The 115,343-nt window shown below is 63.8% G+C and carries 105 protein-coding genes, 2 pseudogenes and 1 other annotated feature (2 of these 108 cut by a window edge); of the genes and pseudogenes, 65 read left to right on the top strand and 42 right to left on the bottom strand.

Going from position 1 to position 115,343, the window contains the following annotated elements:
• The 7 genes from QQK18_RS18845 to QQK18_RS18815 form a co-directional block, all read left to right on the top strand.
• Positions 1-1,073: the 3' portion of an FAD-dependent oxidoreductase gene (locus QQK18_RS18845; RefSeq protein ID WP_284341909.1), read on the top strand. It extends 538 nt beyond the left edge of the window; only the last 1,073 of its 1,611 coding nucleotides appear in the window; the start codon falls outside the window, past its left edge; it ends in the stop codon at positions 1,071-1,073.
• Between the two features lie 22 nt (positions 1,074-1,095).
• Complete coding sequence (locus QQK18_RS18840; protein WP_284341908.1) at positions 1,096-2,370, top strand: ABC transporter substrate-binding protein; 1,275 nt, start codon at positions 1,096-1,098, stop codon at positions 2,368-2,370.
• Positions 2,371-2,424: 54 nt separating this feature from the next.
• Entirely contained in the window at positions 2,425-3,348 is a 924-nt protein-coding gene (locus QQK18_RS18835; protein ID WP_284341907.1) for a carbohydrate ABC transporter permease, read from the top strand.
• The gene (locus QQK18_RS18830; RefSeq protein WP_284341906.1) at positions 3,338-4,180 is read left to right on the top strand and encodes a carbohydrate ABC transporter permease; all 843 of its coding nucleotides are present in this window, start codon (positions 3,338-3,340) and stop codon (positions 4,178-4,180) included. Before QQK18_RS18835 ends, QQK18_RS18830 begins: the two co-directional genes overlap by 11 nt.
• A gap of 13 nt (positions 4,181-4,193) precedes the next feature.
• Positions 4,194-5,243 (top strand): ABC transporter ATP-binding protein, encoded by a 1,050-nt coding sequence (locus QQK18_RS18825; RefSeq protein ID WP_284341905.1) that lies wholly within the window; start codon positions 4,194-4,196, stop codon positions 5,241-5,243.
• 137 nt (positions 5,244-5,380) lie between these two features.
• Positions 5,381-5,827 carry a FixH family protein gene (locus tag QQK18_RS18820; RefSeq protein ID WP_284341904.1) on the top strand — a complete coding sequence of 149 codons (447 nt, stop codon included), beginning with the start codon at positions 5,381-5,383 and terminating at the stop codon, positions 5,825-5,827.
• A gap of 7 nt (positions 5,828-5,834) precedes the next feature.
• On the top strand, positions 5,835-7,058 hold the full coding sequence (locus tag QQK18_RS18815; protein WP_284341903.1) for a cytochrome-c peroxidase: 1,224 nt from the start codon (positions 5,835-5,837) through the stop codon (positions 7,056-7,058).
• On the opposite strand, the gene QQK18_RS18810 is transcribed toward QQK18_RS18815, so the two are convergent.
• From QQK18_RS18810 to QQK18_RS18785, 6 genes are all read right to left on the bottom strand, one after another.
• Positions 7,046-7,963 (bottom strand): carbohydrate kinase family protein, encoded by a 918-nt coding sequence (locus QQK18_RS18810; protein ID WP_284341902.1) that lies wholly within the window; start codon positions 7,961-7,963, stop codon positions 7,046-7,048. The two genes, QQK18_RS18815 and QQK18_RS18810, sit on opposite strands and share 13 nt — an antisense overlap.
• Positions 7,960-9,024, bottom strand: coding sequence for an ABC transporter ATP-binding protein (locus tag QQK18_RS18805; protein WP_284341901.1), 1,065 nt, complete (start codon positions 9,022-9,024; stop codon positions 7,960-7,962). The genes QQK18_RS18810 and QQK18_RS18805 overlap by 4 nt, the downstream gene beginning before the upstream one ends.
• Positions 9,024-10,532, bottom strand: coding sequence for an argininosuccinate lyase (gene argH / locus QQK18_RS18800; RefSeq protein WP_284341900.1), 1,509 nt, complete (start codon positions 10,530-10,532; stop codon positions 9,024-9,026). The genes QQK18_RS18805 and argH overlap by 1 nt, the downstream gene beginning before the upstream one ends.
• A gap of 3 nt (positions 10,533-10,535) precedes the next feature.
• Positions 10,536-11,393, bottom strand: a complete 858-nt coding sequence (locus QQK18_RS18795) for a carbohydrate ABC transporter permease (RefSeq protein ID WP_284341899.1) — start codon at positions 11,391-11,393, stop codon at positions 10,536-10,538.
• A complete protein-coding gene (locus QQK18_RS18790; RefSeq protein WP_284341898.1) occupies positions 11,390-12,322 on the bottom strand; it encodes a carbohydrate ABC transporter permease in 933 nt (310 codons plus the stop codon). Before QQK18_RS18790 ends, QQK18_RS18795 begins: the two co-directional genes overlap by 4 nt.
• Positions 12,323-12,430: 108 nt before the next feature.
• The gene (locus QQK18_RS18785) at positions 12,431-13,684 is read right to left on the bottom strand and encodes a sugar ABC transporter substrate-binding protein (RefSeq protein WP_284341897.1); all 1,254 of its coding nucleotides are present in this window, start codon (positions 13,682-13,684) and stop codon (positions 12,431-12,433) included.
• 192 nt (positions 13,685-13,876) lie between these two features.
• Between QQK18_RS18785 and QQK18_RS18780 the strand changes: the two genes are divergently transcribed.
• The 3 genes from QQK18_RS18780 (at position 13,877) to QQK18_RS18770 (ending at position 19,266) form a co-directional block, all read left to right on the top strand.
• Positions 13,877-15,103, top strand: coding sequence for an ROK family transcriptional regulator (locus tag QQK18_RS18780; protein WP_284341896.1), 1,227 nt, complete (start codon positions 13,877-13,879; stop codon positions 15,101-15,103).
• Between the two features lie 13 nt (positions 15,104-15,116).
• Complete coding sequence (locus tag QQK18_RS18775) at positions 15,117-17,498, top strand: PIG-L family deacetylase (RefSeq protein WP_284341895.1); 2,382 nt, start codon at positions 15,117-15,119, stop codon at positions 17,496-17,498.
• A 139-nt stretch (positions 17,499-17,637) separates the two neighbouring features.
• Positions 17,638-19,266: an aminotransferase class V-fold PLP-dependent enzyme gene (locus QQK18_RS18770; protein ID WP_284341894.1), complete on the top strand. Its 1,629-nt coding sequence runs from the start codon at positions 17,638-17,640 to the stop codon at positions 19,264-19,266.
• A gap of 7 nt (positions 19,267-19,273) precedes the next feature.
• Here QQK18_RS18770 and QQK18_RS18765 read toward each other — a convergent pair whose 3' ends face one another.
• Positions 19,274-19,921, bottom strand: coding sequence for a ThuA domain-containing protein (locus tag QQK18_RS18765; protein WP_284341893.1), 648 nt, complete (start codon positions 19,919-19,921; stop codon positions 19,274-19,276).
• A gap of 63 nt (positions 19,922-19,984) precedes the next feature.
• The gene (locus tag QQK18_RS18760; protein ID WP_284341892.1) at positions 19,985-21,202 is read right to left on the bottom strand and encodes an ROK family transcriptional regulator; all 1,218 of its coding nucleotides are present in this window, start codon (positions 21,200-21,202) and stop codon (positions 19,985-19,987) included.
• A gap of 196 nt (positions 21,203-21,398) precedes the next feature.
• Here QQK18_RS18760 and QQK18_RS18755 point away from each other — a divergent pair, with 196 nt between their 5' ends.
• The 5 genes from QQK18_RS18755 (at position 21,399) to QQK18_RS18735 (ending at position 26,794) form a co-directional block, all read left to right on the top strand.
• Complete coding sequence (locus QQK18_RS18755) at positions 21,399-22,694, top strand: extracellular solute-binding protein (protein WP_379995811.1); 1,296 nt, start codon at positions 21,399-21,401, stop codon at positions 22,692-22,694.
• 70 nt (positions 22,695-22,764) lie between these two features.
• Positions 22,765-23,706 carry a carbohydrate ABC transporter permease gene (locus QQK18_RS18750; RefSeq protein WP_284341891.1) on the top strand — a complete coding sequence of 314 codons (942 nt, stop codon included), beginning with the start codon at positions 22,765-22,767 and terminating at the stop codon, positions 23,704-23,706.
• Complete coding sequence (locus QQK18_RS18745) at positions 23,699-24,574, top strand: carbohydrate ABC transporter permease (protein WP_284341890.1); 876 nt, start codon at positions 23,699-23,701, stop codon at positions 24,572-24,574. Before QQK18_RS18750 ends, QQK18_RS18745 begins: the two co-directional genes overlap by 8 nt.
• Before the next feature lie 36 nt (positions 24,575-24,610).
• Positions 24,611-25,672 (top strand): ABC transporter ATP-binding protein, encoded by a 1,062-nt coding sequence (locus tag QQK18_RS18740; RefSeq protein WP_284341889.1) that lies wholly within the window; start codon positions 24,611-24,613, stop codon positions 25,670-25,672.
• A gap of 228 nt (positions 25,673-25,900) precedes the next feature.
• Positions 25,901-26,794 carry a hypothetical protein gene (locus QQK18_RS18735; RefSeq protein ID WP_284341888.1) on the top strand — a complete coding sequence of 298 codons (894 nt, stop codon included), beginning with the start codon at positions 25,901-25,903 and terminating at the stop codon, positions 26,792-26,794.
• 150 nt (positions 26,795-26,944) lie between these two features.
• On the opposite strand, the gene doeB is transcribed toward QQK18_RS18735, so the two are convergent.
• From doeB to ehuB, 6 genes are read right to left on the bottom strand one after another with little or no spacing between them, the layout of a single operon-like run.
• Positions 26,945-27,934 (bottom strand): N(2)-acetyl-L-2,4-diaminobutanoate deacetylase DoeB, encoded by a 990-nt coding sequence (doeB, locus tag QQK18_RS18730; protein WP_284341887.1) that lies wholly within the window; start codon positions 27,932-27,934, stop codon positions 26,945-26,947.
• Entirely contained in the window at positions 27,934-28,659 is a 726-nt protein-coding gene (locus QQK18_RS18725; protein ID WP_284341886.1) for a GntR family transcriptional regulator, read from the bottom strand. Before QQK18_RS18725 ends, doeB begins: the two co-directional genes overlap by 1 nt.
• A complete protein-coding gene (gene ehuA / locus QQK18_RS18720) occupies positions 28,656-29,450 on the bottom strand; it encodes an ectoine/hydroxyectoine ABC transporter ATP-binding protein EhuA (protein ID WP_284341885.1) in 795 nt (264 codons plus the stop codon). The genes QQK18_RS18725 and ehuA overlap by 4 nt, the downstream gene beginning before the upstream one ends.
• On the bottom strand, positions 29,447-30,112 hold the full coding sequence (gene ehuD, locus QQK18_RS18715; RefSeq protein ID WP_284341884.1) for an ectoine/hydroxyectoine ABC transporter permease subunit EhuD: 666 nt from the start codon (positions 30,110-30,112) through the stop codon (positions 29,447-29,449). Before ehuD ends, ehuA begins: the two co-directional genes overlap by 4 nt.
• A complete protein-coding gene (ehuC, locus tag QQK18_RS18710) occupies positions 30,112-30,840 on the bottom strand; it encodes an ectoine/hydroxyectoine ABC transporter permease subunit EhuC (RefSeq protein ID WP_379995802.1) in 729 nt (242 codons plus the stop codon). Before ehuC ends, ehuD begins: the two co-directional genes overlap by 1 nt.
• Before the next feature lie 31 nt (positions 30,841-30,871).
• Positions 30,872-31,729, bottom strand: coding sequence for an ectoine/hydroxyectoine ABC transporter substrate-binding protein EhuB (gene ehuB, locus QQK18_RS18705; RefSeq protein ID WP_284341883.1), 858 nt, complete (start codon positions 31,727-31,729; stop codon positions 30,872-30,874).
• A gap of 223 nt (positions 31,730-31,952) precedes the next feature.
• Here ehuB and eutB point away from each other — a divergent pair, with 223 nt between their 5' ends.
• From eutB to QQK18_RS18650, 11 genes are all read left to right on the top strand, one after another.
• Positions 31,953-32,930 (top strand): hydroxyectoine utilization dehydratase EutB, encoded by a 978-nt coding sequence (gene eutB / locus QQK18_RS18700; protein ID WP_284341882.1) that lies wholly within the window; start codon positions 31,953-31,955, stop codon positions 32,928-32,930.
• Complete coding sequence (locus QQK18_RS18695; RefSeq protein WP_284341881.1) at positions 32,923-33,915, top strand: cyclodeaminase; 993 nt, start codon at positions 32,923-32,925, stop codon at positions 33,913-33,915. The genes eutB and QQK18_RS18695 overlap by 8 nt, the downstream gene beginning before the upstream one ends.
• A gap of 3 nt (positions 33,916-33,918) precedes the next feature.
• Positions 33,919-34,404, top strand: coding sequence for an Lrp/AsnC family transcriptional regulator (locus tag QQK18_RS18690; protein ID WP_284341880.1), 486 nt, complete (start codon positions 33,919-33,921; stop codon positions 34,402-34,404).
• Positions 34,405-34,544: 140 nt separating this feature from the next.
• Positions 34,545-36,050, top strand: coding sequence for an NAD-dependent succinate-semialdehyde dehydrogenase (locus tag QQK18_RS18685; RefSeq protein WP_284341879.1), 1,506 nt, complete (start codon positions 34,545-34,547; stop codon positions 36,048-36,050).
• A gap of 14 nt (positions 36,051-36,064) precedes the next feature.
• The gene (locus QQK18_RS18680; RefSeq protein ID WP_284341878.1) at positions 36,065-37,444 is read left to right on the top strand and encodes an aminotransferase; all 1,380 of its coding nucleotides are present in this window, start codon (positions 36,065-36,067) and stop codon (positions 37,442-37,444) included.
• A 7-nt stretch (positions 37,445-37,451) separates the two neighbouring features.
• Entirely contained in the window at positions 37,452-38,594 is a 1,143-nt protein-coding gene (locus QQK18_RS18675) for a M24 family metallopeptidase (RefSeq protein ID WP_284341877.1), read from the top strand.
• An 11-nt stretch (positions 38,595-38,605) separates the two neighbouring features.
• Positions 38,606-39,793: a M24 family metallopeptidase gene (locus QQK18_RS18670; RefSeq protein WP_284341876.1), complete on the top strand. Its 1,188-nt coding sequence runs from the start codon at positions 38,606-38,608 to the stop codon at positions 39,791-39,793.
• 8 nt (positions 39,794-39,801) lie between these two features.
• Positions 39,802-41,058, top strand: coding sequence for a sarcosine oxidase subunit beta family protein (locus QQK18_RS18665; protein WP_284341875.1), 1,257 nt, complete (start codon positions 39,802-39,804; stop codon positions 41,056-41,058).
• A gap of 9 nt (positions 41,059-41,067) precedes the next feature.
• Positions 41,068-41,331 (top strand): sarcosine oxidase subunit delta, encoded by a 264-nt coding sequence (locus tag QQK18_RS18660; RefSeq protein WP_284341874.1) that lies wholly within the window; start codon positions 41,068-41,070, stop codon positions 41,329-41,331.
• Complete coding sequence (locus QQK18_RS18655) at positions 41,328-44,264, top strand: sarcosine oxidase subunit alpha family protein (RefSeq protein ID WP_284341873.1); 2,937 nt, start codon at positions 41,328-41,330, stop codon at positions 44,262-44,264. The genes QQK18_RS18660 and QQK18_RS18655 overlap by 4 nt, the downstream gene beginning before the upstream one ends.
• Positions 44,265-44,276: 12 nt before the next feature.
• Positions 44,277-44,762: an aminomethyltransferase family protein gene (locus QQK18_RS18650; protein WP_284341872.1), complete on the top strand. Its 486-nt coding sequence runs from the start codon at positions 44,277-44,279 to the stop codon at positions 44,760-44,762.
• On the opposite strand, the gene QQK18_RS18645 is transcribed toward QQK18_RS18650, so the two are convergent.
• Genes QQK18_RS18645 through QQK18_RS18635 form a run of 3 tightly spaced genes read right to left on the bottom strand, consistent with a single transcriptional unit; the run spans position 44,752 to position 48,223 of the window.
• Positions 44,752-45,717 carry an ABC transporter permease gene (locus QQK18_RS18645; RefSeq protein ID WP_284341871.1) on the bottom strand — a complete coding sequence of 322 codons (966 nt, stop codon included), beginning with the start codon at positions 45,715-45,717 and terminating at the stop codon, positions 44,752-44,754. The two genes, QQK18_RS18650 and QQK18_RS18645, sit on opposite strands and share 11 nt — an antisense overlap.
• A 4-nt stretch (positions 45,718-45,721) precedes the next feature.
• Positions 45,722-47,233: a sugar ABC transporter ATP-binding protein gene (locus tag QQK18_RS18640; protein ID WP_284341870.1), complete on the bottom strand. Its 1,512-nt coding sequence runs from the start codon at positions 47,231-47,233 to the stop codon at positions 45,722-45,724.
• Positions 47,234-47,281: 48 nt separating this feature from the next.
• Positions 47,282-48,223, bottom strand: coding sequence for a substrate-binding domain-containing protein (locus tag QQK18_RS18635; RefSeq protein ID WP_284341869.1), 942 nt, complete (start codon positions 48,221-48,223; stop codon positions 47,282-47,284).
• 198 nt (positions 48,224-48,421) lie between these two features.
• Between QQK18_RS18635 and QQK18_RS18630 the strand changes: the two genes are divergently transcribed.
• Positions 48,422-49,867 carry a xylulokinase gene (locus QQK18_RS18630; protein ID WP_284341868.1) on the top strand — a complete coding sequence of 482 codons (1,446 nt, stop codon included), beginning with the start codon at positions 48,422-48,424 and terminating at the stop codon, positions 49,865-49,867.
• Between the two features lie 75 nt (positions 49,868-49,942).
• Here QQK18_RS18630 and QQK18_RS18625 read toward each other — a convergent pair whose 3' ends face one another.
• From QQK18_RS18625 to QQK18_RS18585, 9 genes are all read right to left on the bottom strand, one after another.
• A complete protein-coding gene (locus tag QQK18_RS18625; RefSeq protein ID WP_284341867.1) occupies positions 49,943-50,740 on the bottom strand; it encodes an IclR family transcriptional regulator in 798 nt (265 codons plus the stop codon).
• Positions 50,741-50,774: 34 nt separating this feature from the next.
• Positions 50,775-51,974 carry an aminotransferase class V-fold PLP-dependent enzyme gene (locus tag QQK18_RS18620; RefSeq protein ID WP_284341866.1) on the bottom strand — a complete coding sequence of 400 codons (1,200 nt, stop codon included), beginning with the start codon at positions 51,972-51,974 and terminating at the stop codon, positions 50,775-50,777.
• Positions 51,975-51,996: 22 nt separating this feature from the next.
• On the bottom strand, positions 51,997-52,488 hold the full coding sequence (locus QQK18_RS18615) for a RidA family protein (RefSeq protein ID WP_284341865.1): 492 nt from the start codon (positions 52,486-52,488) through the stop codon (positions 51,997-51,999).
• Between the two features lie 35 nt (positions 52,489-52,523).
• Entirely contained in the window at positions 52,524-53,492 is a 969-nt protein-coding gene (locus tag QQK18_RS18610; protein WP_284341864.1) for an ABC transporter ATP-binding protein, read from the bottom strand.
• Positions 53,489-54,502, bottom strand: coding sequence for an ABC transporter ATP-binding protein (locus QQK18_RS18605; RefSeq protein ID WP_284341863.1), 1,014 nt, complete (start codon positions 54,500-54,502; stop codon positions 53,489-53,491). The genes QQK18_RS18610 and QQK18_RS18605 overlap by 4 nt, the downstream gene beginning before the upstream one ends.
• Positions 54,499-55,704, bottom strand: coding sequence for an amidohydrolase/deacetylase family metallohydrolase (locus QQK18_RS18600; protein WP_284341862.1), 1,206 nt, complete (start codon positions 55,702-55,704; stop codon positions 54,499-54,501). The genes QQK18_RS18605 and QQK18_RS18600 overlap by 4 nt, the downstream gene beginning before the upstream one ends.
• Positions 55,704-56,570: an ABC transporter permease gene (locus tag QQK18_RS18595; RefSeq protein WP_284341861.1), complete on the bottom strand. Its 867-nt coding sequence runs from the start codon at positions 56,568-56,570 to the stop codon at positions 55,704-55,706. Before QQK18_RS18595 ends, QQK18_RS18600 begins: the two co-directional genes overlap by 1 nt.
• Entirely contained in the window at positions 56,570-57,511 is a 942-nt protein-coding gene (locus QQK18_RS18590) for an ABC transporter permease (RefSeq protein WP_284341860.1), read from the bottom strand. Before QQK18_RS18590 ends, QQK18_RS18595 begins: the two co-directional genes overlap by 1 nt.
• 72 nt (positions 57,512-57,583) lie before the next feature.
• A complete protein-coding gene (locus tag QQK18_RS18585; RefSeq protein WP_284341859.1) occupies positions 57,584-59,119 on the bottom strand; it encodes an ABC transporter substrate-binding protein in 1,536 nt (511 codons plus the stop codon).
• A gap of 330 nt (positions 59,120-59,449) precedes the next feature.
• Between QQK18_RS18585 and QQK18_RS18580 the strand changes: the two genes are divergently transcribed.
• Positions 59,450-61,213 carry a thiamine pyrophosphate-dependent enzyme gene (locus tag QQK18_RS18580; RefSeq protein WP_284341858.1) on the top strand — a complete coding sequence of 588 codons (1,764 nt, stop codon included), beginning with the start codon at positions 59,450-59,452 and terminating at the stop codon, positions 61,211-61,213.
• Between the two features lie 46 nt (positions 61,214-61,259).
• Complete coding sequence (locus QQK18_RS18575) at positions 61,260-61,991, top strand: DUF4336 domain-containing protein (protein WP_284341857.1); 732 nt, start codon at positions 61,260-61,262, stop codon at positions 61,989-61,991.
• 560 nt (positions 61,992-62,551) lie between these two features.
• Here the strand turns inward: QQK18_RS18575 and QQK18_RS18570 are convergent.
• Positions 62,552-63,541 (bottom strand): aldo/keto reductase, encoded by a 990-nt coding sequence (locus tag QQK18_RS18570; RefSeq protein WP_284341856.1) that lies wholly within the window; start codon positions 63,539-63,541, stop codon positions 62,552-62,554.
• A 164-nt stretch (positions 63,542-63,705) separates the two neighbouring features.
• Here QQK18_RS18570 and QQK18_RS18565 point away from each other — a divergent pair, with 164 nt between their 5' ends.
• From QQK18_RS18565 to QQK18_RS18535, 7 genes are all read left to right on the top strand, one after another.
• Positions 63,706-65,013, top strand: coding sequence for an ABC transporter substrate-binding protein (locus tag QQK18_RS18565; protein ID WP_284341855.1), 1,308 nt, complete (start codon positions 63,706-63,708; stop codon positions 65,011-65,013).
• A complete protein-coding gene (locus QQK18_RS18560) occupies positions 65,013-65,975 on the top strand; it encodes a carbohydrate ABC transporter permease (RefSeq protein WP_284341854.1) in 963 nt (320 codons plus the stop codon). The genes QQK18_RS18565 and QQK18_RS18560 overlap by 1 nt, the downstream gene beginning before the upstream one ends.
• Positions 65,972-66,793: a carbohydrate ABC transporter permease gene (locus QQK18_RS18555; protein ID WP_284341853.1), complete on the top strand. Its 822-nt coding sequence runs from the start codon at positions 65,972-65,974 to the stop codon at positions 66,791-66,793. Before QQK18_RS18560 ends, QQK18_RS18555 begins: the two co-directional genes overlap by 4 nt.
• A gap of 2 nt (positions 66,794-66,795) precedes the next feature.
• Positions 66,796-68,832: a beta-galactosidase trimerization domain-containing protein gene (locus QQK18_RS18550; RefSeq protein ID WP_284341852.1), complete on the top strand. Its 2,037-nt coding sequence runs from the start codon at positions 66,796-66,798 to the stop codon at positions 68,830-68,832.
• Positions 68,833-68,948: 116 nt separating this feature from the next.
• Complete coding sequence (locus tag QQK18_RS18545) at positions 68,949-69,989, top strand: LacI family DNA-binding transcriptional regulator (protein ID WP_284341851.1); 1,041 nt, start codon at positions 68,949-68,951, stop codon at positions 69,987-69,989.
• A 22-nt stretch (positions 69,990-70,011) separates the two neighbouring features.
• Positions 70,012-71,070: an ABC transporter ATP-binding protein gene (locus QQK18_RS18540; RefSeq protein WP_284341850.1), complete on the top strand. Its 1,059-nt coding sequence runs from the start codon at positions 70,012-70,014 to the stop codon at positions 71,068-71,070.
• 8 nt (positions 71,071-71,078) lie between these two features.
• Positions 71,079-73,316 carry a glycoside hydrolase family 95 protein gene (locus QQK18_RS18535; RefSeq protein WP_284341849.1) on the top strand — a complete coding sequence of 746 codons (2,238 nt, stop codon included), beginning with the start codon at positions 71,079-71,081 and terminating at the stop codon, positions 73,314-73,316.
• A gap of 12 nt (positions 73,317-73,328) precedes the next feature.
• Here QQK18_RS18535 and QQK18_RS18530 read toward each other — a convergent pair whose 3' ends face one another.
• From QQK18_RS18530 to QQK18_RS18495, 8 genes are read right to left on the bottom strand one after another with little or no spacing between them, the layout of a single operon-like run.
• Positions 73,329-74,768: a carboxylesterase family protein gene (locus QQK18_RS18530; RefSeq protein ID WP_284341848.1), complete on the bottom strand. Its 1,440-nt coding sequence runs from the start codon at positions 74,766-74,768 to the stop codon at positions 73,329-73,331.
• Positions 74,765-75,709, bottom strand: coding sequence for an ABC transporter ATP-binding protein (locus tag QQK18_RS18525; RefSeq protein ID WP_284341847.1), 945 nt, complete (start codon positions 75,707-75,709; stop codon positions 74,765-74,767). The genes QQK18_RS18530 and QQK18_RS18525 overlap by 4 nt, the downstream gene beginning before the upstream one ends.
• Positions 75,706-76,725, bottom strand: a complete 1,020-nt coding sequence (locus QQK18_RS18520) for an ABC transporter ATP-binding protein (RefSeq protein ID WP_284341846.1) — start codon at positions 76,723-76,725, stop codon at positions 75,706-75,708. Before QQK18_RS18520 ends, QQK18_RS18525 begins: the two co-directional genes overlap by 4 nt.
• Positions 76,722-77,666 (bottom strand): ABC transporter permease, encoded by a 945-nt coding sequence (locus tag QQK18_RS18515; RefSeq protein WP_284341845.1) that lies wholly within the window; start codon positions 77,664-77,666, stop codon positions 76,722-76,724. The genes QQK18_RS18520 and QQK18_RS18515 overlap by 4 nt, the downstream gene beginning before the upstream one ends.
• Before the next feature lies 1 nt (position 77,667).
• Complete coding sequence (locus tag QQK18_RS18510; RefSeq protein WP_284341844.1) at positions 77,668-78,570, bottom strand: ABC transporter permease; 903 nt, start codon at positions 78,568-78,570, stop codon at positions 77,668-77,670.
• Between the two features lie 2 nt (positions 78,571-78,572).
• On the bottom strand, positions 78,573-80,144 hold the full coding sequence (locus QQK18_RS18505) for an ABC transporter substrate-binding protein (protein ID WP_284341843.1): 1,572 nt from the start codon (positions 80,142-80,144) through the stop codon (positions 78,573-78,575).
• Positions 80,145-80,166: 22 nt separating this feature from the next.
• Entirely contained in the window at positions 80,167-80,547 is a 381-nt protein-coding gene (locus QQK18_RS18500; protein ID WP_348523239.1) for an AtuA-related protein, read from the bottom strand.
• Positions 80,544-81,908: an acyclic terpene utilization AtuA family protein gene (locus QQK18_RS18495; RefSeq protein WP_284341842.1), complete on the bottom strand. Its 1,365-nt coding sequence runs from the start codon at positions 81,906-81,908 to the stop codon at positions 80,544-80,546. Before QQK18_RS18495 ends, QQK18_RS18500 begins: the two co-directional genes overlap by 4 nt.
• A gap of 89 nt (positions 81,909-81,997) precedes the next feature.
• Between QQK18_RS18495 and QQK18_RS18490 the strand changes: the two genes are divergently transcribed.
• From QQK18_RS18490 to QQK18_RS27445, 8 genes and pseudogenes are all read left to right on the top strand, one after another.
• Entirely contained in the window at positions 81,998-82,702 is a 705-nt protein-coding gene (locus tag QQK18_RS18490; RefSeq protein WP_284342060.1) for a GntR family transcriptional regulator, read from the top strand.
• Positions 82,703-82,816: 114 nt separating this feature from the next.
• The gene (locus tag QQK18_RS18485; protein ID WP_284341841.1) at positions 82,817-83,791 is read left to right on the top strand and encodes a LacI family DNA-binding transcriptional regulator; all 975 of its coding nucleotides are present in this window, start codon (positions 82,817-82,819) and stop codon (positions 83,789-83,791) included.
• A 38-nt stretch (positions 83,792-83,829) separates the two neighbouring features.
• Positions 83,830-85,119 (top strand): ABC transporter substrate-binding protein, encoded by a 1,290-nt coding sequence (locus QQK18_RS18480; RefSeq protein ID WP_284341840.1) that lies wholly within the window; start codon positions 83,830-83,832, stop codon positions 85,117-85,119.
• Between the two features lie 14 nt (positions 85,120-85,133).
• Positions 85,134-86,618 (top strand): sulfatase-like hydrolase/transferase, encoded by a 1,485-nt coding sequence (locus tag QQK18_RS18475; protein WP_284341839.1) that lies wholly within the window; start codon positions 85,134-85,136, stop codon positions 86,616-86,618.
• Positions 86,619-86,674: 56 nt separating this feature from the next.
• Entirely contained in the window at positions 86,675-87,160 is a 486-nt protein-coding gene (locus QQK18_RS18470) for a 2,4'-dihydroxyacetophenone dioxygenase family protein (protein ID WP_284342059.1), read from the top strand.
• 27 nt (positions 87,161-87,187) lie between these two features.
• Positions 87,188-87,949 (top strand): SDR family NAD(P)-dependent oxidoreductase, encoded by a 762-nt coding sequence (locus tag QQK18_RS18465; RefSeq protein ID WP_284341838.1) that lies wholly within the window; start codon positions 87,188-87,190, stop codon positions 87,947-87,949.
• Positions 87,927-88,223 (top strand): annotated as a pseudogene (locus QQK18_RS27450) (sigma factor); the annotation flags it as partial. The gene QQK18_RS18465 and the pseudogene QQK18_RS27450, both read left to right, overlap by 23 nt.
• Before the next feature lie 206 nt (positions 88,224-88,429).
• The gene (locus QQK18_RS27445) at positions 88,430-88,930 is read left to right on the top strand and encodes a sigma-70 family RNA polymerase sigma factor family protein (RefSeq protein ID WP_348523243.1); all 501 of its coding nucleotides are present in this window, start codon (positions 88,430-88,432) and stop codon (positions 88,928-88,930) included.
• On the opposite strand, the gene QQK18_RS18455 is transcribed toward QQK18_RS27445, so the two are convergent.
• Positions 88,927-89,250 carry a hypothetical protein gene (locus tag QQK18_RS18455; protein ID WP_284341837.1) on the bottom strand — a complete coding sequence of 108 codons (324 nt, stop codon included), beginning with the start codon at positions 89,248-89,250 and terminating at the stop codon, positions 88,927-88,929. The genes QQK18_RS27445 and QQK18_RS18455 overlap by 4 nt on opposite strands.
• Before the next feature lie 135 nt (positions 89,251-89,385).
• On the opposite strand from QQK18_RS18455, the pseudogene QQK18_RS18445 reads away from it, so the two are divergent.
• From QQK18_RS18445 to QQK18_RS18430, 4 genes and pseudogenes are all read left to right on the top strand, one after another.
• Positions 89,386-90,866 (top strand): annotated as a pseudogene (locus tag QQK18_RS18445) (MFS transporter).
• A 413-nt stretch (positions 90,867-91,279) separates the two neighbouring features.
• Entirely contained in the window at positions 91,280-91,474 is a 195-nt protein-coding gene (locus QQK18_RS18440) for a hypothetical protein (protein WP_284341834.1), read from the top strand.
• Positions 91,475-91,751: 277 nt separating this feature from the next.
• Positions 91,752-92,564, top strand: coding sequence for a sugar transferase (locus tag QQK18_RS18435; RefSeq protein WP_284341833.1), 813 nt, complete (start codon positions 91,752-91,754; stop codon positions 92,562-92,564).
• A gap of 117 nt (positions 92,565-92,681) precedes the next feature.
• Positions 92,682-92,831 carry a hypothetical protein gene (locus tag QQK18_RS18430; RefSeq protein ID WP_284341832.1) on the top strand — a complete coding sequence of 50 codons (150 nt, stop codon included), beginning with the start codon at positions 92,682-92,684 and terminating at the stop codon, positions 92,829-92,831.
• 16 nt (positions 92,832-92,847) lie between these two features.
• Here the strand turns inward: QQK18_RS18430 and QQK18_RS18425 are convergent, their stop codons facing one another.
• Positions 92,848-93,006 (bottom strand): hypothetical protein, encoded by a 159-nt coding sequence (locus QQK18_RS18425; protein WP_284341831.1) that lies wholly within the window; start codon positions 93,004-93,006, stop codon positions 92,848-92,850.
• 446 nt (positions 93,007-93,452) lie between these two features.
• Positions 93,453-93,504: a sequence feature (sul1 is cis-regulatory element that is thought to sense ions involved in sulfur or methionine metabolism; They are found in Alphaproteobacteria), on the top strand.
• A 193-nt stretch (positions 93,505-93,697) separates the two neighbouring features.
• Between QQK18_RS18425 and QQK18_RS18420 the strand changes: the two genes are divergently transcribed.
• The 7 genes from QQK18_RS18420 to QQK18_RS18390 all read left to right on the top strand — a co-directional run bounded on the left by QQK18_RS18420 (position 93,698) and on the right by QQK18_RS18390 (position 99,669).
• Positions 93,698-95,185 (top strand): SulP family inorganic anion transporter, encoded by a 1,488-nt coding sequence (locus QQK18_RS18420; protein WP_284341830.1) that lies wholly within the window; start codon positions 93,698-93,700, stop codon positions 95,183-95,185.
• A gap of 16 nt (positions 95,186-95,201) precedes the next feature.
• Positions 95,202-96,056 (top strand): universal stress protein, encoded by an 855-nt coding sequence (locus tag QQK18_RS18415; RefSeq protein WP_284341829.1) that lies wholly within the window; start codon positions 95,202-95,204, stop codon positions 96,054-96,056.
• A gap of 97 nt (positions 96,057-96,153) precedes the next feature.
• Positions 96,154-96,513, top strand: coding sequence for a TraR/DksA family transcriptional regulator (locus tag QQK18_RS18410; protein ID WP_284341828.1), 360 nt, complete (start codon positions 96,154-96,156; stop codon positions 96,511-96,513).
• Positions 96,514-96,530: 17 nt separating this feature from the next.
• Entirely contained in the window at positions 96,531-96,809 is a 279-nt protein-coding gene (locus QQK18_RS18405) for a hypothetical protein (RefSeq protein ID WP_284341827.1), read from the top strand.
• Positions 96,806-97,519, top strand: coding sequence for a polyamine aminopropyltransferase (locus QQK18_RS18400; RefSeq protein ID WP_284341826.1), 714 nt, complete (start codon positions 96,806-96,808; stop codon positions 97,517-97,519). Before QQK18_RS18405 ends, QQK18_RS18400 begins: the two co-directional genes overlap by 4 nt.
• 213 nt (positions 97,520-97,732) lie before the next feature.
• Positions 97,733-98,920 (top strand): MFS transporter, encoded by a 1,188-nt coding sequence (locus tag QQK18_RS18395; protein ID WP_284341825.1) that lies wholly within the window; start codon positions 97,733-97,735, stop codon positions 98,918-98,920.
• 182 nt (positions 98,921-99,102) lie between these two features.
• Entirely contained in the window at positions 99,103-99,669 is a 567-nt protein-coding gene (locus QQK18_RS18390; RefSeq protein ID WP_284341824.1) for a nucleoside 2-deoxyribosyltransferase, read from the top strand.
• 3 nt (positions 99,670-99,672) lie between these two features.
• Here QQK18_RS18390 and QQK18_RS18385 read toward each other — a convergent pair whose 3' ends face one another.
• The gene (locus QQK18_RS18385; protein ID WP_284341823.1) at positions 99,673-100,158 is read right to left on the bottom strand and encodes a winged helix-turn-helix transcriptional regulator; all 486 of its coding nucleotides are present in this window, start codon (positions 100,156-100,158) and stop codon (positions 99,673-99,675) included.
• Between the two features lie 167 nt (positions 100,159-100,325).
• Here QQK18_RS18385 and QQK18_RS18380 point away from each other — a divergent pair, with 167 nt between their 5' ends.
• A complete protein-coding gene (locus tag QQK18_RS18380; protein ID WP_284341822.1) occupies positions 100,326-101,546 on the top strand; it encodes an MFS transporter in 1,221 nt (406 codons plus the stop codon).
• 20 nt (positions 101,547-101,566) lie between these two features.
• Here QQK18_RS18380 and QQK18_RS18375 read toward each other — a convergent pair whose 3' ends face one another.
• The 3 genes from QQK18_RS18375 to QQK18_RS18365 form a co-directional block, all read right to left on the bottom strand.
• Complete coding sequence (locus QQK18_RS18375) at positions 101,567-102,913, bottom strand: MFS transporter (RefSeq protein WP_284341821.1); 1,347 nt, start codon at positions 102,911-102,913, stop codon at positions 101,567-101,569.
• 117 nt (positions 102,914-103,030) lie between these two features.
• Complete coding sequence (locus tag QQK18_RS18370) at positions 103,031-103,723, bottom strand: hypothetical protein (protein WP_284341820.1); 693 nt, start codon at positions 103,721-103,723, stop codon at positions 103,031-103,033.
• Between the two features lie 178 nt (positions 103,724-103,901).
• Positions 103,902-104,906: a LacI family DNA-binding transcriptional regulator gene (locus tag QQK18_RS18365; protein WP_284341819.1), complete on the bottom strand. Its 1,005-nt coding sequence runs from the start codon at positions 104,904-104,906 to the stop codon at positions 103,902-103,904.
• 202 nt (positions 104,907-105,108) lie between these two features.
• Here QQK18_RS18365 and QQK18_RS18360 point away from each other — a divergent pair, with 202 nt between their 5' ends.
• The 9 genes from QQK18_RS18360 to kdgD all read left to right on the top strand — a co-directional run bounded on the left by QQK18_RS18360 (position 105,109) and on the right by kdgD (position 115,157).
• Positions 105,109-106,389, top strand: coding sequence for an ABC transporter substrate-binding protein (locus QQK18_RS18360; protein ID WP_284341818.1), 1,281 nt, complete (start codon positions 105,109-105,111; stop codon positions 106,387-106,389).
• A gap of 80 nt (positions 106,390-106,469) precedes the next feature.
• On the top strand, positions 106,470-107,408 hold the full coding sequence (locus tag QQK18_RS18355) for a carbohydrate ABC transporter permease (RefSeq protein ID WP_284341817.1): 939 nt from the start codon (positions 106,470-106,472) through the stop codon (positions 107,406-107,408).
• Complete coding sequence (locus tag QQK18_RS18350; RefSeq protein ID WP_284341816.1) at positions 107,396-108,259, top strand: carbohydrate ABC transporter permease; 864 nt, start codon at positions 107,396-107,398, stop codon at positions 108,257-108,259. Before QQK18_RS18355 ends, QQK18_RS18350 begins: the two co-directional genes overlap by 13 nt.
• A gap of 20 nt (positions 108,260-108,279) precedes the next feature.
• Positions 108,280-110,865, top strand: a complete 2,586-nt coding sequence (locus tag QQK18_RS18345) for a GH116 family glycosyl-hydrolase (RefSeq protein WP_284341815.1) — start codon at positions 108,280-108,282, stop codon at positions 110,863-110,865.
• Positions 110,865-111,968, top strand: coding sequence for an ABC transporter ATP-binding protein (locus tag QQK18_RS18340; RefSeq protein ID WP_284341814.1), 1,104 nt, complete (start codon positions 110,865-110,867; stop codon positions 111,966-111,968). The genes QQK18_RS18345 and QQK18_RS18340 overlap by 1 nt, the downstream gene beginning before the upstream one ends.
• Positions 111,969-112,058: 90 nt before the next feature.
• A complete protein-coding gene (locus QQK18_RS27600; RefSeq protein WP_284341813.1) occupies positions 112,059-112,304 on the top strand; it encodes an RraA family protein in 246 nt (81 codons plus the stop codon).
• A gap of 171 nt (positions 112,305-112,475) precedes the next feature.
• Positions 112,476-113,183, top strand: a complete 708-nt coding sequence (locus QQK18_RS18330; RefSeq protein WP_284341812.1) for a FadR/GntR family transcriptional regulator — start codon at positions 112,476-112,478, stop codon at positions 113,181-113,183.
• A gap of 65 nt (positions 113,184-113,248) precedes the next feature.
• A complete protein-coding gene (locus tag QQK18_RS18325) occupies positions 113,249-114,223 on the top strand; it encodes a mannonate dehydratase (RefSeq protein WP_284341811.1) in 975 nt (324 codons plus the stop codon).
• 31 nt (positions 114,224-114,254) lie between these two features.
• A complete protein-coding gene (kdgD, locus tag QQK18_RS18320) occupies positions 114,255-115,157 on the top strand; it encodes a 5-dehydro-4-deoxyglucarate dehydratase (RefSeq protein WP_284341810.1) in 903 nt (300 codons plus the stop codon).
• A 17-nt stretch (positions 115,158-115,174) separates the two neighbouring features.
• Here kdgD and QQK18_RS18315 read toward each other — a convergent pair whose 3' ends face one another.
• A protein-coding gene (locus QQK18_RS18315; RefSeq protein WP_284341809.1) for a formylglycine-generating enzyme family protein crosses the window boundary here: on the bottom strand, positions 115,175-115,343 show its final stretch. Its footprint extends 761 nt past the window's final position; the window shows 169 of its 930 coding nt (coding positions 762-930); its start codon lies off the right edge, out of view; its stop codon occupies positions 115,175-115,177.

Below are 115,343 nucleotides of genomic sequence, written 5' to 3'. Positions count from 1 at the left end.
GCACTGAATACGCCAAGGGCTTTGAAAGCCGGGCCGACACCGGTGAGCCCAGCGCTCCGGCCGAGGCCCAGCCCGACAATGTGCAGGCCGTCTCGATCTGCTTTGCCATCGACCATGTCGAGGGCAACCACGTGATCGACAAACCCGCCAGCTACGACTTCTGGAAGGCGTACCAACCCGAGTTCTGGGGCGGGCCACTATTGGGATGGAAGGCGCCTCACCCGCGCACGCTCGAGATCGTGGAGCGCTCCTTCACCCCCAATTCCGACGACAATCCGCTGGAGGTCGACGCCGACCAGCGCCGCAATGCCGGCGATGCCAACCTCTGGACCTTCCGCCGGATCGCTGCGCGCCGCAACTTCGTGCGTGGCGCCTACCCGTCGGACATCTGCCTCGTGAACTGGCCGATGATCGACTACATGGAAGCCTCGATCATCGATGTGAGCGATGAGGAGAAGACCAGCCACCTCGAGCGCGCCGCCGAACTCTCCTATTCGGTCTTCTATTGGCTGCAGACCGAGGCGCCGCGCACCGATGGCGGCTACGGCTTCCCTGGGCTGCGCCTGCGCGGTGATATCACCGGCACCGCCCATGGCTTGGCCATGGCGCCCTATATTCGCGAGAGCCGGCGGATCAAGCCCGTCACCCGTATCGTCGAGCAGGACCTCTCCTATGACGTCCGCGGAGACCGTGGTGCGGTTCACTACCGCGACAGCGTGGGCGTCGGCATGTACCGCATCGACCTGCACCCCTCGACCGGCGGCGACAACTATGTCGACGTGCCCTCATGCCCCTTCGAGCTTCCGCTCGGGGCACTCCTGCCCCAGCGCATGAAGAACCTGCTGCCGGCGGGCAAGAACATCGGCACCACGCACATCACCAATGGCTGCTACCGCCTGCACCCCGTCGAATGGAACATCGGCGAGGTCGCGGGCCTGCTCGCCGCCTATTGCCTCGAACAAGGGCTCACACCGCATCAGGTGCAAGAAAACGACGCCCATCTCAACGACTTCCAGAACGAACTCTACGGCCAAGGGATCGAGATCCGCTGGCCGGAAGTCGCACCCTACTGATCGAACAAGGAGGAACACGACCATGCATTCCAAGACTTTTCTGAAATCGGCAGTGGCGAGCGCCGCGATTGCTGCCTCGCTCGCCTGGAGTGGCGTTGCCTGGGCTCAGGACGCCGTCAATCTGCGTATGACCATCTGGAGCGGCAATGAGGCGCACCTGGCGATGTTCAACGAGATCGCCGAGGGCTTCAAGGAAACGCACCCGAACGTCAACGTGACGTTCGAGCCGTTGCCGTTCGAGAACTACACGACAACCCTCACCACCCAGATCGCCGGTGGCAATCCGCCGGACCTGGCCTGGATCCTCGAGACGACCGCGGCCGACTTCGTCAATTCAGGAGCACTCGCGCCCCTGACCGAAGCATTCGAGGCGACCGAAGGCTATGACATGGCCGACGTTTCCGAACAGGCGACCGCGCTCTGGACCCGGGATGGGCAGCTCTATGCCTACCCCTTCTCGACCTCGCCCTTCGCCATCTTCGCCAATAACGATCTGATCACAGCCGCCGGCGCCCGCACTCCCGCCGACCTCATCGAAGCGGGAGAATGGACCTGGGAGAACGCGTTCGCGACAGCGGCTGCCGTTGCGCAAGCTGGAGAGGCGGACGGTCTCGTCGTACGCGACTTCAACTACCAAGTCTGGCAGAACGTTGCCTCGATCTGGAACGGCTGGGGCGCATCGCCCTGGAGCGAGGACGGCAAGACCTGCTCGTTCTCCGAGCCGGAGATGGTCGAGGCGATGACGGCCATCCACGACGCCGTCTTTAAGGCCGGCGCCATGCCCGGCCCCGGCGAGAATGTCGACTTTTTTGCCGGTGACGCCGCCATGACCATCACCCAGATCAGTCGGGCTTCGCTCCTGCCGAAGGAGGACCCGTTCGATTGGGACCTGGTGCCGCTGCCGACCGGACCTGCCGGCGAATATGCCGTGGTCGGCCAGGCCGGTGTCGGAGCATTCGCCAACGCGCCCAATGTTGATGTCGCCGTCGAATTCCTTGCTTACATGACCAACCCCGAGAACAGCGCCAAGCTGGCGCAGTTCTTCCCGCCGGCGCGTTCGAGCCTGCTCAATGCAGAGACCCTGGCGACCACCAACCCGCTGCTGTCGGCCGAACAGCTCGAGGCCGTCGTCATCGCCGGTATCTCCAACGGAAAGGTGCTGCCCGGGCACACCAACTTTGCTCAGATCCAGCAGACGGTGCGCGCCGAACTCGACGCCCTCTGGCAGCCGGACGCTGACGTTGCCGCCGTGCTTGCCAATGTGTGCAACCGGATCGCGCCGCTTTTGGCGCAATAGAACCGACGGAGGGGTGGCCGGCAGGTCCCACCCCCCCGCCATTTGGATTGGCACATGACCAACTTGGCCCACGACATCTCGAAACCAAGACGCACCTTCTGGACCATGGAGCGGCGCGACGCGGCGGCGGGCTACATCTTCATCGCGCCGCAGCTCATGGGCATCGTCCTTTTCGTGCTGATCCCGCTGGGTCTTGTCTTCTGGTACTCGCTCCACGAGTGGAACGTCTTAGCCAACACCTTCAACTTTCGCGGCCTCGGCAACTACGAACAGCTTCTGCGCGACCCGGCGCTGCCGCAGGTGCTCGCCGCCTCTGCGATCTTCTCGGCTGGCCTCGTCGTCTTCAACATGAGCCTGGCGTTGCTGCTGGCGGTCCTGCTCGACCAGAAGCTTAGGGGTATCGTCGTCTTCCGCACGCTGTTCTTCTCACCGGTCGTCGTCTCGCTCGTCGCCTGGACCATCGTCTGGGGGTTCCTGCTGCAGAATAATGGCGGCATCAACGGCCTTCTGCAGATGGTCGGCATCGAAGGTCCGAACTGGCTGCGCCACCCGACGACCGCGATGATCTCGGTGATCGTCGTTCAGGTCTTCAAGAATGTCGGGCTCAACATGATCCTGTTCCTGGCAGCTCTGCAGGGCGTGCCCAAGGAACTCTACGAGGCCGCGCGCGTCGACGGCGCCCCGCGCTTCAAGCAGTTCCGCCGCATCACGCTGCCCATGATCAGCCCGACGATCCTCTTGACCTCGATCATCACCATCGTCGGCTCGCTCCAGGTCTTCGCCCAGATCGCGGTGCTGACCCAGGGTGGCCCGGGCATGAGCACCACCGTGCTTGTCTACTACCTCTACCAGCAGGCCTTCCAGTTCCACTTCTTCGGCTACGGTGCGACGCTCTCGATCCTGCTGTTCCTGATCGTTGCCGTGCTCACCTTTGCCCAGTGGCAGATGCGCAGGAGGCTCGTCTTTTATGAAAACTGACCTCTCGCCGCGCATGAAGGTCGCCCTTTACGGGCTGATGTGCATCCTGCTCATTCCCTTCGTCTTTCCGACCTGGTGGATGGTCACTTCGTCGGTCAAGCCGATCAGCGATATCTTCGCCTTCCCGCCTGATATCATCCCGCGCCAGTTCGACTTCTCGACCTATTCGCAGGTGTTTGAGCTGCAGCCGTTCGCCCGGCAGTACTGGAACTCGGCCTATATCGCGGCGCTCGTGACCCTCGGGACCATGATCGTTTCGTCGATGGCCGGCTATGCGTTCGCGCGCATCAAATTTCCCTTCTCCAACGCCATCTTCATGGTGGTTCTGCTGGGCCTGCTGATCCCGTCAGAGGTCACCATCGTGCCCCTGTTCCAGATGTTCCTCTCCTGGGGCATGATCAACACGCACTGGCCGCTCATCCTGGTGCCCGTCTTCGGCGCGCCATCGGTGTTCGCCACCTTCGTCATGCGGCAGTTCTTCATTTCGCTGCCGGTTGAGCTCGAGGAGGCAGCGCGGGTCGACGGGCTCGGCCGGTTCAAGATCTTCTGGACCATCGCCCTGCCGCTCGCCAAGCCGGCCCTCGGAGCGGTCGCTATCTTCACCTTCCTGCACAGCTGGAACCTCTACCTCGAGCCGATCGTGTTCCTGTCCTCGACACAGATGTTCACCCTGCCCCAGGCGCTGACCCAGTTCACCGACGCCTATGGCGGGGCCATGTGGAACATCCAGCTCGCCGCCGCAACGATGACCGCCCTGCCCGTTCTCGTCGTCTTCATCATTGCCCAGAAACAGTTCGTCGAGGGCCTCGCACATACCGGCCTCAAGGGCTGATCAGGAATAAACAATGGCGCCAGTCACCCTCAGATCCGTCAAGAAGAGCTTCGGCCAGAGCGACGTCATCCACGGCGTCGATATCGACATGACCGATGGAGAGTTCGTCGTCCTCGTCGGCCCGTCCGGCTGCGGAAAGTCGACGCTCCTGCGCATGATCGCCGGGCTCGAACCCATCACTTCGGGTGAGATCGACATGGGCGGCCGGATCGTCAACGATCTGGAGCCCAAGGACCGCGACATCGCCATGGTCTTTCAGAACTACGCGCTCTACCCGCATATGAGCGTTGCGACCAATATGGGCTTTTCGCTGGAGCACCGCGGCGCCAGCAAGGCCGAGATCGCCGAGCGTGTCCAATGGGCTGCCGAGATCCTGGGACTCGAACCGCTTCTGAAGCGCTATCCGCGCCAGCTTTCGGGCGGCCAGCGCCAGCGTGTCGCCATGGGCCGCGCGATCGTCAGGAATCCGCAGGTCTTCCTCTTCGACGAGCCGCTCTCCAACCTCGACGCGAAACTGCGCGTCGACATGCGCGGAGAGATCAAGGCCCTGCACCAGCGTCTGAAGACGACGACCGTCTACGTCACCCACGACCAGGTCGAGGCGATGACCATGGCCGACAAGATCGTTGTCATGAATGCCGGCCGCGTCGAGCAGATCGGCGATCCGCTCGATGTCTACGATGCGCCCGCCAACCGTTTCGTCGCCGGTTTCATCGGTTCTCCGGCCATGAACTTCATCGAGGGCGAGGCAACCGCCGAAGGCTTTGTCGCTGACGGCGTGGTGCTGCCGCTGGCGGCCACGAGGTCCGACCTGGCCGGCAGGACGTTGGTCTACGGCATCCGGCCCGAACACCTGGTGCTTGATCCTCAAGGCCTTCCGGCAACCGTCAAGCTCGTCGAACCCATGGGATCCGAGACCCAGGTTTCAATGACGCTCGCCGGCACAACCGTCATCGGCGTCTTTCGCGAGCGGGTCCGGGCCTTGCCGGGTGAGGTCATTCGCCTGCGCCCCGAAACGGTCAACATCCATATCTTCGACGCAGCCAGCGGGCGCAGGCTCTAGCCTCGCGAGTCCTTCGCGCTCGCAGGGCGGGATGGCAGCGAACCGTCGGTCACATTTTTGTGCTTGACCTTACCATGATTGGAAGGTCCAGAACCTTTTCCTCGACGCGCATCGCGTCCTCGGAAAGGAAAACGCTCATGTCAAAATCAGCTCGCAAATGGTTGCATCTGCTCTGGATCGTCCCGGTAGGTGGTCTCGCCGTCGGCGCCGTCATGGCCGCCAAAATGATGTACGTACCTGCCGACCTCGATCTGTCGCTCTCGCGCACGACCGAGAGTGGCCTCTACGTCAGCTCGCTCGAGCCCGGCATCTCGCCCGTCGCCATCGGCTCCATCCACAGCTGGACAGTCGAAGTCACTACGCCGGACGGTACACCGGTCGAAGACGCCGTCATCTCGGTCGCCGGCGGTATGCCTCAGCACGGGCATGGGCTTCCGACTTCCCCCCAAGTGACGCAGTCGCTCGGAGAAGGCCGGTACCTGGTTGAAGGCGTGAAGTTCAACATGCCGGGATGGTGGACGCTGACGCTCTCCATCGACGGTTCGTCGGGTTCCGACGAAGCGACCTTCAATCTGAGCCTGTGAGGCTGGTATGCTCCGCATCGGCACCGCGATCGTCACGGCGGGCTTGGCCCTGACCCTGCTCTCGGCGTGCGCCCCGCAGGGTCAGAACTCCTCGGCGCCCTGGAGTGCCGAGGAGATAGCGCTCATCACGGCGCTGTCCCTCAGCCGCCTGCCCGAGTTGCCGCCCGACCCGTCCAACCGCGTCGCTGACGATCCGGCAGCAGCGGCGCTGGGTGAACTGCTCTTTTCGGACACGCGGCTGAGCAGCAATGGCGAGGTCTCCTGCGCCTCCTGTCACTTGCCGGAGAGGCATTTCCAGGACGACCTGGCGTTGGCCAGGGGCGTGGGAGAGACGACGCGCCGCACCATGCCGATCGCAGGCACTGCCTACAGTCCCTGGCTGTTCTGGGACGGCCGCAAGGATAGCCTGTGGTCGCAGGCGCTCGGGCCGCTCGAAAGCGGGGTCGAGCACGGCACCGACCGGACCCATGTCGCCCGAGTGATCGCCGCCGAGTACACGCAGGCCTACGCGGAACTTTTCGGGCCCTTGCCGGACCTCTCCAAACTGCCCGCCCACGCAGCGCCCGCCGGAGCGCCCGATGCAGTCGAAGCCTGGGAGACGCTTAGCGAAGAGCAGAAGGATTCAGTTGATCGCGTCTTTGCCAATGCCGGAAAGGCCATCGCGGCGTTCGAGCGCACGATCGTCCCTACCCCGACACGCTTCGACGCCTATGCCGATGCCCTGGCCGGAGGGGCCGCAACCGAAGGGCTGATGACCGAACAGGAGGAATTGGGGCTGAAGCTCTTCATCGGCGAGGGCAGTTGCGTCAACTGCCATAACGGTCCCCTCTTCACCGACAACCACTTCCACAACACCGGCGTGCCGGCTGTTGCCGACCTACCCGCAGATCTCGGCCGGGCGCTCGCAGTCGAACAGGTCGCCACCGATCCTTTCAACTGCCTCGGCGCCTATAGCGACGCCGGGCCGGCCGACTGTGCCGAGCTGAAGTACATGACCGTCGATGGCGAAGAGCTCGTGCGCGCATTCAAGACGCCGTCGCTGCGTGGCGTGGCACAGCGGCCGCCTTACATGCATGCCGGCCAGATCGGCACCGTCACCGAAGTCCTCGACCACTACAACAGTGCGCCGTCCGCGCCGGCCGGTCACAGCGAACTCGAGCCGCTGTCGATGTCGGCTGAGGAGTTGGGGGCTCTCGAGGCGTTCCTGCGAACGCTCGACTATGATCCTTGAGCAGCAGCGAGCGCAATCGTGAGACTCCCGATGCCGCCGACCGCCCGGACAGAACGACTGCCGGCATCGATCGCCGCAGTCAAACCTTCCTGGCCTTCGGCACCCTCAAGCCATGCGTTGAGAAAGCCGGCGTTGAAAGCGTCGCCAGCGCCGGTCGTGTCAATCACCTCGACGGCGGGTGCGGCGCGCTGGCTTATCTCGCCATTCATGGAGAGCCAGGCGCCATCAGCACCGCATTTAAGGGCGACGACGGGGAAATGCCGCGCGAGTGCCTCGAGAATGGCAGTCGGCTCCTCCTGTCCAGTCAAGGCGCGTGCCTCTTCCAGATTTGGCAGGAAGACATCGGTGCCCGCCACCCGTTCGAAGAATAGTGGGTCGCCGATCAGGCTCGAATCCCAGCTCGGATCGAGCGAGACCGTGTGGCCCCGCTCCCGGGCCGCGTCGATGGCATGCGGTATTTCATGAAGGGTGGCGTATTCGGCAATGTGGAGGTGCGCAGCGTCAGGCCAGTCGAGCGCCGCCTCTAAGGTTGCTGGCAGCGCCCTGCCCGCCCGGCGGGAAAGAAAGGCGCGCTCGCCCTCGCGCACCATGACCACGGTCACCTGCGGACCGGCATCGGGGTGCCTCTCGAGGAATCGCAGGTCGACGCCGAGAGCCGCAATGTCGTTCTCGACACCGCGCGAAATGGCATCGGTGCCGTAGCGGGCAACAAGTGCCGCCGGCCGGCCGACCGCGACCGCATGCGCGGCGGTGATGAAGGCGCCGCCTCCTGGGGTGATGACGAAATCACGGGCGAACAGTTCGCGCCCTAGCTCGGGCATGGCGTCCAACCCATTGAACACCATATCGCTATAGACGCGGCCGAGGCTGAGCAAGGCCCGGCCGCCAGACTTCTCGTGCCTCATGCCCGGCCCAGCGCCTTCTCGGTCGCAACATCGAAAAGGTGCAGCGAACCTGTCGGCGCCGCAACGGTGACCGAGCTGCCGATGGGCGGCACGACCCGGCCGGGCGCGGTGGCAATGACGGTTTCCCCACCGACCTCTACATGGACCAGCGTTTCTGCCCCGAGAGGCTCGACGGCGACAACCGGACCGGTGGCCGACAATCCGGAGCCGGCGGTCTCGGCGACCTCGAGGTCGTGCGGGCGCACCCCGACGCGCACCTCACCGGTACCGGAGACCGTCCCGCCCGACCAGGTGGCGCCTTCGACGGTGAGCTTGCCGCTCGCCATGCTGCCAGGCAGAAGGTTCATCGAAGGACTGCCGATGAAGCGGGCGGTGAACATGTCGACGGGGTTCTCATAGAGGTCGGACGGGGTGCCGACCTGCAGGATGTGGCCGTCCTTCATCACGACGATCCGGTCGGCCATGGTCATCGCCTCGATCTGGTCGTGGGTGACGTAGACGACGGTGGTGCCGAGCCGCTGGTGCAACCGCTTGATCTCGATGCGCATCTGACCGCGCAATTGCGCGTCGAGATTGGAGAGCGGTTCATCGAAGAGGAAGGCAACCGGATCGCGCACCATGGCTCGGCCGATGGCGACACGCTGGCGCTGGCCGCCCGAAAGCGCCGCTGGGCGGCGGTCGAGGAGTGCTTCGAGACCGAGGATCTTTCCTGTTTCCTCGATACGTTTGCGCTTTTCTGCCTTGGGAAGCTTCGACGTATAGAGCCCGAAGCCGATGTTCTGGCCGACGGTCATGTGCGGATAGATGGCATAGTTCTGGAAGACCATGGCGATATTGCGCTGCTTGGGTTCGCGCTGGTTGACCACCTCGCCGCCGATGATGAGGGTTCCGCCGGAAATGTCCTCGAGGCCCGCGATCATCCTGAGCGTCGTCGATTTGCCACAGCCGGAGGGGCCGACGAAGACGACGAACTCACCGTCCTCGATGGCAAGATCGATGCCGTGGACGACACGGGTCCGGCCGTATTCCTTGACCAAGCCCTGCAATTCGATCTTTGCCATCAGGCGACATCCTTGAGTGCTTGGAAACGCTGGTCGAGGGTGCGTGCGGCAGTCGTCTGCCGCGTGAGGAGCGCCGCGTGGCGCTCGGCGAACATCTTGGCGTCGTCGCGGTACCCGGCCAGCGCGGCGGCGAGCGGCGCTTGGGCGGGACCACCAAAGCGAGTGCGCACGGCAACGAAATATTCGGGCGAGACGATCTCGGCAAAGAGCGCAGGGTCGATGGCGGTCTTGCGTCCGGTCGCCTTCTCGAAGGCCAACAAAAACGGATCGTAGCCGTCGGTTTCCAGGCCCCCGCCCGTCGCAACCACGGCGCGGGCAACGGCTGCTGCGATCTCGTGGCCCTCACGGAATGAGAGGCCCTCGCGGCGTACGAGGCTATCGGCAAGCTCGGTGATGGTGATGCAGGAGCGCCGGATATTGTCGGCGACCCGGGCCGGATCGACTTTGATCTGGGCAACGAGTGAGGTGAGGAGGTCAAGCACGCGATAGGCGCTCTCGAAGGCTTGGTAGCCCATCGCCTGGGTTTCGCCTTCGCTGTCGTTCATGTCGGTGAAGGGGGTGTTGTGCATCACCTCAAGCATGGCGCGGGCGCGACCGAAGGTCTGACTTGCCAGGTGCCGCAGGTGTTCGATCGGTACCGGATTGCGCTTTTGCGGCATGATCGAGGAGATCTGCACCAGCGCATTGGGCACATAGATCTGGCCGACTTCGAAGCTCGTCCAGAACTGCAGGTCCTGGATCGGACGGCCGAGGTGCAGGAACATCAGTTCCATGGCCCCGTAGGTCGCGGTGATGTAGTCGACGCCCGCGATGCAGCTATAGGAATTCTGCAGGGGCGCCGAAAAGCCGAGGAGCTCGGCAACACGCGCCCTGTCCGTCGGAAAGCCCGATGTGGTGATCGCCGCGGCGCCCATCGGCGACAAGTCGACAATATCATAGGCCTGGAACAGGCGCTCGATGTCGCGCACGACGAATTCGACGATTGCCGAGAGATAGTGCCCGAATGTCGTCGGTTGCGCCGGCTGGCCATGCGTATAGGCAACGATCAGCGTTGCCTTCTCGCGCTCGGCTGCTTCGATGAGGGCCAAGTGGAGGTTCAGGGCCTTGTCAATCAGCACATCGAGCCGCGCCTTGAGGCCCAGCTTGAAAAGTGTGTGGTCGATGTCGTTACGCGAACGGGCGGTATGCAGGCGCCCGGCGAGATCCGCCCCCAGGCGCTTCTTCAGCTCTTTCTCGATGAGGAAGAAATAGTCCTCGACCTCGCCGGTATATTCGAGGCTTTCGGGGTCGATCTCGGCATCGATGCTCTCGAGCGCCGCAGCGATCTGGGCCGCTTGCTCCCGTGAGAGAATGCCGGTTTCGGCGAGCATGACGAGGTGGGCCCGGTCGATCGCCCGGAAACCGTCGACATGATGATGTTTGGCGCCATCGAAGAGCGGGCGCAGCACCGTTTCCTTATAGACAGGATCGGGAAAGACCGACCGGTCGGCTAGGCGAGGATCGGTCATGACTTAACCCTTGAGGCCGGCGAGCATGACGCCGCGCACGATGTAGCGCTGGAGCAGCAGGAAGACGAGGAGCGTCGGGATAGTGGCAAGCGCCGCTCCGGTCATGATCATCTCCCACTGGATCGATTGCTCGACGGCAAAGCTCGAGAGACCCACGGGCAGAGTATAGAGCTCGCGCGAAGTGGTGACGATCAGCGGCCAGAAGAAGGCCGTCCAGTTGCCGAGGAAGGTGAAGATGGCGAGCGCCGAGATAGCCGGGGTGACCATGGGCATGGCGATCTTCCACCAGATGGTGAATTCGTTGAGCCCGTCGACACGTGCCGCCTCCAGGAAGTCGTTGGGCACGCCCTCGAAGAACTGCTTCATCAGGAAGGTGCCGAAGGCGGTCATCATTCCCGGGAACATGATGCCCCAATAGCTGTCGATCCAGCCGAGCTGAGAGGACATCAGGTACCAGGGGATGACCAGCATCTCGGTCGGGATCATCAGTGTCGAGAGGATGGCAAGGAAGACGAAGTAGCGCCCGCGAAATTCGAACTTGGCCAGCGTGTAGCCGACGAGGCTATCGAAGAAGACGTTGGAAACCGTCACCGCCAGCGCAACGAAGGTCGAGTTGAGAAACCAGCGCAGGAACCGCCCGTCCGAGACCACCCGGATATAGTTGTCCAAGGTCGGAGCCGCAGGAATGAGACGGAGGTCATAGACCTGTCCGGCGGTCTTGAGCGAGGTCGAGAACATGTAGAGGAGCGGCGTGACCATGATCAGTCCGCCGATGAGGAGCAGCGTCCAGGTGATCACGCGACCGGGCCGGATGTTGCGGCCGTTGGCGGCGAGTTCCGAGGAAACGGTGGCAGCGGTCATTTCTGTTCCCTCAACACCCAGAGCTGCATGAGCGAGACGACGAGAAGGATGGTGAAGAGCACCACGGTCTGCGCGGCTGCGTACCCCATCTGGTAGGACGAGAACGCCGTCTGATAGATCATCAGCACCAGGGGCTTGGTGGAGTTGAGCGGACCGCCGGGATCATTGGTGGTCATGTTGTAGACCTGGTCGAAGATCCGCAGGAACCCGATGGATGAAAAGACCACGAGGAAGACCGTCGTCGGTTTAAGGAGCGGCAGGGTGATCTTGCGCAGGATCGCCCAGTCCCCGAGCCCGTCGATCCGCGCCGCCTCGTAGAAAGTCGACGGGATCGCCCGCAGGCCGGCTATGAAGATGATGATCTGGAAGCCGAGGCCCGCCCAGATGGCCGTGACCATGATGGCGGGCAGAGCCTGCTCGGTCGAGCGCAGGAAAGGTTGGGACGGCAGGCCGAAATTGGCCAGCAAGCCATTGATCATGCCGATCGGGACCGGCTGATAGAACCAGCGCCAGACCCACGCCATGGCGGCAGCAGTGGTCAGGAACGGCAGGAAATAGAGTGCACGGATGAACCCGTGCATGAAGCGGACCCGATCGAGGTAGTAGGCAACGACGAAGGAGATGACGAGGCTGACCGGCGCACCGATGATCAGATAGGCGAAGGTGTTGCGGAACACCTGCCAGAACTGGGGATCAGCGAACATGCGCTGGTAGTTGGCGATGCCGATGAACTGGGCGGGGCGCAGCAGATCCCAGTTCGTGAACGACAGCCAGAAGGCCTGAAACGTCGGGTAGAACCGAATGCCCACATAAAAAACGATCGGCACCGCCAGGAAGGCCCAGGCCCACATGACGCGCTTCTGTCTGATGGTGAAACGATCCCACAACCTCGCTTCGACTGCCGGGCCGGTACCCGTTACCGAGGACATCGTCACAACCCTTTCACTCACCAGGCGACGTACAGGAAAAGCACGCACCAGCCTTCGATCGCGACTGACAGAGGTGTCGGCGCCGAATGGCGCCGGCACCTCGTGAGCCTAGCGGCTGTAGAAGGCGTCGAGAATGGCTTGTTCCTGGGCAGCGGCCTCAGCGAGTGCCGCAGCCGGTTCCTGGCCCTGGATCGACATCCGGGCCTCCATGTCGATGGCGACCTGGCGCTGGGCGGCTTCATCCACAAATTGGGTGGTGTGGGCGTATTCAAGCCCCTTGAGGAAGGGACCATAGATCGGGTCCGCCAGATTTTCCTCGGTCAGGGCCACTTCCTGACGGGCGGGCAGCTCGCCCACCACCGCGAGCCAGATCTCCATCGCTTCAGGTGAGGAGACGTAGGCAAGGAACTTCTCCGCCGCCGCGAGCTCTTCTCCTGACGCGCCTGCGCCGATGGCGTTGGCGAAATAGCTCGCGTAGTTCGAGCGCATTCCCTCGTCATTGGCGGGAAGTTCGGTCACGCCCCATTCGAAGGATTCGATCGAGTCGAACGCGCCGAGACGGAAAGTGCCGTCGATGGACATCGCGGCCATGCCGGCGCGGAACGCGGCCTGCGGCTCGTCCATGAAAGCGATCTGGGTGACGATATGAGTGCGGTAGAGATCGGCCTGCCATGTGGTGGCGGCGATACCTGCTTCGTCGTTATATGTGACCGTGCGGCCGTCATCGGAATAGGGCTGGCCGCCGAATTGGCGAATGAGGCCTTCGCGCCACCAGTGGTGATCCTGGGCGGCCATGCCCATGGCGATACCGACCGAGGTGATGTTGCCGGCACCGTCGCGCTTGACCGTGGCTTCGGCCGCAGCCAGCAGTTCGTCGAGCGTCTGCGGCGGATTATCCGGATCAAGGCCGGCTTCCTCGAACAGGGCCTTGTTATAGAAGAGCGCGAGCGAGCGCACGGCAGTCGGCAAACCGTAATAGTCCTCGCCACGCTTCATGGCGGAGACGATGGGGAAGAACTCGGATTCGATCTCCTCGTGCGGGAACACTGCGGGATCGAGCGGCTGGATCAGCTGACCCGCAACGAAGTTGTCGAGCCAGCCATAGAAGAGTTGCACCACATCCGGCCCCTGGCCGGCAACCTTGGCGGCGACGACGCGCGTCTGGTAGTCGGCATAAGGGAAGGTCACATGCTTGACCGTGATGTCGGGATTGGCGGCCTCGAAGTTGGCAATGAGCTGGTCCATCGCCTGCACGCGTGTGTCGAACACGTACTGCCAGTATTCGATTTCGACCGCCTGGGCGGACCCGAGCGCCATAAAGCTGATGCCGGCGGCGAGGCCGGCGAGTTTGGCTTTTTTCATAAGGATACCTCCGTTGCGCCCCACCCGAGATACCGGGCGAGCGATCTCCCTGCGAGAAGGGCGTTCCCCGCCATTCCAGAGCTAGAGCGTCAACGAAATGACACGCTCTTGTCAATAAAATAAGCTACTTGAGTTATTTTCTGCGCGAGTCCACTCTCCCCGCGAAACGCCTGTATTCGAGGGAGGCGGAGGTTGAACGATCCGGGCACGCGCAACCTGCGGCATAAGGTGGCGATCGGGTACAATTCCGAACGCAATCGCGCCCACAACCGCCGCGTGGTGCTGGAGGTCATCCGCCTCCACGGGCATCTCGGGCGAACCGAGATCGCGCGCCGCGCCCAGCTCACTGCCCAAGCCGTCGCCAATATTGTCGAGGAACTGCTCGACGAGGGCCTTCTGGTCGAACTCGGGCGGTTGCGCTCCGGACGCGGCCAGCCGCCGATCCAGTTCGCCGTCAACCCCGATGGGCCTCTGACAGTCGGCATCGAGATCGCTGCCGACCATATGGTGACTGTCCTCGTCGACCTTGCCGGGGGTGTGCGGGCACAATCGATCAGTCCGTTGAAAGACACCGGTCCCGAGGTAGTGCCCGATATCGTCGCCAACGAGGTGAAGCGCCTGCATGCCACTCTCGGCGCCAGCCCCTCGCGACTCCTGGGCATCGGCGTGGTGATGCCCGGCCCCTTCGAGATCGAAGGCATGAGCTCGGTCGGACCGGCAACGCTTTCCGGTTGGACCGGCGTCGATCCAGCCGGGCTCATTGCCGAGGCGACCGGCGAACCCGTGGTCGTCGAGAACGACGCGACCGCCGCTGCCGTCGGCGAACGGCTCTATGGCGCGGCGCGACAGGTGCGCAACTTCTGCTATCTCTATTTTGGCGTAGGTCTAGGCCTCGGCACCATTCAGGACGGGCGTCCCTTGCGCGGCGCCTTCGGCAATGCCGGCGAGATCGGTCATGTCGGGCTTGTGCCGCGCCAAGGCCGCACCGTCTACGGGCCCGCCGGAGCGTTGGAACGCTTCGTCTCCGTCTATGCCTTGCGCGAGCGGCTGGCGCTGGCCGGCATCTACGCGGCCGGTGTCGAGGACATCCAAAAGCTGCACGACCAACGCGACCCGACCCTTGCCGAGTGGGTGGTATTGGCTGCCGACTACCTCGCCCCCACGGTCGCTCTGCTCGAGAACGTCTTCGATCCTGAAGCGGTGGTCTTCGGCGGAGGATTACCCGATTGCGTATTCGATGCGGTGATCGCCGCACTCGATCCGCTGCCCATTTCCGTCGCGACGCGCCAGCAGCGGACCACGCCGCGCGTGCTGCGCGGACAGACCGGACAATTGACCGCCGCGCTCGGCGCTGCGGCACTGCCCTTGCTCGATACGGTATCTCCCCACCTCAGCGTCGCCGCCGGCGCCTCAATCTAGGTTTGGACATTTCATGCTGACCGACCGCGAACGTCTACGCCTCCGCATGGCCCACCCGGCTCTCGTCTCACTCCACCGCGCGCTTACGCGCCTCACCTCCACGTTGACCGTGATGCACACGGGCGCACATCCGGACGACGAGCGGAGCGGGCTTGTGGCGCTCATGCGGGTCTCCATGGGGATGCGCACGGTCGTCGCCTGCTCGACGCGTGGAGAGGGTGGGCAAAACAGCCTCGGGCGCGAGCAAGGCGGAGCCCTCGGCATCCTTCGTTCGCGCGAGATGGAGGAGGCAGCGAAGGCCATCGATTCCGATATCGTTTGGCTCGGGCATGGACCTGACGATCCCGTCCACGATTTCGGCTTCTCGAAATCCGGAACCGACACCCTCGCGCGTTGGGGGCGCGAGCGCATCATAGAACGGCTGGTGCGTGCCTATCGGCAGGAGCGGCCCGATATCGTTATTCCGACCTTTCTCGACGTTCCCGGCCAGCATGGCCATCACCGCGCCATGACCGAGGCGGCGGAAGCCGCCATTGCGCTTGCCGCCGACCCTCAGGCCCATCCGGAGCACTTTGCCGAAGGTCTTGCTCCATGGCGGGTCGCCAAATTCTATCTGCCCGCGTGGTCGGGCGGAGGTGAAACCTATGATGATGAGGTTCCCCCGCCACCGGCGACCGTCACGGTTGCCGCGACGGGCCCCGATCCGGCCACCGGCCTCTCCTTCGACATGCTGGGCGAGTTCTCGCGCGCCTTCCATGCGAGCCAGAAAATGGGACGCTGGCGCACTACGCCTCAGACGCGCTGGCCGCTGCACCTGAAGCACGGGCCGGGTCCGGAGCGGGACATCCGGGACAACCTGCCGGCAACGCTTGTCGACTGTGCCGAGACGATCGGAGGTCAGGCCGCGGAGTACTTGCACGCGGCACAGTCAGCCATTGAGAACGCGATTTCCGCATTCCCCGCGCCCGAAGCTGTCATCGAGGCGCTCTCGGCAGCGAAGGCCTGCCTCGCCTCGGCGCTGGATACGCCTGTCGCCGCCGACATGGCGCACCGACTGAAGCGCAAACAGCTCGAGTTGGACGCGGCGCTGTCGGTGGCGGCCGGCTGCATGGCAACGGCCTGGGTTGAGCCAGCGCAGCTTGCGCCCGGCGGCGAGGGCGTAGTGCATGTCGCCATCGAGACGGGATCGGCCGCCACTATCAACGTTGGCCTTGCGACGGCGCCATTCATCTCCTCAGGCGAAGCGGCCGCGGACGGCCCCCTCTGGCATATTCCCGTGCGTATCGCTGCGGATGCGCCGGTAGGCAATGGCTTCCTCCCCGGCTTCTCGAGCCTGGGCGGCAACGGGCCCGTTGGCGTCGTGCTCGAGGCGACGATTGGGGGGCAGCGGGTTAACTGGCACATCGACCTCGAGGACGGCGTCCAGATCCTTCCCTCCCATACCGTCGCGATCGACCCTGAAGCGCTGATCGCGCCCCTGCCTGCTGCGGGAGAGACACACACGGTCGGTATCCGTTCCGATGCGCCGCTGGAACGCCTCGGCATCGAAAGCACGCGACACATCGTTGTCGCGCCGTCTCCAGGCGGGCTCGGCATCACGCTGCAGCCCAGCCTCCCCGCGGGCCGCCATACCCTGCCCGTGCGGATCGACGGGGCCGAGGCGTTCAGCCTCACGCCCATTTCCTACCCCCATATCGGACGTGTCCAATTCCTGCGTCCGCAGAAGCTGGATGTGCTGGCACTCGACTTGGCAATGCCCAAAGCACGGATCGGTTATGTCGGGGGTAGCGCCGACCGGGTCGGCTTGTGGCTTCAACGCATGGGCGCCGACGTCACAGTCCTTGATGAACCCGTGCTGGCCGGCGATCTTTCCGCGTTCGATACGATTGTCATTGGCATCTTCGCCTTCGGGACGCGACCGGACCTCAGCACGGCGACCCGGCGTCTCCACCGTTGGGTCGAGGATGGGGGCCACCTCGTCACCCTCTACCATCGCCCATCCGACGGCTGGTCCCCCGAGGAGACGCCACCGCGCCGACTGGTGATCGGCTCACCGTCACTGCGCTGGCGCGTGACTGATCCGGCGGCACCGGTCACCATTCTGGCGCCGGATCATGTGCTCCTCAGCGGGCCAAACCGGATCAGTTCGGCAGATTTCGATGGCTGGAACAAGGAACGTGGCCTCTATTTCGCCTCGCAGTGGGACGAGGGATATGAGCCGCTACTCTCGATGAACGACGCGGGCGAAAAGCCGCTTCTCGGCTCCCTGCTCTCGGCAGCGATCGGAACTGGCCGGTATACGCATGTGGGTCTCCTGCTTCACCATCAGCTCGACCGGCTGGTGCCCGGCGCATTCCGGCTCCTCGCCAACGTAGTGCAGCCCGCCCGCCTGTGATGACCGCCGGCGCCACTGCGCAATATTTCGCCGAGGCTGCACAACTGGGTCACGTTTTCCCTGGATTTCGCGATCTGTGCAAGTTTTTGCTTCAAATATCCTTGCGGAGGGTACATTATACCTCAGTAAGGAGATCGTCATGTTGGTTGCCATTCCGCAACGCGCCGAAGGCTTGATCCGCCGTATCCGCGGCGCTCTTATCGGAGGTTCAACAACGATCGCGGGCCCCTTCGGCCCTCGGCGGCTCGTCTATGCCGACTACACCGCTTCCGGCCGGGCGCTTGACTTCGTCGAGACGGCGGTGATGACGCAGGTGCTGCCGACTTACGCCAACACCCACACCGAGACATCCTATACTGGGCTGCAGACGACCCGCCTGCGCGAGCAGGCGCGCACCGTCATCCGCAGCGCTGTCGGGGCAGACGAGCGGCATGCGGTCATCTTCTGCGGCTCGGGGGCGACGGCGGCAGTCAACAAGCTCGCGAACCTTGTCGCCCTTCGGTATCGCGATGCTGAGGCTGCGCAGACCATCGTCTTCGTCGGCCCTTATGAGCACCACTCCAATGAACTCGTCTGGCGCGAGTCCGGAGCGCAGGTCATGCGCATCCCGCTCGATGCGCACGGGCGGCTCTGCATGGAAACGCTGGAACGCGAGCTTGCCGCGGCCCGCGATGTGCCGCGCCGCATCGGCAGCTTCTCGGCCGCCTCCAACGTCACAGGCCTTCGCACCGACATGCGGGCTCTGGCAAGACTGCTGCACCGGCACGGGGCCGAGTTCTTTGCCGACTTTGCCGCCGCGGCGCCATATCTGCCGATCGACATGGGCGAATCAACACCTGGCGCCGGCGACCACATCGACGCGATCTTTCTCTCGCCGCACAAGTTCGTCGGCGGTCCCGGGGCCTCGGGCGTTCTGGTCGCGGACCGGCGCCTGCTGCAAACCCCGGTGCCGAGCGTGCCGGGCGGCGGCACCGTCGCCTATGTTACCGCCCGCTCCCATCGCTACCTTGCCGACGAGGAGCGGCGTGAGGAAGCGGGCACACCCAACGTCATCGGCGACATCCGCGCAGGTATGGTAATGCAGCTGAAGGCCGAGATCGGCGCAGGAACCATCGAGGCCATCGAAGCGGCAACGGTTGCGCGGGTGCTCGACGCCTGGGGACGCGAGCCTGACATAGAGGTCTTCGGACCCAGTGAGCGCGACCGTCTCGCTATCTTCTCCTTCAACATCCGCTGTGGCGCGCGCTACCTCCATCCCAATCTGGTCGTCGCGCTGCTCAACGACCTTTTCGGCATCCAGGCACGCGGCGGATGCTCCTGCGCCGGTCCTTATGCGCATGACCTGCTGGGGATCGATGATGCCCGGGCAGCCGAATATGATGGATTGGTGCAGCGGGGCCTCAGCGCCTACCGCCCGGGGTGGGTGCGGCTCAACTTCAATTTCTTCCTCGAAGACGCCGAGGTCGCGTTCATTCTCGATGCGGTGCGGTTCATCGCCCGCCATGGCCGCCGGTTCCTTGGGGCCTATCGATGCGACACTGCCTCCGGCCGCTGGCGCTATGGCGGCGAGGCGCGGGAGCCGGCGCTCGCCTTCGCCGATCTCTGCCGTTGGGGCGAGGCCGCCGAACCCGCACAAGAGCCGGCGCCTGGATTTGCCGACTGCCTTGCCGAGGCGCAAGCGATCGTCGAGGCGCTACCACCGGTCGCCGCACCCGTGGCGCCTGCCGATGCAACACGGTGGTTCGCCCTTGAGGGCGATGCAGCCTAGCGCACCGCTAGGCATCGCGTGCCGCCCAGTTGAGGCCACGGCGCAGGATGGTGCGCATTTGCGGCACTTCGAACTCTCTCGAGACATGGCCGAGTGAGGAATAGAAGACCCTGCCCTTGCCGTGATGCCGCTTCCAAACGACCGGCATGGTCACGCCGTTGATCCAATAGGCGTGCTCACCCGAGAACGTCGTAGTGGCCAGCACCTCGTTCGAAGGATCCACGTGCATGTAGTATTGCTCGGACCGATAGGGAAAGCTCTCGATGCCCTCCATTATCGGGTCGTCTGGCCGGCTGATGTCGACGCGATAGTCGATGATGTTGCCTGGGTGGGCCACCCACTGCCCGCCCACCATGAATTGATACTCCACCGCCTCCCGGAAAGCGTCGGCCATGCCGCCGTGGTAGCCGCCCAAGCCAACCCCGCCCTCGACCGCCGCCCGGAGGTTGGAGAGTTCCTCCTTTTCAATCTTGCTCATGGTGAAGATCGGAACGATGAGGCTCAGATCGTGAAGGGCTGGATCGGCAAAGGCTTCGGTGGTGTTCTCGACATAGACCTTGAAACCGTCCTCCTCCAGCATGGCACGGATGATCTGCGCGCACTGCTCCGGCTCGTGACCGCTCCAGCCGCCCCAAACGATCAACGCCTCTCTCATGACTGCTCTCCTCCTTTTCCCTGATGACTGTTCTGGCGTGCCGGCAAGGCCGACACACGGCCTCTAGAGGGTGCTGCGCAGAGCCGGGCCGGTCGTGCTCCATGGCGACCCGTAGAGCTCGCTCAACGCTACGGCCGCCGCGCCGCGGGCCCACAGCTCGTCGCCCGCTTCGTCGATGATGATCTGGCTGACCTCGCGCAGCGGCGCGGACAGGGCGCGCTCGAACGAGGCCTGCAGCGGATCGAGCAGACTCCTGCCGAGCGCAAGGCTCGAGCCCACCAGGATGACGCGTGGCGGAGCGAACAGCCCGACGAGATTGGCGATGGCGATGCCCAGGGCCTCTCCGGCCCGACTGGCGGTGGCGGTAAAGCCGTCATCGCCCTCGGCCAGCAGGCGCTGCACGTGGTTCATGCCGCGCCCTACCCGCATGGCCTCGCGCAGCCGCAGGTCGGCATGCTCGCCATCCAGAATCGCCCGCTCGCTGGCAATATCGGACAGGCGCTCCGACTGGACTGTGGAAACCCCCATCATCATGTGTCCGAGATCCAGGCTCAGCTCACGCGCGCCGCGAAACAACTGCCCGCCATGCATCACGCCGAGGCCCAGTCCCTCTTCCATGGAGACAAGCACGAAATCATCGCAGTCACGCGCGCGGCCGAACCAGTGCTGGGCCATGGCCATGGCGTTGGCGTCGCTCTCAGCGATGGTGGCTATTCCCAGCCGCTCGGCTATGTAGGTTGCGAGTGGCACGTCGACGTCGCGGAAGACAGGGCTTGATCGCACCCGGCCCGATCCATGCTCAACGACCCCTGGGACCGCGAGCGCAACGGTGTGGATATCGGCGAGTGCAAGACCGGCGTCGAGCACGCAGCGTCGCACGCCGTCTTCCACCAGGTCGGCAACCACCGGCAGCGGCAGGCGGTCGACCCGTACCGGCAGGGTGAGATGGGCGAGGATGTCGCCCTGGAAGTCGGTCACCACGAACACCAGGCGGTTGGTGGCGATCTTGGCGCCGACCACCCGTGCAGCTGAGGCGTTGAGGGTCAGCATCACCCGTGGCCGGCCCCGATTGCCGTTGCTGTCGCTGCGTAGGCCGCCTTCGTGGTGCGGGGTGATCAGCTCGTCGTCGAGCAGCGCGGCGGTGATGGCCGAAATGGTGGTGGCCGATAACTGCGTACGTTCGCCGATCTCGACGCGGGAAATGGAGCCGGCCCGACGAATGGTATCGAGCACATGGAACCGGTTGATGGCGCGCATCAGCTCAGGATCGGCGGTTTTCATACCAAGCCCCGTCTTCCGCCCATTTAATCAACAAGGCGGACTAATTTTTCTGTTTCTTTTGCACAGGGTTGGGCGAATGCACAAGAGCGCAGCCGAAAAGCCCTCCAGGAAAGGCCGCCTCCTTCTTGACAATCGTACCTCAACGCGCGCTAATTAATTTGTAATCAGGACTAATCAGTCCGATCGGGAGGATCTCATGACCATGCTTTTTGGCCGCCTGGCGCGGCATCGGCTTGCTATTGCCCTAAGCGCGGCGACGCTGTTAGTGGGTATTTCTTCGGCATCGGCACAATCGGTGATCAAGTGGCTGCATCTGGAGGCCAATCCGGACCGCTTGGCTGTGTGGCAGGACATCGCCGCGCAATACGAGGCCGAGCATCCCGACGTCAAAATCGAGTTCCAGTTCCTCGAAAACGAGGCGTTCAAGGCCAAGCTTCCGACGCTTTTGCAGTCGAGCGAGGCGCCGAGCATGTTCTACACCTGGGGTGGCGGCGTGCTGAAGGCGCAGACCCAGACCGGCGCGCTGCGCGACCTGACAGAAGCCATGGATGCCGATGGCGGTGCGTGGCGCTCGACCTTCTCGCCGGCCGCGGTCGATGGCCTCAGCATCGACGGCAAGGTCTGGGCAGCGCCCTTCCAGTGGGGACAGGTCTCCTTCTTCTACAACAAGGCGCTGTTCGAGCAGGCCGGCGTCGATGCCTCCGCCATCACCACCTGGCAGGATTTCCTCGATGCGGTCCAAACGCTCAAGGATGCCGGTATCACCCCGATCGCCGGAGGCGGCGGAGACAAGTGGCCGATCCACTTCTATTGGTCCTATCTCACCATGCGGGAACTCGGCAAAGACGGTTTCGCGGCGGCTAAGAATGGCGGGGGCTTCACCGGTGACGGCTTTGTCCGCGCCAGCGAAAATCTGATCGAGCTCGGCGCTCTCGAGCCCTTCCAGGAAGGCTATCTCGGCGCCACCTGGCCGGATACTCAGGCCGTGTTCGCCGACGGTCGCGCCGCGATGATCCTCGGCTTCCAGAACACCGCGACACCGCAGATCCAAGCGCAGGCGGCCACCGATGGCGAAGGGTTGTCCGGCGACCAGATCGGTCGTTTCCTCTTCCCGCTGGTCGAGGACGCCCCGGGCGTGATCACCGACGAATTCGGTGGGCTCAATGGCTGGGTCGTCACCGCCAATGCGCCGCCGGAAACCGAAGATTTCCTCAAATTCTATCTTAGCCAGGACAACGCACGGCGCCTGGCTGCCGAAACCAGCATCCTGCCCACGACGCTCGGTGCAGAGGATGGCGTGGTCGACCCGTTCATGCGGGAAATCGTCACCGAGATGGGCGGCGCCACCTGGCACCAGAACTATCTCGACCAGGATCTCGGCCCCAATGTCGGGCGGGTGGTCAACGACATGTCCGTGGAACTGGTCTCAGGCCAGATCTCAGCCGAGGATGCCGTGCAGCAGATTCAGGACGCCTTCTCGCTCGAGATGTAATCGCCTGGCTGCCACGCTTTCCGGCGTGGCAGCCATCCGACTCCGAGGCAGTTATCGGGAGGCCCGACTGATGAGCCAGACCAGCTCGGTGGCCGATGCGGCGCCAGCGGTGACGCGTTCACCTTCCATCGCACGCGCGAAGCGCAGCCAGATCCGCGGCAAGTTGCCGGTGCTGGTACTGTTCCTGCCACCGGCGCTGCTATTGTTCACCGTCTTCGTCATCCTGCCGATGGGCGAGGCAGCCTGGTATTCCTTCTACAACTGGAACGGCTATGGCCTGCCGGACCAGTGGATCGGCACCCGCAATTACGAGCTGATCTTCAACAACGGCGCCTTCCGCCAGGCCTTGATCAACAACGGCCTCATCATCCTCATTTCCATCCTGGTGCAGATTCCGCTCGCGCTGTGGCTCGCCACGATGGTGACGCATCGCATCAAAGGCGCGGTGGCCTTCCGGCTGCTCTTCTTCCTTCCTTATGTCCTTGCAGATGTCGCCGCCGGCATGATCTGGCGCTTCGTCTATGACGGACAGTTTGGTCTCGTTGCCGGCATCTTCAACTCCTTCGGCATGGACGCGCCGTTCTGGCTGGCCGACCGGCAGGTCGCCTTCTATGCGGTCCTCGGCGTCATCGTCTGGAAGTATTTCGGCTTCCATATGATGCTGTTCGTCGCCGGCCTCCAAGCCATCGACAAGAACGTGCTGGAAGCGGCCGATATCGACGGCGCCACCGGCTGGCAGAAGTTCTTCCGCGTCACGCTGCCCCTTCTCGGCTCCACCGTGCGCCTGTCGGTGTTCTTTGCCGTCGTGGGCTCGCTGCAGCTCTTCGACATGATCATGCCGCTGACCGGCGGTGGGCCGTCCAACGCCACCCAGACTATGGTCACCTTCCTCTATACCTTCGGCGTGATGCGCATGCAGGTCGGGTTCGGCTCGGCGGTGGGCGTGGTGCTGTTCATCATCTGCGTCACCCTGGCCTTCAGCTACAAGCGGGTCTTCATGAAAAATGACTGATACGACAGCCCCCATCGATGCAGCTGCTGGGTCCTCGGGTGGCCGCAGCGTCGCCTTCCGGACCAAGATCTACCTCTATGCGAGCCTGATAATCGTCGCCGGCGTCGTGATCATTCCCCTGGTCATGACGGCGCTCGGCGGCTTCAAAACGCTCGGCGAATTGCGCGGCAATTCGTTCGGCCTGCCGCACGAATGGCAATGGTCGAACTACGCCGATATCCTGATCAGCCAGCGCTACTGGCTGCAGATGGGCAATTCGCTACTCATCGCGGTGCTGACCGTGTTCCTGACGCTGATGCTGTCGTCGATGGCCGCCTTCACCTTCGCCCACGTCAAGTTCTTCGGCTCGGGGTTCCTGCTCAACTATTTCCTCGTCGGACTGATGTTCCCCGCTGCAACCGCCATCCTGCCGCTCTTCATCCGCATCCGGGATCTCGGGCTGCTCGATACCTATTGGGGCGTGGTGTTGCCGCAGGTCGCTTTCGGCCTCGGCATGAGCATCCTCCTGTTTCGCAACTTTTTCCGAAACCTGCCCAGCGAACTGTTCGATGCCGCCTTTGTCGATGGCGCGGGCTATCTGCGCTTCTTCTGGAGCATCACCCTGCCGCTCAGCCGTCCGATCATCGCCACGGTCGGCATCATTTCGTTCGTCGGCAGCTGGAACAGCTACATCCTCCCGCTCATCATGCTCAATTCCGAGAGCAAATATCCCTGGCCGCTTGGCATCATGGTCTATCGCGGCGAGTTCAGCACCGATTGGCAACTGATCCTGGCTTTTGTCACCCTCACCCTTTTGCCGACGGTCATCGTTTTCTTTGCCGCGCAGAAGCACATCATTGCCGGTCTGACGGCCGGCGCCGTCAAATAGCCCCTGGGTCCAGGTCCTCGGGCAAGGAGAGCAGCCATGGCTGGATTGGAACTGCAGAACATCGCCAAGAGCTATGGCACCGTCTCGGTCATCGAGGGCATCAACCTTTCGGTCGCCGATGGCGAGTTCGTCGCCCTGGTCGGCCCGTCCGGTTGTGGCAAGTCGACCATCTTGCGCATGGTCGCGGGGCTGGAGGACATTACCGGCGGCGATATCGCCATCGGGGACAAGATCGTCAACGATCTCACCCCGCGCGAACGCAACATCGCGATGGTGTTCCAGACCTATGCGCTCTACCCACATATGAGCGTCTTCAAGAACATGGCGTTCAACCTAGAGCTTTCCGGGAAGCCCAGGGCCGAAATCAATGCGCGCGTGAACCAGGCCGCGCGCATGCTGGAGCTCGAGTCCCTTCTCGAGCGCAAACCGAGCCAGTTGTCCGGCGGCCAGCGCCAGCGAGTCGCCATGGGCCGCGCCATAGTGCGTGACCCGGCGGTGTTCCTGTTCGACGAGCCGCTCTCCAACCTCGATGCCAAGCTGCGTGTGCAGATGCGCAGTGAAATAAAGGCACTGCACAAGAAGGTGGGCGTGACCTCGATCTACGTGACCCACGACCAGGTCGAAGCCATGACGCTGGCCGACCGCGTAGTCGTGCTCAATCACGGCGTGATCCAGCAACAGGGCTCGCCGATGGAGCTCTATCGGCGGCCCGCGAACCTCTTTGTTGCCGGCTTCATCGGTTCGCCGGCCATGAATTTCTTCGAGGCTACCGTCGAGGACAACACCGCCCGCACCGCAACAGGCCTTGCCTTCCCCTTTACTCTCGCCACGTCGGTCACTGCCGGTCAGCGAGTGATCGTGGGCATTCGCCCTGAACATTTCCAGACCGGATCCGGGTCTTACAAAGGGGATGTGACGTTCGTCGAGCCAACGGGCGGGCAGACTTTTGTTACCCTTGACCTAGGAGGTCATCCGACGGTGGTCCTGGTCAGCGGCGAGCATGACATCAACAGCGGCGAAACGCTCACCGTGGGGGTGCCCACCGAGCGCACTTACGTGTTCGACACCGCCACCGGCCAACGGATCAGCCAGCACTAACTCGGGAAGTCCGCCAAACCTCCGAGACCAGCACGGTTGAAGCGCGCCTGCCTCATTATGCACATAATTCCCCTAGCGTTCGGAACAAATTCCATCCGTTCCCGGTTGATGAGACACCGTAGTCAACCAAGAAGGCGCTAGCGATGAATTCGATCATCTATCTCGTCGGCCTCGTCGTCGTGGTTCTTGCCATCCTGTCGTTCCTCGGTCTCGGTTGAGGAGAACGAAATGGCACGCGCGACTGTTACTGAGGCGCCCTCTGGCGTCGCCGTCGTCGAAACGGCGGGAGAACGCGACAAATCCTCTTATGTGGACTGGCCGGCCATCATCGCCGGCATTGTTCTGGCATCGGCCATCTCCATTCTCTTTCTGAGCTTCGGCTCCGCCGTGGGCCTAAGCTTTGTCGGTTTCGAGGCGCGGGAAGGCGCGCCGGCCTGGCTCATCGCCATCGCGGCGGCAAGCTGGCTGCTGTGGACACAGATCTCGAGCTTCATGGTGGGCGGCTACCTTACCGGGCGGCTGCGCCGCAGGGCGTTAGACGCCACCGAGGAGGAAAGTGACATGCGCGATGGTGCCCATGGCCTCCTGGTCTGGGCAGGTGCCGCCGTTATTGGCGCCTTCTTCGCGCTTGCCGGACTAACCACTGCGGTCAATACCGTCGGCGCAGCCGCCGCCACGGTCACGGAGGCGGCGGGGAACGCGGCCGAAGGATCGATCGACCCCAACGCCTATTTCGTCGATACGCTGTTCCGCACGGAACAACCGACCGATGCGACGACGGCGCGCGCCGAAGCGGGCCGGATCTTTGCTCAGGCAGCGCTTGGTGACGGCACCGTTCCCGATGCCGACCGCGCTTATCTCGCGACCCTCGTCGCCGCCAATACCGGCCTCGCGCCGGAAGAGGCGACGGCTCGAGTCGATGAGGTAATCGGCAACGTGCAAGTTGCACGCGAGCAGGCGATCGATGCGGCGCGGATTGCGCGCAACACCACCGTGATCGGTGCCTTCATCGTAGCCGCCGCGCTGCTGGTCTCGGCCATCGGTGCCTATTGGGCGGCACAGAAGGGCGGCGATCACCGCGACAGGAACCTCTACTTCGCCGACGTGTTCCGCAGGTTTTAGGCAAGGAGGAAGCCATGTTCAGAGGTCTGGCCTTGTGGCTCCTGGGGGTGCCCATCTGGCTGATCATCATCATCTTTCTGGTGACGTGAACGAGCGGCGGGGAGCGATCCCCGCCTCTTTCGTTGCCGCTTGAGCAAGAGGGCAGCGCCCTCAAACCAGTGTGGCAACCACGCCCAGACAGTCGCCGATGCCGATCAGACCCGGCGCGTGGCGGGCAGCCAGGATACCGGAGAGACGGGCGTGATAATCCACTGGTGCCTCGCCGGTGCGGGTCGCCGAATGAACGCGGGCAATGACGTCGCCTGCCGCCACCCGATCGCCGAGATCGACACAGGGCTCGATAAGGCCGTCGGTTTCCGAGAAGACGAAGCAATCGGCTGACGGCATGTCGAGGCGGGTGGAAGGAGATTGGACCACCTCGCCCGCCAGGATGCCCGAGTGGATGAGGACGTTGCGTACGCCGCGCTTGGCTATGGCGATGCTGCGGGCCGTGGCGGTGCCGGCGCCGCCGAGCTCGGTGGTGACGAACACCTTGCCCAATTCCTCGGCCGCCGTATCCAGCATGCCGACAGCATCGATCTCGAGCATGGTCATCGAATAGGGAGCTCCGAACGCGTCGCGCGCCGCATGGCACCGCGCCTCGTGCTCTTGGTCAGGCAATGCATGCGCGGCAGCGAAGGGCACGAAATCGAGGGTTTTGCCACCCGAGTGGAAATCCAGAACGACATCGGCAAGTGGCAAGAACTGCCGCTGCACGAAGTCGGCGATCTTTTGGCTCACGGTGCCGTCTGGCTGGCCGGGGAAGATGCGGTTCATGTTGGCGGCGTCGATGGGCGAGAGGCGGCGGCCAGCGCGGAAGGCGGGATAGTTGAGGAACGGGAGGATGATAACCCGGCCGCTGACATCGGCGGGATCCAGCGAGCGCGCGAGGTCGACGAGAGCGACCGGTCCTTCATATTCGTCCCCGTGACTGGCGCCGGTCAGAAGTGCCGTCGGCCCCTCGCCGTTGCTGACCACGGTGATGGGGATCATGAGATTGCCCCAGGCGCTTTCATCGCGGCTCCAGGGCAGGCGCAGGAAGCCGTGCTGAACCCCGCCGGCATCGAAGTCGACGGTTGGGACGATCGGAGAGGGTTTCATCAGGTGGTCTCGGCTTGGTGGGTCTGCACGTAGCGCTGCATGCGGGTGAAACTCATCGAGATGTGGGCGCGGCGCAGGTGCCCCACGGACTCGAGATCATTGATCTGCATGGCGGCGAGGATCTCGGCCATCTCATCTCGGAACGCCGCGAACTCTTCGGCCAGGTTCAAGACCGGCAGGAGCTTCAGAACGATACGCGAGGTCTGGAAGTAGAGCCGCTCGCTGATCTCACGCAACGGGACGTTCCCGGTCATGGCGCTGATCTCGGCGAAGAACGCCATGTTGAGGCGGGCGAATTCGGCATGATCGGGTTGAGCCGAGATCTCGTCGCAGCGCGCGATGAGGGCGCGCACGCGCTCGAGATCGGCCTCGGTGCGCGGGATGGGAGAGAGCCTACCGGCAAGCACTGCCAGTTCGCGGCGCAGATGGTAGACTTGGGCCAACTGCTCGAGGTCGGCATCGGTAACGATGGTGCCGACACCATGCATGATTTCGACCATGCCCTCGCTCTCGAGCCGGGTAAGGACCCGACGGACGGGGGTACGGCTGACCGCGAATTCCTCTGCAATCTCTTCTTCCGAGAGACGCGTGCCGGGCGGATACTCCAACAGGCAAATGCGGTCGCGCAAGGTCATGTAGATACGGTCCGACCGCTCCCGCGCCGATGCGGTGACGCGATCGGGCGCAGCCTTCCTGGCTGCACCAGCGGGCTCGACAATGGTCATGTCGCTTCCAGGACCGCACTGAGAAACTGCTTTGTGCGTTCATTCTCCGGCGCGCCGAAGATCTGCTCGGGCGGCCCCTGCTCACAGATCTTGCCGCTGTGGAAAAAGCATACGCGATCGGCGAACTCCTTGGCGAACCCCATCTGGTGGGTGACCATGAGCATGGTCAGATCAAGCTCGGAGCCGAGCTTGCGAATGACATTGAGCACCTCCCCGATCAGTTCCGGATCGAGGGCCGAGGTGACCTCGTCGAACAGCATGACTTTGGGACGCATCGCAAGCGCCCGCGCAATGGCGACGCGCTGCTGCTGGCCGCCTGAAAGCTGGCCGGGATAGTGATTGAACTTGTCCCCGAGGCCGACCATCTCGAGCAGCTCGCAGGCGCGCGCCCGGGCTTCCGCCTTCGGCATCCTGAGCACGGTCACCGGGGCTTCCATGCAGTTCTGCACGGCGTTCATGTGCGGAAACAGGTTGAAATGCTGGAACACCATGCCGATCTTGCCGCGCTGCCGGCGCAGGTGCGCGGCGTTGGCAGGGACGAGCTGGCCGTCCCTCTCCATGTGTGTCAGCGGTTCGCCGTCGAGCCAGATGATGCCGTCGTTGATCCGCTCCAGCGTCATCAGCATGCGCAGCACAGTGGTCTTGCCGGACCCCGAAGGGCCGATGATCGCGACCTTCTCCCCTGCCCCGAATTCAAGATCGAGGCCATCCAGCACCACGAAGGAGCCATAGCTTTTGGTGACGTTTTCGAAGCGCACCATCGGTGTTCCGTTGGAATCCGGCGCGGTCATGGTCGTATCCCCCTCAGGGCGATCCTTCTTTCAACATAGCGGATAAGCGCTGCTGCGATCAGGCTCATGACGAGGAAGAAGGCGCCGGCAATGGTGATCGGCTCGATATAGCGGAAAGTCTGCGAACCGAGAATTTTGGCGCGCTGCATCAGCTCCATCACCGCGATGGCCGAGAGCAGCGGCGTTTCCTTGAAAAGGGCGACGAAATAATTGCCGAGCGCCGGGATCACCGGCGGGATGGCCTGCGGAATGATCACGTCGCGGAAGGTATGGAAGGGGCTGAGGTTGAGCGCGGTCGAGGCTTCCCACTGGCCGCGCGGCACGCCTTCGAGGCCCGCGCGGTAGACCTCCGAGCAATAGGTCGCATAGTGCACGCCCAGCGCGATCACCCCGGCCACAAAGGCATCTAGCGTCACGCCGAATTCGGGAAAGACGAAATAGAGGAAGAAAATCTGGATGAGGAGCGGCGTCGAGCGGATGAATTCGACGACAAGCCCGGTGGGGACAGCGATGATCGGCAGCGGCGACGTCCGCAGGATTGCGAGGAGCAGACCGAGCGTTGCCGCGAGGACGAAGCCGAGCAGAGTCGCCTGGATGGTCACGATCGACGCCTGCGCCAGTATGGGCAGGATGGAGAGGGCGTAGCTCCAATCCCAGACCATCAGTGCGCCCTCCCCCTGGCGACCGCGCCGGCGGCCTTCGCCTCGAGCGCGCGCATGCCGACCGTGATGATCATCGAGATGGCGAGATAGAGCAGCAGCACGATGATGAAGATCTCGACCGTCCGGAAGGTCGTCTGGTTCATCTGCTGAGCCCGGAAGGTCAGATCTGCAATGGTGATGAGCGACACCAAGGAGGTGGATTTCAATAATTCGATCAGGAGGTTGCCCCAGGGCGGGATCATCGCGACGAAGGCCTGCGGCAGGATGACCCGGCGGAGCGCCGCGGCGCGGCTCATGTTGAGGGCGATGGTGGCTTCCCATTGGCCGCGCGGCACGGCTATGATGGCGCCGCGCACCACCTCGGCGCCGTAGGCGCCGATGTTGAGCCCGAGTGCGAGGATCGCGACCAGCAAGGGCTCAAGTCTCACCCCGAAATGGGGGAGGACGAAGAACATCCAGAACAACTGCACGAGCGCCGACGTGCCGCGGAAAAGCTCGATGTAAGTGATGGCGAGCCAGCGCACCGGCGCTGGCCCGTAGAGCTTGGCGAGCGCGGCGATCACCGCACACACCAAGGCCAATACGGCGCCGGCTACAGTGATCTCGACGGTGATCAGCGCGCCCTGCAGGAGTCCCGGCAGGAACTCCCGGAACCCCGCAAACGACGCGATGGCGAGGCCGGCGAGGAAGGCCATGATGGTGCTGACGAGGAGTAGCCTCTGCGCCATCTTTGCTCTCCGTTACCGGCCGCGCCGCATCTTACTCGCCGGCACAGAGTTCGGCGGTCGTTTTGGTCGGCATGTAGTCTGCCCCAAAGCCGTGCGGGGTGACCAACGCCAGATGCTCTTCCGAGCCGAGGAACGTCTCGAGTTCAGCATTGAACGCCTCGAGCAGGTCCGTGTCCTCTTTGCGGAAGGCGACGGCGCCGTGCCCGACCACCGACTTGCCCGCGACCTCGCCGAACGGTTTCACAGCTTCCGTTTCAGGATTCTTGGAGGCCATGTCGGCTATAGAGAGTGCGGTCAATGCGGCAGCGTCCGCGCGTCCCGCGGTGACGGCGGCAACGAGACTGGCCTGATCGGGCAACAGGACGAGCTGGGATTCAGCAACGCCGGCATCAGCCGCATAGCCGGCCTCGACCGCGCCCGCCATAACGGCGAGCTTCAGGTCCGGGTTTTCGGCAAAGGTCGCGTAGTCGACGATCTCCTTAGGATTGCCTTTGGCGACCAGCATGCCCTGCCCGATGCCATAGGTCGGCTCGGAGAAGGCCACCTGCTCGCAGCGCGCTGGATTGACGAACATACCGGCGGCGACGATGTCGAAGCGGCCAGCCTGCAGGCCCGGGATCAGCGAGCCGAATTCGGTCAGGACGCCATCCACCTGCGGAACGCCGAGCTTGGCCATGATGGCCTTGACCACCTCGGGGGATTCACCCGTCAGCGTGCCCGCGGGCGTTGCGAAGCCAAACGGGGCTTCATTGGCAAACCCGACACGGATAAAGCCAGCCTCCTTGGCCGCGTCCAGGGTCGACTGCGCTTGCGCAGCGCCAGCGAGAGTCAAAGTCGTGGCAGCGGCAATCAAGGCAATGAGAGCGCGCCGTCTTACGGTCGGTTTCATCTTGTGCGTTCCTTTTTGTCCACGAGGCACCAACAGCTTCCGATAGCTTTTGCGCGGCAACCGAGCCCCCAGCCGGATGCGGCGAAATCGAGCCTGCCCCAAGAATGTCGTATTTGCAATAGTTGTGCACATCATTTCATGTCAGAATTGTATTTTGCTTGATTTCAGGGCAGCTTGGCGACAGATTGGACGTTAGATGTACACATCTCATCGCAGGTAGACGATGGATCTCCGGGCTTTCGAAGACGCGCAAGCGGCGATCAAGAGTATCGCCTGCCGCACGCCTTTGGTTGAGACGCCGGAATTTTCCGATGGCGGTCGCCGCGTCCTCTTAAAGCTCGAAACCGCTCAACCCACCGGCGCCTTCAAGCTACGCGGCGCGGCAAACGCTCTCTCGCGCCTCTCCCCGCAGGAAGCGGCGCGCGGCGTGGTCTGCGCCTCGACGGGCAACCATGGCCGGGCGCTCGCCTACGCGGCGGACCGGCTCGGCATTCCCGCGACGGTCTGCATGTCGAAACTGGTCCCCCAGAACAAGATCGAGGCTGTTCGCAAGCTTGGCGCCAAAGTCAGCATCGTCGGCAAAAGCCAGGACGACGCGCAGGCGGAGGTCGACCGGCTGGTGTCGCAGCAAGGTCTCGTCGAAATCCCGCCATTCGACCACGCCGCCGTCATCGCCGGCCAAGGTACGATCGGGCTCGAGATCCTCGAGGATGCGCCGGAAACCGACACTATCCTCGTGCCGCTGTCGGGTGGAGGATTGATCGCCGGCATCGCGGCTGCGGCAAAAGCGAAGGCGCCGGGCGTGCGGGTAATCGGCCTCAGCATGGAGCGCGGCGCGGCGATGGCGGCGAGCCTTTCGGCTGGGCATCCGGTCGATGTGGTCGAGGAACCGACGCTCGCGGATTCGCTGGGCGGCGGCATTGGCCTTTCCAATAGGCATACGTTCTCCATGGTCCGGGACTTGGTCGATGACATTGTCCTCCTCACCGAGACCCAGATCGCTGCTGCCATGCGGACGCTGTTCCTCAAGGCGGGATGGGTGGCCGAAGGAGCCGGTGCCGTGGGCATTGCGGCACTGATCGAACCGGGGCTCGCCGAGCTCGGACGCAATGTTGCAGTGGTTATTTCGGGCCGCAACGTCGACATGGACGTGTTCCGCGCCGTCATCGACGGCAAATCGCCGGAGGCATCGGATGCCTGACGTCACCATCCTTACCGAGCGCGATCTGCGGGCATGCGTCGCCCTCGACCCTGGCTCGGTCGATATCGTCGAGGGCGCGTTCGCGGCCCTTGCCGGAGGCGGCGTCGTGATGCCGCCGATCCTCTCGATGGCCATCGCCGAAAAGCACGGCGAGGTCGACGTCAAGACAGCCTATGTCCCCGGCCTCTCGGGTTTTGCCATCAAAGTCAGTCCCGGCTTCTTCGACAATCCCAAGCGGGGCCTCCCCAGCCTCAACGGCCTGATGATCGTGCTGGACGCGGAGACCGGCATCGTCAAGGCCGTGCTGCTCGACAACGGCTATCTCACCGACGTGCGGACCGCCGCGGCGGGGGCCGTGGCGGCCCGGCATCTCGCGCTCGCCAATGTCGAGACGGTCGGAGTGATCGGGGCCGGAGTGCAAGCCGAACTGCAGATCGAGGCACTAGCGCTCGTGCGGCCATTCGCCCGCCTGCTGGTCTGGTCGCGCGATACTTCGAAGGCGAACGCCTACGCCGATCGGATGACGGCTCGACTCGGCAGACCGGTGGCGGTTGCCGAAACCCCGGAGGCCCTGGTGCGTCAGAGCCAGGTGGTGGTGACGACGACCCCGTCGCGGTCACCGCTGATCCGCGCCGAATGGATGCACCCCGGATTGCACATCACTGCGATGGGCTCGGACTCGAGCGAGAAGAACGAACTCGATCCGTCAATCGTCACGGCTGCCGACCGGTTCGTGTGCGATCGACTGGCCCAATCCAGGGTGGTGGGCGAGCTGCGCTCGGCGATTGCGGCGGATCTCGTTGGCCCCGACCACATGGCCGACGAGCTCGGCGCCATCTGTGCCGGCCATGTGCCCGGCCGACGGTCGGACGACGAGATCACCGTTTGCGACCTGACGGGGACCGGCGTGCAGGATACCTCCATCGCGGTGCACGCACTCGACGTCGCCCGCGCCCGCGGCCTCGGCCAGACCGTGGAGAGCTGAGCAATGGCTCTGGACAGCTATGATCGGGCGATCCTCAAGGCCCTGCAGCGCGATGGCCGCATCACCAAGGCCGGACTTGCCGAGAGGGTCAACCTGACGCCGAGTCCGGTCTGGGAGCGGCTGAAGCGCCTCGAGGCGAGCGGGGTTATTGCCGGCTATGCCGCGCGGCTCTCGCTCAAGAAGCTGGCGCCCGTCACCACGGTGATGGTCGAGGTCGTGCTCAAGCAGCATCGGGCTGCCGATTTCGAGCGCTTCGAGAGCCGCATCCGGGCAACGCCCGAGGTCATCGACTGCCAGGCGACCGGCGGCGGCATCGATTATGTGATGAAGGTCGTGGTCCGCGACATCGACGCCTATCAACGACTGATGGACGACCTCCTGGAAAGCGGCCTCCAGATCGAGCGCTATTACAGCTACGTGGTGACCAAGTCGGTCAAGGACAATGCCGAATTGCCGCTCGATGCGCTCCTTGGCGGAGACACGGCATGAGCGCGACACGCCAGCAGACGAGTCCTCGCCAAAGGGCTCCTCGAAAAGATGAAACCACCGTCGATAGCCGGCACTTCGGCGGAAGTCCCGGCGCACGCGCGCCTATCCTCCGGGCCAATACCCAGAGGAGACCCGAAATCATGGCCCAGAGTTCGACTGCACTCGCCTACTGGCCCGACAGCGCCAGCAAGCCGCGGGGCATGGAGCGGCTGACCGATCCGCGCCTTCTGCGCGAATTCGCCTTCATCGATGGCAAATGGCAGGCCAACGGCCAGACCATCGCCGTTGTCAATCCTTCGACAGGGGACATGGTCGGCCATGTGCCCGATATGGGCATGGAGGAGACGCGGCTTGCCATCGCGGCGGCAGAACACGCTTTCGACGCCTGGCGAGAGCTGCTGCCTCAGGACCGGTCGCGGCTCCTGCGCAACTGGTACGACCTGATCGTCGCCAACCGCGAGGATCTTGCGGTGCTGATGACGCTCGAACAGGGGAAGCCACTGGCGGAGTCGCGCGGCGAGATCGACTATGCGGCAAGCTTCGTCGAATGGTTCGCCGAGGAGGCCAAGCGCATCGACGGCGAGATGCCGATGAGCCATCTGCCCAACCGGCAGATGACGGTGCGCCGCGAGCCGGTCGGCGTGGTCGCGTGCGTCACGCCATGGAACTTCCCCTCTGCCATGATCACCCGCAAAGCCGCCGCGGCGCTCGCCGCCGGTTGCACGGTGGTGGTGCGACCCGCCTCGGAAACGCCGTTCTCGGCGCTAGCGCTTGCCGAGCTCGCCGACCGTGCGGGCCTCCCGCCCGGCGTCTTCAATGTCGTCACCGGCGCCGCGCAGCCGATCGTCGGCGAACTGGTTGCCAATCCGGCGGTGCGCGCGGTGAGCTTCACCGGCTCGACTGGAATCGGCAAGAAGCTGATGCGCGAGGGCGCCGATACGCTCAAGCGCATGTCGCTGGAGCTCGGTGGCCACGCCCCATTCATTGTCTTCCCTGACGTCGATATCGGGGAAGCCGTGGACGCGGCGATCGCGGCAAAGTTCCAGACCACCGGCCAGGACTGCCTTGCCGCCAACCGCATCTATGTCCATCGCTCGATCTACGAGACGTTCACCGCCCGTTTCGCCCTGCGCACGACCGAACTGCGGATGGGCGATGGATTCGAGGAGGGCGTCGAGCTCGGGCCGCTGATGCACGAGCGCGCCGTCGCCAAATGCGCCGCCCATGTCGAGGACGCTCTGAGCAAGGGGGCCCGCCTCGTGGCCGGCGGCTCCAGCCACGGCCTCTTCTTCGAGGCGACGGCGCTGGTCGACGTCACGCCGCAGATGCAGATCTTTTCCGAGGAGACCTTCGGGCCGGTGGCGGCCATCATTCCCTTCGACGATGAAGCGGCTTTGATCGCCTCTGCGAACGACAGCCCCTACGGCCTCTCGGCCTATCTCTACACCCACGACCACGACCGCATCTGCCGGATCACGCAAGCCCTGAAGGTGGGCATGGTCGCGGTCAACTGCGTGAAGATGACCGGGCATCCGATCCCCTTCGGGGGCGTGCGCGAAAGCGGACTCGGCCGCGAGGGCGGCCGTCATGCCATCGATGAGTTCACCGACATCAAATATGTCTGCGCCGCCTATCGGGCCGCGTGACAGAGAAGGCGATTATGAACCAGCATATCAACGACATCTCGACGATCGACCGCGAATACGTCTTTCACCCCTCGACGCATCTCGGCCAATTCGAGCGGGGCGAGATTCCCAACCGCATCATGACCGGGGGCAGCGGCGTCTACGTTTCCGACCGGGAGGGCAAGCGCAGCCTCGATGCCTTTGCCGGCCTCTACTGCGTCAATATCGGCTATGGCCGCACGGAGATCGCTGACGCCATCCATGCCCAGGCGCAGCAACTTGCATACTACCATTCCTACGTCGGGCATTCGAACGAGCAGATCATCCAGCTCTCCAGGCGCATCGTCGAGATGGCGGGGATGGGGATGAGCAAGGTCTACTACGGTCTTTCCGGCTCGGACGCCAACGAGACCAATCTGAAGTTGGTCTGGTACTACAACAACGTGCTGGGCCGCCCTGAGAAGAAGAAGATCATCTCGCGACAGCGCGGCTATCACGGCTCGGGCCTGATGACCGGCAGCCTTACCGGCCTTCCAACATTCCACAATGCCTTCGACCTGCCGCTGGGCCGGGTGCTGCATACCGCCTGCCCGCACTACTGGCGGAACGCGGAACCGGGCGAAAGCGAACGTGACTATTCCAGGCGCCTCGCCGCCGAACTCGATGCCTTGATCCGCGCCGAGGGGCCCGAAACCGTTGCCGCCTTCATCGGCGAACCGGTGCTCGGCACCGGCGGCATCATCCCGCCGCCGGAGGGTTACTGGGAAGAGATCCAGAAGGTGCTGGCCGCGCACGACGTGCTGCTGATCGCCGACGAGGTGGTCACCGCCTTCGGGCGCACCGGCAAGGTCTTCGGTTCCCATACCTACGGCATGCGCCCCGATATCATCACCATCGCCAAGGGTGTGACCTCCGCCTATCTGCCGCTCTCGGGCAGCATCATTGGCGAACGCGTGTGGAAGGTGTTGGCCGAGGGCAACGACAAGCTCGGCCCGATTGGTCATGGCTGGACCTATTCCGGACATCCGCTCTGTGCGGCGGCGGCCAATGCTAATCTCGACATCGTCGAGGGCGAGGATCTCGTCGGCAATGCGCGTGATGCTGGTGCCTACTTCCAGCAGCGGTTGCACGACGCGTTCGACGATCACCCCCTGGTCGGCGAAGTGCGTGGCGTCGGGCTGATGGCGGCGCTCGAGTTCGGCACCGGGCCGGACCGGAAAACCCAGTTCGACCCCAACCTCAAGATCGGCCCGAAGGTCTCCGCCACCGCGCTCGAAGAAGGCATGATCGCGCGCGCCATGCCGCACGGCGACATCCTCGGCTTCGCGCCGCCGCTGGTGATCACCCGCGCCGAGGTCGACAGGATCATCGAACTCACCACCCGCGCCGTAGATCGCGTCCACGCAGCCCTCTGAGGTCGCCATGGGGACGTTGTTCCCACCCGCCGAATACGAGCGCCGTCTCGAGCAGGTCCGCCGCGAACTCGCGCGGCGCGACCTGGGGCTGGCGCTCATCTCGTCGCCCGACAATATTTTCTACCTGACCGGCCTCGACCACTGGGGCTATTTCGCCCCCCACATGCTGATGGTCCCGGCCGCGGGCGAAATGGTGCTGGTCGCCCGGGCGATGGAGAAGGTGACCATCGCCAATCACGTGCACAATGCGCGCTTTGCCGGCCACTCGGATTCGGAGACCGCCGCCGACGTCGTCGTCCAGGAACTGAGCGACCTGCTACTCCCAGACCGTGTCGGCATTGAAAAGTCGAGCTGGGGGCTGAGCTTCGGGTTCGGCGAGCAGCTGACCGCGGCCTTCCCGCAGATCCGCTGGACCGACATCTCCGGCCTTGTGGACGAGATCCGGCTGATCAAAAGCGGGGCCGAGCAAGACTATATGCGCGCGGCGGCGCAGGTTACCGATGCCGCGACCGCCGCGGGCATCGAGGCCATCCACGCTGGCGTCAGCGAGTCCGAGATCGCTGCCGCCTGCCTCGCGATGATGACGCGCGAAGGGACCTATCCCGGCTTCGGCCCCTTCATCCGCTCGACCGCCCGGCTCGGCGAAGAACACACGACCTGGAGCCAGAATCGACTGCAGGACGGCGACGCGGTGTTCTTCGAGCTCTCCGGCTGCGTTGCACGCTACCACGCTCCGCTCGGGCGGCTGGTGCATGTGGGGTCGGCCCCTGCCGGCACGCATGAAATGGCAGCGATCTCCTCTGACGCCTTCGACGCCGTCGTCGGTGCGCTCAGCGACGGCGTCCTCGCCCGCGACGTTTACGCGGCCTGGCAAGGGGTCGTCGACGCGGCAGGTCTCAATCATTACCGCCGCCATCATTGCGGCTACCTTGTCGGCATCGGTGTGCCGCCGAGCTGGACCGGCGGCAACTACGTCCTGGGGCTGCGGCACGATAGCGACCGCGTCATCCGCACCGGCATGAGCTTTCATATCCTCTCCTGGCTGATGGGCACGGGACGGGGCGACTACTTCATCTCCAACACTGTGTTGCTCACCGAGGCGGGACCGGAAGTCTTCACTCGCTCCCCAACCGGCGTCAGCATTCGATAACAGAGGCGAAAATGGAATTTGGGAAGAACAACACGCCCTTCGGCACCGAGGAGTTCGCGGCACGGGTCAGCAAAACCAAGCAGCGCATGGCCGAGGCCGGGCTCGATGTGATGATCTGCAGCGACCCTGCCAACATGAACTACCTTACCGGCTACAATGGCTGGTCGTTCTATGTGCATCAGTGCGTGATGGTGCTCCAGGATCTCGACCAGCCGCTGTGGCTGGGGCGGGCACAGGATGTGAACGGGGCAAAGCTGTCCACGGTCCTGCCCGCCGACAACATCCTCGGCTACGACGACAATTTCGTGCAGTCCAAGACCCTGCATCCGATGCAGGAAGCCGCGCGGCATCTCACTTCGCGAGGCCTTTCGGCCGCCCGTATCGGCGTCGAAGCCGACAGTTACTACTTCACCGGCCGCTCGCTCGATGTGCTGCGGACCGAACTGCCCAACGCCACGATCGTCGATGCGGACGGGCTGGTGAACTGGGTACGGGCGGTCAAATCCGACGCCGAGATCGCACTCATGCACCAGGCGGCGCGGATCACCGAAAACATCATGCGGACCGCCATCGACAAGATCGGGGTAGGCGTCCGTCAATGTGATGTCGCCGCCGATATCCAGGCCACGGGCGCGCGTGGCACACCCGAATATGCCGGTGATTATCCCGCCATCGTGCCGCTGATGCCGACCGGCGTCGGCACGTCCGGCCCGCATATCACCTGGGTCGATGAGCCTTTCGCGGCGCAGACCGGCACCACCATCGAGATCGCCGGTGTGCGTCACCGCTATCACGTGCCGATGACCCGCACGGTCTATCTCGGCACCCCGCCGCAAAAAATGGTCGATGCCGCCAAGGTGGTGGTAGAGGGCATCCATGCCGCGCTCGAGGTTGCCAAACCCGGTGCCGGCTCGCGCGACGTACATGCCGCCTGGACCGCAACCATTGCCCGGCATGGTCTCGTCAAGGACAGTCGCTGCGGCTACTCGATCGGTCTCAACTATCCGCCGGACTGGGGCGAACGCACCATTTCGCTGCGCGGCAATGACGAGACCATCCTCGAGCCCAATATGACGCTGCATTTCATGCCGGGCATCTGGCTCGACGACTGGGGCATCGCCATCTCGGAGGCGATCCGCATAACCGAGACCGGCGTCGAAGCATTCTGCGACTTCCCGCGCGAACTGTTCGTCAAATAGGATTAGGAATGAACCGTTACTCCGCGTTCTCGCTCTTAAGGAACGCGCTCTCGGGCAATCGTCACTGGAGTGAGGCCTGGCGCAAGCCCGAGCCGAAGCGAAGCTATGACGTGGTGATCATCGGCGGTGGCGGCCATGGCCTCGCCACCGCCTTTTACCTGGCCGAGAACCACGGGGTGCGCAACGTCGCGGTGCTCGAAAAGGGCTATGTCGGCGGCGGCAATGTGGGCCGCAACACCACGATCGTACGCTCCAACTACATGCTGGATGGCGCCACCCAGTTCTACGAATATTCGATGCAGCTCTGGGAGGAGCTCTCGGCAGCGCTCGGCTACAACGTCATGTTCTCCCAGCGCGGGCAGCTGGTTCTCGCACACTCTGTCGATCAGCTCGACTATTTCAGCCGCAAAGCCAACATCATGCGGCTCAACGGCATCGATGCCGACATCCTGACCATCGACGAGGTCCGGCGCATGGCGCCCTATCTCGACCTCTCACCCGAAGCGCGGTTCCCGGTCTATGGCGGCATTTTTCAGGGGCGTGCCGGTACCGCACGCCACGACGCCGTCGCCTGGGGTTTCGCGCACGCGGCCGACCGGCACGGGGTCGACATCATCGAGAATTGCGAGGTGACGGGCTTTGCTTTCGAGAATGGCCGCGCGGTCGGCGTCGAGACCAGAAGCGGCACGATCGGGGCCGGCCGCATCGGCATGGCTGTCGCCGGCCACACCACGGAGCTGGGCCGCAAGGCCGACCTCGAGCTGCCGATCGAGAGCCATGTGCTGCAGGCCTTCGTCACCGAGCCGATCAAGCCGCTGGTGCATCAGGTGATCGCCTATGGCGCCGATCATTTCTACATCAGCCAGTCTGACAAGGGCGGGCTCGTCTTCGGCGGCGGCCTCGACGGCTACAACTCCTATGCGCAGCGCGGCAATCTCGGCGTCGTCCGCGAGGTCAGCGAAGCGGCCATCGCCCTGATGCCCAATATCTCGCGTTTGCGACTGCTGAGGCACTGGGGCGGCGTTGTCGATATGACGCCGGACGCAGCGCCGATCATCTCGAAGACGCCGGTGAAAGGGCTCTACCTCAACGGTGGCTGGTGCTATGGCGGCTTCAAGGCAACGCCCGCTTCCGGCTGGTGCTTCGCGCAGTTGTTGGCCGAGGACATAGTCCCGGCCCTCGCCCGCCCCTTCTATCTCGACCGTTTCCGGACCGGCGCCCTGCTCGATGAGGCCGGCGCCGGCCCCTATGCCTGGCGCCAGTAGGACCCCGCGATGCTCGCCATCACCTGCCCCAATTGCGGAGAGCGCAACTCCAACGAGTTCCGCTACGGCGGCGACGCCTCAATTGTTCGCCCGTCACATGAAGATCCAAGCGAAGAAGCTTGGTTCCGATACGTTTATATCCGAGACAACCCGAAGGGCCCGCACCGGGAATACTGGCAGCATGTCGGCGGCTGCCGCGGCTGGCTGATCATCGAGCGGAACACGAGCAACCACGTCGTGCTGGGCGTTAGGCGCGCGGGAGAATGCAGGTGAGCGGCAGCAGACTTCCTTCAGGCGGCCGCATCGATCGCGAAAAGCCGATCGGCTTCAGCTTCGACGGCAGGTCCTACTCGGGCTATGCTGGCGACACGCTAGCGTCGGCGCTCCTTGCCAACGGCGTTTCGCTCGTCGGGCGCAGCTTCAAGTATCACCGCCCGCGCGGCATCTTCTCGGCAGGCATCGAGGAACCGAACGCGCTGGTCACTTTCGGCCACGACGGCCGGCGTGACCCGAACGTGCCCGCGACCATGGTGGAGCTCGTCGAAGGACTTGAGGCGCAGAGCCAGAACCGCTGGCCCTCGCTCGGTTTCGACGTGCTGGCGGTCAACCAAGTATTCGCGCCGCTGCTTTCCGCGGGCTTCTACTACAAGACCTTCATGGGCCCGACGCGGCGCGCATGGCTCTTCTACGAACATTTCATCCGCCGCGCCGCCGGCCTCGGCAAGGCCTCGCTGCAGCCCGATCCGGACCGCTACGACACCGAATATGCCTTCACCGATGTCGCCATAATCGGCAGCGGGCCTACTGGCCTCGCGGCGGCGCTGAGCGTTGCGCGCTCCGGCGCCCGCGTCACGCTGATCGAGCAGGATGGGGCCATCGGCGGCCAGATGTTGTCGCAGCCGTCAGAGGGTGCGGCGGCCGACTGGCTGGCGGCGGCAGGCGCGGACATCGCAGGCTTCCCCCAGATCACCGTTCGCACCCGTTCCACCGCCTTTGGTCTCTACGACGGCAATACCATTGGCATTGTCGAACGCCGCGATCACCTCGGACCCGAGCCCGGTCAAACCCGGCAGCTTCTGGTGCTGCTTAAAGCGCAGAGCATCATCTTCACTACCGGCGCGATCGAGCGGCCGCTGCTCTTTGCCGACAATGATCGTCCGGGCGTGATGCTGGCCTCTGCCGCCTCGACCTATCTCAATCGGTTCGCCGTCGCCTGCGGCCGCACTATCGTCGTCGCCACAAACAACGATAGTGCCTACGCCACCGCGCGCGATTTCGCGGCTGCGGGCAGCAAGGTGACGGTGCTCGACGCGCGGCCTGCCTCGCCGCTCGCCGACAGCGCCCGAAAGCACGGGATTACCGTTCTGCAGGACCATCAACTGCTGGCAGCGCACGGATCGCCGGTAAGCGCGGTCGCCTTCCGCAGCGGAAGCAGTGAGGCCCGGCTTTCCTGCGATCTGCTGCTCACCTCCGCGGGCTGGACGCCGAGCGTGCACCTTACCTCGCATCTCGGAATCAGGCCGATCTACGACGCGCGCATTGGCGGCTTCGTGCCCGGCTCCTTTGCCGCGGGCCATTTTGGCGCCGGCGCCCTGATGGGCGACTATACCACCGCCGAAGCGATCGAGCGAGGCGCCGCGGCGGGACTGGGCGCCGCCTGCTTCTGCGGTCGCAAGGCGGAGCCACACGCCATCCCGACGCCGGATCTCGATGAGGGCATCGCGCGCGACCTGCCTGCCCTTGCCGTCCCGCGGCGCGGGAAAGTCTTTGTCGATCTGCAGACGGACGTCACCACATCCGACATCGCCCTCTCCGATCGCGAGGGCTTCCGCTCGGTGGAGCATTTAAAGCGCTACACCACCCTCGGCATGGGCACCGACCAGGGCAAGACCAGCAATGTCCACGCCATTGCCCTGATGGCCTTGGCCCGGGACCAGTCCATCGAGCAAACGGGGACGACGACCTTTCGTCCGCCCTACTCGCCGGTGGCCGTCGGTGTCCTGGCCGGCCGTTCGATCCACGGCCACTTCAAGCCGATACGTCGCACGCCCCTGCACGACTGGCATCTGCGTCGCGGCGCCGAGATGATCGAAGTCGGCCTCTGGAAGCGGCCACTTTTCTACCCCGAGCACGGCCCTGATGTCGGCGCGGCGGCCATTGCCGAAATGAAGCTCGTGCGCAGTGCGGTGGGGCTCGTCGATGTCTCGACGCTCGGCAAGATCGAAGTGGCCGGTCCCGACGCTTTGACCTTCCTCGACCGGCTCTACGTCAACAATCTGGGCAAGCTTCAAGTCGGCAAGGGCCGCTACTGCGTCATGTTGCGCGACGATGGCATCGTTTTCGACGAAGGCGTGGTGATCCGGCTCGCCGAAGAGCGGTTCTTCCTCACCACCTCGACGATGAAGGCCGCGGACGTGCAGTCCTGGATGGAGTTCCTGGCGCAGACTGCGTGGCCGGACCTTCGGGTCCACATCACCTCGGTCACCGACGAATGGGCGATGCTAGCCCTCGCCGGCCCGCGCAGCCGCGACGTCCTCGCCGCCGCCTTCCCCGATATCGCGACCGATGACGAGAGCCTTCCCAAAATGGCGGTCGTGACGGGCACGTTTGCGGGCGAGGTGCTGCGCATCCAGCGAGTGAGCTATTCGGGCGAGCGCGCCTATGAGATCCACGTCGGATCGCGCCGCGGCGCCGCGTTGGCCGATCATCTGATGGCCGCGGGCCAGCCCGTTGGTGTCGAGCCCTATGGCGTCGATGCCATGGGAGCTCTGCGGATCGAAAAGGGCTTTGCTGCCGGCAGCGAGATCGATGGCACGACGACCCTCGATGACATCGGGCTCGGCGGCCTCGCCAAGAAGAGCGGCGGCTTTGCCGGGGCCGTCCTGTCGCGACGGCCCACGCTCACCAACCCGGACCGGCGTCGACTGGTCGGGCTCCAATGTCTCGATGCCGGCCGGCAGCTGCGGACCGGCAGTATTCTCTTTTCCGAGGGCGCGCCGCAACGCGGGCACGGCATCGGTCATGTCACGGCGGTGACGTTCAGCCCCGAAACCGACAAGCAGATCGGTCTGGCGCTGCTCTCGGGAGGCCCGGAAAGGATCGGCGAAACCATGCTGGCGACGTTCCCGGTACGGAATGAGATGGTGCGGGTGCGGGTTGTGTCGCCCGTGTTCGTCGATCCCGATGGAGCGCGCATCGATGCGTGAGGGCGAAACAGAATGAGCATAAAGGTCGACGATCGGTTCCAGCTGTTCGAGGTCGCAGCCTGGTCGGAGAAGGGATTGGAGGCGTTGCTTGCCTCACTTGATCTGCCCCTCCCGCAGGTGGGAGAGATATTTGCCGAGGCCGGCAGCCGCGTCATGCGGATCACCCCTCGGCTCGCCTGGGTGCTTGCCGATGCAGACACCCTGCTCCAATGGCCGGCGACCGACGGGGGCGTTATTGTCGATCTCTCCAACAGCCGCTTGCGGCTCCACATAAGGGCGCGCGCGGCTGAAGTGCTCCCGTCGCTCGTCCCAGTGGACCTCGAGCGTCTCGGCCCCACGGCTTTCGTCGCGTCGATGATGCATGGTATCCCCGTGACGATCCTGCGCGCCGAAGGTGGTTTCGACCTCCTCGTTCCCCGAACCTTCGGGGCCAGTCTCATCGAATGGATAGACGATGCGACGGCAGGGTGTCCCGGAGTCTCCCGCGCTACTGCCTGAGCTTGCGTGTCAGCGAGCTGGCCGAAACCGCGAGGACGATGATGCCGCCGACGAGAATCTGGCGGACATAGCTGTCGACACTGAGCTGGGTGAGGCCGTTGTCGAGCACCCCCAAGATCAGCACGCCGAGGACCGTGTAGAGCAGGCGCGGCTCGCCGTGTTCGCTGAGCGTCGAGCCGAGAAAGACGGCGGCGATAGCGGTGAGCATCAGGCCGCTGCCCTGGGTCGGATTGGCCGAGGCGACGCGGCTGGCATACATGATGCCGGCCAGGGCCGCGCTGCCGCCGGTCAGGGCGAAGGCGGCGAGCTTGAGCTTGCGCACGGGCACGCCGCTCAAATGCGCCGCCTCGATGTTGCCGCCGATGGCATAGAGGCGCCGCCCGAAGGTGGTCTGCTCGAGCAGCACCCAGACGAGGGCGGCGATGGCGATCGCCAGGAGCGTGAGATTGGGAATAGAGACGGCAATGCCGCCCCATTCGCCGAGCGGCAGACCGCCGCGCGCGAAGCTGCCGAACTCTTCGGGAATGACGCGGCCCGATATGGTCTTGCCGCCGCTGACAACGAATGCGGCGCCGGAAAAGATGGTGAGGGTCGCCAGCGTTGCGACGAACGGCAGGATGCCGACATAGGCGATCAGGAGGCCGTTGACGGCTCCGCCGAGAAGGCCGACCAGCAGCGCGAGCGATACCGCCAACCATACCGGATAGCCGAGGGTGAAGAGGATGGCGACGACGATGCCGGCAAGGCTCGCCATCGAGCCGACGCTGAGGTCGAAATCGCCCATCACCATGACAAGCGTCATGCCGGAAGCAACGACGATCAGCATCGACATCTGCTGGGAGATGTTGAGCCAGTTGCGGGCAGTCATGAAGGTATCGGGCAAGAGCACCCAGAAGGTCACCAGGATGGCCGCAAAGCCGACAAGGGTGCCGTAGCGCCGAACGAGTGTGAGCATTTGTCTATCCTGTCACGCGGCCATAGCAGAGATTGACGAGGCGCTCCTCGTCGATCTCTTCTGCCGCGACGATGTCGGTGATGGCGCCCTCGCGCATGACCGCAATGCGGTCCGCCATGCCGATGAGCTCCGGCAGGTCCGAGGAGGCGAGGACGACGCCCATGCCGCGGGCGGTCATCTCGCGGATGAGGGCGTAGATGTCGAACTTGGCGCCGACATCGACGCCGCGCGTCGGCTCGTCCAAAAGCATCAGGCGCGGCTGGCCGGCCAATGCTTTGGCAAAAACCACCTTCTGCTGATTACCGCCGCTGAGCTCGCGCACGCGCTGCCGGGGTCCCGCAGCTTTCAGCCGGACTCGCTGGCCCTGCTCTGCCGCCAGGCGCATCTCGCGCCGGGGCGTCAGCAACGCGCGCCAGCGGCTCTGCGCCGAGAGGTGCGGCAGCGTGACGTTCTCGAAGATCGGACGGGAGACGATCAGCCCCTCGGAGCGCCGTTCGCGCGGAATGTAGCTGACGCCGGCGCGCCAGGCATCTGTCGGGTTGCGCGGCCTAAAGGGCTGCCCCGTGAGCCGCATGGTCCCGCCGGCGCAATTGAGGTCACCGAACAGCGTGCGCAGCAGATTGCGCTGACCGGCATTCTCGAGACCGGCGATGCCGAGCACTTCGCCTGCGCGCACATCGAAGGAAACCGGGCGACCGCCGCGAATGGCAAGGTGGGTGACGGAAAGCACGGTTTCGCTCCGCGGGGCGGCAGTTGCCGGCGGATAGGCCTCTTCGACCCGGCGCCCGATCATCAATGAGACGAGGTCGTCATGGGTAATGTCGGCGATCTTGCCGGTATCAACGCTGCGCCCGTCACGGATGACCGTGGCCATGTCGCAGGTGGCCATGACCTCGTCCAGCCGGTGCGAGACATAGAGCACCGAGGCGCCCGTGGCGCGCAGTTCGCGCAGCACCGTGAACAGCCGCTCAGCTTCGCCGCGGTTGAGCGCGGCCGTCGGCTCGTCGAGCACGTAGAGCCTGGCCGGGGCCCCCTCCTCGCCGATGAACGCGCTGGAGATGCGCACCAGCATCTGGTCGCCGAGCGTCAAGGAGCCGAGGGACCAGCTCGGATCGATATGGGTGATGCCGAGCTTTCCCAACGTCTCGCGCGCCGCAAGGTTGAGCCTTCGCCAATCGACGAAGGCTCCGGCGCGCCGGGGATAGGCGCGGCCGAGAAAGATGTTCTCGGCGACGGAAAGCGCCGGCACCACGTTGAATTCCTGATGGATGAACCTCAGCCCGAGGCGATGTGCCTGACGGGGGCTGTCGATCCTGGCCGGTGTGCCCTCGAGCCGGATCTCGGCAGTGTCAGGAGCGACGACGCCGGCAAGGATCTTGATCAGGGTCGACTTGCCCGCCCCGTTCTCGCCCATCAGGGCGTGGATTTCTCCGGGGCCAACGGCAAGCTCGACGCCCCGCAAGGCGGGGACGCCGCCATAGGCTTTGGTGACGTTGGCAAGGGAAAGGAGGGGCATGGGGGGAACACCGGCGGGAGCGCCCGCCGGCGCGGGTCTGATCAGGGGCTATTCTTCGTCCACATTGGCGGCGGTGATCAGCTTGGTCGGCACGTAGATGACGCCCTGCTTGATCTCCTCGCCGGCAATGACCCGCGCCACGACATCGGCTGCGGTGGTGCCGATACCGGTGAAGTCCTGGGCGACGGTTGCTTCGAAGTTGCCGCCCTCGGCGATGGCATCGCGGGCCTGGGGATTGGCATCGATGCCGGTGATGACGATGCCCTCGCCCTCGCGTCCGGCGGCTTCAATCGCCTGTAGCGCGCCGAGCGCCGGCTGGTCCCATGCTGCCCATACGGCCTTGATGCTGCCCGGCTCCGGATTGGCGGCAAGGACGGCCTCCATCTTGGCGCGCGAGTCGGCGATCCCGCCGTCGGAGACGTCGGGTGTCACCCGATCGATGACGTTGATGTCGGGGAAGTTGCCGAACACGGCATCGGCGATGACGCTACGCACCTGTACCGGCGGGAAGGCCTCGAAGATGAACATCACCACATCGCCTTGCCCATCGATGCGGTCGGCCACATAGGTCGCGGTCTCGGCGGCCATCGCGTAGCCATTGCTGGTGACATTGGTCACGAGCAACGGATCGCTGCCGGCATCCATGCCGATGACCGGTATGCCGGCGTCGGCGGCAGCCTGCAGGCCTGCGGTCACCTGGGTCGGATCGACATTGATGACGATGGCGTCGACATTCTGCGTCACCATGTCCTCAATGCGGCTGATGACGGCGGCGACGTCGCCGGCGGTGTCGATGACGTTCACATCCCAGTCCTCGTCTTTGGCGGCCGCCTGAAAGGCTTCGACATAGAACTGCGTGCCCGGCTGGGCGAGATAGGGCGTGATGACCGCGACTTTGGATTGCGCCAAGGCACCACCGGCGGCAAAGCCTGTGGCAACGAGCAAGCTGCCGGCGAGAAGGGCGCGAACGGCCCCGCGATATGTGTTCATTTGTCTTGATCCCCTGGGTGGCCGCGTGGAGCGGTCCTGTCGTTTGCTTTTTTCGCAGGCACCATATTAAAGAGCCCGGACGGCGGCTAGAGCGGCACGCGAAAAAGTGCAGCCAGCTCCTGGCGAAAATGCCGCGATAACAAAAAGCTAGGGCCCGCGATTTGCTTTGAGCGAGCCAGAGCATTGGGGGCGGAAAGCGTGGCAAAAGACACATTTGTCGGCATCGACGTCGGCACGACGGCGACCAAGGCAGTGCTGATCGACCAAGGCGGCAACAGAATCGCCGGCTATGCCCATACGCACCCAACCGCGAGGCCGCGGCCGGGATATGCCGAACAGGCGCCAGACGACTGGATGACGGGCGTGCTCGGAGCGCTCGAGACGTTCGCCAGGGCGTACGATCTCAGTGGCCTACAGGCCATCGGCATCACCAGCCAGGTCAACACACATGTCTTCGTCGATGGTGCCAGCAATCCGCTTTTGCCTGCGATCACCTGGCAGGACACGCGCTCGGGCCCGGATGCGTCGGCACTCGACCGGCAGGTCACCACCGAGCAGAAAATCGCCTGGTTCGGCGGTCCGCTGCCGATCGACGCGAGCCATGCCCTGTCGCGGATCGCTCATGTACGGCGAGTTCATCCGGACCTATTTGTGAACACCGTTCACATCTTGCTTCCCAAGGACTACTGCGTGCTGCAATTGACCGGAGTGGTGGCCAGCGACCCCATCTCGGCGGTGGGGTTGGTCAACAAGGACGGGTATGTCGCCGAGCTTCTCGCCCTGGTGCCGCGGGCGGACCGGCTACTGCCCCCGCTCGCGGGCTTCACCACGGTCGCCGGCCGCGTGCGCGCCGGCCTGCCCTGTGCCGGTACGCCGGTGATCGTCGGCGCGATGGACGCATGGGCCGGCATGTTCGGGGTCGGCGCGGCGCAAGATGGGGACGCCATGTATCAGAGCGGCACCAGCGAAATCCCCGGCATCGTCTCGTCCACTGTGGTGCCGACGCCCGGCGTGATCCTCTTTCCGCCCTATGAAGGCATTGTCATGCACGCCGCCCCGACCCAGGCGGGCGGTGCCGCGCTCAGTTGGTTCGCGCAGGTTCTGGGGGAGACGCCGGCAGCAACCGCGGCTCTGGCCGGTGAGGCGAAGGGCAGCGTGCCGCTGTTCCTGCCGCATCTGCAGGGCGAGCGCGCGCCGCTCTGGGATGACGCATCGCGCGGCGTGTTCGCCCGGCTCGATCCTGGTTCGGGCGGGGCCGAGATGGCCCGAGCCGTGCTCGAGGGTGTTGCCTACTCGGCGCGTCTTGCCTTCGATGCCCTGCGTCACTCGGCAGCGACCGATCCCGCCATCATCAACATCGGCGGCGGCGGAGCCGCTTCGGATATCTGGTGCCAGATCCGCGCCGATGTCCTCGGAACGCCGCTGCGGCGGGCGGTTGCTCCGGAGGCGGCTGCCTTCGGAGCGGCCATCCTTGCCGGTAGATCCCAGGATCAGGGCACCTCGATCGCAGAGATCGTCAAAAGGCTGGTAAAATACGACCGCGCCTTCGAACCGGATCCGGCGACACGTGGATATCACGAGGATCGGTTCGGCAAGTATATGGACCTCTACCAGGCGTTGCGCGGGTTCAACGGCAGCTTTTGAGTCCCCGCCCTCTGTTGAATTGTCGCGTTTTCGAACCGCAAAAGTGGTATCCACTTTTGCTGAAAACGCTCCGGATCAGCTCGTCCAGCCGAGGCGGCTCTCGATGCGGCGGGCGCTATCGCGAACCAGCCCGATGAGGTTCGGATCCTGCTGGCTCACCTTGCTCTCGGGAACGACGATCGAAATCGTTGCACGGCAGGCGCCGGCGCGATCGCGGATGGGTGCGGCAATGCAGGCAACCGAGAAGTCGGACTCCCCGGCCTGGATGGAAAGGCCCTGCTCCAGCGCCTCATGAGCGGAGTGCGCCAGTTTGCGAGGATCGACTTCGGCCCGCCCTGTGGGAGACGTTCGTGCCGAGCGCTGGAAGATGGCGAGCAGTTCTTCCTCTGTCAGGTGCCCGACCAGCAGCCGTCCGGAGGCGGTCCAGTTGAGCGGGCTGCGGGTGCCGACGCGCGAGGTCACCTGGAACTGGTCGTTGCCCTCCTCCATGGCAAGGACGACCATGTTGTCCTGGTCGCGGCCGCACACCTGCACCGTCTCACCTGACGCCCGCGCCAGCTCGTGCATCTCGTGGGTGGCGACGGTCAGCAGGTCGAGGTTGCGCGCATAGGTGAGGCCATAATGATAGAGGCGCGGCCCCAGCCAGATGAGGCCGTTGCTGTCGCGGTTGAGCAAATCCTTGGCGACGAGGTCGTCAATGATTGCGTAGACGGTCGAGAGCGGGGCTCCGACGGCGCGGGCGATCTCATAAGCTGTGGCGGCCTGCTGCACACCCTGTAGATAGTCGAAGATCTGCAGCGCCCGATCGATGCCGCTCGTGCGCGAGCGTCGCGCGGCAGGCTCGACATCGTCGACGGCTTTGCTGATGGCCATTGGCAGTACCTCCACTCGCCAGCGACTTAGGCCCTTAATCGGGCCAGTTCAATATCGCGGCTTCCCGGTCCAGCCAGAACCGGTCGAGCGGGGTCATGATCGGCTCGTTGGCGAGACGCGCGCGATCCAGTTCCTCGCCAAGGCGCTCGGCCACTACGAACTCCTCGCCCGGATGCAGATTGCAGGGATCGAGGTAGAAGTGGCCGTGCTCGGCCTCGTGGTCGCGCACGATGACGGGACGCGAGCCCTGCGCGAGTCGCGCCGCCAGGTCCCAGGCCGAGATGCGCGCCTCTTCGGGCGCAACGGCGACCTTGAGCCGGTCGAGCGGGTTATCGGTCGGATCGGGCACGATGGTGGCCGCGATGCCGGGACGGCCATCGAGGGCGTTGATCCAGACATTGAGCGCGGCGCGCTCGCGGGCGCGGATGCCGTCATGGTCGCGCGTCTTCCACGCCTCGAGCGCCGCGATCACGCCGGCAATGCTTTCCTTGCCGACCTTCATGCCGCGTCCGATGCCGCGGTTCTGCAGATAAACGCTGCGCACCAAGTCCTTGCTGCCGGCGACGATCCCAGTGGTGGGGCCGCTAAGGAACTTATGGCCCGAATAGAGGGCGAGGTCCGCGCCATCGGCGAGGAAGCGCCTGAGGTCATATTCCGACGCCGCATCGACGATCACCGGCACGCTGTGCTCGTGGCAGACCCGGGCGAAGGTGGGGAGGGGAATCTGGGCGTAGTCGACCACATGGTGCGAGACGACATAGACGGCTGCTGCCGTCCGCTCGTTGATCGCACCGGCCAGTTGATAGGCGTGGGCGCTGGTCGCCTGCCCGACCGGCACCACTCTGGCCCCGGCGAGCCTGATGGCCTGCTCGACGGGCGCGCCATAGGAAACCATGTGCCCGGTCTGGATCAGGACCTCGTTGCGACGGTCGCCGGTGTCGGGCAATTGCTCGATGGCGTAGAGGTCGGAACCGGTGATCGCCGCGGCGACCGCGAGCGTGATCGCCGCCGAGCAGGACGCGGTGACGAACCCGGCCTCAGCCCCGGTCAGCTCGGCGATGGTGCGACTGGCAACGCGATGCAGGTCGGCAATTTCAGTCCATTGGGTGAGGATTGCCGCCGCCGCCTCGACGGCCTGCGGCACGACGATGGATGCGCCAAGCGACGTCATGGTGCCCGAGACGTTGATCACCGGGCGAAGGCCGAGACGGCTGCGAATGTCGGTAGCGGTCATTGTGTGGGTCCGGAGGATGGAGTTAGCGGAAGGCGACGATGGCTTCGATTTCGACGGTAATGCGGTTGGGGAGCGAGCCGAAGCCCACCGCCGAGCGGGCATGGATGCCCTTTTCCCCGAACACGGCATTCATCAGGTCCGAGCAGCCATTGATGACCGCGGGATGATCGGCGAAGTCGGGCGTGGCGTTGACCATGCCCAGGAGCTTGATAATGCGGGTGACCCGACCGAGGTCGCCCAGGGCCGCGTGGATCACGGCGATGAGGTTGATGCCGGTGAGGCGGGCGTGACCATAGGCCTCTTCCACCGAGACATCGGCACCGACTTTGCCGGTAAAGCGGCGGCCGTCGCTTTCGGTTGGCCCCTGCCCCGACAGGTACAGCAGATTGCCCTCGGCAACGTGCGTGACGAAGTTGGCGATCGGCTGCGGCGCCGGCGGCAGGATGATGCCCAGCGTCCTCAGCCGGTCGTAAGGGGAATCGTCCGCACGCAGCGAAGGCTCGGAACGGGTCATCTAAAACTCCAACAAATCAAAATAGAGCCTTGTCCTCAGGCCAGTTCGGCGTGACGGATGCAGGCGACGTGATGGTTGCCGCCAAGGTCCTCGACCGGCGGGATTGCCTGCGCACAGGCTTCGATTGCCATGGGGCAGCGGGTACGGAAGACGCAGCCCGAAGGCGGATTGATCGGCGAGGGAATGTCCCCCATCAGCGGCACCCTCGCCTTGCGGCGCGTGGGATCCGGAACGGGAGCGGTAGCGAGAAGCGCCCGGGTATAGGGGTGGCGCGGGTTGGCGTAGACCTTGCGGCTCGGGCCGCTTTCCATCACCCGGCCCAGATACATCACCACCACGTCGTCGCAGAGATATTCGACCACCGAGAGATCATGGGCGATGAACAGGATCGAGAGACTGAAGCGCTTCTGCAGATCGCCCAGCAGATTGAGGACCTGGGCCTGCACCGACACGTCCAGTGCCGAGACCGGCTCGTCGGCAACGATGAATTCCGGTTCGACGGCGAGGGCGCGGGCAATGCCAATGCGCTGGCGCTGGCCACCGGAAAACTCGTGCGGAAACCGGCGGGCATGGTCCGGCGACAGGCCGACGATAGCGAGGAGTTCCGCGATCCGTTCTCGCCGGGCAGCTCCGCGGGCAAAGTCGGCGGCGTCGAGCGCTTCGCTGAGGATCGCATCGATCCGCATGCGGGGATTGAGCGAGGAGAACGGGTCCTGGAAAATGATCTGCAGGCGTTTGCGATAGGCCTTCATCTCGCGCTCGCTCAGCGAAAAGAGATCGACCCCGTCGAACACGGCCTTACCGCCCGAAGGCTCGATCAAGCGCAGCACCGAGCGCCCGGCCGTCGTCTTGCCCGACCCGGATTCGCCGACGAGCCCGACAGTCGTGCCGCGCCGCACACTGAAACTGACGTCGGAGACAGCATGCACCGTGCGCCCGTTCCTGCCGACGAACGTCTTGGTGAGCCCACGGACATCGAGGAGCGGTGCCTCTGGCGCACTCATATCTCATGGCTCCTGATGCAGCGCGAGATGCTGTTCTCGCCGGCCTTGACCAGCGGCGGCAGCGCGTTCCGGCAGGCGGGCACCGCGTAACCGCAGCGCGGCTCGAAGGCGCAGCCGGGCGGCAGATCGGTGATCGGGGGTACCGAGCCCGGGATGGAATAGAGCGCCTGCCGCTCCCCCTCCGATCCGAGGTCGCGCTCGGCATCGGGCGTGCAGGCGAGGAGTCCGCGCGTATAGGGGTGGGTCTGGCGAGCGAAGAGCTCCATTACCGGCGCCTGCTCCACCACGCGCCCGGCATACATGACCACCACGTCATGGGCGATCTCGGCCACAACGCCGAGATTGTGGGTGATGAACAGGATCGACATGCCGAATTGGTCCTGCAGCCGCCGCAGGAGATCGAGAATCTGCGCCTGAATGGTGACGTCGAGCGCAGTCGTCGGTTCGTCGGCGATGAGCAGCGAGGGCGAGCAAGCGAGTGCCATAGCGATCATCACCCGCTGGCGCATGCCGCCCGACATCTGGTGCGGGTAATCGTCGAGGCGACCGGCAGCATCAGGAATCTCGACATGCCGCAGCATCTCGAGCGCTCGCTTCCGCGCTTCCGACGGGCTGATGGGCTCATGGAGCGCGATCATCTCCCCGATCTGGTCGCCCACGGTATAGAGCGGATTGAGGCTGGTCATCGGCTCCTGGAAGATCATGGCGATCTCTCGACCGCGGAGCGCACGGAACTGCTTTTGGGAGAATCTTGCCAGGTCATGGACCCGTTCCTGCCTGTCGCGGAAGAGAATCTGCCCGCTCTCGATCGCCCCGGGCCTGGCGAGCAGTCCCATGATCGAAAGGCTCGTCACCGACTTGCCCGATCCGGACTCGCCGACGACTGCCAACGTCTTGCCGCGCTTGAGGTCGAAAGTCACGCCGTCGACGGCCTTGGCGATCGAATGCCTGCCCTTGAACCAGGTCCTGAGGTCGCGGACCGAGAGGATGGTGTCGGCGTCGAGCGTCATGAGACGTGCCCGCAATGAGGACAGGCGCTGCCTGCCGCCGGCTGGTGGCGATGGGCCGCGACGGCCTGCGCGCCGAGGATCGCCCAACGCGGCTCGAAGACCCTCGCCAGCGTCGAACGCGCGCCCTGGCTGTCCATGACCTCGAGGTCGGCCGCTTCGAGATCGAAGATAGTGAACTCGGCCGGCTTGCCCTTGGCAAGCAGGTCCTTGTGCGGCTTGCCGATTGCCTTTTTGGGTGCCGTCGAGGCAGCCGTCACTACATCCTCGAACCCCATGCCCAGCGCGTGAAGCTTGGACATAGTGGTCGCCAGATCCCATACGGAGCCGTCAAGCGAACGGTTGTGCAGGTCGGTCGAGATCGTCGTCGGCTTGAGGCCACGCTCGAGCGCGATCCGCCCTACGTCGAAGGAGAAACTGGCGCCGCCATGGCCGACATCGAGGACGATGCCGCGCGCCGCCGCGTCCTCGGCCAATCGGTAGAGGTCTTCGTCCTCTATGATTGAGCCGCCCTGCTTGCCGTTGAAGCAGTGGGTGACGATGTCGCCTTCCCCGAGGAGCGGCAGGATGTCGTCATGGAGCGGGGGCGGCTCGCCTACATGCACCATGATTGGCAGACCGGCGATGCGGCCGAGTTTCTTGGCAAGCTTGACCGGCACCAGGTCCCAGCCGCCGGTGATGACGGCACTGGCCCTGACCTTGAGGCCGACGATGACGTCGCGGTTGGCTTCGATCACCGCCAGGGTGCGGTCGATGTCGATGGAGCGCATGTCCATCAGCTCGCTCACCCGGTTGCAGGCGACGAGACCGATCGAGCCGAGATTGAGGAAGGCATAGACGTTCTCGCGAGCGGGCTCGATGATGAACTCGCGCAGGCCGACGAAATTGCCCTCCCCGGCCGATCCGGCATCAACGATAGTGGTAACGCCCCGTGGCGCGCCGCCCTCCTCCGGCCTGATGGAGATGTCGGTGCCGCCATACCAGACGTGGGCGTGCAGGTCCGTCCAGCCCGGCGACAGCCAGGCGCCGCCCGCATCGATGACCTTCGCGTCGGCCGAGAGGCCCGTGCCGAAGTCGAGAATGACGCCCTCTTCGTTGACCAGCACGTCCAGCGCTGCGGGCAATTGCGAGTCGCCGAAGCCAATCGGCCGGGCATTGGAGATCAGGAGCTTGCGCGGTTGCGGCTTGAAGCAGTTATCGAACATCACACATCCTTGGCCAGGCGCGGATCGAGGAAATCGCGCAGGCCGTCTCCGAGAAGTTGCAAGCTGAGCACGGTGAGAATGATCGCGCCGCCGGGAAACCACATGATCCATGGCGCCTGGTCGAGGAACTGCCGGCCGACCGATATCATCGTGCCCCAGGTGGGGATGTCGGGGGAGATGCCGACGCCCAGGAAGGACAATCCCGCCTCGGCCAGGATCGCATTGGCGAAGATGAAGGTCGCCTGCACCAGGAGCGGCGAGACGACATTGCGCAGAACGTGCCGCACCAGGATCACCGGGGTCGGCACGCCGAGCGCCCGCGCCGCCTCGACATAGGGCAGTTCGCGGATCACCAGCGTCGAAGCGCGCACGACGCGCGCCAGGCGCGGTGCATAGACGATACCGAGCGCGATGACGACATTGGCCGCCGATGGCCCCAGGGCCGCCACCAGCGCGATGGCAAGGAGAATGTCGGGGAAGGCCATCATCGCATCGATCAGCCGGGACACCGGCGCGTCGAACCGGCGGAAGAAGCCGGCCACCAACCCCAACGTTACCCCGATGGCCGAGGCGAACACCACCACGGCGAAGCCGACCGTCAGCGATGTCCGGCCCGAATACAGCACCCGTGTGAACACGTCGCGCCCGAGCTCGTCCGTCCCCATCAAGTGCGCCATCCCCGGTCCCTGCAGCCGGTCGCGAACGGCAAGCTGACTGGGTGCATAGGGCGCGATCAGCGGCGCCAGCACAGACAGGAGGATGATGACCGTCACCACGATCAGCCCCGCCAATGCCGTCGGCCGGCTGGCGATGCGTATCAGGAGGTTCGGTTCGGCCCGGGCGGGCGCTGTCGTGACGGCCGCCATCAGTAGCGCACCCTGGGATCGACCAGCAGGTAGAGCATGTCGATGACGAAATTGACCAGCACATAGAGCCCGGCGACCACCAATAGTGCCCCCTGGATGACGGGATAGTCGCGCCGCAGCACGGCGGAAACGATGAGGCTGCCCACCCCCGGCAAGCCGAACACGGTCTCGGTGACAATGGCACCCGAGATCAGCAGCGCCGCCGTCAGGCCGATGACGGTCAGGATCGGGATCAGCGCGTTCTTGAAGGCATGCCTGACCACCACCCGCCATTCGCTCATCCCCTTGGAACGGGCGGTGCGCACGTAGTCGTCATTGAGCACGTCGAGCATGGCGGCGCGGGTGAACCGGGTGATCAGGGCCGAGCTGATGAGCCCGAGCGTCACCGCCGGCAGTACCAGGTGGTGCATGCGCTCGGCAAAGCTCGCGCCGGGTCCGCCATAGCCGGAGGTGTCGAACCAACCCAGCTGCACGGCAAAGATCTGCATGAAGATGAGGCCCAGCCAGAAACTCGGTATGGAGGCAGCGAACATGGCGAGCATGGTTGCCGCCTGGTCGAAGGCCGAGCCGCGCCAGTAGGCTGACAGCACGCCGACCGGCAGTGCGACGGCGGCGGCGATGGCGAGCGCGAAGACGGTGAGGAAGAAGGTCGGCTCGGCGCGCAGCCACAGGGCATGCGTCACCGGAATGTTGAGGAAGATCGACTGACCGAAATCGCCGCGCAAGATGCCGCCGAAATAGGTGAGGAACTGCACAGGGATGGGGGCATTGAGCCCCAACCGTTCGCGCAGGCTCGCAATATCCTCGGCCGTCGCATCGGGGCCGAGCATCACGGCGGCAGGATCGCCGGGCGTCACGCGCACAATGACGAAGACGATGGTGACGACGAGAAACATCACGATCGCCATGCCGATCAGACGGTTGAGGGCGGAACGGAGCATGGGCGGACCTCTCAGGACTGCCAGGGGCTCCGCCGCGGCCACAGCCGCGACGGAACCTTCCCGGGAGGGATCTTATTCGTCGCCGAGGTAGGCATTCCAGAAATAGGGCCAGGGTGCGGGCGCCACACCCTCGAGGTTCGGCGCCTGCGCAGCTAACGCATTGAAGTTGCCGACCTTATAGGCAGGCACCTCCTCGTAGATCACTTTCTGCACGTCGGCGAAGAGTTCGACGCGCTTGGCCGGGTCGCTCTCGGCGTTGAAGGCCTCGACGGCGGCGTGCTTGGCATCGGTCGCCCACCAGCCCGGCGAACTGTCCGACATGATACCCATGAGCGACGGTTCGGGCAGGAAAGGACTATGGGTGATGTAGATGTCCCAGAGAGCCGGATCGGCCCGGTTTTGGGTGAGCGTTGCCCATTCGACCACATCCATCTGCACCTTGAAGCCGGCGGCTTCAAGATAGGCCTGGGCGACCTGGGCCATCTTGTAATGGTATTCGTACTGGCGGCTGGTGAGGATGCGCAGCGGAGAGCCGTCATAACCGGCCTCGGCCAGGAGAGCCATCGCAGTTTCGGTGTCGCCCATCGGCTTATAAGGCTCTGTCGCGACTTCCGTGTGCCAGGCGTAGCTGTCCGGATACCAAGCGCCGTCGATGGAGAAGAAATCCTCCGATCCGAACGCTGCCAGCATCATGTCTTCGGGCGCCAGAGCGGCCTGGATGGCCTTGCGAATGCGCAGGTCAGAATTAAGCCCTTCCTGCGTGTTCATCACGAACACCGGCCAGCCGAACGGCGCCAGGACCACCGGCTCCGTCGCTCCACCCGCGATGCGGTCATAGGCTTCCACGGGAAGCTGATCGACATAAGCGAACTGGCCGGCGACCGCACCCTCGATGCGCGTGTTGGGATCCGGCACGGGCACGAAGCGGATCTCGTCAAGATGCTGCAGCCGTGCGCCGCCATAGCCATTCGGCTCGCCGTCGCGCGACGCATAGTCCTCGAAACGGACGAGCTGGATATATTGGTCCGGCACGCGCTCCTCGAGCCTGTACGGGCCGGTGCCGACATAGCTCTCCAGTGGATCCTGGTCGGCATTCTCTTCAGGAATGATGATGGCGGCGGCGTTGTTGAGCGAAAGCAACGACAACAGCGGCGCATAGGGCGACTTCAGAGTGATCGTCACGGTGGCTTCGTCCGTGGCGGCAATCCCATCGATCACTTCGGCTGTCTGCTTGCCGCGGCTGGCGATCCGCATCCAACGATCGAGCGAGGCCACCACATCGGCCGAGGTCATCTCAGAGCCGTCATGGAAGGTGACCCCGGTTCGCAACGGGATGGTGTAGGTCAGCCCGTCCTCCGAGATGGTCGGCATGTCGGCCGCCAGCAGCGGCGTGACCGTCCAGTCGGCGCCGAAGGTATAGAGCGTCTCGTAGATGTGCTGGGTGATGATGCCGACCAGGTCGGCGGTCGACGCCATGGGGTCGAGCGTCGGCGGCTCGCCGATGGTCGCCACATCGATCACCCCGCCCGCGGTCTGGGCTAAGGCGGAACCATTGGCAGACATCAACGCGACGATGGATGTGGCAAATGCCAGAGCATAGTGCTTCATGTCGTTCCCTTCCCTCCTATTCCACAAAAATGGAATATATGCTGTAGTTGCGGATTAGGTTTGCATGAGCGTCAGCAGGCGTCAAGTCGCCCTGCTCTTCGAAGAAGCCAGGCCGACCTCATCGCTCAATGCTTGTGCTATCTGAGGTCAGTGTGCCGCGGACCACCGTACCGCTCGATTCGGAATCAGCGCCGGAAGTTAATGGAGCAGGTTCCGGCGAACTCCCGGGCCGGACCACGCATTGTGTAGGAAGGACATAGCACCGGTTCTTGGCAACGAGACCTTCAACGCGCGTTATCACGGACCATGCAAGAAAGGTCGTGATCCGGAATGCCGAACACAGCGGACATCCTGGTCGATACGCTGATCGCCTGGGATGTCGAATTCGTCTTTGGCCTGCCTGGCGACGGTATCAACGCCATCATGGAGGCCCTTCGCCAGCGCCGGGACAAGATCCGCTTCATTCAGGTCCGGCACGAGGAATCCGCCGCCTTCATGGCCTCGGCCTATGCCAAGTGGACAGGAAAGCTGGGGGTGTGCCTGGCGACCTCGGGACCCGGCGGAGCCCATTTCCTCGCCGGGCTCTACGACGCCAAGCTCGACCAGGCGCCCGTAGTCGCCATTACCGGCATGCAGTTCCACGACCTTCTCGAGACCTTTACCCAGCAGGACGTCAACCTCGAGCGGGCATTCGAGGACGTGGCCCACTTCAACGCCCATGTCACCGGACCCGAGCATATGGAGAACCTGGCGAGCCTTGCCTGCCGCTCGGCCCTCGCCCGGCGCCGCGTCGCCCATCTGGCCGTCGCCAGCGACGTGCAGGAGCAGCCGCTCCGACCTGGCATGCGCTCCAAGCGCAACAGGCCCCGGCATGAGCCGAGCCGATGGTTCGAGGGGCGGCGTATTCCCTCGCACGAGGAGATCGAACACGCCGTCGAGATCCTCAACGCCGGCGAAAAAGTCGCCATCCTTGCCGGCCGGGGCGCGCTTGGCGCCGCAACTGAATTGCAGGGCGCCGCCAATCTGCTGGGTGCCCCGATCATCAAGGCACTGCTGGGCAAGGCGGTGCTCCCCGACGATCACCCGCTGACGGTTGGCGGCATCGGACTTCTCGGCACCCTTCCCGCCCAGGAAGCGATGGAGCAGTGCGACACGCTGCTGATCGTCGGTTCGACCTTTCCCTATATCGAATACTACCCCAAACCCGGCCAGGCCCGGGCCGTCCAGATCGACATCGACGCGCAACGCATCGGCCTCAGATACTCTGTCGAAGCGGGGCTTGTCGGCGATGCCCGCGATACGCTGCGGCTGCTCAACCCCCGGCTCAACCGCAAATCCGACCGCAGTTTCCTCCAGAACGCCCAAGCCGGAATGCGGCGTTGGCGCGACATGATGCGTCAGAGCGAGGCGAGCGATGCGGTTCCTCTAAAGCCCCAGCGCATCACCCGGGCGTTTGGCGAGCGGCTGCCCGCCAACGCCATCCTGACCACCGACTCCGGCCAGAACACGGAGCTCGCCGCCCGCCACATTGACCTGAAGGATGGCGCCGACTTCGGCGTTTCCGGAGCACTGGCATCCATGGCCTGCGGGCTCCCCTATGCCATTGCGGCCGGATTCGCCTTTCCCGGCCGCCCGATCTTTTCCGTCGTCGGCGACGGCGGCTTTGCCATGCAGCTCGGAGAGTTCTCGACGGCGGTGCGCTATCGCCTGCCGCTCAAAGTCCTGGTCCTCAAGAACAACATGCTCAACCAGATCGTCTGGGAGCAGATGATGTTCATGGGCAACCCTCAGTTCGGTTGCGAGTTGCAGCCGATCGATTTTGCCATGGCCGCCGAGGCCATGGGCGGGATCGGCTATTCCGTCTCCCGTCCGGACGAGATCGATGCGGTGCTCGATGCCGCCTTTGTCGCCGAAGGACCGGTCGTCATCGAAGCCGTAGTGGACCCCTACGAACCCATGATGCCGCCGAGGATGCCCGCTGAGTTTGCCGAGAACTTCCGCAAGGCCCTGCCCGAGACACCCGGCCGCGAGCGGATCGCCGAGAATATTGCCAAGGAGCCCTTGAAGACCATGATGGGCACGGGGAAGCCCTGAACAGTGGCCCACGGGCTCTGTTGCCGGAGACCGGGGAGAGCGCAACATGACCGACGTGACCTACAGGCCGCTAGATACGCCAAAGCCGGTAGCCGATGACGTGTGGATCGTCGACAGCGGACCGCATTGGCTTGCCGGAATGCCCCTGCCGGTGCGGATGACGGTGCTTCGGCTATCCAATGGCGGGTTGGTCCTCCATTCCCCGACGCGGTTCACGCCCGATCTCAAGCAGGCGCTCGAAGCGCTCGGTGCCGTTGCGCATCTCGTCGCACCCAACACCGCGCATTGGTCGTATATGGTCGATTGGCAGAAGCGCTATCCGTCAGTTGCGTCCTGGGCCGCCCCAGGGCTGAGCAGGCGCCCGGCGGTATCCGCCTCGGGATTGAGAATAGACCACGACCTGGCTGGTGGCGCCCCGCAAGCCTGGCGGGACGAGATCGAGTGTATCGTCGTCAGGGGCACGGGTCTGACGGAGGTCGCCCTCTTCCACCGCCCCTCGCGCACGCTGGTCCTGACCGACCTCGTCGTCAATGTGGAACCGGAAAAGCTGCCGTTTCCGCTGGCGATCGGCGCACGCCTCGTCGGCTCGACGGCGCCGAACGGAAGGGCACCGATCTACGCCCGGCTCGCCATGCGCACGGGCGGCGATGAGGCCGCGTCCGCGGCCCGACGCCTGGTCGCGCTCAAACCGGACCGTGTCATTTTCGCTCACGGCAAATGGTTCGAAAGCAACGGCGGCCAACGCCTCCGCGAGGCGCTGTCCTGGCTGACGCGGTAGGGGCATCATTGCTCTGCGATCAGCACTGGTCTATGAATGCAGCGCTGGCCGATCTCGCCGATCGGTTGGTTTTGGCCCGGCTGGAGTTTCCACCTCCTAGCTGGGTCAATTACTTGCCAGGCATTCCTGCCTTCGCGCTTCGGACCGGGCATGAGCACCAGCACACCGAAACATCAGTATTCGGTGGAGTCCTACAACACGGATCCCACTGGCCGTCCCCAGCAGTCAGGCTTTCAGATTGTCTGGGCTGCGTCTCCGGAGGCAGCTGCGATGCACGTGCTGAACGAGGAGCTCTTTACAATCGGTTCGATCGAGCGGCTCAGAGCGCGCGTAAAGCATCTGAGCAGCGATGGCGTCGAGACGGTGACCACTCTGTACAGCAAGCTCTAGCCAACAAGGCTCACTCAATAGAGCCCCAGAGGTCGTCTGCGATTTCCGATTGCGTACCAAGCGCCCGACGTGCGTCGGTCTGGCACCGCTCGCCTCGCACTGAGACGAGAATGGTTCTGCTCTTGTAACCTTATCGCTCGTTTCAGGATCGGCCTTCACCGCGGACGGCGTCAGGCGCGCGGACGCGAGGGACCCTCGCCGGCCCCAGTATCGGCAATGGCCATGGCGATCGCGTCGAGGTCGTCCGTGTCGAGCTCGATCGTTGCAGCGCCTATCCAGCCATCGACCTGCTCGGGTGCGCGGGCGCCGCAGATGGCGGCGGTCAGGCCTGGCCAAGCGAGGGTCCAGGCGAGAGCGACCGTCGACACTGTGGTGCCGTGCTTTTCGGCAACGGGCCTGAGGCTACCGGCCAGCATCAGGTTGCGGGTCAGCCTGTCGCCCTGGAACTCGGGATTTGACTTCCGCCAGTCGTTGTCCGGCAATGCCTGCACACGCTCCGGCGTGAACGTGCCGGTCAGCAGCCCCGCCTGCATCGGGCTGTAGCAGATGACGCCGGTACCGTTGGCGTTGCACCACGGCAGTATCTCTGCCGCTGTCTCGCGCCGGATCATGGAGAACGGTGGCTGCAGCGTCTCGACGTGCCCGAGAGCCTCGGCCCGTTTGAGCTCTTCGACCCCATGATTGGATAGGCCAACATGGCGCACCTTGCCCTCGGCCTTGAGCTCGAGGAGCGTTGCCCAGTAGTCCTCCAGCGGCACGTCGTCGGCCGGCCAGTGCATCTGGTAAAGGTCGATCGTCTCGACCCTGAGACGCTTGAGAGAGGCCTCCAGTTCCCCGCGAAGGTGGCTGCGTTCGCCGATCCGGCGAGCGCCCTCGCTGTTGCGCACGATGCCGCCCTTGGTGAAGACCAGCGGGCGCCTATCGGCAGGCAGCTCCGCCAAGGCCTTGCCGATCACCTCCTCGGAGTGCCCGTTGCCATAGACGGCGGCGGTGTCGACCCAGTTGATGCCGAGGTCCAGCGCATGGCGGATCGCGCCTGTCGATTGTTCATCGTCCTGCGGTCCCCACATATTGCCGCCCATTGCCCAGGCGCCGATGCCGACGCGGGTGATCTCCATTCCGGTCCGGCCGAAGGGACGAGTGGGTAGGTCGGTCAGCATCGACAGGCTCCAAAATGCGTTGAACTGCCTTCAGTTGGCGCGCAGCGCCTCTCCTCCTCCAATCATGTATGGAAGTTCATTGCAATCCTCCGACGTAGTTGATAACGTTTCAAGTTAGTTGCTCGGTACAACAACAACCAGCCGGACAACAGGGAGGAGAACCAATGACCAGAAACCGCAGCCTGCTGCCGCCTATCCGCCGTCGCACCGTTCTCGCCGGCGCGGCTCTTGCATTGCTCACGAGCGTGGCGCCCACCGCTCTTGCCCAGGACATCAGCGGTGAGCTGGTGATCATGCAGTGGCAGGGCGGCACCGATCTCGAGATGTGGCACGAGGTTGAGGCCGCGTTCATTGAGATGCACCCTGGCGTGACGGTGCGTGAATTCGTACCGGCCGGCGGCCAGGGCGATGCCCGCGGCGGCATGCGCACGGCGATCATGGGTGGCGAGGTCGTCGACATCATCATCAACACCTGGCCGGCGTTCCGGGTCGAGTTGATGACCGCCGGCATCCTGCGCCCCATCGAAGAGCAGTGGGAGACGTTCGGCTGGTCCGAGCAGCTGGGCGATTCCTGGAAGGAGCTCGGCTCCATCGATGGCGTACCTTATGGCGTGACCTATACCTATGGCGACCGTTCGGGCATCTGGTACAAGACTGAGCATATGGAAAAGGCCGGCATTGCCGAGCCGCCCAAGACCTGGGACGAGTTCCTCGCAAGCTTCGAGAAGTTGAAGGCGGCCGGATACGGCACGCCCGTCGCCATTCCGGCAAAATACTGGGCGCATGCCGAGTGGTTCGAATCCCTGCTTCTGCGGACGGCGGGCGTCGACTTCGCTGCACAGCTGGCGCGCCACGAGGTTCCGTGGACCGATCCGAAGGTCAAGGAAGCCCTGATGAAGTTCGCCGAAATGCTCGAGGCGGGCTGCTGCGGCGATGTCAGCGTCATGCTCGCCAACGACCTCGACCAGTCCTACGCGCAGATTTTCCGCGCCGACGAGGCCAACTATCTGCTCATTGGCATGTGGACCAACTCGACGCTCAAGAACGATTATGGCCTCACCGAAGGCGAGGACTATTCGCTCTTCCAGTTCCCGGCGCTGGGCATGGGGTTCGATGACACTTCGAGCGTCGACACCAAGGAACTCAACGCCACTACCAACGGAGCCAACCCCGCCGCTGCCGACGCGTTCCTCGATTTCATCATCGGGCCGGAAGCATCCGACATCATGGCGCGCTACGGCTATGCCTCGCCGAGCTCGGCCATGGATCAGTCGCTCCTCGGACCGGCCCAGCAGATCGCGACGGAGGCGGTGGCGAACTCCAAGGTGCAGTTCGTTCTGGGCGATCTCCTGCCAGGGGACCTGGTCGACGAATACCGCGTCCAGCTCCAGCGCTTCCTCCAGGATCCGTCGGAAGCAAATATCGATACGGTGCTCGCCGCGATCGAAGCCAAGGCGGCGGTCTCCTACTGATGCCCGAAACGGTCGCAACCGGCGAGGCGGACGTCGGCGGGATCTCCTCCCCCAAGGGGGGCGTGCGGCGCAGGCCGCTCGCCACCCGCGGGTGGCGGTTGAAGGACCAACCCGCGGCCTGGCTGTTGATTGCTCCGGTCCTGGTCCTGTTCGGTATCTCCGTCGTCTATCCGCTGATCGATACCATTCGCCTCTCCTTCTTCGACATCCGGGGGCTGGCGCCGGCCAAATATGTGGGGATCGGCAATTATCTGACGCTGTTTGCCGACCCAGGCTTTCGCGGCACGCTGGTGACCACGCTCACCTTTACGCTGGGCACCACAGCGATTTCAGTGAGCCTGGGGTGGGTGCTCGCCATGCTCTGCGCGTTCACGCCCCGCACCACCCTGCCCTTCCGCGTCATGATCTTCACGACCTTCGGCATCTCGGAGGCTGTCTCCGGCTATATGTGGATCAACATCCTGCGGCCCGATTCAGCGGGCCTGCTCAACACTGTCATCGGCGTGTTCGCGCCGGGCTTTTCCCATGCCTGGCTCGGCGATCCCAATACCGCCCTCTGGGCGCTGATCTTCGTTGCATCCTGGAGCGGCGTCGGCTTGCCGCTGATGCTGTGCCTGGCCGCCGTCCAGTCCATTCCGAGGAGCGTGCTCGAGGCCGCCTATATGGATGGCGCCAGGCCCGCCGCAATCATGCGGCACATCATGATGCCGCTCTCAATGCCAGGCGTGCGCGTTGCCATCTTTATCAACCTGCTCGGCGCGCTGCGCGCCTTCGACATCATTTACGTGATGACCGGAGGCGGTCCGGTGCGCGCGACCGAGACGGTCGGGTACTTCATGTACCGGGAGTCGATGACCCAGTTCAAACTCGGTTACGGGGCCGCGGCGACGGTCGTGCTGCTCGTCGCCGTGCTCGTCATCTCCATCCCGGCCATCATCCAACGTACGGCAGGTGCGAGATGATCGGACGCACACCCTGGTGGTCAGTCACCATCGTCGCGGTCGTCGGCTGCATCTGGATCATTCCGGTTGTCGGCATCGTGCTGACCTCCATCCGACCGCCGAGCGAGGTGGCTCTCGGCTGGTGGCGCCTCGACGAGTTCACCATCACCTTCGACGCCTGGGCGAGGGTCTGGGGACAGTTTCCGCTGGCGCAGGCCTTCTGGTTCACGGCGCTCCTGGCCGGGCTCGCCACCGCGGGAACCATGCTGCTGACACCAGCCGCCGCCTATGCCTTCCATTTCCTGAAGTTCCCGTTCCGACGCCTGATGCTGATCCTCATCATCAATGCGTTCGTGCTGCCGCAGCAGGTGGTGATCATCCCGCTGTTCCAGCTCTGGCGGGACCTCAAGATGATCGACAACATCGGCGCGGTGCTTATTCCCTATGTGGGATTGAGTTTTGCCTGGTCGATTTTCCTCGTCAAAAACTTCCTCGAGGACTTTCCCAAGGAGCTGATCGAGGCGGCGCGCATCGATGGGTGCAGTGCCATCTCAACGCTCCGGCACGTGGTGTTGCCCAATGCGACGACGCCCATCTTCGCCGTCGGTATCCTGCAGTTCCTGTGGACCTGGAACGCCCTGCTGCTGCCCATGCTTTACCTGCGGTCCAACGTTCCGCTGCCGGTCCTCCTCACCAAGATGTCGGGCACATATGAGTCCAATTGGGACCTGCAATCGGTTGCCGCGATCGTCACCACCATCGTCCCGCTCCTCATGTTCCTCGTTTTCCAGCGTTACTTCGCCGCCGGCGCGCAAACCCGTTCCGGCGCTAAGGAATAGAAATGCCAAGCACGTCCAATCGGCCCCTGCGCTTCCGCCAGATCCACCTCGACTTCCACACGTCCGAGCACATTCCCGGCATCGGGTCGCAGTTCGATGCCGACGACTTCGTTGCGACCTTCAAGGCCGCCAATGTCGACTCGGTGACGATTTTTGCCAAGTGCCACCACGGGTGGTCCTACTACCCGACCAAGGTCGGCGCGCCGCATCCCAATCTCGCGCGGCCCGATCTCATGGGCGACATGGTCAGGGCGCTCTCGGCCGCCGATATCGAATGCCCGATCTACATCTCGGTGCAGTGGGACGAGCGCAACGCCCGCATCCACCCCGAATGGCGCGTGCGCAGCGCAACCAAGAACCGCTTCGATCCTGACCAACTGACCGCCGGCTGGCACACGCTCTGCCTCAACCACAAGGCTTATCGTGACGAACTGCTGGAACAGGCGCGCGAGGTTGCCCGCACCTACGAAACGCAGGGCATCTTTTTCGACATCGTGCTGACGCCCGATTGCGTGTGCGCCGAGTGCCTCAAGACGATGGAGGAAGAGGGGCTCGACCCGGAGAACCCGAAGGACAGGCTGAAGAAAGACGAGTGGGTGAACGAGCGCTTCCGCTCGGAAATGTCGGCGGCGCTGCGTGAGGAATTCCCGAACCTGCGTATCTTTTATAATTGCGGCCACATCCACAAGCAGGGGCCGCAGCGCTTTGCGCCCTACAGCCACCTCGAGCTCGAAAGCCTGCCGACCGGCGGCTGGGGTTACGACCACTTCCCCTCGAGCGCGCGTTATGCGGCAACGCTGGGCCTCGATTTCGTCGCCCATACCGGCAAGTTCCACACCTCCTGGGGCGAGTTCGGCGGTTTCAAGCATCCGGACGCACTCGAATACGAATGCGCGCAGATGGTGGCGCTGGGGTCGAAATGCCTGGTCGGCGACCAGCTTCATCCCAACGGCGCCATCAACAAGGACACCTACCGCAGCATCGCACCAGCCTACGCCCGCATCGCCAAGCTCGAGCCTTTTCTTAAGGATGCGCGACAAGTTTCAGAGATCGCGATCCTTTCGGCCGAGCATTTCAGTTCCTCGGGCGACCGCAATCACGCCAGCGACGACGGCGCGGCGCAGATGCTGCAGGAGTTGAAGCTGCCCTTCGACATCATCGATCGCAGCGCCCGTTTCGACGATTACCGGCTGTTGATCCTACCAGACTCCATCGGGCTCGACGACGAGACGGCCCGGCGCGTGGCCGATTATGTTCACGACGGAGGCAAGGTCATCCTCTCGGACCGCTCGGGACTCGATGACGCGGGCAAGCCGCTCGCCGCCCTGGACCTCGGCATCGATACCGACGGCAACACGGTGGCGTTCACCCCATCCTACGCCGTAGCCGACACAGCGATTTTCGACGGCCTGACGGAGAGCCCCTTCGTCATGTACGGCACCGCCCGCGCCATCAACGCCACCGGCGCCCGCGTGCTCGCTGAGATCGTGCCGCCCTATTTCAACCGCAGCTACAGGCATTTCAGCTCGCACCAGCACACGCCGGACGATCCTTCGGCCGCACGGCTTGGCCCTGCGATCACCGAGCACAATGGGGTCGCCTACGTCGCCTACCCCATCTTTTCCATGTACCAGGCCTATGGCCAGCCGCTCTACAAATACCTGGTGCGAGGGCTGATCGACCGGCTGATGCCGGACCCCATCCTGGTGACCGACCTTGCGTCTTCCGGACGAGCGACGGTCACGCGTCAGGCCGATCGAAATCGCCATATCCTGCATCTGCTGTTTGCTGCGCCGCAGGTGCGTGGCAAGGCGATTCCAACCGGTGACGGCCGCGCGCGGGTCATGGAGATGATCGAGGACGTCCAGCCTGTCGGGCCGGTCAGTGCAAGTGTGCGGCTACCGCAGCCGCCCAGTCGCGTCTACGACGCGCTGAGCGGAGCGGACGTCCCTTGGCAGGATGCCGGCAACGGCTATGTCGCCGTGACCCTGCAGAGCCTGCGCATCCATAGCGCGCTAGTCTTCGAGGGGACCGCCTGACGATGTACCGGGGCAGCGCCCTCCGACGGTTGGCTTTGCCGGCGCGCCCCGGCTATCAAGACGCTTCGTGCCGGCCGCGTGCCGGTGCGGCCCGTCATCCCAGGACCAGACATGCCATGACCAGCCAGACCGACAATCCCGGACGCACCCGCAAACGCCCGGCGACCATCGTCGATGTCGCCCAGGTGGCGGGCGTGGCGATCGGCACCGTGTCGCGGCATCTCAACGGCCAGCCGGTGCGCGCAGCCAACCGCGACCAGATCGAACGGGCGATCACGGCGCTTGGTTACCGACGCAATTCGACGGCTGTCGCCATGAAGACGGACACCACCCACATCGTCGGCTTCTTTGTACCCTCACTCGGCGAGTTCCATGCCGCGATGCTGGAACAGCTCTCGCGCAAAATGCGCCTGTCCGGGAGGGCCGTGCTGTCTTTCTGTCATGACCTTCAGCCCTCCTCGATTCGCGAAGGCCTCGAATTCTTTGCCTCGCATCGGGTGGATGCGCTGGTTCTGGACGGCGAGGAGGCCATCCGCAATGACCTAATGCCCTATATTGATGAGGGTCTGACGGTGGTGCTCTATGACAACGACATTCCCGGCTTGCCGGTCGATCGAGTCTTTGCCGACAATCGCAAGGCCAGCGCGCGTATCGTCAGTCACCTGCTCGACCTCGGCCACACTCGCGTGGCGACCCTCCACGGAAACCCGCGCGATTCTGCCGGCCGCGAGCGTCTTGCCGGCTACCACGACGCTTTCGCGGCGCACAGCCTGACACCGGACCCATCGCTGATCGTGGACTGCCAATGGCGGGAAATCCGTGGCTATGAAGCCATGCGAGAACTCCTGGCCATGCCCACCCCTCCTACCGCCGTGTTCAGCGCCAACTACAACATGACTCTGGGCCTGCTGACCTACCTGCGAGAAGTCGGCGTGCAAATCCCCCGCGACCTCTCCGTTGTAGGGTTCGACGACGTCCCTGCCCTGCGCCTGCACAATCCTGCCGTGACCGCGGTAGGTCAGCCGATCAGCGAGATGGCTGAGGCCATAGCCAGCATCATAGACACGCGTCTGGCGAACCCTGCGGCAATGGGACGGCACGACGTCAGGATCGACTGCAGCATCATCTTAAGGGACTCGGCCCGACGCATCAGGTAGCGAGGCGGGCAAGGGAGGAAGCATGGCCGGTGTTGGACTGGTAAACGTCAGGAAGAGCTATGGCGCGGTCGAAGTCATCCGCGACTTCAATCTCGACATCGAGGACGGCTCGTTCACCGTGTTCGTCGGCCCGTCCGGCTGCGGAAAATCGACGCTGTTGCGCATGATCGCGGGCCTCGAGGACATCACCGGCGGTGAGATCAGGATCGATGGTCGGCGCGTCAACGATGCCGATCCGATCGAGCGCGGCGTGGCGATGGTCTTCCAGAACTACGCGCTCTACCCGCACATGACCGTCGAGCAGAACATCGGTTTTTCCCTGCGCATGGCAAAGCTCAGTAAGCGCGAGATCGCACAAAGGGTCGCCTCCGCTGCCGCATCGCTTCAGATCGAACCGCTGTTGAAGCGCCGTCCGGCCCAACTCTCCGGCGGCCAACGCCAGCGCGTCGCCATCGGCCGCGCGATCGTACGTGATCCGGAGGTCTTCCTCTTCGACGAGCCGCTCTCCAACCTCGACGCCGAACTGCGCGTGTCGATGCGCGTCGAGATCGCCAAGCTCCACCAGCGGCTAGGGGCGACCATGATCTATGTGACCCACGACCAGACCGAGGCGATGACGCTGGCCGACAAGATCGTGGTGCTGCGGGCCGGCAAGGTCGAGCAGGCCGGATCTCCGCAGGACCTTTACGACAACCCGGCCAATCAGTTCGTCGCCGGTTTCATCGGCTCACCACGCATGAACTTCATCCCCGCCCAACTGCGGTCGGGCAATGCGGCGTTTGCCGGCGGCATCCACACGGTGCCCCTCGACGGCGCCGACCAGGACATCCTCGTCGGTGTGCGGCCGGAGCATTTCCGCGTTGGCGGGGACGCGGCAGACGTCGATCTCAAGGTCGATGTGGTCGAGAATTTGGGCGGCACCCGCTATCTCTACGGCGCCCTACCCGATGGCACCCAACTCGTCGTCGAGGCGCGCGACGAGCACGGCATCAAGGCGGGCGACCGCGTTCCCCTCGGTTTCGCGCAGCGCCGGCCCCTCTTCTTCAACACCTCCGGCCAGCGCCTCGCCGACCTCTCTTAGGCAGTTTCATGATTGATCATCTCTTGTGGTACCGCAGCCCTGCTGCGGAATGGACTGACGCGCTGCCGCTCGGCAACGGGCGGCTGGGTGCCATGGTCTTCGGTGGCGTTGTTCGCGACGAGTTTCAGCTCAACGAAGACACGCTCTGGTCCGGCGGACCCTATGTGGCGGTGAATCCCGAAGCGTACCGCCATCTCGAGACGGTTCGCGAACTGATCTTTGCCGGCTGCTACGCCGAGGCGCAGGATGTTGCCAACGTCCATCTGATGGGCCGGCCATACCTGCAGACCTCCTATCAGCCGGCAGGTCGCCTGCTGCTCGGTTTCGATCACGCGACGCTGTTCTCGGACTACCGACGCAGCCTCGACCTCAAACGGGCCCTTGCAACCACCACCTACACCGCCGACGGCGTCGCCTTCCGCCGCGAGAGCTTCGTGTCGGCGGCTGATGGCGTGCTGGTCATCCGCGTCACGGCTGACCGACCAGGGTCGGTCTCCTTCGGCGCCGAATTCGTCAGCGAACAGCCGGGAGCCGTCCATGTTGAGGGCAATGCGCTGCACTTCGACGGGCGCAATCGGGCCGAAGTCGGAATTCCTGGAAAGCTCCGATGGGCGCTTGACGCACGGGTGCTGAATGAGGGCGGCGCGATCAGTACCGAGGCCGACCGGCTGGTCGTCGCCGGAGTGGACAACGCCACGATCCTGCTCGACATCGCCACCAGCTTCCGCCGCTTCGACGACGTTTCGGGCGACCCGCAAACCGATGTCGCCACCCGGCTCGATGCCGCCGCGGTCAAGTCGTATGACGAACTGCTCGCCAATCATCTGGCGGCCCATGGCGCTCTTTACGATCGCTTCGATATCGATCTCGACCGCACGCAAGCAGCCGATCAACCGACCGACCTGCGCATTGCCGGGTTCACGGCGGGCGACGATCCAGACCTGGCCGCGCTCTACGTGCGGTTCGGGCGGTACCTCGCCATCGCATCCAGCCGCCCCGGGACCCAACCGGCAAACCTGCAGGGCATCTGGAACAAGGAGATCCGCCCGCCTTGGGGCAGCAAATATACGTCCAACATCAATGTGCAGATGAACTACTGGCTGCCCGACGTGGCCAACCTTGGCGACTGCGTCGAACCGCTGGTCAGGATGGTAGAGGAACTGGCGGTGACTGGCGCCAAAATCGCGCGAGCGCACTACAGCGCGCGCGGCTGGGTGCTGCACCACAATACCGACCTTTGGCGCGCCACCGGCCCGGTCGATGGGGCGCAATGGGGGCTGTGGCCGACGGGCGGTGCGTGGCTGTGCGCTCAGCTTTGGGACCATGCGCGGTTCGCCGGCTTTCCCGAGGCACTAGTCGAACGGCTCTACCCCCTCCTTGCCGGGGCCAGCCGGTTTTTCATCGACACCCTGGTTCAACTGCCGGGGACCGAGTTCCTGGTCACAGCTCCCTCCGTGTCTCCGGAAAACGTCCATCCGCACGGCTCCTCCCTCTGTGCCGGCCCGACCATGGACAACCAGATCCTGCGCGACCTGTTCGCCGCCACCATTGCCGCGGCCCATCGCCTGGACCGAGACCACGAGCTTGCCGAGAAACTGATGGCCATCAGCGCCCGGCTGCCAGCCGATCGCATCGGCGCTCAGGGCCAGTTGCAGGAATGGCCGGAGGATTGGGATGCCGATGTGCCGGAGATCCACCATCGCCACGTTTCGCACCTCTATGGTGTCTACCCCTCACTTCAGATCAGCCCCGAACGCACACCTGAGCTCGCCTTGGCGGCGCGCCGCTCACTCGAGATCCGCGGCGACGACGCCACCGGCTGGGGTATCGGCTGGCGGATCAATCTGTGGGCGCGTTTGGGCGACGGTGACCGAGCCCATAGCGTCCTGGCCCGCCTCCTCCATCCGGAACGATCGTATCGCAACCTCTTTGACGCACACCCGCCGTTTCAAATCGACGGGAATTTCGGTGGCGCAGCGGGAATTCTCGAAATGCTGGTCCAGTCGGACGAGGAGCAGATCCGTCTCCTGCCCGCTTGCCCGAAGCGATGGACGAGCGGCGCCATTCGCGGTGTGCGAGCCCGCGGCGGCGTCGAGTTGGACTTCGGCTGGGCGGAAGGCAGCCTCACTGCCCTGACCGTCCGCGCCATGCAGCCCTATACAGGGTCCATCAGTCACCGAGGCAGCGTTCTCGCAAGTCAGTTGCCCGCAGGAGAGACGCTCGTTCTGGGAAGCCCCACCAGTTGAGTACTCATCGCGTCAGGGCCAGTGCCGGATGAAGGCCCCAGCGCCATAGGACTGCCAGCCGGGCTCACCCGTGGCTGCGAAGCGGATGAGCGCGGCGCTCATGTCCGTGGCCAGGCACGCGGCTGCCGGATCTCCGTCCGCGAGCGGAAATCGTTCCGGACTGGCGCTGTCGAGAACAAAGGGTTCGTCGAACCCATGAGCCGCCCCTAGTCGGCCGCCTTCGAACTTCGGAACCCAGCGGAACTCATAGGCGAAACCTATACCGCCACTCTCGGCATGCGTGGCAAGCGTGCGCAGTGCCGGATCGCGGTAGATGGCGCGCGACAGGAAGATTTCCTCATATGCCGTGTAGGATAATCCAGGTTCTTCAGCCTCCAAGCTAACCAGTTGCCGTTCAGCGTCCTCCGGCCGGAACCGCTCGATCGACGCCAGCAGCGCCGGCCTGTCTGCCACCTCGGGCATCATGCCCGACGCGTACCACATGCGGGCTTCGTCACGAGACCATCCCGCGACCAATCCGTGATATCGGAATTGCCCGCCGGCCAGGCCCTCGAGAGGGTGTCGTTGCAGGCTGGCCCCGTCGAGCACGATGCCGAAGGTGCGCCGCCCGCCCTGCGCATTGCGCTCGCCGAGATGCGTGGCGAGCACTTTGCCCTGCGCCGCGAGGATGTCGTCCAGCGCAAGCGCCTGCAATGCCTCCACGTTGCCGGGCTGCACGCCCACCTGATCGAGAAAATCGGCGGCCAGCGCTGTTGCGGTTTCCGGCGCGATGAGGCGGCTGGCCGGCCCGCTCATCAGCCAGGCGCGCCGGTAAAGATCGGCTACGCCGTCGACGCCGAACAGCGCGGCGATGGTGAATGACCCCGAAGACATGCCGACCACGGTGACGTTGTCGGGGTCGCCGCCGAATGCAGCGATATTGTCGCGGACCCATTCCAGCGCGGCGATGAGGTCGAGCATGCCGCGATTGGCGGCGGCATAGTCGGGGCCGAAGACCTCGCCCAGGTGGAGGAAACCCAACGCCCCGACCCGCATGTTCGGGCGCACCAGCACTACATTGCCGCGCCGAGCAAAGCCGGCTTCGTCATGGAAGGTGCCGTGAGCCGAACCACCTTGGAAGCCGCCACCGAATGCGTGGACGATCACCGGCCGCCGGCCATCGTCGGCAGCGGGGGTGTAGACGTTGAGATTGAGACAATCCTCGCCGGTCTCGAAACCGGCGCCACGAGGGGCCCAGTCGGGTCTGGGGTGCAGGGTCTGCGGCGGTGCAAAGCGATGACGCGAGGCATCGACGAGGCCGTGGTTCTCGTAGGGTGCCGGCGGCTTGAAGCGCAGGTGTCTGATCGGCGGTTCGGCATAGCGAATCCCAAGGAAGCGCGCGCCGGCATCGTTCTTTAGGCCGCGATAGGTCGCTTCTCGGCTGCTGGCATCGACGACGGTGCTTCCGGTCATGCCGCCTTCGCCTCATCGAGCAGGTGGCAGGCAGCTTTCTGGCCGTTGCCGATGTCGCGCATTAGGGGCTTTTCGATTGCGCACCGTTCGAACGCGCTCGGGCAGCGGGTGCGGAAGGCGCAGCCGCTGGGCACGGCATGGGCGCTGGGTATCTCGCCCTTGAGGCGAGCGCGTTTCCCGGCGCCCTTGCCTGGCGCGGAGGCGAGCAGAGCCTGGGTGTAGGGGTGAGCGGGCGCGCCATAGATGTGCTCACGCGGCCCCTGCTCTACGATCTCGCCGAGATACATGACGGCAATCTCGTCGCACATGAACTGCACCACGCGCAGGTCGTGCGAGATGAAGAGCATTGTGGTGCCATGCTTGTCCTGCAGGTCGCGCAGGAGGTTGAGCACCTGGGCTTGCACCGAAACGTCGAGTGCGCTCACCGGTTCGTCGGCGACGATAAGTTCGGGATTGGTTGAGAGCGCTCGGGCGATGGCGATGCGCTGGCGCTGGCCGCCGGAGAATTCGTGTGGATAGCGGTCGAGCGCGGTGCGCGGCATGCTGATTTCGGCGAGCAGGCGTTCGGCCGTGCGCAGGTGTTCGGCGGGGGAACCGATGCCGTGGACGAGTTGCGGCTCGGTCAGCGTGTCGCGGATGCTCATGCGCGGATTGAGCGAGCCGAAGGGGTCCTGGAAGATCATCTGCATATGCCGCCGCTCGCGGCGCAGATCCCCGGGCGAGAGCCCCGCCAGATCGCGGCCACGGAAGCGGATGGTGCCGTCGGTGGGCTCGACGAGCCGCAGCACCAGGCGCGCAGTCGTTGACTTGCCCGAGCCCGACTCGCCGACAAGCCCGAACGTCTTGCCGCGCGGGATTGAGAAGGTCACGTCTCGAACCGCTTTGACGGCCTTGAACGACTTGGAAAGGCCGGAAACGGCGAGCATCGGTTCGCTGGTCATGCAGATGGCTCCAGTGGATGCCAGCAGCGCGCTTCCGTACTGCCGTGAAGCTCGAGGGCCGGGCGTGTGCGACATTGCGCATCGACCCGGTTGCAGCGCGGAGCAAAACGGCAACCTGGCGGCCACTGGCCGACCGGCGGCACTGTGCCAAGAATGGGCGTCAGCCGCGTGCGGCCATCGTCGTGGTCCGGTACGGCATCGATCAGTCCGCGGGCATAAGGGTGAGCGGGGCTGCGCACGATATCGGCGCTGAGACCGCGTTCGACCACGTCGCCGGCATACATAACCACGGCGCGGTCGCAGAAATCCCCCACCACTTCGAGGTCATGAGTGATGAACAGCATTGCGAGGTCGAGCTCGCGGCGCATGTCGTCGAGGAGGTCGAGAACCTGAGCCTGGATTGTGACATCGAGGGCGGTGGTCGGCTCGTCGGCGATGACGAGCGACGGCCCACAGGAGATTGCGAGCGCGATCATCACGCGCTGGCGCATGCCGCCCGAGAGTTCGTGCACGTAGCCCTTGAGGATGTCGCGGGCTCGGGGAATGCCGACGCGGTCGAGCAGTTGCGCCGCCCGGCTCGTCGCTTCGGCATGGCTGAGCCCCAGATTGTGCCTCAGCGTATCCGTCATCTGCCGCCCGATGCTGAGCGTTGGATGCAGCGCCGTCATCGGCTCCTGAAAGATGAACCCCATGTGCCGGCCGCAGAGCTTGCGTCGCGCCCTTGGCGACAGGCCGGAAATGGCTTGGCCGTTGAGGGTGATGGTGCCGCCGATCTCGGCATTGTCCGGGGCGATGCCCATAATGGCGCTGGCGGTGATGGACTTGCCGCAGCCGCTCTCGCCGACCAGCGCGACCGCCTCGCCTTGCCGGATGGCAAAGGAAACGTCGGTGACGATGGGCAGCAGGCCGTCTGCATTGCGCAAGGAGAGGCTCAGCCCCTCAACCTCCAGCACGATCCTGGTATCGAGGGCGGGCGACGCCCGGTCGGCCGGCAGCGATGCGATGTGCGCGGTCATTGGTAGCGTATCCGGGGGTCGAGAATGGCGTAGATCACGTCGATGGCGAGGTTGAGCACGGCCAGCACCAGCGAGATGGTGAGCACCCCGCCTTCGACGAGCGGATAGTCGCGCCGGCCGACCGCTTCGACCAGCATGCGCCCGAGGCCCGGCAGGGCGAAAATGATCTCGATGGCGACAGCACCGCCCAGCATGTAGCCGGCCGAGAGACCCGCCACGGTCACCACCGGCATGGCGGCGGTGCGCATTGCGTAGCGGCCGATGACGGTGCTCTCGGGCAGGCCCTGGGCGCGGGCGGTGGTGATGTAGGGCTCGTTGAGCACGTCGAGCATGGAAGAGCGCATCATGCGGGTCATCAGTGCCGATTGGCGCACACCGAGCGCCAGGGCCGGCAGGAAGATGGTCGCGCCAAAGGCTACGATGCCGGCCGACGGCGGGTTGTAGCCGGCGACCGGGAACCAGCGCAGGGTTACAGCGAAGATGAAGATCAGCAGCAGAGCAAACCAGAACTCGGGCAGCGAGATGCCGAGCACGGCGGTGGTGACCACGCCTCGATCGATCGGCTTATTGCGGTTCATCGCCGTAACGAGGCCCAGCGTGATGCCGATGATGACCGCGAGGGTCAGCGCCACCAGGGTGAGCAGGATCGTAACGCCCGCATAGCGCGGGATGATCTGCATGACCGGCTCGCGGAAGAAGATCGAGTTGCCCAGATCGAGCGTGACGATGCCCTTGAGCCAGAGCAGGAACTGGATCCAGATAGGCTGGTCGAGACCGAGTTGAGACCGCAGCGCGGCGATCTGCTCGGCGGTCGCCTGGTCGCCCAGCATCATGCCGGCCGGATCGCCGGGCGAAAGGCGCAGCAGGAGAAAGACCAGGATAAGCGGCACGAAGATCGTGGGCAGGATCAGGAGGAACCGCTTTCCAAGATAGCGCAGCATGTCAGCGCCTCCGTGCCAGGCGCGGGTCGAGGATATCGCGCAGGCTGTCGCCCAGAAGGTTGAGGGCCAGAATGGTCAGCATCAGCGCAAGGCCGGGAAACAGCACGATCCACGGCGCCTGGGCGATATAGTTGCGCGCTTCGGTGAGCGCATTGCCCCAGCTCAGTTCCTTGGGACCAATGCCGACGCCGATGAAGCTGAGACCGGCTTCACCCAGCACAGCCGCCGAGAAGATGAAGGAGGCCTGCACCAGGATCGGCGAGCTGACGGCCGGCAGGATATAGCGCGTGAAGAGGCGCAGTGTCGGTACGCCGACCGAACGGGCGGCCTCGATCATCTGCAGCTCGCGCACCACCAGAACCTGCCCGCGCACAATGCGCAGCGAAGGGGCAATCAGAACAATCGAGAGCGCGGTGATAACTGTGGTCATCGATGGCCCCAGGATGCCCGCCGCGGCCGTCGCCAGCACGATGCCGGGAAAGGCCATCAGCCCATCGACGAGCCGCATCAGCACCACGTCCACGTGGCGGTAGAATCCGGAGATGGCGCCCAAAGCAACGGCAATGGACATGGAAATGACGGTGACCACCAGCCCCACGAAGAGCGACGTCCGCCCGCCGTGCAGGACCATGTCGAACATGTCGCGGCCGAGATTGTCGGTCCCGAAGAAGTGCTCGGCGCCGGGTGCTATGAAACGGTCGGCAGGGCTCACCTTGAGCGGATTGCCCGGCGCGAGGACAGGCGCCAGGATTGCGCTTAAGCCGAGGACCACCAGCATGACGACGGAGGTCATGGCCGTGGGGTTGGTCAGCAGCCGCTGCCACACCGTCTTGTTGGTGGTGACGAAGGATTCTTCGTCACCACCGGGCAGGCGGTCGGGAGATGTCGCCTGGATGATGCTCATCGTCAGTCCTGCGGCGGCGGGGCGACGTTGTAGTAATCGCCCGCCCGGGCTGGAACGCGGGCTGGGTTTCCGACTCCCGCGCGGATGCCGTACATGTTGGCTTCCGTGCCGTACTTGATGAACGGGAACTGGTCATAGGCCAGCGTATGGATCTTCTCGAAGATCGCCTTGCGCTCGTCCGGATCGATCGTCGTTGCGATCTGCTGCATCAGGTCCAGTTTCTCGGGATCTTCCCAGAATCCGGGATAGCTGGCGTTGAGATAGGCGATCGAGGTGGGATCGACATAGGTCGGCAGGAAGCTGGAGAAAGCGTCCATCTGCGTGGCATCGGCTCGGGCCTGGATGTAGTTGGCCATGGGCGATTCCACGATCTCGACAGTGATTCCGTATTCCTCGAGCTGCTGGGAAGCGGTGATCGCGGTCAGGTAGTGCTTCTGGTACTGCTCGGATGCCACCAGCCAACGGATCGGTTCGCCGTTGTAGTCCGAGGCTTCGAGATATTCGCGCACCTTGTCGGGTTGGGGGGTGCCGAAACCCTCCGGAACGCCGGCGGTGGTGTACCAGAAGGAGTTGGGATCGGGGATCCAGCTCGGATCGAGCGTATAGAACTCCGGGTTGCCCACTGACGCCAGCATCATGGGTTCCATCTCGAGGGCATAGTAGATCGCCCGGCGCAGATTGACGTCAGCGGCCACGCCCTCCTTGGTGTTGAACACCACGGTCAGCGACTGGTTGTTCGGGACGACGACCGCTTCGGTGTTCGGGTCGTTCTGCAGTGCGTCATAAAAATCGCTGGGCAGTTCATTGGCGATGTCGATCTCGCCGGTAATCAGCGAATCGCGGCGTACCGATGCTTCGGGCATCAGGCGGAAGACGATCTCATTGGCATAAGCATGCTTCTTGCCGGAGGCGCCGGAGGTGGGTTCGCTGCGGGCTGCGTACTCCTCCCAGCGGGTCATGGTGACACCCTGGTCGGGCTGATACTCGGTCAGCACGTAGGGCCCGGTGCAGTCGAGGCCGCGGGTCGCCTCTGTCGGCGAGGCGCCTTCCAGCGAGGCCGAGGACATGATGACCGCCTGGGTGCCCGCCAGCAGGCCCGGCACGATCGGCGAGGGCGAGGCAAGCTCGAACACCACCGTCCGCTCGTCCGGCGCGGTGATGGCGTCCACCGTCCCCTTGAACGCCGCCCCGATGCCGGCGGCCTCACGGAAGCGCTCGAGCGAAGCGACGACATCGGCCGAGGTGAGTGCGGCGCCCGAGTGGAATTTGAGACCTTCGCGCAGAACGATGGTCAGCGTCGTCCCGTCTTCGCCGTATTCGAAGCTTTCCGCGAGCATCGGCTGAGGCGTCCAGGTCTCATCGAGCCCGAACAATCCCTCGCAAACGACACCCGCCGTCGCCCAGTTGGTGCCGAAGGTGGTGACCACCGGATCGGGCGATGGTGCCATTTGCGAGATGCCGATGCGCAGCGTGCCGCCCTGCGGAAACTCCTGCGCCAGGGACGGCATCGATGCGACGACCGCCAGCGATGAGCCGGCGAGCAGAACGCGACGCAAACCTGAGTTGACTCTCATTTCTATTCCTCCCTTGTCGCCCTTAGCGGGCGGATTGCAGTGCGGGCTTGAGCGATGCGCCCTCCCCCGGTTCGACCGGCACGCGGACGTCGAGCCCGAGCACGAGATAGGACAGGCACTTGCCGTGCGTATCGACGGCAAGGCTGGAATTGACGCCGCCTTCGAGTGCGTCCTCGATGACGAAGTTGAGCGCGTTGAGGCGCGGCAGCTCGTAGCGCGTGACACGGGTGACGTTGCGATGGGCGAAGAGCGCAGCCACCCGCTCGCTCGTGACCTCAGCCAGGAGCACGGGCCAGTGATGCGCCTCATAGGCGATGACGTTGACGTTGAGCCGGTTGCCCTTGTCGCCGGAGCGACCATGGGCGATCTCGTGCAACTTGAAGACGCGCACCGGCAGGTTCACGAGCCGCCTCCTGCGAACTGGAACGACGATCGGACGAGGTCCCGCGGAACCATGTGGGAGAGCGTTCGCACCTGGGGCCTCACGCTCTGGCGCACGCCGCCACCGCCGGCTGGGCCGCAGCAATAGAGCGCGTTGACCTCCTGCACCGCCCGCTCGACCTCGCGCTGGGAGGGCGCGCCGAAGGCGAAGCGGACGCGATAGTCGCCGGCTGTCGCGCCATCGAAGTCCGCCAGCAGCGCGCCGTCATCGGAGTCGAAGGCGCTGACCGTGCCAATGACGTCGGCTCTGTGGCGGACCGGCAGACCGCGTAACCGCAGACGCTCGTTGATGGTGGTGATGGCGAGGCGTGCACGTGCCAGAGCGTTGGGCCCGGCATAGGAAATCTCAGCCTCGCCCAGCCAGTCGCCATAAAAGCTCACGGTGGCCTTGAGCCGCACCGGGGCCGGATGGCCCCTGGCGCCGGTGACTCTCACGCGATCGGGGGCGACCTGCTCGAGCTCGACCTTGGTGATATCGAGGGTCACGTCGGGAGTCAGATAGGCAGCGGGATCGTGCACCTCATAAAGCAGCTGCTCCTTGACGGTGCGCAGGTCGACGAGCCCGCCGGTACCCTCGGCCTTGGTGACGACGAAGCTGCCGTCTGCTTCGACCTCGGCGATCGGAAAGCCGATATTTGCGGTGTCGGGAACGTCCTTGACGCCGGGATCGGCAAAGAACCCCCCGGAGACCTGCGAGCCGCATTCGAGCAGATGGCCCACCAGGGTGCCGGCGGCGATGCGATCCAGGTCGTCCCAAGACCAGCCGAAATGGGCAACGAGCGGTCCAAGGGCGAGTGCCGGATCCGCTACGCGCCCGGTCACCACGATCTGGGCTCCGGCTCGAATGGCATCGGCAATGGCGGCGGCGCCGAGATAGGCGTTGATGGCAATCACATCGCCGTCGAAATCCGCCACGCGCCCGTCGCCATCCCAGCGCTCGGTCTGCGACAGATCGATCCGTCCGAGGAGGTCGTCGCCGCCGACCACGGCAATGCGCGGCTCATCGTGGCCCAGGCGGCAGGCAAGGGCCTGAATGGACGCGGCGGCGGCCGGAGGGTTGGCGGCGCCGAAATTGCCCACGATGACGATACCGTCGGCAATGCATTGAGCAAGGATCGGCTCGAGCAGGTCCTCGAGCAGTGGTTCATATCCACGTTGTGGATCCTGCTTCTTGGCGATCTGTCCCAGCGCCAGCGTGCGCTCGCCGAGGGTCTCGAAAATGATGGCACCGCCCTCACCCGCTGCAGCCATGGCGGCCACGACGGACTGAGGTGCATCGATGCGATCGCCGGAAAAGCCGGCGCCACTACCAATCCGATACACGCAATTCCTCCCTCGTCGGTATAATCATCGTTATTATTATCGATAATGTCAACGATGATTGTGAGGTTGAGGAAACATGGCTAGTGTTGATGCGCAAAGAAGCGGGATTCGGAACCTTGATGCGGGTAGCCAAATCATTGTCGGACCAGACGAAAAGCTGGGATGCCGTTTATCGGGAGCTGCAAAGGCAGATCATCGCCGGCCAGTTACGTCCGCGCGAAAGGCTGGTCGAGGACGAGATCATCGAACGCGCAGGTGCGACTCGCCACGCCGTGCGGCGCGCGTTCGACGAACTGGAGCGGATGGGCCTCGTCGTGCGCCAGCCCAATAAGGGCGTACAAGTGCGCGACTATTCAATCCCCGAGATTGAGGAACTTTACGAGATCCGCGAATGCCTGGAGACGCGCGCGGCGACCCATTTCGACCGACCGGCCGACCCGGAGTTGGTCGCGCAATTGACTGACATCGCCACTCGTCACCGCGCCGCATCGCGCGAGCAGCGTTTCGGTGAAGTGTTCTCGCTCAACAACAGCTTTCACGAAGTGCTTTACAGGGCTGCCGGCAATCAGCAATTAGCCGAAGCCATTATCCACTATACCTTCGCCACCCACCCCATCCGCACGCGCGCCTTTCCCAACGAGGAACTGCGCGAGATCGCCATCGCTGAGCATTTCGACATGATCGACGCGATCGCCAAGGGTCAAGGCGATCGGCTTGCCGGAATCGTGCGCAATCACATCCAGCGGCCGAAGGAATTCTACCTGAAAGCCACCTACATCCAGGACACGCTCTGAGCCGATGATTCGTTGACGCCCAGCGGGATCGGTATTAGCGTCGTCTTACTTAAACGTTTAAGTGCGCTCCGGTAGTTGATGATCGTCCCCTTTCGACCTCCTACGATTGCCGACGTGGCTCGCCGCGCGAATGTGTCGGCGGCGACGGTTTCCTATGTGCTGAGCGGCAGGCAGGATCAGCGCATCAGCGCTGAGACGCGCGAGCGCATTGCGCAGGCCGTGACGGAACTGGGCTACGTGCAGAACCAGATCGCACGCCAATTACGGTTGCGCCGCACCAAGCGCATCTGCGTGCTCCTGCCCCAAATCGGCATTCCGTTTGCCGACAACATCGCACAAGACGTCGAGGCGGCCGTCCGGCAGCGCGGGTATACTTCGGTCGTGGTGGTCGGCCGCAGCTACGACATGTGTCGCCAGCTCGTGCTCGACGTCGAGGCGGGGCTTGCCGACGGCATCGTCGCCGAGGTCGAGCAGTTCAGCGCACACCAGATTTCCGAACTCTTCGAGCCGGTGGCGAGAGCCCAGAAAGCAGCCCTGCTGCTGCATCCGACCATGGAGCCGGATACGTTCTCGACGGTGCGACAGGCGCGCCTGCCTGCTTTCAAGGCGATGCTCGAGCGGCTCCACGAGAGCGGCCGGCGCAGTTTCGCCTATATCCGGCACGGGCAATCGGATGATGCGCACCGGTCCGAGACCCTGCAAAGCTTCCTGTCATCCAAGGGACTAGCGGCAGCGCCGGTCGTCACAGGGGCCGAAACGCGCGACAGCGCGGTCGACGCGGCCTTGATCCTCCTCACCCGGGAGCAGCGCCCCGACGCACTGCTGGTGCAGTCGGACTTCAGCGCCGTCGCCATCATTCAGGCCCTCCACCGCCGCGGAATCCGCGTGCCGGAAGACGTCGCCATCGCCGGCTCGGGCAACGCTGAAGAGGGCCGGCACTGCTTCCCGCAGCTCACCACCATCGGGCCGCGGCGTCCTTCGCTGGCAACGGCCGTCGACCACCTGCTCGATGAGATCGAAGGCAAGACCGACGGACGCGCCCAGACATTCGAGATTCCATGGTCGGTCATCGCAAGGGAGAGCGCCTGACCAACCGCTGGCAGACGACCAAAGAGGAGGAAACAACAATGACCCATCATCTCAATCGCCGCACACTGCTCAAGGGTGCCCTCGGCGGAGTTCTCGCCGCTCCACTGGCATCGCGCCTCGCCTTCGCCCAGGAAACGCGACTTCGCTTCTTCTGGTGGGGCAACCAGGACCGGTCGGACCGCACGCACAGGGTCATCGACCTTTATGAGGCGGCCAATCCGGGCGTCACTGTAGATGGCGAAACCGCCCCCTTCAGTGATTTCTGGACGCGGCTTGCCACTCAGGTCGTCGGCGGCAATCCGCCCGATATCATCCAGATGGACTTCCGCTATATCGCCGAATATGCCGACCGCGGTGCACTGCTGCCGCTCGACGACTATCTCGGCAATCTCCTCGACCTCAGCGAGATCCCGACTGAGCAGGTCGACGCCAATCGCGTCAACGGTCAGCTGTACGGCATCAGCTTCGGCGTCAACTGCGCTGCCCTCCACATCAATTCCGACGCCTGGGCGGAAGTAGGCATCGAACCACCGGCGCTCGGCACGACCTACGAAGACTTTGCCGAAGCCTGCGTCCGGCTCAAGGAAGCGACCCCGCGAGACAATTTCTACGGAACGTCGGATGCCAGTGGCATCGAGGTGCCCTTCGAGAATTTCCTCCGCCAGCGGGGACGCGCGCTCTATACCGCCGATGGCGAGCTCGCGTTCGACGAGACCGACGCTGCCGATTGGTTCGCGCTCTGGGACGAGATGCGCAAGAGCGGCGCGTGCGTGACCGGCGAAATGCAGGCGAGCGATCAGGGCACCATCGAGACAAGCATGCTGATCCAGGGTTACGCCGCCTGCAATTTCGGGCTTGCCAACGCGATCGGCCCCATCCGCAACCTGACACCGGAAACGATCGAACTCGCCGCTTATCCCCTAATCGCCTCCGATGCCGCGCCCGGCCATTACCTGCGCCCAGCCACCCGCGTCAGCATCTCGGCAGCGACCCCCGACCCCGAGCAGGCGGTTAGCTTCCTCGCCTTCTTCACCCAGGACCTGGAAGCGGCCAAGGTCCTCGGGGCTGAGAGGGGCATACCCGTGGCGCCGACGATCCAGCAGGCCATCGCCTCGTCTATCAGCGCGGCTGAGCGCGCCTCGGTCGAATACATCGCGGCCATTTCCGACGTGGTCGGGCCCCTGCCCCCGCAATCGCCGCCGGGCGCTGGCGAGATCACCGACCTGTTGCACCAAGCTGCCCAGGAAGTGGCTTTCGGCGTGCGTTCGCCCCAGGATAGCGGCTCGGCGCTGGTACAAGGCGCTGCCGATATCCTTGCCCGCAGTTAATCTCAGGACGTATCGTGACTGAACCCAGGAAGAACGTTCTTCTCGTGACCGTCGACGAGTGGCCCGCCCGCCTCATGGGGGCGGCGGGCCACCCTGTCATCGAGACCCCGACGCTCGACGCCTTGGCGCGCGCTGGGACGCGTTACGTCAACGCGTATTCGGAAACACCTGTTTGCGTACCGGCGCGGCGGAGCCTGATGACGGGAACCGACCCGCGCACCCATGGTGACCGCACCGCCCAGGGCACGCTGCGGATGCCCGACCTGCCAACGCTTGCCGACACCTTCCGCGCGGCGGGCTATCAGGCGACCGCCATCGGCAAGCTCCATGTCTACCCGCAGCGCGACCGCATCGGGTTCGACGATGTGATCCTTGCCGAAGAGGGTCGCCAGCTCGACGGGTGCGTCGACGACTACGAAGCGTTCCTCGCCGAACGCGGCCATGCCGGAGAACAATTCCTGCACGGCATGGGCAATAACGAGTATGGCTGGCGACCCTGGCATCTGCCCGAGGAGCTGCATCCGACCAACTGGATCGCCACGAGTGCGGCGCGGGCGATCAAACGGCGAGACCCGACACGGCCGGGATTCTGGTATGTGTCGTTCACCGCTCCGCATCCGCCACTGGTGCCGCTTCAAAGCTATTTCGACCGCTATGCGCGCCGTCCTGTCGACGAACCGGTGACGGGCGAGTGGGCCGAGAATTTCGAGGCCCTGCCTCCAGCACTGCAGAGCGTACGCCTCTATTGGCCTAACCTGCCACGCGAGCAGATGGCTGACATGCGGCGAGCCTACTATGCACTTTGCACCCATATCGACCACCAATTGCGCCTCATTATCGGCACACTGCGCGAGGAAGGCATCCTCAACGACACTGTTATCCTCTTCACCAGCGACCATGGTGATATGCTGGGCGACCACGGTCTTTATGCCAAGCGACTGATGTACGAAGCGTCGGCCAATATCCCGATGATCCTGCTCGGGGCCGCTTCCGATGCCGACCGCGTGGCGCCGGGCGCCGTGGACGACCGGCTCTGCGGACTTCAGGACGTCATGGCCACCCTGTTCGATCTTTGCGGCATCGCGGCCCCGCCCAGCTCCACTGGCATCTCAATGGTGGGCGCCGAGCGCCGGGACATCTTTTATGTTGAGTGCTCAGAGGGTCTCGAAGCGACGCGCATGGTGCACGACGGACGCTTCAAGCTGATCTGGTATCCGGTCGGCGACCGTTTCCAGCTGTTCGACCTCGATGCCGACCCGCGCGAGACACGCGACCTCGCCGACGTACCGGATCACCAAGACCGCCTGCAGGCCCTCGGCCGGATCCTCGCCGGCAAGCTCTATGGATCCGATTTGGCGTACCTTGCGAACGGCAAGATTGTCGGAACCCCTGCTGTGGAGGTCACCGCACGCCCCAATCGGGGACTTTCCGGTCAGCGCGGGCTGCAGTACCCTCCGCTCCCGTATCGCGATCCGAAGGTAGCAACGCGCACGTTATAGCGGCCCGTCGGGGTTTGGAGGGCGTCCAGTTTGGGAGAACCAACGTGTACAAGGACATGAACGGCTCGGCCCACCGGCTGGCTCCGCGTGAGATCGCCGTCACAGCCGAGCCGGAGGACGAACGCGTGTGGGTCCCGCAGGCGGACAAGGTCTGGTTCCGCCCACTCATGCTCAACACCTTGCAGGGGCAATGGTGCAACCTCCTGCGCGTGCGCCGCTCGGGCATCCTGTCGCGGCATCTGCACCCGAACCCGGTGCATGGCTATGTCATCAAGGGCAAGTGGCACTATCTGGAGCACGACTGGGTCGCCGATACCGGCTCGTATGTTTTTGAGCCGCCCGGCGAAATCCATACGCTCACGGTGCCCGACGACTGCAGCGAGATGATCACCTTCTTCAACATCACCGGCTCCATGTTCTACCTCGACGAGAACAACAAGCACGTCGGCTATGAGGACGTGTTCACCAAGATCGACATGTGCCGTGCCCACTACGAGAAGGTCGGGCTGGGCAGCGACTATGTCGACCAGTTCATCCGCTGAGGTCTGCCACTACACGGAACTATCGAAATGAGTTCAACCGCCGAAGCGGCGTGGTGGCCAGCCGGCTCCTTTGCAGGCAAGCGTGTTCTGGTGACCGGCGGCACGTCCGGGATCGGAGCGGCAGTGGCGCGTGCGTTCCTTCAGGCAGGCGCCGAGGTTACGGCGACCGGCATTGCCGAGGGCGAGATCGCCGCCCTGCAAGCTGATCCGGTTTTCGCCGCGGCTGAGCTTGCCCTGCTCGATGTGCGTGACAAGCAGGCTGTCGACGCCCTGGTTGGGGAGCTTGCTGGCCTCGATGTGCTCGTCAATTGCGCCGGCATCATCCGCCGCGGCGCCGAGCTCGACCCCGAGGTCTTCGACCAGGTCATCGACGTCAACCTCAGCGGCACCATGCGCATGTGCGTGGCGGCGCGGCCGCTGCTGGCGGCCTCCGGAAGCGGCGCCATCGTCAATACCGCCTCCATGCTTTCCATCTTCGGGGGTGGCCTCGTGCCGGGATATGCAGCGAGCAAAGGCGGCATATCCCAGCTCACCAAGTCCCTGGCCATCGCCTATGCACCCGAGAGAATCCGCGTCAACGCTGTCGCGCCGGGATGGATCGCCACGCCGCTGACCCAGGCGCTGCGCGACGATGCTTCTCGGTCGGACGCCATTCTGGCACGCACGCCACTCAACCGCTGGGGAACCCCCGACGATGTCGCCAACGCGGTACTCTATCTCTGCTCGCCCCTCGCTGCTTTCGTCGTCGGCACGACCCTAGTGGTCGATGGAGGCTATTCCGTCACCTGACCGGAGTGCGAGACGCGATATCTCGGTGACGGACACTCTCTCCCGGCGCGCTGAACGTCTGGATCATGGAGAAGATGGAGTCCGGGCTATGGCAGAGACGACAACTGATGCGAGCGCGGAGTTCGAGGCGCGGGTGAGAGTACTGCGGCCGCGTCTGCACCGTTATGCCGCGGGCATGACCGGCTCTGTCATCGACGGCGAGGACGTGCTGCAGGAAGCCTTGCTGAAGGCCTACACCGCCATAGAGCGGGCAACGGTCGTCGACGATCTCGAGCCCTGGCTCTTTCGCATCTGCCACAATGCGTCGCTCGATCACTTGCGGCGGAGGCGCCGCGAACGGCTGCTGGTTGCGGAGGATGCCGACATGGACCTTGTCGAGGATGGCCGGTCGAGCGCAGAGAGCCGGCAGATCGCCGCAGAGTCCTTGCGGACCTTTATGCACCTGCCCTGCTCCAGCGCAGCACGTGCATCCTGGTCGATGTGCTCGGCCTCAGCCTTGACGAAGCCAGCTCGGTGGTCGAGTCGAGCCTGGCGGGAACCAAAGCGGCGTTGCATCGCGGTCGCGCCAGTCTGGCCAGGATCGCCGAAAACATCGGCCCGCCGCAGGTACCCACGATGAGCCCGTACGAGGAACGGCGCCTGCGGCACTATATCGACCGGTTCAATGCTCGGGACTTCGATGCCATCCGGGCGATGATCGCAGAGGACGTGCAGCTTGATCTGGTCAACCGCCTGCACTTGCGCGGCAAGTCTCGGGTCTCGGTCTACTTCGCCCGGTATGACGACATGGCGGACTGGTCTTTGTCGCTCGGTTTCGTCGAAGGCCGCCCCGCCATCCTGGTCCACGATCCGCGCGCGGCCGAGGCCGCGCCGACCTCATTCATGCTCCTAGAGTGGGCGGAAGAGAAAGTCGCGGCCATCCGCGACTTCCGCCATGCGCGTTACGTGCTCGCGGCCGCGCGTATAGATCCGGCAGATTAGTTACCTGCAAGCATCCAATACTGGCCAACTACCCGGGCGGGCTGGCGCACCGTCGGCTCGGCCTGGCGCACCGTCGGCTCGGCCTGGCGGTCGTTTAGGCCTACTGTGAACGCTTTGAACGCCGCATTGTGCTCGAACGGATCGTCGGCAGAGTCGCGGTCGACGATATGGATGAAGGTGCCATCCTCGAGCTGCAGCGCCATGTAGCGCAGGTCTTCCGGCGCCTGCTTTGTGAGTTCGGCGAACACGGCTTCGATCCGGATGCGGTTCTCATCCCGTAGTTCAGGTTTGATGCGGTAACGAATGGCGGTGAAGGACATTGCTTTCTCCTTGGATATCGCCAAGGACGATTGCCCAAGCCGAAAAAATTCTCCTGACGCGGAGAATCTTTCGTCGTCTCCGTTTCGTCATGTCTTCGAACGCACCCCGTCCGGTGCAGACAAATCGAGGACACAATGAACGACATTTCCTGCGAACGGGCACGGGGCTGGGTTCTTTCCCTCGTTGCTCTCGCTTCCTTCATCGTCGCGCTTGACGCCATGGTCATGTCTACGGCGTTGACCAAAATCCAGGCGAGCCTGGGGGCCACACTCCACCAGCTCGAATGGTCGGTGAACGGCTACAATCTCAGCTTCGCCGTTCTGCTCACAATAGGCGCAGCGCTCGGCGAACGCTTCGGGCGCAAGCGCTTCTTCGTCCTGGGGCTGACGATCTTTCTTCTGGCCTCAGTCGGCTGCGCGCTGTCTCAAGACATCGGCATGTTGATTGCAGCACGGGTGATACAGAGCGCCGGCGCTGCATTGATCATGCCGCTGGGCTTGGCGATACTCGGTGCCGCCTACCCCGGGAAATCCGCGGAAAGGCGCTGGGCAAGTTCGGTGCGATCACCGGCCTTGCCGTGCTCAGTGGCCCTGTTGTCGGCGGCGCGATCGCGCAAAGTCTCGACTGGACGTGGATCTTCTGGATCAACGTGCCAATAGGCCTCGTGCTGATCCCGCTCGCCGTCGCCAAGCTCGGCGAAAACCGTGGTGGCGATGCGCGGATCGATATTCCTGGTGCTGGCGCAGCTTTCGGCACGACCTGGGCTTTGATGCGGACGGCAGAGCTGGGCTGGGGCGCTACCGAGGTGCTGTGGAGCTTTGCTGCCGCTGTGGTGCTCGTCACTGCGTTTATCGTCCGGCAGCGCTCGGCGGCCGAACCGATGCTTCCGCCAGAGCTCTTTACCCGTGGCGCCTTCACCGGTGGCCTCGGCGCGGCTTTTTTGCACTATGGAGCCCTTTACGGCACGTTGTTCTTCATCGCCCAGTTCCTCCAGGTCGGACAGGGCTACTCGCCGCTCGAGGCGGGCTTACGCGTTCTGCCATGGACGGCAACGTTGTTCTTCGTCGCGCCACTGGTCGGCAACCTGATCCGAAAGGTCGGCGAGCGGCCGCTGATCTCGCTGGGCCTGCTGTTCGAGGGCGGCGGCCTCGCCATCATCGCACTCACCGCCTCATCGGACATGAGCTTCGCCGCCTTGGCATTGCCGCTGGTCCTGGCCGGTGTCGGCGCATCCATGGCCAACCCAGCAAACCAGAGCGCGGTGATGGGTTCGGTCAGCGCCGAACAGATGGGCAAGGCGACGGGCGCCTATGGCGTGTTTCAGTTTCTCGGCGGCGCGGCGGGCATCGCGCTGGGCACGACGACGTTTGCACTTGTTGGTGACCATGCGAGCCCAGGCGACTTCGTTGCCGGCTTTGCCGGCGCCGCATGGACTTTTGCAGCCATGGCCTTTGCGGGTTCACTCTTCGCCGGCGTGCTGGTGCCGGGCAGGCACACCCGCGGCCAACTCTCGGCACGGCTTGAGAGCCGTGAGTCTCAGGCATCGCAGACCAGTTCGAAGGTCGCTTCAGTTGGCGAAGGGCAAGTCGCGGTTCAACTGGCAGACGGCCCTTGAAGGCGCATTCTTCCGCCATTGGCACACAAAAAAGCTCCCATGGGGCGCCGCTCCCAGCTGCGCGGTCCACATGCGCTAGGGCTTTTCTAGCGAAGGAATGACATCGAAAGGCTGAGGTCCGCCATTAGCCAACCCATTCCAATTACTAGAATCCAGGACAGAATAGCCAGTGGGACGACCACGTAAAGACGCGGCATTACTGTTCCCCCCAAAACGAACCCCGCTTGAACTACTAAGACTTGATTCGTGGCGGTTGGGTCCAGCGATGTTTTGCGTCCCCACCCAAAAAGGTGGGGACGCCCCTCCTGCACTCTGCCACACGGGCCCGATGCCTTAAGCATTTCTTAAGATTAAGATTGGAACTCGCGGGCACCTGCCGCATTGTCAATCCTGCCTAGAGGGAGAGGGGACCAATGCAGTTGCGTGATGCCGTGTTGGAAGGAGCAAACCCGAGCGAGATTGCGGCGTTAAGCCGTCTCTGTGACCAACCAGGCTATGTGCCACCGCCAGAGCTGGCGGGAAGCCTTCAGGCCAAGGGGTGGGTCGACAGAGCCGGCGATAACTATCTCCTGACGATCGCCGGCAGGACATTGATCGAAAAGCATTAGGTGTTTGCCGGATCCGACTTTCATACGTCGATCTCGCCGCCTGCCAAGACCTGGTTTGGTGTTCAGTCGCGCCGGGTAGGGATGATACCTGGATGGCGGAAGGTGCAAGCAACACTCGAACTTGAACAGCATGGTGCAACCGTCCTCTACGCGCTCGGCGTGCCCGGCGATGCCACTTGCTTGATGACTGGCGCCATGCAATGCTTAACAATGATTTAATAACATTAGAGAGAGAACTTAACCAACGTTAGTAGTTTGGCGAGTGCGGCGCGTCCAAATGAAACACGAAGGCTTTGGGGAAAACGAGATGAGTAATGGCGCCGCTTATTCTCTGCCGAGTGAATCGGACGTAACGAACCACGTCAAAACGATAGCTTCCAGCGAATCGACATATCAAGGATCCATTTTTTCTTTGGATTGCAGCGGGCTGACTGCGAACTTCTTTGGAAAGCTCCCCGAGCAGCCGCCGCAGGACCTAAAGCGCAATATTCAGCTATCGGCCAAGCGATTTATGGATATTCTATTGTCGTTAGCAATATTAGCGTTTTTAGCTCCACTTCTGCTGATCGTCGCGGCAGCTATCAAGATCAATAGTTCTGGACCAGTACTGTTTAAGCAGGAGCGGGAAGGCATTTTAGGGAAAACCTTCTCTATTCTAAAATTCAGAACCATGTATGTGGATGACTGCGATCCTTCCGGCGTCGGGCAAACAACAAAAGCCGATTCACGCGTGACTCCGGTCGGCAATTTTCTGCGCCGAACCAGCATTGATGAGCTTCCCCAACTCCTCAATGTCGTGAAGGGTGATATGTCTATCGTCGGACCCAGACCGCACGTCGGAGGACAGCAGGCTGCAGGCCTTGCCTACCGCGAACTCGTCCCATACTACGACATGCGCCATATGATGCGCCCTGGTTTGACGGGCTGGGCGCAAGCCAACGGATATCGTGGTCCCACCATCGACCGGATCCGGTCAAAGGCTCGTATCGACCATGATATTGCCTATGTTCAGAATTTTTCGCTCTGGCTGGACATCGTCATCATTTTCCGCACGCTCAAAGCGGAATTCATAACCGGGAACGGCTACTGACGGAGCCGATGGATAGTCCCACACGACAGCCCTATGGGAACAGAACACCGACGCACCCGTTGGAGTTCTGAGCTCAACTTTAGAACCGATTAACGGTTCGGGAGTTAGGGGTACGCTATGCTTCAGGAATATCACGGTTCAGCAGACAAGGATCGCGCGGCTTCTGGTCGTGGCTGGACGATCGTGGGTTTCGCGGTCGCGGGCTGGCTTCTTGTCTTTGCTGCGCTTTTTGCGTTTCAAATCGTTGCACGCGTCATTCTTGGCTAAGAAGGCGAGCACCACGTCAGCCGGCCAAGCCTGCTAGCCCCCCTATGATCAGTGCCACGGCGGCCCAACTTGCAATCGCCAACATCACGATCACCCATGCACGCTGACGCTTGACCCACGCCAGCCCGTCTCTCGGGTAGCCCAGCCGCTCGAGCAGCTGAAGTGCCTGTTGCATCGCCTCTTCCTACGAATGGCCGACTCGCCGCTAGAGCCTTCCATGGCGCCTATTGTGTGCTCAAGTGCCAATCACCACTATTGGCAGAAATCCCAATACGGCACACAACTGGTGTGGTCTACCTCGAATTTCACCCACAGAGCTCACAGAGGGCCCATCCATCGCCTGGAGCATTTCGCGTTCCGATTGAATCGGAACGGCAGGCTTGAGCTGCGCAATCAGCGCGCGATAGACTGTCGCCTCGACCTGCGGGTCCGTGTGCTTGCTTACAGCGCCTTCGATTTCCGATCCGTCTGTACTCAACTCACCTGCAGTTCCGCTTCACCGTTGGCGGCCAGGCGGGAGCGGAATCACTCCAGCGTCATCTCGACAGATCAAAGCCATGCAATCTGCACAAACGGACTATGTCTTGCAGCCATTGCCCGTTTAAGGCAAGAACGTGGCACGACGGACTCGCTCGGCGAGTGGCTTCTCCGGGCGCCTATCCCCCGGCAACCTATAACCGCCCTGCCCGGTCCCGCACGGCCATTTGCCAAGCGGTGATACGGGCCCCCGACATTTGCGAATTGCCGTACAGGTCATCTCGTTTGCGGATGGATGGTCGAGCCATGCATGACGTGGCGCATGCTCGTGAGCGTCGGTGCAGCGGTCGTTAGCGCCTCCAATCCCTTCAAACCGAGGAAATCATACTATGATTGAGTTCATGTCCCGAATGCGATCCGAGTGGTTCGGTAACATTCGCGCAGACATCCTCGCCGGTCTCGTCGTCGCGCTCGCCCTCATTCCCGAAGCCATCGCTTTCTCGATCATCGCGGGCGTCGATCCCAAGGTTGGCCTTTATGCATCGTTCTCGATCGCGGTTCTTATCGCCTTTGTCGGCGGCCGCCCCGGCATGATCTCGGCGGCGACCGCGGCCACGGCCGTGCTCATGGTCACGCTCGTCAGGGACCATGGGCTCAACTATCTGCTGGCCGCGACGGTCCTTGCGGGATTGCTTCAGATCGGCGCGGGTCTCCTGAAGCTCGGTTATGTCATGCGGTTCGTGTCGAAGTCGGTGATGACCGGCTTCGTCAATGCGCTGGCCATCCTCATCTTCATGGCGCAACTGCCCGAACTCATCAACGTTACCTGGCTGACCTACGTGATGGTAGCCGGCGGGCTCGCCATCATCTACCTCTTCCCGCGCCTGACCAAGGCCGTGCCCTCGCCGCTGGTGTGCATTGTGGTGCTGACCACGCTCTCGATGGTCTTCAACTTCGATCTGCGTACGGTCGGTGATATGGGCGAATTGCCCTCGACGTTGCCTGTGTTCCTCATTCCGCAGATACCGCTCAGTTTCGAGACGCTAATGATTATCCTGCCCTATTCGGCCGCCGTGGCCGTGGTGGGGCTTCTCGAATCCCTGATGACCGCGACGATTGTCGACGACCTGACCGACACAAAGAGCGACAAGAACCAGGAATGCATCGGCCAGGGCATCGCCAATACCGCTACCGGCTTCATCGGCGGCATGGCCGGCTGCGCAATGATCGGCCAGTCGATCATCAATGTGAAATCCGGAGGCCGCGGGCGACTCTCGACCTTCCTTGCCGGGGCATTCCTGCTGTTCCTGATCCTCGTGCTCGGCGATCTCGTTCGCGTCATTCCCATGGCGGCACTCGTCGCCATCATGATCATGGTTTCCGTCGGTACGTTCTCTTGGGCGTCCATCCGGAACCTTGCCACCCATCCGCGAAGCTCTTCGATCGTCATGCTCGCGACGGTTGCAACCGTCGTTTACACGCACAACCTTGCCATCGGCGTATTGGTAGGCGTGCTGCTCTCGGGCATCTTCTTTGCCTGGAAGATTTCGCAGATCTTCCGCATCACCTCGACGCTCTCGCAGGATGGGCGCGAACGGACATACAAGGTCGAAGGCCAGATTTTCTTTGCCTCGACCGAAGACTTCACCTCCGCCTTTGACTTCAGGGAAGCGCTCGAAAGGGTCACTATCGACGTCACCCACGCGCATATCTGGGATATTTCGAGCGTGCAGGCACTCGACATGATCATCCTGAAGTTCCGGCGCGAGGGAGCCGAAGTCCATGTCGTCGGCATGAACGAAGCCAGCGAAACCATCGTCGACAGGCTGGCCATTCACGACAAGCCCGGGGCGCTCGAACGCCTCATGGGTCATTAGGAACGAGGAGGAGACCATGCCAAAGCTGATCGCATTCGTCGATGGTTCCATCTATTCAGAGAGCGTTCTCGATCACGCCGCCTGGGTTGCAAATACGATCGGGGCCTCCGTCGACGTCGTTCATGTCATCGGACGCCGAGAGACCACCAGCGTGCCCGTCAGCTTCAGCGGAAATCTGGAGGCCGATGCCCAGCAGCACCTTCTGGAAGAACTGGCCGCGCACGATCAGCAACGGGCCAAACTCGCCCAGCAGCGCGGCCGGCTGATTGTCGACGCCGGTGTCTCCCGCCTGCTTGCGGCCGGTGTTGCCGACGTCCATGCCAAATTGCGCAACGGCGACATCATCGAGGCGGTTCAGGAACTGGAGGCAGATGCCGATCTGGTCCTGATCGGCAAGCGCGGCGAAGCCGCAGACTTCGCCAAGATGCATTTGGGGTCGAACCTCGAGCGGGTGGTCCGCAGCACCCGGAAGCCTGTGATGGTTGCCAACCGCAAATACAAGCCAGTCAGGCGTTTTCTGATCGCCTACGATGGCGGACCCAGCGTCATGAAGGCCATCGACCACATCGCGACCGGCGCTCTGTTCCCGGGCCTGCCCTGTCAGATGATCATGGCGGGCAAGGACACGTCCGATGCGCGCGGCAAGATCGAGGCTTCCGCCGACATCCTGCGCAAGGCCGGCTATCAGGTTGACATCAGCATCGAGGAAGGACAGCCGGAAGCCGTCATCGCGCGGCATGCGGAAGCCGACCAGATCGACCTGCTCGTCATGGGCGCCTATGGTCATACGCGGGTTCGTAGTTTCATCATCGGATCGACCACGACCGAGATGATCCGCTCCGTCCTGATCCCGGTCATGCTGTTCCGGTAAACCGCACCGATCGCTATTTGGTGGGACACGCGGCGCTTGATGATCGAGGACGAAACCTGACGGAGTACCGATAGCCGAACCATGAGAGGCGTTGAACGTGTCTGACGAGATGAGCAAGGACCAGATGGAGAGCTTTGCCCGCGTGATCGCCGCGGAGCTTGAGGAACTTGACCGCCTCTCCAGGGACACCGTGAGCGACAGGGCGCCTGTCGCTCTTGACTGGCAAAGCGTCGGACGATTGTCGCGCATGGACGCTATGCGAGGTCAAGCGCTGGCCCAGGCGTCGGATCAGCGGCGCGGCGCCCGCTGCGTCGCCCTGCAAATGGCACTGCGCCGTATCGAGGAAGGCGAGTTCGGGTACTGCCAGGATTGCGGCGACCCCATTGCGCTACGCCGCCTGGAGATCGATCCGGCAGCAACGCTCTGCATCGGTTGCGCGCAACGAAGCGGGCGATAGCTTGAAAGGAACAGCTCATGACCGAACGGCGACCTATCCTGCACGTCGATGGCGCCCACTGCGACCGCATCCGCTCCGCGGTCGACACCAGCTTCGATATCGGGATATTGGGCGAGCACCCGTCAGGTGAAGGACCTGTTATCCATACCACCCACGGACGAGGCGGAAGAGCAGTGACAGGGCCGACCCTGAGCGCTCCACCCTCGATTGCGCCCCGATCCGAACTCCTGGGGCTCGGCACCGCGTTCGCGGGCCGCGCCGACCACCTCGACGCCCTGACGAGAACGGAAGGATGAGCCGGCTTTTCGAAGAACTGGATTATCGGGTCACCGAACTGGGCGCTTTGAGTCTGCGTCGCCGCGCCAGTCTGACCGGCGGCGAGGACATCTATGAAGTCCTTCTCGGCAATGAGTATCTGATGTCGAGCCGCTTCACCGTTGCCGAAACAGCTCTGGCGACCATGGGACTTGCCGCCTGCCCGGATCGACCGCTCGATGTTGTCGTGGGCGGCATGGGGCTAGGCTATACGGCCAAGGCCGCACTCGAACATCCACGGCTCTCCTCGCTGCTTGTCGTCGACGGCTTGACCGAGGTCATTGAATGGCATCGGGAAGGCTTGCTGCCTCTGGGCCGGCAGCTAACGTCCGACCCACGCTGTAATCTCGTGCACGGGGACTTTTTTGCACTCTGCGAAAGCGCCGCCGGTTTCGATCCGAGGGTACCGCATCGGGAATTCGATGCCATTCTCGTCGATATCGACCATTCCCCAATCAATCTGCTGCACCCGGACAACGCCCGCTTTTACGAGCAGGCCGGTCTCGAAAGACTCAGGCAGCACATCAAGCCTCGCGGAATCTTCGCGCTATGGTCGAACGATCCGCCTTCCGAGCCATTTCATTCGATATTCCGCAGTGTCTTCACCGATGTCGGCGTGCAGTCCGTCGCTTTCCCATCGCTTGACGGGATCCGCAACGACACCAATACCCTGTTCATCGGTCGCCGTTGATCGGGTTGACGGTCTGACCGCCGGGTTCTATCGCTAAGCCTTCTCTACCTGGCACCCCCTATCCGTGCCCCAAATCATCTTATTTCTCGCCGTTCCGCGCCTTCGATCCCGAAGGTGCGCATCTGGACATACATGCAGTCTCCCGCTCCGAAATCGCCTCCACTATCCGAGCTCACCGGCCGGCAAATCCAATGGATCCTGGGCGGCGCGACCATGACCCTGGCGACAATGCCGGGCCAAACCAACTTCATCGCCCAGTTCAATGCCTCGCTGCGCGCCGATTTCGGCCTTAGCCACGGTGCCTTCGGGGGCTTCTATACCCTGGCGACCCTGGCCAGCGCCTGCACACTGGTTTTCGCTGGTGTCCTCGCCGACAAGGTCGAGGCTCGGCTCCTGGCCATCGGCTCGATTGCTGGGCTGGCGGTTACTGCCCTTGTCATGTCCGGCTTGCAGCACATCGCCCTGTTGGTGATCGCCCTGGCCGCCCTGCGCTTTTTCGGCCAGGGCATGCTCGCCCATATCGCCATGACCACGATGTCGCGCTGGTTCAACCGCTTCCGGGGTCGTGCGCTGTCCTTTGCCGGGCTCGGGTTCACCGTGGGCGAGGCCGCCCTGCCCTTCACGATCACCCTTTCCATCGCCGCCTTCGGCTGGCGTAACGTTTGGCTCGGCACGGCGTGCATGCTTATCGCTGTGCTGGTTCCGGTCATCTGGTATCTGCTGCGCGATCCACCGGATGGCAAGCGCGCACGGGCAGCCGGCACCGTCAACCCGGACGCCCCGACATCCCTGCGCCCCACAGGCCAAAAGTGGACAAGGACTGCGGTTCTGCGCGATCCGCTCTTTTATGCAATCATCCCCGGCATCATGGCACCGCCGGCGATCGGTACCCTGTTCATCTTCCATCAGGCGCATCTGACAGAGATAAAAGCCTGGGACCTGACGCTCTTTACCGCCTTCTTTCCGTTCCTCTCAGGCACGGTGGCAATCTCGTCCGTCTTTGCCGGCTTTCTCGTCGACCGGTTCGGTGCCTGGCGCCTGATGCCTGTTGTCCTGTTGCCACTCGCCGGCGCCTGCCTCCTGATCGGCACGCTCTCGCCGCAGTGGAGCATACCGTTGATCTTCATCTGCTTTGGTTTGACGCAGGGAATGATGAATCCCATCGTCGGAGCTCTGTGGGTCGAGGTCTACGGCACCGCCCATATCGGTGCCGTCCGCTCGCTGGCGACCGCCGCCCTCGTCGCCGCGTCCGCCGTCGGCCCCGGCATTGCTGGCTACCTTATCGATACCGGTGTCGAACTGACGGCCCAGGCCTTCGCTTACGCCGCTTATTGCCTCGCAGGCGCTGTGCTTTATCTCGCGCTGCAACCTCGCTTTCGCCGGCGCGGCATTGCACTTTAGGCGACGAGCTCGTTTGAATCGTTGGACGGTACGGTCGATCTCTTCGACATCGAACTCAAGCAGGACCAGATGAGCAAAGTTACCCTACCCCCCGACCCTTGGCAGAACGTCACGATTCCGAACGGCCTGCCGGCCAACGAAGGTATTTGTGGCCTGCAGAAGTGCGTAGGGGAGCTCTCCTGATGGCGCTTAAGGTTTACATCGCTGGACCGGAGGTGTTTTTCCCGAACGGCAAAGAGATCATTGCCCGCAAGGGAGAATTGGCACGCCGTTACGGATTCGAGGCGAACACGTTCGGGGGCGGCGACTATCCGTCGGAGAAGTTCGCCTTCGGTGTCGCCATCAGCAAGGCGAACGAGCAGACGATGCGCGCGTCCGACTTCATTCTCGCCAACATGACCCCGTTCCGGGGTCTCTCGACGGATGTCGGCACGGCCTACGAGATCGGCTTCATGTGCGCGCTGGGCAAGGCAGCCTTCGCCTATACCAATGATCCGCGCGCCTATGATGTGCGCCTCAGTACAGACTACTACGCTGGCGCGGTCGCCAGGGGTGAGGACGGGATGGTGCGTGGGCCGGACGGCTGGATGGTGGAAGATCACGCCATGGCCGATAATCTGATGCTCGACGGCGCCATCGTCGAGCGTGGCGGCACCATCGCCCGGCCGCCGGATGGTCCGGTTCTCCCCTGGGACGACCTGTCGGTCTATGAGAGCGTCCTCAAGACCGCCCGCGCCTATTTCGGCTGAGGGTCAACCGCCCCTTTCCACCACGTGCCCATATGCTGCGTTGAGTTCTGCCAGCACGGACCGACGCGGAGCCGGAGCACCCAGGTGCAGGTGCCTGAGTTCATCCACGAGATCGGCCCACATCTGCGGCCCCCCGGCATCGAGCGCATTGGCCCGTGCCGCGAGGTCGGGGCTGGCGGGCAGGTAGCGGGCGCCCCAGGCGCCGAGGGCTGCAAGGGCCGGCACCAGGGCGATGGCCTTGTCGGTGAGGCTATAGATGGTGCGCTGCTTGTGACCGGGGTCGGCCGCGGCGGTGAGGAAACCCTCTTGCGTCAAGTGCTTGAGGCGGGCCGCCAGGATATTGGTGGCGATACCTTCGAGCGAATTCCCATGGATTTCGGAATAGGTGCGGAAGTTGCCGAAAATGATGTCGCGCAGCACGACGAGGCTCCAGCGGTCGCCGAGCACCTCGACCGAGAGATTGATGGGGCATCCTGATCGCTGATCCACGAGTCACTCCTGATCCACTTGCACTTTACAAGTAGTTTCGATCTAGGTAAACTCCTTGTTGTTTGCAAGTGGTTTTAGGCGGCGATGTGAAAAAACCGTCGGCCGGATGTCGAAACCAACGCCGCCTATTCGTCGAGTGGGCAGAGAGAGCCGGAGGGACCTTCAAAATGGAACGACACTATGGGTGGGTGATCGTGGCCGCGGGCGCGGTGATCACCTGTGTGGCGATGGGGGCGATGTTCGCCCTGCCCGTCTATCTGCAACCCATCGCCGAGGAGACCGGCTGGACGCGGGCCGGGATTTCCGGAGCGATGACGGTCGGGTTCGTGGTCATGGGCATTGCTGGCTTCGGCTGGGGGATGCTGACCGACCGGATCGGGGCGCGGCCGGTGGTGATGATCGCCGCGGTGATCCTCGGCATCGGTCTTTACATCGCCAGCTCGACCAGCAACCTGCTCGTCTTCCAAGCCGCCTATGGCGGGCTCGTCGGCGCCTCGGGTGGAGCGTTCTTCGCCCCGCTGATGGCGACCACCGTCGGCTGGTTCGACAAGCACCGCAGTCTTGCGGTCTCCCTGGTCTCCATCGGCGCGGGCGTCGCACCGATGGTCGTCACACCACTCGCCACCATCCTCATCGCAACCTTTGGCTGGCGCAGCGCCATGGCGATGACCGCGATCACCGCCACGGTGATCCTCGTTCCCGCCGGTATCCTCATCCGCCGCGCTCCGGAGGCTCTTGCGGCCTCGCCCTCCGAAGGCAGCGATGTCGCTCCGCGTGAGCCACAGCCCTCGGGCGCTGGCGCGGCGCTGAAAACGCCGCAGTTCATCGTTCTCGCTGCGACCTTCTTTTTCTGCTGCGCAGCGCATTCGGGGCCGATCTTCCACACCGTCAGCTATGCCATGATTTGCGGCGCCTCGGCCCTGGCCGCGGCCAGCATCTATAGCGTGGAGGGTGTGGCGGGCCTTTTCGGTCGGCTGATCTTCGGCGTGCTGGCTGATCGGCTGGGCGTCAAGCGGGTGCTGATCGCAGGCCTGGTGATGCAGTCCGTCGGCATTTACACCTACATCTACGTCACGCAACTCACCGAGTTCTACATGCTCGCGGTCGTGCTCGGCATGGCCTATGGTGGTGTGATGCCGCTCTATGCGGTCCTCGCCCGCGATTATTTCGGTCCCAAGGTGATGGGGACGGTGCTGGGCGCTGCCACCATGACGTCGGCCATCGGCATGGCGTTCGGACCTGTCGGCGGCGGCTGGCTCTACGATACCTTCGGCAGCTACCACTGGCTTTACGTGGCCTCGGCCGCCGTCGGGCTTGCCGCCGCGGCGATGGCGTTGGCCTTCCCGCCGGTCCGCAAGCCGCAGGAAGGCCAGTTGCAGCCTGCTTGAACCTTTCGCTGCGACAATCCCTACTGGGCGGGGCTGCCTTCGGGCACCCCGCCCTCGTCGTCATCCGGCCCCTTGGCATAGACCGCCGACAGATCCCGATAATAGCGCGAGTTGAACGCAAGGATCGTCACCCCCAAGCCAACAAATCCCGCCACGGTGAACACCAGTGCGATGCCGCGCGGTTGGCCGGTACCGAACCAGCCGCCGATGAGGTCGGCACCGGCTCCGTCGGTCATGAACGGGATGACGACGAATTGGGTGAGCGGGCCGATGAGGAAGGCGGTCAAAGGCGAGGCTGCCTGCTCGACTGATTGGGCAAAGCCGAAGACGCGCCCCTGCCGTTCGAGCGGCACCACTTTCTGCAGCGTCGTGTGCTCGGCGGCCTCGGCATAGGGGGCCAGGAACATCCAGACGAAACACCCGGCCGCAAGCAGCCATATCGAAGACTGGATGGTGAAGACGGTACAGACGCTCCAGGTGATGATGTTGACGGTCAGCAGCGTCTTCAGCGGGTTCTTGCCCAGCCCGGTCTTGGAAATGATGATGCCGCTGATGATGAAGGCGGTCGAGAGCACGCCGAACAGCAGTCCCCACACCTCCACTGAGACGAGCGAAAGCCCGTAAGCGTCGAGCAGCGCCATGAAGATGCCGCCGAGGAAATTGTTGAAGGTGGCAAAGAAGATCAGCGCGAAGAGGCCGGGCACGGCGGCGATCACGCGGATCGTGCCGGCGATGTCGACGCGCTTCGGTTCAGCCGGCGCATCAGGCGTCGCCTCCACGCGACCCTCGTCGATGCTGACGAAAGCAATATGCGCGGCGGCGAGCAGGGTGAAGGCCAGAGCCAGGATAAGTGTGCCGAACATGCCGCCATAGGCAACGAGGAAGCCGCTGATGACCGATGTGGTGAGGAACCCGATGCCGGTGACCATGCCGACAAGTCCGTTGGCCTTGTCCCGCCTGTCTTCGGGGATCAGGATTGTCACCAGCGTCGGCAAGGCGATGGAGCGGATGTTGCCGGCGATGACGCCGAGCATAACCAAGAGGATGAAGACCCAGAGATAAGGGCCATAGGGGTTGGTAAAGGCGTCCTGAGGCTCGAAGAGAACCATGGCGAGCGAGGCGGCATAAAAGGCGAGAGAGACAATGCTCGAGCCGAGCATTGCCAGTTTTTTCGGGTTGTGGTCGACGATAGAGCCGAACCAGAAGCCGAAGCCTGCGGTAAACACCAGATAGACGCCGGCAATCATGCCGGTGGCGAACACCGACTGCGTCTCGAGATAGACCCAGAAGGTCACCGCGAACCAGACGGTGAAGTTGGTGATGTTGGCAACGAGGTTGTTGCCGAGAATCTGATGAAACGGGCTCATCGGTGCGTGACCTCGCGTTGCCGGCCGAGCGCGCGAGGCTACGGTGCTCCGGCTCAATGCTCAACCCATGTCCCGGGTGGAATTGCGTGGCTCGAGATTCAGGTCTTGCGTCTCAAACTACTGATGAATTTCGAAATGAATATGGTCATCGTGCCGGGCGGCGCGACATCCTTGAAAGGCAATCTTGTCCGAATGGATCTCGAAGCGTTCCTTGAGGTGGGGCTCGATGAAGACCCGACGCACCCTGTGGTCGTTGGCGAGCCAGTCGAGCGCAGCTTTCATTCTTTTCGGTTCCGGGACCAGCGGCGCCATGAACGGCTGAAGCCAGGCAAGGTTCCACCGGAGCGTTGGAAGGGTCTCTGGGCATTGGCTCACCCCCTGTTCGAAGGCAAAATATCCAACGGGAGAGCGGACGCGCCCGGGCATATAGGCTTCCCCCTCGCTGTAAAAGAATGCCAGATCTAGTTTGCGCCCATCATCGTGTGAGAGGTGGGGCAAGAGCGGAAAGCCATCGACAAACGGGAAGTTGCCGTCGAGCGCGAGGGTCACAGTGCCAGGGAACTCGTGCGAAAGGTGGGCGGCGAGGTCGAAGGCGGTATCGCGCAACTCGGGCACAACGTAATTCCGATTGAGGACGCAGTAGACCCACGATTGAACGCGGAGCGCCTCTTGCGAACCACAAGGCAAGGGCACTCGCCCGAAAACAGGCGCAATCCACAGGCTGGCAAGCCAGACCACTGCATAGGCCATCAGGAACGCGACGGTCCGACGTCTGAACCGGATCGCGATCAGCCAGGCGATCCCTCCCACCTGCGTTGCAGCGGGGAGAAATAATACGACAAGCAGGTGTCGTACGGCCCGAATAGCATTTCGTCCCCTCAAGCCGTGCCCCCGGACTTGTCGATTTCGCCAGCGCGACGGACCGTAGCCCAAGGCTCGGCAGGACACCAGAACACGATATCCCTGAAAGACTTCCGGCCATTACCTCCTAGACCGCCCGGGCCGATTCGCGTACGACCAGCGTCGGCTGGAAGACCTCTACCCTGCCCGTCGGCGGACGTTTGCCAGCGATCTCGTCGAGCAGCACCTCGATGGAGCGCACGGTCATCTCGGCGACCGGCACCCGCACGACGGTGAGCGGCGGGTCAATGAGGTCGGCGAAATCGAAATCGTCGATACCGACGAACGAAACATCTGCCGGAGCCCTCAGTCCCAGCTCGCGCAGCGCGTGAAGTGCGCCCATGGTCATCATGTTGTTGATCGAAACCAGCGCAGTCGGCGGCATGGCCCCAGTCATCACTGCGCGGACGCTAGCACGGGCGGTTTCTTCCTTGAAATCGCCGGCCAGAAGCAGCGCCGGATCGACGTCAATGCCGGCACGCCGATGCGCCTCGAGATATCCGGCGAGACGGTCTTCGCTGGTGATGAGGCCGGGAATGCCGGTCAGAACGGCGATGCGGCGATGCCCTAGCCGGATCAGGTGTTCGGTGGCGATACGGCTTGCGGCGACGTTGTCGAGCTTGAGCACGTCATGGGGCAGGCCCTCGACATACATGTCCAGGAGGACCGTCGGGACATGGAGTTCCCTGGCGAGGCGTTCGCCATGGGCGGCGTCGGAACGCGTGGGGATGATGATGAGCCCGGCGACGCGCTGCTGGCGCAGCATGCGCAGGATCTGGCTTTCGCGCTCGGAGTCCTGGCCGGTGGAGAAGGCCATGGAGAGATAGCCCGCATTGAGGCACGCGTTCTCGATGATGTGTGCCACCGCCGAGAAATGCGGATTGCTGATGTTGGGGACGATGAGGCCGATAAGGCGCGACTGGCCGCTCCTCAGGCTCTGCGCGGCGCCATGCGGAACATAACCGATCTCGCGCACCGCCTCTTCGACCTTGGCGATCACCTCCTCGCTGACCGGTGCCGAACGGTTGATGGCGGCCGAAGCAGTGGAGATGGCGACGCCCGCCAGTTTCGCGACATCTCTGATAGTGGCCAAGCATCTCTCCATTTTTTTGAGCCCCGACCCTCTTGCCAAGACTCTTGTGCGATGCTGTTATACGAAACGTTTCGCATAGGCAATTGCAAGGCGATGGTACTGCAGGAGCGCTAATCACCGCTGTTTACTGGGCCACCAACACGAAACGTTTCGACTGCTACCGGCGGCACAGCGCCGGAGCGGCACAAAGGGGAGGATAGACATGTACAAACTTTCACGGCGCGGCCTGTTGCTGTCGTCTGCAGCGCTAGCGGTCGGCGCGGGCATGGGCCGGGCATTTGCACAGTCGGATGCATCGGCGACGCTGAAGCTGCAGGCCTTCGGCGGCGACGCGCAGCTCACGGCGATCAACAACGCCATCGGCCGCTTCAACGAGAAGCACCCCAATGTGAGGGTCGAGGTCGCGATCGATCCGATTTCGACCGGCTGGGGCGATTATGTGACCAAGGTGTTCAGCCAGTTCAATTCGGGCCAGGCGGCGGACGTCTATGGCACTGCCATCGAGACGTTCCAGGCGTTCTCGTCGCGAGGCCTTTTCATCCCGCTCAACGACTACGTCGCCGCCAACAGCGGCTTTTCGGACTTCGCGCCGAGCCTTTTCGAACAGGCCAGCTACAACGGGAACATCAACTACATTCCCATCGGCTGGAACAACATCATGATCAACTACAATCGTGATCTGTTCGATGCGGCCGGCGTCGCCTACCCCAGCCGCGACTGGACCTGGGAGGAGTTCCGGGAGGTGGCCAAGGCGTTGACCGTCAAGGACGCCTCGGGGAACGTCAGCCAGTTCGGCTACGAAGTGCCCAACCAGAATTTCTTCGTGCAGCCCTGGTTCTTCACCAACGGCACGGGCGTGCTCAACGACGACTGGACGGCGTCCAACATGCTCGACCCCAAGGTCGCCGAGACGCTGCAGTTTCTCCACGACCTCATCCACGTCGATGGCGTGTCGCCGATACCGGCCAAGGACACAATGGACAACCAGTTCTTCGCCGGCCAGATCGCCATGATCAGCCGCGGCCACTGGATCGTCGAGAACGCCAAGGAAGCCAATCTCGACATGGACATCGCCGTCGTGCCCCGGAAGGAAACCGGGATCACCGTCATCGGGTTCGGCGGCTATGCGGTCGCCAAGACCAGCCCGCACCCGGACCTGGCGCAAGCACTCATCACCGAACTCACCAGCGTCGAAACCCAGATCGAGGAAGGCGAAGGCGGCGGCGGCGTGCCGGGCCGCAAGTCGGCGGCCGAGACCGAAGCGTTCCTCGCCTTCCCGCCCTCGGCCGCGCTCTACTATGAGACGCTGCCGGAGACCAAGGCGGTCCCCTCCCCGGCCAACTTCCAGGAAGTCGAGAAGATCTTCATCCGCCACTACACGGCAATGATGGCGGGGCAGGTCTCGATCGCCGACGGCGTCAAGGCGGCCGACGCCGAGCTCAACGAGTCGTTTGCGCGTCTCAAGCAGCAACTCGGCGGCTGATCTTTGAACTCCGTCCGAGCGGGGCCCGGGCGGAGGCTCCCGCAGACCATTCCCGCCGGCGGCAGGCGAAAAAGAAGACAATGGCAACGATAAGCACAGTGGGTACGAGCGAGCGCGCGGCCGGCGACGTGCGGCGCCGAACGTCCGACCTCGCACGAGCGCAGGCCCGCGCCGGATATCTCTTCGTGCTGCCGACGAGCGTGCTCTATCTCACCTTCGTCATCGCCCCGGTGATCGTCACCTGCATCCTGGCCTTCGCCTACTATGATCCAATGCTCGGCTCACGCTGGGTGGGCTTCGACAACTTCATCCGCTTCTTCACCGATCGGCGTTCGCTGCAGATCCTCTGGAACACGCTGCGCTTTGCCTTCTTCGCGGTGACCTTCAACGTCTTGGTCGGGCTGATCCTGGCGCTGGCGCTCAACCGGGCGATGCCCAGATGGCTGCTCTATTTCTTCCGCCTGTCGTTCTTCCTGCCTGTCATCATTGCCGCGGCGTTCGTTTCCATCGTGTGGGGCTACTTCTTCGCCGACGACCTTGGGATCATCAACTATTACCTGCGCCTCATGGGGCTGCCGAGCGTGCGCTGGCTGACCGACGCCAACCAGGCGATGACCTCGATCATCGTCATGGATGTGTGGAAGAACACCGGCTTCTTCATGATCATCTTCATCGCCGCGCTCCAGGGGGTGCCCCGCAGCATCATTGAGGCAGCGGTGATGGACGGCACGCCCGCCTGGCGGCAGTTCCTGCGCATCACCCTGCCCTACATCTCGCCGGTCGTCTTCTTCTGCATAGTCTATGCCTCGATCGGGGCGCTGCAGGTCTTTGAATCGATCACCATCCTGACGCAGGGCGGACCGGGCGATGCGACGCGCTCGCTCTCCATCCTCATCGTCGAGGAAGGCTTCGGCAGCTTCCAGATCGGCTATGCGGCATCGATCTCGGTGGTGATGACGGTGATCATCCTCATCATCACCGCTGTCCAGCAGCTCCTTTCGCGCAAATGGGTACAGTGATGGACAATGTGCTCGCCACGCGCGCCATGAAGCGCTGGGTCGACGCGGCGATCATCGCCGTGATGATCGTCCTCGCTATTGGCATGCTGCTGCCGTTCCTGTGGCTGTTCTCGATGTCGTTCCGGTCGGTGGCCGACGCCTACAAGATGCCTCCGAGCTTCCTGCCGCCCAGCCTCGACTTTTCCAACTATGTCGAAGTCCTGACCTCACGCGTGCCGTTCGTGCGCATCTACGTCAATTCGATCCTGGTCGCCGTAGTAGTGACCGTCGGTCAGCTCGTCACCTGCACGTTCGCTGCCTTCGCCTTCGCCCGATTGAGGTTTCGCGGGCGGGATGCGCTGTTCTTCATTCTCCTGATTGGGCTGATGTTCCCGGCGCAGGTGACGATCCTGCCGATCTATCTCGGCTATGCGCGGCTGGGCCTTCTCAACCAGCCGATCGGCCTCGCGCTCATGTACCTGACCTCCAGCTTCGGCGTGTTCCTCATCCGGCAGTTCATGCTGAGCCAACCCAAGGCCCTCGAAGAGGCGGCCCTGATGGACGGCGCGGGATATTTCAAGATCTTCTGGCGGATCTCGCTGCCGCAGCTTCGCCCGGCGCTCTCGGCGCTCGGCATCATCACCTTCACCCAGACCTGGAACTATTACTTCCAGGCAAGAGTACTACTCGGTCCAGAAGAGTCCATGACCCTGCCGATCGCGATGGACGTGCTGCGCGGCTACATGGCCTCGGGGAACCTGTCGGTGGTGATGGCGGCGATGAGCATGTCGATCCTGCCGGTCGTTCTCCTATTCCTCATTGCCCAGAAGTTCGTGATCGAGGGGATCACGATGAGCGGCATCAAGACCTAATTTTCAAGGACCAGCTCTCCATGCTTTGGGACGACCTCGCCTCCATAGAACCACGCTTTCATTACACCGGCGAGCGCACCCGCTATCTCGCCTTCCCGCTGGGCGGCATCGGCTCGGGCGGCTTTTCGATCTCGGGTTCGGGCCGGTTGATCGACTGGTCGATCCGCAACCGGCCGGCGCTACAGGGCTATAACGGCTATTCGCATTTCGCCATCAAGGCGGAAAGGAACGGCGAACTCGTCGATGCACGCGTGCTCAACGGCCCCTACGACCTCAACCCGTCCGGCGCGCCCGGCATAAGAAAGATGTTCGACGGCTTCGGCCACGGCGCCAACCGGCAGACACTGGTCGGCGTGCCGCATTTCAAATCGGTGGAGGTCTTCGGACGCTTTCCGACCGCCGACTTCACTTTCGCCGACGAGCGTTTCCCGGGCGGAGTGCGGCTGACGGCGCTCTCACCATTCATCCCGCACAACGATCGCGATTCCTCGATGCCGGTGGCGATGCTCGAATTCGAGATCGTCAACACGACTGACGACGCGCTGACCTACACGCTCGCCGCCACGCTCGGAAACCACGGCGCCAACAGCGGCATCCACACCTTCAGCCAGAAGGACGGCATCAGTACGCTGTTCCTTACCTCGTCGGACATGGACCTGCCGCAAACTCAGCGCGGGAACCTTTCCATCGCCACCGACGCCGAAGATGTCGACCACACCGACCATCACTATCGCGGCCAGTGGTTCGACGACCTTGCCGTCTACTGGAAGGAATTCGCCCGTCCGGGCCGGCTCCCGAAACGGCACTACGACCAACCGCGCACCTCGAGGCACATGAGCCAGCAGCCCGAGCACGGGACGCTCGGCGCGCGCCTGACAGTAGAGGCGGGCGGCCGCCGCAAGGTCCGGTTCGTGATCTCCTGGAGCTTTCCCCAAGGTGATATCTACTGGGCCCACCGCCCCAAGCCCGATGGTGTGGTTCCCGATCGGCCAACGCCGAGCTGGACCAACTATTATGCGACGCAGTGGGTCGATTCCGCACAAAGCGCAGCCGATGCGTTGCAACGGTGGGAACCCCTCGCGGGCGGCACGTTTGCCTTCCGCGACGCCCTCTTCGGGACCAGTGTGCCGCCGGAAGTTAAGGACGCTGCGTCTTCGACGCTCGCCCTTTTGCGCACGGCCACAGTGATCCGCTTGGAGGGTGGCGAGCTCTGGGCGTGGGAGGGCCAACATACCCATGACGGCTCATGCGAAGGCTCGTGTACGCATGTCTGGAACTACCAGCAGGCGCTGGCGCATCTGTTTCCGGCGATTGAGCGGACGCTGCGCGAGACCGAATTCACTTACAACATGCTGCCGACGGGCGGCCTCACCTTCCGCCAAAAGCTGCCTCTGGGCTCGGGTTTCGACGTCATCGGGCCGTGCGCGGACGGGCATTTCGGCGCCATCATCAAGACCTATCGCGATTGGAAGCTGTCGGGGGACACTGCATGGCTCGAGCGCTATTGGCCCAAGGTCAAAAAAGCGATCGAATATGCGTGGAGCCCGGACAATCCTGACCGCTGGGATCCCGACCAGACCGGGATCCTCAGCGGGCGACAGCACCAGACGCTCGACATGGAGCTTTTCGGCCCCAATTCATGGCTCGGCTCCATGTATGTGGCAGCGCTCCTCGCCGCCTCCGACATGGCCAAGGCCCTCGGCGACGAAGCGCTCTCGCAAAAGACCGCCGAAATGGGCCAGGCTGGCGCCCGTTACATCGACACCGAGCTCTTCAACGGCCGCTGGTTCTTCCAAAAGATCGATCTTTCCGACAAATCGGTGCTGACGCCGTTCGATACGGGCCGCGCGGCGGGCGTACTCGCCGACGGGTTCATGGAGACCTATTGGTCGGATGAGTTCAGGGAACTCAAGTACCAGATGGGCGAAGGCTGCATCAGTGACCAAATGCTGGGACAATGGCACGCCGAAGTCGCCGGCATCGGGCAATTCCTCGACAAGACCAAGATCGCAACGGCGCTGCGCTCGGTCTACGAGAACAATTTCCGTTCCTCGCTCGCCGACCATTTCAACCCCTGCCGCAACTACGCCTATGAAGACGAGGGCGGGTTGCTGATCGCAACTTATCCGGAAGGGATCCGGCAGCCGATGGTCGCAGCGCCCTATGCCGAGGAGGTGTGGACGGGTGTCGAATACATGTCGGCCTCCCACATGATCATGAACGGGCTGGTCGAGGAAGGCGTGGAGATCGTACGCGCCACCCGCGACCGGCACGACGGCAGCCGCCGCAATCCATGGAATGACATCGAGTGCGGATCCTATTACGCCCGCTCGATGTCGGCCTGGCAGCTGGTCAATGCCTTTTCCGGACTTGCAGCCGACCTCGTCGCCGGTACGCTGAGCTTTGCGCCGAAAATGAAGGGTGACTTCACGCTGTTCTGGTCGGCCGGCACGGGCTTTGGCACATTGTCGCGCTCGGGTGACGAGATCAGCCTCGAAGTCCTCGGAGGCACCCTTGCGGCGCGGAAGGTCCTGGTCGACGGTCGCGAGATCGATCTTCCCCCTCCGGCCGTAGCCGGCCGCGACGTCGAACTGCCGGTGAGCTGATGGCCGAGATCGAACTCAAGTCCGTCCTCAAGAGCTTCCAGGGCCTGGAGGTCATCCACGGCATCGACCTGACGATCCCCGACGGTTCTTTCACGGTCCTCGTCGGGCCGTCCGGCTGCGGCAAGTCCACGCTGCTGCGCATGATGGCTGGTCTCGAGGAACTGAGCGGAGGCGAGGTGCGCATCGACGGCGACCGCTGTGACCACCTGTTGCCCTCAGCCCGCGGTATGGCGATGGTCTTCCAGTCCTATGCGCTCTATCCGCACATGAACGTCGAGCAGAACCTGAAGTTCGGGCTCGAGAACCAACGACTAGCGAGATCCGAGATCGATGCCCGAGTCAGGAAGGCGGCCGGCATCCTGCAGATCGAGCACCTGCTCGCCCGGCGCCCGAACCAACTGTCGGGCGGGCAAAGCCAGCGCGTCGCCATTGGTCGGGCCATCGTCAAGGAGCCGAAAGCTTTCCTTTTCGACGAGCCGCTCTCCAATCTCGACGCCGAGCTGCGCGTGAAAATGCGCGGTGAACTCATCAGCCTCCACCAGCGCCTGGACGCGACCATGGTCTATGTCACGCACGACCAGGTCGAGGCGATGACCATGGCGGACCGGATCGTGGTGCTGAACGAGGGCACTATCGAGCAGGTCGGCTCGCCGATCGAGCTCTACGCCCGACCCCGCAACATCTTCGTTGCCCGCTTCCTCGGCGCTCCTGCCATGAACATGCTCAAGGGTACCGTCGCCCGCGCCGGCAACGGTCTCGGTATCAGGCTCGAAACGGGTCCATTGCTTGCCCTCAACGGCCGCGACGTGCCGCTGGCCGAGGGGGAGCCGGTCACGGTCGGTATCCGGCCCGAGCACGCGGAAGCCGGAGCCGGCCCCTTGGCGATCACGGTGGAAACCACGGAAGTGCTGGGCGCCGGCACCATCCTCCACGGCGTTGCCGCGGCCGGCCAGCCCTTCACCCTGGCCCTGCGCGGCATCAGCGGCATCAAGTCCGGCGACGTGCTGGATATCGGCTTGCCGGAGCCCTTCATCCACATTTTCGATGAGGCGGGGCTCGCGGTCGGCGCGCCGACGGACTGGCGGTCCGCTTATCTCAGTTGACGGCGGGTATTCAGCCTGGCCTCGCCGCGCGCCGCTGCAGGTCCGCGCCGATGGCGAAGTGCTCGATCAGCAGCGCGTCGGCAGCGTCGGATGAGCGGTCGACGATCGCGCCGACGAGCCGCCGTCAACCAGCCGATCAACTGTGGCGGCGTGCTCGTGCGGCCGGGCGACGGGATCATCGCCGACGACGACGGCATCGTCGTCATCCCGCAAGAGGAGGTCGCAAGGCGCGCCTGGCTCGTCCAGGACAAGGACCGCCGCATGCGCCGTGCCTTCTATGAAAGGCTCGGCATGCCGCTCGATAAGACCGTCGAGCTCGAGGAACATCCCTGGTAGCTACAGCGGTCTGCTCCTCTGACGATTTCCGCTGAAGTTGGCTTCGTCAGGGCCAGGCCGCGTTTACCCCTTGTCTCACTCCTTGCCAGCCATATGTCGTATTATGTTTACTAGCCGTATCGTGAGAGCGGCTGTAACATGACATCAGTGCCACAAGCGGAGTCACGGGACATGGAACGAACAGCGGCACGGCGACGACCGCGTCTCGCCCAGAACGTCGTCGACGATCTGCGCCGGCAGATCGAGAGTGGTGTGCTGCCCGCAGGGGCGCAACTGCCGACCGAACCTCAACTCGAGGCACGATTCGAGGTGAGCCGCACGGTCGTGCGTGAAGCGATCACCGAACTGCGCGCCGCAGGTCTTGTTGCGCCGATACAGGGCAAGGGTATCTTTGTGACCGAGCCGTCTGTGACAGCGGCCGCGCCCCTGACGCCCGTCGAGATCCAGAACATACCGCAGACCTTGGAAATGCTCGAATTCCGCATCGCGATCGAAGCGGAAGCGGCGGCAATCGCGGCCTATCGGCGGTCCGCTCTACAAGAAGAGGCCATACGCAGCGCCAATCAGGAGATGGCGAGATGGATCGAACTCGGCCAGCCCACGGTCGAGGCCGATTTCGCCTTTCACATGTCCGTCGCGACGGCCACAAACAACAGGTATTTCGTCGATTCGCTTGCGCGTTTCGGACCGCGCGCTATTCCGCGCAGCCAGTTCCCGACGCTTCCCGGCGCCAACGACAAGCAGTATTTGCTGGGCGTTCTCGAAGAGCACGACCGTATCCTCGAAGCGATCGCCGATCAGGATGCGGAAGGCGCACGCCTTGCCATGCGCAAGCACCTGACGGGCAGCCAGAAGCGTTATCGCCGCCTCGCGCGCTGACCGCCATCTCCAGCGCTCGACACCTATCCGAATTCATATTATGTCATACCTCATAGGAGACTTTTATGTATGTAGGAACCCAGCTCGCCGCACGCGACGATGACGACTATCGGGTCTGGGCGCAGCTCGGCATCAAGCACATCTGCGCCGATCCGGACGGCAGACCCGGCACCTGGACGCTCGACGACCTCAAGAGGCTGCGCGAGAAGGTCGAGAGCTTCGGGCTCATCCTCGACATGATCCAGCTTCCCCTGCCCTCCAAACCGATCGAGATGGCGACCTTTCCAGACATCCTGCTGGCCGGGCCAAACCGCGATCGCCAGATCGATGAAATCTGCAAGCTCATCGAGAATCTCGCGATCGCGGGCATTCCGGCGGCCAAATATAATCTCAACCTCATCGGTATTCCCCGCACGGCCGATGAGCCGGGTCGTGGCGGCTCTATGAACTCCACGTTCCGCTGGGACAAGGTTGACCAGACCGCCGCTCCGGGCCTTGCCGGCACGCTGTCGGAGGACGAGAACTGGGCGCGTATCGACTATTTCCTCGAGCGTGTGGTGCCGGTCGCGGAAGCGAACCGGATACGCCTCGCCTGCCATCCGCACGACCCCTACACCCCGCCCGGCTACAAGGGCGTGACGCGCGTCCTGGGCACGGTCGAGGGCCTCAAGAAGTTCGTCACCATGCGCGAGAGCCCCTATCACGGCCTCAACTTCTGCCAGGGTACGATCGGCGAGATGCTCGACAACCCGCGCGAGGAGATCGAGGACGTCATCCGCTGGTTCGGCACCCGCAACAAGATCTTCAACCTGCACTTCCGCAACATAAAGGGCGGAAAGCTCTCGTTCATGGAGACCTTCCCCGATGAAGGCGACATGGACATGGCCAGTGCGCTGAAGGTCTATAAGGAGGTCGGATATCAATACATGATCATGCCCGATCACGTACCGCACATTTCCGGCCGCGACCCCGAGGGCGTCGCCTTCGCCTTCTGCTATGGCTATACCGCGGGCCTGCTGCAGGCCCTCGACACGTATTAATCTCTCAGCTCATTTCTCCGGAACACCGTTCATGACGCCCAATGAAATCAAGATCGCGCTTGGCAGCGGCCTGCTCTCCTTTCCCGTCACCACGTTCACCCCTGAACTCGCCATCGACGAAGATGCATATCGCGCGCATATCGACTGGCTCGATGGCTTCGGCGCCGCGGTGCTGTTCGCGCCGGGCGGCACAGGTGAGATCTTTTCGCTGACGCCGGCGGAAGCGGCCCATGTCACCAAGATCGCCAAGGCCAGCGCCGGCAAGACCCCCATCGTGGGTGGCGCCGCCTATGGCACGGCGTTGGCCGTCGAGATGGCCCGGGCGGCCGAGGCCGCCGGGGCCGATGGCCTGTTGCTCCTGCCCCCCTACCTCATGTTCGCCGAACAGGAGGGGCTGATGGCGCATGTGAAGGCCGTGTGCGACGCGGTCGGCATCGGTGTCGTCGTCTACAATCGCGACAACTGTGTCCTGACTGCGGAGAGCCTGCAGAGGCTGGCGGATCAATGCCCCAATCTCATCGGCTTCAAGGACGGCTATGGCGAGGTCGACCGGGTCATCGAGATCACCACCAAGCTCCAGGACCGGCTCGTCTATATCGGCGGCATGCCGACCCATGAGCTCTATGCGCAAGCCTATTTCGCCGCGGGCGTGACGACCTATTCCTCGGCGGTGTTCAATTTCGTGCCGGACCTGGCGCAGACCTTCTTCAAGAGCCTGAGCGCCGGAGATAACGCCACCACCAACCGACTGCTGAGGGATTTCTTCTTTCCGTTGGTGCAGTTGCGCAACCGCCGCAAGGGATATGCGGTCTCGATCATCAAGGCCGGCCTTGCCGCGCGCGGGCGCCAAGCGGGTCCAGTGCGGCCGCCGCTCACGGATCTCACCGGCGAGGAGATGGACCAGTTGAAGGCGTTGATCGCCGCGGTCTCCTGATCGCGGCTGAACGGCCCTCACCCATCATAGGCAATGCGGAAGCCGGTATTGCTCGCACAGGATTCCGCGGTTAGCGCGGAGCGGGCCGCGATGCGGTAGCGGTAGCAATAGCTGATGTGGCAGAGGAAGGAGCCGCCCTTCATCACCTTTTCCTGGGTACTCTGGGCATTGTCATTGCGGGCCTTC

Source organism: Devosia nitrariae, from assembly GCF_030160115.1.
In the GTDB taxonomy this organism is placed as follows: Bacteria; Pseudomonadota; Alphaproteobacteria; order Rhizobiales; family Devosiaceae; genus Devosia; species Devosia nitrariae.
The sequence above is the reverse complement of the archived record's forward strand: the minus strand, read 5'-3'. Positions and strand labels throughout refer to the sequence as shown.

Coding starts and splice junctions, on each gene's coding strand:
- QQK18_RS18635 (WP_284341869.1), bottom strand. CDS start 48,223: ATGAACACATATCGCGGGGCCGTTCGCGCCCTTCTCGCCGGCAGCTTG.
- QQK18_RS18395 (WP_284341825.1), top strand. CDS start 97,733: ATGACCCTGGCGACAATGCCGGGCCAAACCAACTTCATCGCCCAGTTC.
- QQK18_RS18625 (WP_284341867.1), bottom strand. CDS start 50,740: ATGGCCATCAGCAAAGCCGTCGACGATGTCGAGCCTGCCGCGCGACGC.
- QQK18_RS18515 (WP_284341845.1), bottom strand. CDS start 77,666: ATGCTGCGCTATCTTGGAAAGCGGTTCCTCCTGATCCTGCCCACGATC.
- ehuB (WP_284341883.1), bottom strand. CDS start 31,729: ATGAAACCGACCGTAAGACGGCGCGCTCTCATTGCCTTGATTGCCGCT.
- kdgD (WP_284341810.1), top strand. CDS start 114,255: ATGACGCCCAATGAAATCAAGATCGCGCTTGGCAGCGGCCTGCTCTCC.
- QQK18_RS18735 (WP_284341888.1), top strand. CDS start 25,901: ATGGCACGCGCGACTGTTACTGAGGCGCCCTCTGGCGTCGCCGTCGTC.
- QQK18_RS18390 (WP_284341824.1), top strand. CDS start 99,103: ATGGCGCTTAAGGTTTACATCGCTGGACCGGAGGTGTTTTTCCCGAAC.
- QQK18_RS18805 (WP_284341901.1), bottom strand. CDS start 9,024: ATGGCAAAGATCGAATTGCAGGGCTTGGTCAAGGAATACGGCCGGACC.
- QQK18_RS18560 (WP_284341854.1), top strand. CDS start 65,013: ATGCCCGAAACGGTCGCAACCGGCGAGGCGGACGTCGGCGGGATCTCC.
- QQK18_RS18620 (WP_284341866.1), bottom strand. CDS start 51,974: ATGACCGCTACCGACATTCGCAGCCGTCTCGGCCTTCGCCCGGTGATC.
- QQK18_RS18775 (WP_284341895.1), top strand. CDS start 15,117: ATGCTGACCGACCGCGAACGTCTACGCCTCCGCATGGCCCACCCGGCT.
- QQK18_RS18665 (WP_284341875.1), top strand. CDS start 39,802: ATGAACCGTTACTCCGCGTTCTCGCTCTTAAGGAACGCGCTCTCGGGC.
- QQK18_RS18610 (WP_284341864.1), bottom strand. CDS start 53,492: ATGAGTGCGCCAGAGGCACCGCTCCTCGATGTCCGTGGGCTCACCAAG.
- QQK18_RS18690 (WP_284341880.1), top strand. CDS start 33,919: ATGGCTCTGGACAGCTATGATCGGGCGATCCTCAAGGCCCTGCAGCGC.
- QQK18_RS18650 (WP_284341872.1), top strand. CDS start 44,277: ATGAGCATAAAGGTCGACGATCGGTTCCAGCTGTTCGAGGTCGCAGCC.
- QQK18_RS18535 (WP_284341849.1), top strand. CDS start 71,079: ATGATTGATCATCTCTTGTGGTACCGCAGCCCTGCTGCGGAATGGACT.
- QQK18_RS18670 (WP_284341876.1), top strand. CDS start 38,606: ATGGAATTTGGGAAGAACAACACGCCCTTCGGCACCGAGGAGTTCGCG.
- QQK18_RS18550 (WP_284341852.1), top strand. CDS start 66,796: ATGCCAAGCACGTCCAATCGGCCCCTGCGCTTCCGCCAGATCCACCTC.
- QQK18_RS18425 (WP_284341831.1), bottom strand. CDS start 93,006: ATGCAACAGGCACTTCAGCTGCTCGAGCGGCTGGGCTACCCGAGAGAC.
- QQK18_RS18405 (WP_284341827.1), top strand. CDS start 96,531: ATGACCGAACGGCGACCTATCCTGCACGTCGATGGCGCCCACTGCGAC.
- QQK18_RS18415 (WP_284341829.1), top strand. CDS start 95,202: ATGCCAAAGCTGATCGCATTCGTCGATGGTTCCATCTATTCAGAGAGC.
- QQK18_RS18525 (WP_284341847.1), bottom strand. CDS start 75,709: ATGACCAGCGAACCGATGCTCGCCGTTTCCGGCCTTTCCAAGTCGTTC.
- ehuD (WP_284341884.1), bottom strand. CDS start 30,112: ATGGTCTGGGATTGGAGCTACGCCCTCTCCATCCTGCCCATACTGGCG.
- QQK18_RS18745 (WP_284341890.1), top strand. CDS start 23,699: ATGACTGATACGACAGCCCCCATCGATGCAGCTGCTGGGTCCTCGGGT.
- QQK18_RS18585 (WP_284341859.1), bottom strand. CDS start 59,119: ATGAAGCACTATGCTCTGGCATTTGCCACATCCATCGTCGCGTTGATG.
- QQK18_RS18540 (WP_284341850.1), top strand. CDS start 70,012: ATGGCCGGTGTTGGACTGGTAAACGTCAGGAAGAGCTATGGCGCGGTC.
- QQK18_RS18375 (WP_284341821.1), bottom strand. CDS start 102,913: ATGAGCCCGTTTCATCAGATTCTCGGCAACAACCTCGTTGCCAACATC.
- QQK18_RS18570 (WP_284341856.1), bottom strand. CDS start 63,541: ATGCTGACCGACCTACCCACTCGTCCCTTCGGCCGGACCGGAATGGAG.
- QQK18_RS18490 (WP_284342060.1), top strand. CDS start 81,998: ATGCGCAAAGAAGCGGGATTCGGAACCTTGATGCGGGTAGCCAAATCA.
- QQK18_RS18790 (WP_284341898.1), bottom strand. CDS start 12,322: ATGTCCTCGGTAACGGGTACCGGCCCGGCAGTCGAAGCGAGGTTGTGG.
- QQK18_RS18725 (WP_284341886.1), bottom strand. CDS start 28,659: ATGACCATTGTCGAGCCCGCTGGTGCAGCCAGGAAGGCTGCGCCCGAT.
- QQK18_RS18675 (WP_284341877.1), top strand. CDS start 37,452: ATGGGGACGTTGTTCCCACCCGCCGAATACGAGCGCCGTCTCGAGCAG.
- QQK18_RS18530 (WP_284341848.1), bottom strand. CDS start 74,768: ATGACCGGAAGCACCGTCGTCGATGCCAGCAGCCGAGAAGCGACCTAT.
- QQK18_RS18750 (WP_284341891.1), top strand. CDS start 22,765: ATGAGCCAGACCAGCTCGGTGGCCGATGCGGCGCCAGCGGTGACGCGT.
- QQK18_RS18330 (WP_284341812.1), top strand. CDS start 112,476: ATGGAACGAACAGCGGCACGGCGACGACCGCGTCTCGCCCAGAACGTC.
- QQK18_RS18520 (WP_284341846.1), bottom strand. CDS start 76,725: ATGACCGCGCACATCGCATCGCTGCCGGCCGACCGGGCGTCGCCCGCC.
- QQK18_RS18580 (WP_284341858.1), top strand. CDS start 59,450: ATGCCGAACACAGCGGACATCCTGGTCGATACGCTGATCGCCTGGGAT.
- QQK18_RS18420 (WP_284341830.1), top strand. CDS start 93,698: ATGATTGAGTTCATGTCCCGAATGCGATCCGAGTGGTTCGGTAACATT.
- QQK18_RS18505 (WP_284341843.1), bottom strand. CDS start 80,144: ATGAGAGTCAACTCAGGTTTGCGTCGCGTTCTGCTCGCCGGCTCATCG.
- doeB (WP_284341887.1), bottom strand. CDS start 27,934: ATGAAACCCTCTCCGATCGTCCCAACCGTCGACTTCGATGCCGGCGGG.
- QQK18_RS18830 (WP_284341906.1), top strand. CDS start 3,338: ATGAAAACTGACCTCTCGCCGCGCATGAAGGTCGCCCTTTACGGGCTG.
- QQK18_RS18355 (WP_284341817.1), top strand. CDS start 106,470: ATGGCAACGATAAGCACAGTGGGTACGAGCGAGCGCGCGGCCGGCGAC.
- QQK18_RS18840 (WP_284341908.1), top strand. CDS start 1,096: ATGCATTCCAAGACTTTTCTGAAATCGGCAGTGGCGAGCGCCGCGATT.
- QQK18_RS18785 (WP_284341897.1), bottom strand. CDS start 13,684: ATGAAAAAAGCCAAACTCGCCGGCCTCGCCGCCGGCATCAGCTTTATG.
- QQK18_RS18325 (WP_284341811.1), top strand. CDS start 113,249: ATGTATGTAGGAACCCAGCTCGCCGCACGCGACGATGACGACTATCGG.
- QQK18_RS27600 (WP_284341813.1), top strand. CDS start 112,059: ATGAGCGGTCGACGATCGCGCCGACGAGCCGCCGTCAACCAGCCGATC.
- QQK18_RS18480 (WP_284341840.1), top strand. CDS start 83,830: ATGACCCATCATCTCAATCGCCGCACACTGCTCAAGGGTGCCCTCGGC.
- QQK18_RS18810 (WP_284341902.1), bottom strand. CDS start 7,963: ATGAGGCACGAGAAGTCTGGCGGCCGGGCCTTGCTCAGCCTCGGCCGC.
- QQK18_RS18765 (WP_284341893.1), bottom strand. CDS start 19,921: ATGAGAGAGGCGTTGATCGTTTGGGGCGGCTGGAGCGGTCACGAGCCG.
- QQK18_RS18555 (WP_284341853.1), top strand. CDS start 65,972: ATGATCGGACGCACACCCTGGTGGTCAGTCACCATCGTCGCGGTCGTC.
- QQK18_RS18770 (WP_284341894.1), top strand. CDS start 17,638: ATGTTGGTTGCCATTCCGCAACGCGCCGAAGGCTTGATCCGCCGTATC.
- QQK18_RS18660 (WP_284341874.1), top strand. CDS start 41,068: ATGCTCGCCATCACCTGCCCCAATTGCGGAGAGCGCAACTCCAACGAG.
- QQK18_RS18815 (WP_284341903.1), top strand. CDS start 5,835: ATGCTCCGCATCGGCACCGCGATCGTCACGGCGGGCTTGGCCCTGACC.
- QQK18_RS18380 (WP_284341822.1), top strand. CDS start 100,326: ATGGAACGACACTATGGGTGGGTGATCGTGGCCGCGGGCGCGGTGATC.
- QQK18_RS18740 (WP_284341889.1), top strand. CDS start 24,611: ATGGCTGGATTGGAACTGCAGAACATCGCCAAGAGCTATGGCACCGTC.
- QQK18_RS18835 (WP_284341907.1), top strand. CDS start 2,425: ATGACCAACTTGGCCCACGACATCTCGAAACCAAGACGCACCTTCTGG.
- QQK18_RS18400 (WP_284341826.1), top strand. CDS start 96,806: ATGAGCCGGCTTTTCGAAGAACTGGATTATCGGGTCACCGAACTGGGC.
- QQK18_RS18465 (WP_284341838.1), top strand. CDS start 87,188: ATGAGTTCAACCGCCGAAGCGGCGTGGTGGCCAGCCGGCTCCTTTGCA.
- QQK18_RS18510 (WP_284341844.1), bottom strand. CDS start 78,570: ATGAGCATCATCCAGGCGACATCTCCCGACCGCCTGCCCGGTGGTGAC.
- QQK18_RS18680 (WP_284341878.1), top strand. CDS start 36,065: ATGAACCAGCATATCAACGACATCTCGACGATCGACCGCGAATACGTC.
- QQK18_RS18565 (WP_284341855.1), top strand. CDS start 63,706: ATGACCAGAAACCGCAGCCTGCTGCCGCCTATCCGCCGTCGCACCGTT.
- eutB (WP_284341882.1), top strand. CDS start 31,953: ATGGATCTCCGGGCTTTCGAAGACGCGCAAGCGGCGATCAAGAGTATC.
- QQK18_RS18360 (WP_284341818.1), top strand. CDS start 105,109: ATGTACAAACTTTCACGGCGCGGCCTGTTGCTGTCGTCTGCAGCGCTA.
- QQK18_RS18760 (WP_284341892.1), bottom strand. CDS start 21,202: ATGAAAACCGCCGATCCTGAGCTGATGCGCGCCATCAACCGGTTCCAT.
- QQK18_RS18440 (WP_284341834.1), top strand. CDS start 91,280: ATGCAGTTGCGTGATGCCGTGTTGGAAGGAGCAAACCCGAGCGAGATT.
- QQK18_RS18455 (WP_284341837.1), bottom strand. CDS start 89,250: ATGTCCTTCACCGCCATTCGTTACCGCATCAAACCTGAACTACGGGAT.
- QQK18_RS18430 (WP_284341832.1), top strand. CDS start 92,682: ATGCTTCAGGAATATCACGGTTCAGCAGACAAGGATCGCGCGGCTTCT.
- QQK18_RS18590 (WP_284341860.1), bottom strand. CDS start 57,511: ATGCTCCGTTCCGCCCTCAACCGTCTGATCGGCATGGCGATCGTGATG.
- argH (WP_284341900.1), bottom strand. CDS start 10,532: ATGACCGATCCTCGCCTAGCCGACCGGTCGGTCTTTCCCGATCCTGTC.
- QQK18_RS18600 (WP_284341862.1), bottom strand. CDS start 55,704: ATGTTCGATAACTGCTTCAAGCCGCAACCGCGCAAGCTCCTGATCTCC.
- QQK18_RS18545 (WP_284341851.1), top strand. CDS start 68,949: ATGACCAGCCAGACCGACAATCCCGGACGCACCCGCAAACGCCCGGCG.
- QQK18_RS18575 (WP_284341857.1), top strand. CDS start 61,260: ATGACCGACGTGACCTACAGGCCGCTAGATACGCCAAAGCCGGTAGCC.
- QQK18_RS18615 (WP_284341865.1), bottom strand. CDS start 52,488: ATGACCCGTTCCGAGCCTTCGCTGCGTGCGGACGATTCCCCTTACGAC.
- QQK18_RS18605 (WP_284341863.1), bottom strand. CDS start 54,502: ATGACGCTCGACGCCGACACCATCCTCTCGGTCCGCGACCTCAGGACC.
- ehuC (WP_379995802.1), bottom strand. CDS start 30,840: ATGGCGCAGAGGCTACTCCTCGTCAGCACCATCATGGCCTTCCTCGCC.
- QQK18_RS18825 (WP_284341905.1), top strand. CDS start 4,194: ATGGCGCCAGTCACCCTCAGATCCGTCAAGAAGAGCTTCGGCCAGAGC.
- QQK18_RS18695 (WP_284341881.1), top strand. CDS start 32,923: ATGCCTGACGTCACCATCCTTACCGAGCGCGATCTGCGGGCATGCGTC.
- QQK18_RS18795 (WP_284341899.1), bottom strand. CDS start 11,393: ATGACCGCTGCCACCGTTTCCTCGGAACTCGCCGCCAACGGCCGCAAC.
- QQK18_RS18350 (WP_284341816.1), top strand. CDS start 107,396: ATGGGTACAGTGATGGACAATGTGCTCGCCACGCGCGCCATGAAGCGC.
- QQK18_RS18345 (WP_284341815.1), top strand. CDS start 108,280: ATGCTTTGGGACGACCTCGCCTCCATAGAACCACGCTTTCATTACACC.
- QQK18_RS18595 (WP_284341861.1), bottom strand. CDS start 56,570: ATGGCGGCCGTCACGACAGCGCCCGCCCGGGCCGAACCGAACCTCCTG.
- QQK18_RS18755 (WP_379995811.1), top strand. CDS start 21,399: ATGACCATGCTTTTTGGCCGCCTGGCGCGGCATCGGCTTGCTATTGCC.
- QQK18_RS18685 (WP_284341879.1), top strand. CDS start 34,545: ATGGCCCAGAGTTCGACTGCACTCGCCTACTGGCCCGACAGCGCCAGC.
- QQK18_RS18340 (WP_284341814.1), top strand. CDS start 110,865: ATGGCCGAGATCGAACTCAAGTCCGTCCTCAAGAGCTTCCAGGGCCTG.
- QQK18_RS18470 (WP_284342059.1), top strand. CDS start 86,675: ATGAACGGCTCGGCCCACCGGCTGGCTCCGCGTGAGATCGCCGTCACA.
- QQK18_RS18645 (WP_284341871.1), bottom strand. CDS start 45,717: ATGCTCACACTCGTTCGGCGCTACGGCACCCTTGTCGGCTTTGCGGCC.
- ehuA (WP_284341885.1), bottom strand. CDS start 29,450: ATGACCGCGCCGGATTCCAACGGAACACCGATGGTGCGCTTCGAAAAC.
- QQK18_RS18435 (WP_284341833.1), top strand. CDS start 91,752: ATGAAACACGAAGGCTTTGGGGAAAACGAGATGAGTAATGGCGCCGCT.
- QQK18_RS18820 (WP_284341904.1), top strand. CDS start 5,381: ATGTCAAAATCAGCTCGCAAATGGTTGCATCTGCTCTGGATCGTCCCG.
- QQK18_RS18640 (WP_284341870.1), bottom strand. CDS start 47,233: ATGCCCCTCCTTTCCCTTGCCAACGTCACCAAAGCCTATGGCGGCGTC.